Consider the following 95,155-nt stretch of genomic DNA (forward strand, 5'->3'; position numbering starts at 1 on the left):
TGTGAAAGAAACACAAAAAATGTTGAAATCCAATGAAAAATAACTATATTTGAACCGTCTAATCAGACGCACTTAGTGGTATACTTTTCAATTACTAAGTGGAGTACTTTTCAGTTATTATCTACAAAATTAATTTGGCAGCTACTACTTATACACTCGATAGACAGCTTGTTATTAATAGACCTTTGGTTATTCATGGAGAAGCTGCAACAGACGGCAAGCCTATGACAACCCTGGAAGCGAATACAAATTGGACTGCAACTGGTAGTGAAGCTAACTTGGTATCTATTGAAGGTGAAGAAACAGGCAATGTTGCTTTGGATAATCTTTGCATAAAGGGTTCAAAAGGCTCCGGTGTTAATGCACAATCCAAAATGACAACCCATTTAAATAATGTAGCATTGGAAGGAAATGCTAAAGCCGGTTTGTTGGTTCATTCAGTAGTAGTAGCTGAAGGATTGGTAACAAAAAATAACTTTTGGGGTGGCGTAAATGTCGGAACAGACGGAACCCCGGTTTATTCTCCGAAGTTTACTTTCTCTCCTGATTGTTCTTTTGCCGAATCATCCAAGATCTGGTCCGAAGATACGAAAACAGATCCGGATCAATTAGTTGAAGGCCCGAATGGTTGGACTTCTTATGTGGGTGTTCAGGGTGCAAATACTAAGGAAATGCGTTATTGGACGAACTCGAAACTGATATCCGAATTCTATCAGCAGTTCCCCAATAAAACTGGCGACAAATGGAATAAAGGATATACATTTATTTATGCCAACGGTAATCCGATCACTATTGAACAAGGTTCAACAGCCGATTTAGTTAAAATCAGCGTAGATAACACGGATGATGTATTAGAAGTAGAGACAAGCAAAAATCCTGTTGTCTTCGGCGGTAGCAAGAATGCAACTGTATCTTCTTCCAAGATTACGATGAAAAGTGGAAAGGTTATGAATCTTTTCGGTGGTGGTTATGGTGAAAGCAATGGTTCCACTGCAGCTGCAACAGCCCAACCGGCAGGTGTAACAGGCAATACTGTCATTAATGTTTCTGGAGGTGAAGCCCATAATATTCTCGGTGGTGGTTTGTACTATTCTAAGTCAAATACTGTGAATATTACAATCAGTAAAGTTACGATGGATGTTAATGCTTGGGTTATGTGTGGCGGTATGGAAAGCGGTCTGACAACGGCTGGTAAGTATCCGACATTTAATAAATGCACGAATACAGTCGACGAGGGCACTCTTACTATCACAGGCGGTACGTTCTGCTATGTATGTGTCGGTGGTACAGATGGCTGGGGCGGCTATGTGAAAAAAGCAACAGCTAATATAAGTGGAACTGCAGACTCTGCAACTTCTTTGGTCGGTATTTTCGGTAATGGTTCGAACGGTGGTTCGGATGAGGTTATCGGAACATTGACCGGATGTACGTTCACAAGTATGGCTGGCGGTTATGATACTGAGATTGCCAGTATCAATCGTGGACATGTGAAAGATGTTACATTGAACTTTAATAAATGTATATTCCCGGAGAGTGTTATTGCTTATATCGGTGGAACAAAAGGTTGGAAAAAAGATTATAAATCTTCCGATGTAGAAGTTGTTTCTCCCGGTACGGTTTCATTCTCTTTTAATGAATGTACGAATACTCCGACATTAGGTTTGAGTGATGGTCTGGATAATGCAAATGTGACTGTAGCTGGTGCTCCGGTTCAGGTTGCTTCTTTCGATAATGGTATGGATGCAAAGAAAACGGCCTTTACAATTGTAACAGGTAAAACTTGGAACTTGAATGGCGGTTTGACATTTGCGACAGGAGACAATGCTGCTACTCTGACTAATGGCGGTACACTCAACGTCACCGCTTCTACTCCTGCCATGTTGCAAGATGCTTTAACAGCCGGTGCAAACAAGGTGAATCTGGATGCAACGAATTTTGAACTTACCTCTAATCTGGAAATTACGAATCCGATTGCCTTGATAGGAACAGTAGGAACGGAAAATGCGATTACGACTATTACACAGGCAACACAAGCAGGATCGGCAACAACAGGTGATAATTTGGTTACTGTTAAGAGTACAAAAAATGTCTCATTAGAGAATATCAAGATCACTAAATCTGATAATTATGGTCTGCATGTATTCAATTCTGACAGTGTGAGATTGACGAACGTCACTTTGTCCGACAACAAAGCCGGTGGTCTCTTAGTAAACGGTTCTACTGTGACAGCAGATAAGCTGACCACTGAAAACAATGCTTGGGGCGGTATCGAAGTCGGTAAAGGCGAAGGTGTCACTAAAGAACCTAAACTGACGATCTCAAACAGTACATTAAAAGAAACGTCTTCAATCTGGGCTGATACCGATCCGAGCAAGGAAGGTAGCGAAAAGGTTGCTGAATGGGTAGCCGGTACAGGATGGAATATGTTTGTAGAACAACCTTCCGGTAAAGAATACAAACAAACTTTCTGGTCACAGAAGACGAAGATACAGATCAATGTGACAAAGAGTACGTTCTTCTATGATGGAGAAGTAAAGAATGTCACTTATACGGTAACGCCGGAAGACGTAACAGATGTTACAGTTACTTATAAGACTATTGCAGAAAATCCGACGGTAGTGGAAGCCGATACCATTAAGAATGTAGGCTCTTACTATGTAATCTTTACTCGTGAGGCAGATGCAACTTATCTGGCATTGAATGATACCGTAACGATGTCTATCAATGCAAAGGGTGTTCCTGTTATTAAAGGTAACTTGCCTAAAGCAACTTCTGTTGAAGCCGGACAACCTTTGTCTATGTCCTTCCTTGAAGGTGGTAAAGCAGTAGTTAGCGGAACTGAAGTATTAGGCTCTTTCTCTTGGGCAGATGCCAACATGATCATGCAAGAAGGTGATAACAAGTGCGCAGTAGTCTTTACTCCTGCTAATTTGGCTGAAATGGAAGTGGCTGTGGATACGATTGTAATCAATGCAAAGCGCTACTTCACCGTAACGACTGGCGTCAGTGCAAACGGTAAGGCAGTCATTGCCAACAAATCGACTTCCGACCGCTATGCAAGAGGTACTCAATTGAACTTTACGATCACTCCGGAAACAGGATATGAATTTACCGGTTGGAATGAGAAAACAGATCATAAGGAAACTTCTTATACGGTAGGGCAGGATACGAGCTTCGTAGCCGGATTTACGAAGAAGAAGTTTACGGTTACTGTAACTGATCCCGGAAACAGCAATGCGTTGGCTGTGAAATATAAGGATGCGAATGGTTCTGAACAGACTGTTTCTTCTCCGGCTATATTGGATTACGGAACTATCCTGACCGTTACGGCAACTGCCGCTCAAAGCTATAATGCAGAAGCGATCTCTGCAACCGGTTCTACCTTGAGCAAGGGACAGATATTCTTGGATGCAAACACGACTATTTCCGCAACGTTCGTTGCTAAACCTGAAACACCGAAGACTGTTACTGTAACTGCACCCGAAGGTGGTACGATCCGTTTGACAGACAAAGAGACAGGTAAGGAAGTCGTGGCCGGTAGCTCGGTTAAAAGTGGTACGGCAATTATTATCGAACGTACACCGAATAAGGGTTACAAACTGGCAGACGCTACTCAGGCAAGAACCGAACAGACTGTTTCTGATAATGTAACTATTACTGCCTCTTTCGAAAAAGAAGTCTATACGATCACTGCAAAAACTGGAACCGGCTATACATTGAATGTGGATAAATCGACAGGCTATTATGGCGATCAGGTTAAGGTTGGCTATCAGATACAGCCGGGCTATAAAGCCGTTGCCCTGATGGTTAATGCAAAAGAAGTTCCGAACAACAGTACCTTCACATTGACTGAAAACACAACCGTTCAAGTTATCGTGAAAGAAAAGGCAACTGTCGCTGTTAAAACAGACGAGCAGTCTTACGTTTATAACAGCTACAACCAGGCATTCGTAGTGAAAACTACTCCTGCCGGTCTGGACAGCGTTTCTGTCTCTTACACAAAGAACGGAACGACCGTCTCTACTCCGATTGATGCCGGTACATATACCGTACACATCAACCGTCCGGAAGACGAAAACTTCAAGGCGTTGAATGTTACAGCTACTTTGAAGATCACACCGGCTCCGATCGTGATTACGGCTCGTCCGACTGCTGCAGACGGAACAGGTGGTGTTGCTTCTGTAGCTGGTGCATGGGCATCCGGTAGTAAGCCGTCTGATCCGGTCCAGCCGATGACAAAGGCGTTGAAGTCTACTGATCCTTCTTTTGCAATCTTTACCCCGACCAGTACTAACTACGCAGTAGGCTATTGTGCTCCGGGAAGTACGCTGGATATGAAAGTGTCCATTACACAACCGGCCGTTGGCGGTACAATTACGGTTTGGGATGGTAATTTGCAGATTGCAGGTGATGGCACTGGCAACAATGCTTTGAAAAATACAGAACTTCGTGCTATCGCAACTCCGGCGGAAGGTTACAAGTTCAGTGGATGGACAAGTGGTATAACATCTGATGGTGATAAGACTAACGCTTCTGCTACGGTTACACCTTCTGATAACATTACTTTTGCTGCTACATTTGTTGAGAAAGTAACATTAACTCCTTCTGTTACGGAAAATGCTTCTGCTGAATACGATGGAACAGTCAAAGGCGGAAACCTGACAATCAGTGCAAATACAAATGTTACGGATGGTTGGTCATACAGTTTCCAGCAGAACGGAATGACTGTTATTCCGGTAAATGCAGGTAAGTATGATGTAGTGGTGACACGTGCTGCCGATGCTGATAATAAGGCTTGTCGTGTAGTTCTTACCGGTGCATTTGAAATCAAAAAAGCAACTCCGGTCGTAGCAACAACACCTGTTGCAACCGTTGTGAAAGGCGCAATGTTGCATAGTGCGGAAGTAACTGGCGGAGCAGCTTCTACGGATGGTACATTTGTATGGAAAAGTAGTAATGAAGCAGTCAATGCTGATGCAACGGATAAAGTGATGGTATTCGTCCCTTCCGATACCGATAACTTCTCAGAAGTAGACGTAACGGGTGTAAAAGTTAAAACGACCGACCTTCAGGTTATCTCTTTCGTACAGCCTGAAAATGGAACAATTGTCGTTAAACGTGGCGAGACTGTTCTGGTTTCCGGTGATCCGATAGCAAGTGGCGATAAACTTACGATTTCCGTTAAGCCTGCTTCCGGTTATGAACTGCAATCTTTGACTGTTGCGGGTACTGCCTTTACAAATGGCGGAGAATATACAGTTTCAGGCGATGCAACCGTAAACGTTGTTGCAGTAATGAAGAAGACACAAACTGGCGGCGGAACGACCGAGCCGGAAACTGTAGCTGTAAGTAGTGTATCTTTGGATAAGACTGAACTCACGCTTCCACGTCTGGATACTTATACATTGAAAGCGACTGTCAATCCGTCTGACGCTACCAACAAAAGTGTTACTTGGAAGAGCAGCGACGAAAGTATAGTTAAAGTAGATGCTGACGGTAAAGTGACAGCTTTGAAAGTAGGTAAAGCAACTATCACTGTTACAACTGTCGATGGCGGCAAAACCGCAACTTGCCAGGTGACGGTAGATTTCGCAACCGGCCTCGAAGAAGCCCTTGCCAATACGGAAGTGTTCGGAAGAAAGGGGAATATTTATGTGAATCCGATTCAGCCGCTGCAGGTGACCGTTGTGAACATGATCGGTAAGATCGTCTACAATGCACGTATCAGTGGCAATACGCAAATACCGGTAACGAAAGGCATTTACATTGTGAAATTAACCAATGCCGGCAATACTATTGTTACCAAGGTTAATGTATACTAATCCATATATGTATAGAGAGTTTTAGTATTGAATGAGAAAGGGCGTCCGCGAGGATGCCCTTTTTTTATATCCCTGCCCGTACACAAATCCCCCTAACACAAAAAAGAGAGCCTCTTTTCAAAGAAACTCTCTTTCCATATATACCTGCCCTTGCAGTTACTTACAAGGATTTAACCTATCTCTTTCCAGCCGGAGTCAGCAGGAATATCAGTAATCCAAATGCAATTACTCCTAACATACCATATAAAACATACGCTGCTTCCATAATTATCCTTTTCTATAAATTAATATTATTATACCACACAGAGCAAATGCTATGGCAATTATACCAGCCATAATAATTAATCCTATTTTTTAGATATCAGATTCAAAGCTGTCGTTATCACTGCACCGCCAATAACCAGTTTCGATATATCCAATAAATATTTTGCAATCTCTTTCGAGACGTTTATACCTTCTTCCCTTACTATCGGAATAACTTGTACTCTTGAACTTCGTTTTTTCTTCATAGTCAAGACTTTTTGTGTTAAACATTAAGTAACAACAAAGGTAGAAAAGATACCAAACCTTTTCTACCTTTTTAGTCTATTTTTTGATAGAGATGGGGTTATGCCTCATCCTATATGCTTAGGGAAAACGATCTACATAGGACGCAATTCCACCGTTAATCCCATTGCGGCAGCTATACGGTATAGGGTGGAGACGGTAGGAACAGTCAATCCTCTTTCGATTCTTGAAATATACCCTTTGTCCGCACCTATGCGCTTAGCAAGTTCTGCTTGCGTTAGTCTTGCATTCTTGCGGGCATCCAACAGGATTTGGGCGTTATATTCCTCCCATGCCTTTTCAACAGCTTTCTCCCGTTCAGGAGTGCCTATTTCTCCTAATTCTTCATCCAACCATGCACTGACATCGTAAATGTCTTTACTGATTTCCTTTAGTTCCATAATACTCCTTTTTTAATTTTATTGCTTTGTCGATTTCACCATCGGGTGTTTTCTGTGTTTTCTTTTTGAAACAATTGAGTAATATTACTATTATGTTTCCATCGTATATGAAGAATATTCTAAATTCATTGTTACCATAGGTCACTCTAAGTTCATAAATTTCATCTCTTATGAACTTGATGTAGTGGCTTGGTATTTTATCTTTCTCTTTGAAAAGAGCTAACGTTCGTTGTATTTTTTTGCGTTCTTGCTCTGAAAGTCTTGAGATAAATTCTGAAAAATACTTCTTGTATGCGATTATCTTTTTCATGGGACAAATATAATGTAAGTTATATATATGTACAACTTTTGTGGATGTTTTATTGACGTTTTATTTATTAATTTCTCTCATCCGGCCAAGGGCAAGCCTTCCCTGTCGCCTTGAAAGACGGACGTTGGGCGTCTACCTTTCGGAGGTGGTCGCCGAGTTCTTTGGAGAGACGTTTGACGATTTCCGGGTGACGGGTGCTAAGGTCGTTTTTTTCGCCGATATCGTCGGAGATGTTGAACAATTCTTTCTTGCCGGTGCCGTAATAGTAAATCAGTTTCCAGTCGCCATTGCGGACCGCACAGTTGAAGTTGATGCCCGGACCGTCGTTGCCCCAGTTGTTCGGCATATTCCAGAAGAGGGAACGCCCTTTGGAAGGATCGCCCGTCCCGGTGAGCAGAGGAACGAAGCTGATGCCGTCGATCGGTTGCACCGTCTCGTAGTCCTTCACTCCGGCCATTTCCAGAATAGTCGGGTAGAAATCTTCTATCAGCAGGTATTTGTCGCAACGGGTATTCGGTTGGGCCACTCCCGGCCAACTGACGATCATCGGCTCGCGGATACCCCCTTCGAAAAGGGAACCTTTGCCGCTCAGCAACGGGTAGTTCTGCGTATGCAGCGGACCATCCCTCCAGGCTGATTCGGAAGCAAGGCCGCCGTTATCGCTCATGAAGAGGATGATCGTATTGTCCGCCTCCCCGTTCTTTTCCAGCCAGTCCATCAGATCACCCAGGCTCTTGTCCATCCCTTCGATCAGGGTGGCGTAGGCTGCCTCATGGTCCGTCATTCCTTTCTTCTTGTATTTCTCGTAGAAGCGCATATCTTTGTTCAGCGGGATATGGATGGCATAGTGGGACATGTAGAGGTAGAACGGCTGGTTGTATTTCTTCGCCTTGTCGAGTGCCTTGATCGCCTCCAATGTCAAGGCTTCGGTAGCGAATGTCTCCGTGCCCCAATACTTTTCGAGGCCGGGGATGGACATCAGCGAAGTCGGTTTGCCATCCTTCGTATGGCCGTAATTCTCTTCGCCTAAATAGCTTGCCAGACCGCCGGCGGCATGACCGGAAATGTTGACTTCGAATCCCCAGTGGTGCGGGTCCTCTCCCGGAGTGTCGATCGCGCCGAAATGGGCTTTTCCGCAGTGGATCGTATGGTAGCCGCTGTTCTTCAGGAGCTGGACAAAAGAGGTTCCGACGAAGGTATTGTTGGTCCCCGGAACTTGGCTGACGCCGTTGTAGTTCCAGTCCGGTATGTCGAGCAGGCTGTCTTTGCGGTCGGTCGTCTTGTTCTTCTGGAGCGTCCAGTTGGTGACACGGTGGCGGGCGGCATTCGTCCCGGTGATCAGGCTGCAACGGGACGGGGAACTGATGCTGCTGGCATACGCCTCGGTGAACATGACTCCCTGGCGGGCGAGGCGTTCCATGTTGGGCGTCTCGTAGACTTCGTTATAATGTGTCTTTTCTGTCCAGAAGGGCAGGGAAGTGTCTTCCCATCCCATATCGTCAACCATAAAGAGAATGATGTTCGGCCGTTTGGCAGGTTGGTCGGCTGCCTGCATGTTTCCTGTCTGGAAAGCGGGAAGGATTGCTAAAGGCAATAAAATTCGTTTGTCCATCTTTTTTGTGTTTTTCGGTTTATATTCCTGTGAAAGTCACGAATATGACAAAGGTACGCTTTACAGAAGAAATGGAAGAGGCTTCGGAATCCTTTAGTGAATATTTGCATTTCGAGGGCTATATATTGAATTATTGCTAAATATAGTAGTTTAACTATTTATTGTAGTTGTATTATTGCACTTTATAGTTATCTTTGAGCATTCACCTGATAAATGAACATCGAATATGAAGAAACTGACTCCCAAAGAAGAAGATATCCTGAGTTATTTCTGGACGAACGGCCCGTTGTTTATCCGTGAGTTATTGGAATTGCAGGAAGAGCCCAAGCCGCACTACAACACGTTGTCCACGATCGTACGCGTGCTGGAAGAGAAAGGCTATATCGGGTATCGCCCGTATGGAAACACCTATCAGTATTATGCGTTGGTTTCGGAAGACGAATACCGGAACAAGACGCTGAAGAACGTGGTAAGCCGCTATTTCGGCGATTCCTATACGCGTGTCGTTTCTTCGCTGATAGACCGTGACGAACTGTCGGTCGAGGAATTGGAAGAATTGCTACAGCAGATCAAGAACCGTAAAAATAAATGAGATGGTTGCCTTCCTCCTTTATATCGTCAAGTCTACTTGTTGCCTGACTCTGTTTTACTTGGGTTATAAAGCCTTGTTGAGCAACGAGACGTTTTTCCGCTTCAACCGGATGGTGCTGCTGGCGGGGATGCTGGTGTGCATGCTGCTGCCGTTTGTCGAGCTACGGACGGAATCGCCCGGTGTGCTGCAAATGCCGTTGTTGCAGTTGGAAGAGATGATACAGGAAGGAGTGGGGGAGACGGTTTCGCAGCACTCCGTTGTCCAGGTTGGAACGGAGATCGTACCGGCTGTACGGGAGGCTTCCGGCTCATGGGGAGAGTGGGCGGTTTACCTCTATCTTGCGGGGATGGCGGTTGTCCTCTGCCGGCTGGTCCGCTCGTTTGTGAGTTTGCTTTGGCTGATCCGGAGTGGCGAGAAGATACGGAAAGAGCGTTATACGCTGGTGCTGGTCGGCAGGCCGGTCGCTCCTTTTAACTGGGGGCCGTATATTGTCCTGTCGTTGAAAGATTATTGTGACTATCCGGATGAGATATTGACGCATGAGCAAGTCCACCGGCGCAAGCATCATTCGTTGGACTTGATCTATACGGAGGCAGTCGTGCTCCTGCACTGGTTCAATCCCGCAGCCTGGCTGTTGAAACGGGAACTCCAGGAGGTTCATGAGTATCAGGCGGATACGGGCGTACTTAAAAATGGCATCGATGCAACAAAATATCAATTGTTATTAGTGAAAAAAGCTGTTAGCGCGAGCTCCTACACCTTTGCTAACAGCTTCAATCACAGTAAAATTAAAAAACGAATTACTATGATGTTAAAAGAGAAATCGAACAGTTGGGCCCGGTTGAAGCTCGTGCTTTTAGTTCCGGTGGCAGCATGTAGCATGCTTGCTTTCGCCCGCCCGGATGTAAACCGGGAGTTGACAAACTTAATGCAGAGCGAAGATACGACAATTTCTCCGGTCGGACAACCGTACACCCGTGAATTCTTCGACAAGGAGATCGACCGGTATATCGGACAGGCGGGAGGCGGACAGCTTTCAGGCTCGGAAAGACTTGAGTTCATGGAGAAACATGTGACGCGAACGGACTTCCTGATTAATGCCAATGACCAGATACTGTATGGCAACGATTTTGCAGAGATGTTCGAAATGCCGGCCAAGTTGAAAGCGACTCTGTCCGGGGCATCCGGTAAAAAGCCGGTGATGATCTTTTTCCTCTGTGATGCGCATACAAGCGATGCGGCAGTTGAAAAGGCGTTGGAAGTAGCGGGCAAAGCTTTTGCCGACTATCAGGCAACGGAGTCCGGAAAGAATACCCCGACCCTGTTTTTCTTTGGAGAACCGCGTAAGAACTATCCTCCTAAAAAGAAATAGTGCGTAATAAAAGGGTACATGCTTTTCCCAAAGAGGATGCATGCTCTTTGAAAAAAGGATGCATGCTTCCTCCGGTTTTATCGGGTGAGGCTTATTTCTCAACCAACTCGAACTTCCGGAAACTGAGGATATCGTCGCTGAACCGGGGATTCAGATAATGACTGTCGGAAATGTATAGCCCTTCGGGACGAACCAGCATGATGGTTGGATTGTAGGTATTGTCGGGAAAGAGGGTTTCGCCGAGAATACGGAACTCTTTATCGAGAATGATAATGCTGAAGTTCTTACGTCCGAATTGTACGAGTTCCATAGGACGGACGCCTTTATCCAGAGTCGAGGGCGGATAAGCGATCCGGTAATAGACTTCCCGGTAAGGGTCGTACAGCAGGTTGTTATACCAGGCATTCACACAGAAATCTTCGGGACTTGCGGTAAGCTCGTCCGGCAGTTGTACTTTGTCGAAGTATTTGCTTTTGACCGGGACTTTCCGTATCGAGTCGTGTTCGGGAGTAGCCACATAGATATTCTCGTCATAATGGAACGAGTAAACGAAATGTTTTCCGTCATAACAACGGCTGTAACTGGCTTCCATGCCGTACCGTTTCAGCTTGACTTCCGAACCGGGATAATCGGGATAATCGAAAGGCAGTTTCTTTTCCTCTTTCGTGTTCATGTTGATTGCGACGGAAACAGGGTCATGCTCGATCAGGCGGTTCGGCTCTATGCAGGTATATAGAGTGTGTTCGATGCGTACAGGCAATTGTGAAGCTGTAACCATAAAACAGGAAGGCTTTAATCCAGGGAAAGGCTGCTTATCGAGAAGTTCGCAGTCCTTATTAATCAAGTATAGCCCACTTTCGTAAAAACTAAAGACGTAAATACTGTCGAGATTCTGAATATAATAACCGAATGTCCTCCCGACGCCGTTGCTTCCTTCCTGCGGCGGGGTGATCCTGAATGCCGGCTTCTGCTGTTTCAGGTCATAGAAGTGGATCGTATTGTTTTCAAAGTTCTGGAAAGTGAGATATTCTTTTCCGTCTTTGTCTTTATAGAGGGAATAAATGTTGAAGTTGTTTTTCGTGTCCGAATCGATCGGGAAAGACAGCGTTTCGTCTGTCTCTTTCAATTCGCAGGCTCCGTACTTTTTGTGTGTTGAACAGGCGACGGACAGGAGTAGGAGGAATAGTAATAAATGGTGTTTCTTCATATTCGTATAAAAATTAAGAAAGAGGAATGTGCCGAAGTTCTTTCCGGCGCATTCCTTTCCGAAGTCCTTTAATCTTTCTTTACCGGCGGATAGTCGATCGTGTAGTGTAGTCCGCGGCTTTCCTTGCGTTCCATAGCCTGGCGGGTGATCAGGTAACCGACGTTGATCATGTTACGCAGTTCGCACAGTTCTTTGGAGGCCTTGCAACGCTTGAAGAGGCTTTCCGTCTCTTCGTACAGGATGTCCAGGCGGTTCCAGGCACGGGTCAGGCGGGTATTGCTGCGGACGATGCCGACGTATGATTCCATGATCTGGTTCACCTCCTTCATGCTCTGGGTGATCAGCACGCGCTCTTCGGTGGAGATCGTGCCCTCGTCGTTCCATTCGGGGATGTCGGTGTTGAAGTCGTAACGTTCGAGGACGCTCAGAATATGTTTGGCGGCTGCATCCGCATATACGACCGCTTCGATCAGCGAGTTGGAAGCCAGACGGTTCCCACCGTGCAGGCCGGTATTGGAACATTCGCCGATCGCATACAGGCGGCGGATGCTGGACTGGCCGTTCAGGTCCACACTGATACCGCCACACAGATAATGGGCGGCCGGTGCTACCGGAATATAATCTTTGGTGATGTCGATGCCGATGCTGAGGCATTTCTTGTAGATGTTGGGGAAATGCTTCTTCGTCTCTTCCGGATCTTTATGTGTCACATCCAGGTAGACGTGGTCTTCACCCCGGAGCTTCATCTCGTTGTCGATCGCACGGGCTACAATGTCACGCGGAGCCAACGAGAGGCGCTTGTCGTATTTCTGCATGAACTCTTTTCCGTCCAGCGTACGGAGGACGCCGCCATACCCGCGCATAGCCTCGGTAATGAGAAAGCAGGGACGGTCGCCCGGATGGAAGAGGGCGGTCGGGTGGAACTGGATGAACTCCATGTTTTTGACAGCTCCCTTGGCGCGATAGACCATTGCGATACCGTCGCCCGTAGCGATCAGCGGGTTGGTCGTGTTGCGGTAGACGGCTTCACAACCGCCTGTAGCCATGACCGTCACTTTGGACAGGAAAGTGTCTACCTTGCCGGTGTCTTCGTTCAGCACGTATGCTCCGTAGCATTTGATGCCCGGCGTATGACGGGTGACGATGATACCCAAGTGATGCTGCGTGATGATCTCTACCGCAAAATGGTGGTTGAATATCGTAATGTTGGGATGTCTCTTGATCGCTTCGATGAGGCTAAGCTGGATCTCGGCGCCGGTATTGTCCTTGTGGTGCAGGATGCGGAACTCGGAATGTCCTCCTTCGCGGTGAAGGTCGAACTCGCCGCTTTCCTTCTTGTCGAAGTTCACGCCCCAGCCTATGAGTTCTTTGATCTGGTCCGGTGCATGTCGTACGACCATCTCCACGGCTTCCCGGTCGTTGATCCAGTCGCCGGCAATCATTGTGTCTTCAATATGCTTGTCGAAATTGTCTACCAGCAGGTTTGTTACCGAAGCGATGCCTCCCTGCGCGAAGTAGGTGTTCGCTTCTTCCAGCTCTGTTTTGCAGATGATGGCTACTTTCCCCTTATCGGCTACCTTCAAGGCGAGGCTCATGCCGGCGATACCGGAACCGATCACTAAGAAATCGAATTGTTGTACCATAGTTTATATCCTTTGTGGCTGACAAAGTTAGGAATTAACTTATTTGGTTGTACCTTATACAGCCCGCTTTCGTGCAAAATAGTCCGCATTACTGATTCTTTGGATATTTTAAACTTCCCGTCGTAAACATCTCAGAATGGAACCCTGTTCTATTGGGGCATTGGATATCCTGCTAATTATTAACACTTAAACGTTTTAAAATATGAAATCTAAAGTTGTATTGAGCGCCCTGGCCCTGCTGTTTGCGGCCGGTGCGATGGCTCAGGATTGTACGTTCTTTTTCCCGCAGACCAAAGGCACGCAGCTTGTTAAAAAAGGCTACGATGCGAAAGGAAACCTGCAAAGTGTGATGACCTACACGGTCGATGAAGTGAAGAACATCCCGTCCGGCCTGGAAGTGGAAGCCGATTATGTGTTTGTGAATAACGCAGGGACGGTTTACGACAAGGGCGACCTGGAAGCATTCTGCAAGGACGGCGAGTTCTTTATGGAAATGAAAGAAGTATTGTCCAACCCGTCTTTTGTCTCGACCGTACAATCGGATGTGGCTGCCACCGATGCCGTCATCAATTATCCGAGCGTTTCGAACGCGCCATCCGGCAACGGGGACGATATGTATTTTGACGATGCCTATATCCAGATCTACTCGAAGAAGGACCGGAAGGATCGCAAGAACGTGTCTATCTACGACCGCGAATATGTGACGACCGAACAGGTGGCGACTCCTGCCGGCACGTTCGACTGCACGAAAGTAAAGTATAAGATCAAATCCCGCTCCCCGAAGGAAACGATCGAGGGCTACGGATATGAATGGTACGCTCCGAATGTGGGTGTCGTAAAGAACGAACAGTATGACAACAACAACCAGTTGCAATACTATACTGTCCTCGAAGTTGTAAAGTAATGTAAGATATATTCCTTTTTGGAATTGTTTGACCGGTTTAAGTGGATGCGCTGTTACTGAGAAGTTGCAGCGCATTTTCTTTTCCCTGAATCGCCAAAAGAAATAAAATGATTATCTTTCGGCAAAATTCAGGATATGGACAGAGTCTTTAAATCGAAAGTAGGTTGGTGGTATCATCTGATACTGTTGGTGATGGCGGCAAGCACTGTTGCTGCATTTGTGGGCGGCAAGTCTCCCGTAACGATGATCGTGCTGCTGTTGTTTACATTGGAGTGTATTCACATGTTGTTGTCGACCTGGTATAAAATAACGGCGGATGGTTATCTGATTGCCCATTGCAGTATTTTCCCGGAAAAGCGGATTCCTATTTCGGAGATAAGCGCCGTCGAAGTGACAGTGATGCCTGTTTCGAGCTACGCCCTGTCGCTGGACCGCCTGATCATCTACAAAGGCGACACGCAGTGGCTATTGGTCTCGCCGGTCAACAAGCAGGACTTCGTCAAGCTGCTGAAGAAGCATAATCCCGATATCCGGATAAAGGATCCGGTTATCTAAAACTTAAAACATATTACCATGAAAGCACAGATTCGGAAAAACCAGAAAGATTGGCATATATACATCTTCTGGATTTTATTAGGAGCATTTGCTTTGTTGATTATTGTGAATGCTTTCAGCAGTAACGAGTTTGACCAACTGCCGTTGATCCTTTGTTTTCTACCGCTTGCCATACTTCAATTGCGTCCGTACCAGATAACAGATAAGGATATGTTGCACGGAAACGGACAAATCGACGTGAAACTGATCTCCCGGCTCGAATCTTGCGGAAATAGAGTCGTCGTCTATTACTCCCGCATGAAAGGAGGCATCGAGAGGCGTTCCTCTTTTTATCCGGCTGACAAGGAAGAATTTATTTCGATATTACAACAAATTAATCCCAATATAAAACTTAATTAAATCTGAGAACATGAAATACGATGTTGCCATAATCGGGGGCGGTCCTGCCGGTTATACGGCTGCTGAAAAGGCGGCTGCTGGTGGTTTGTCCACCGTGCTTTTCGAGAAGAACGCGTTAGGCGGTGTGTGTCTGAACGAAGGATGCGTGCCGACAAAGACGTTGCTTTACTCTGCGAAAGTGTATGATACGATCAAACACGCTCCCAAATATGCGGTGAGCGCGGAGAATTCTGCTTTCGATTTCCCGAAGATCATCGCCCGTAAGAATAAAGTCGTAAAGAAACTGACAGCCGGCATCCGCATGAAGATGAAGGAGAACGGCGTGGAAGTGGTGAGCGGCGAAGCCGAAATCAAAGGCCGGGCAGCCGACGGAACGATCACTGTCGCCTCGGGCGAAGCTGTTTATGAAGCTGCCAACCTGCTCATCTGCACCGGTTCGGAAACCGTCATACCTCCCATTCCCGGATTGGCGGAAACGGAATACTGGACAAGCCGTGAGGCGTTGCTGTCCAAAGAACTGCCGGCTTCGCTGGTGATCATCGGCGGCGGTGTGATCGGCATGGAGTTCGCTTCCTTCTTCAACAGCATGGGAACGGAAGTGCATGTGGTCGAGATGCTGGATAAGATTCTCGGTCCGATGGACAGGGAGCTGTCCGAGATGTTGCAGGCCGAATATGCCAAACGGGGCGTCAAGTTCTATTTAGGACATAAGGTGACTGCCGTAAACGGCGGCGATGTGACGGTCGAGAAAGACGGCGAGACATCAGTCATCCAGGGCGAAAAAGTCCTGTTGAGCGTAGGCCGTCGTCCCGTGACCAAAGGTTTCGGCTTGGAAACACTGGCCCCCGAACCTTTCCGCAACGGGATCAAAGTGAACGGATTTATGCAGACTTCCATCCCGAATGTGTATGCCTGCGGCGATATCACCGCTTTCTCCCTGTTGGCCCATACGGCTGTCAGCGAAGCGGAAGTGGCTGTCGATCATATTTTAGGCAAGAACCGCAGCATGAGCTACAAGGCCATTCCGGGCGTTGTCTATACCAATCCCGAAATCGCAGGCGTCGGCAAGACCGAAGAGGAACTGCAGGCCGAAGGCACGCCCTACACCGTCAAGAAGATACCGATGGCGTTCTCCGGCCGCTTTGTCGCCGAAAACGAGCAGGGCAACGGTGTCTGCAAGCTGATTCTGGCCGAAGACGAAACGATCGTCGGCGCTCATCTCCTGGGAAATCCGGCCTCCGAACTGATCGTCATCGCCGGTATCGCCATCGAAAAAGGCATGAAGGCCGACGAACTGAAAGCCATCGTCTTCCCGCATCCGACCGTGGGCGAGATCCTTAAAGAAGCGCTCTGATAATTATTCCCCATACATGCCCGGTCCCGGTCCACCCCGACAAACTGTCCGGTGGGCCGGGATCTTTTTGTTGAAAGCCTTGCTTTAATTCTCCTGAAGAGTGAAATGTTTCACTTTTTTTCATGGGGTGAAAATTTATTTTCCCGCCAGTGAAAATAAATTTTCTCCGGCAAGAAACAAAAGTTTCATGCCTATGGAACAAAAGTTCCCCTTCTATGAAACTGTCCCGAAATAGGCAACCGTCCGTCCTTTTCCGGGCGGGAGAAGATTCCGTTTTGCCGGTGTTTCTTCGAAAATATCCTTATAAGATGCTGAAAATGCTACAGGTTACCGAAAAAATCATTTACTTTGCAACCTTAATAGTGTGCCAATGCGCAAAAATGGCACATTGGCACATTAATTAATTGGCAAATTATTATTATGGCACAAGAAGATGTATTTAAGAAATTAGTTTCCCACTGTAAAGAATACGGGTTCGTATTCCCCTCCTCAGAGATTTATGACGGACTGGGTGCAGTGTACGATTACGGGCAGTATGGCGTAGAGTTGAAAAATAACATAAAGAAATACTGGTGGGACAGCATGACGCTGTTGCACGAAAATGTAGTCGGCATCGATTCGGCTATCTTTATGCACCCTACTATCTGGAAGGCATCCGGCCATGTCGACGCGTTCAATGACCCTCTGATCGATAACAAGGATTCCAAGAAACGCTATCGTGCCGATGTACTGATCGAAGATCACCTGGCGAAGATCGAGGAGAAGATGAATAAGGAAGTGGCCAAGGCCGCAAAGAAATTCGGTGAAGCTTTCGACGAAGCCCAGTTCCGCGCGACAAACGGACGCGTGCTCGAATACCAAGCGAAATGGAATGAGATCCACGAACGCTACTCGAAAGACATGAACGATTCCAATTTCGAAGACCTGCGCCAGCTGATCCTGGATTGCGAAATCGTCTGCCCGATCTCCGGAACCCGCAACTGGACCGATGTCCGCCAGTTCAACCTGATGTTCTCTACGGAGATGGGTTCTACTTCGGACGGCGCCATGAAAGTATATCTGCGTCCGGAAACGGCACAGGGTATTTTCGTCAACTTCCTGAACGTACAGAAGACCGGCCGCATGAAAATACCTTTCGGTATCGCCCAGATCGGAAAGGCTTTCCGTAACGAGATCGTTGCCCGCCAGTTCATCTTCCGCATGCGCGAGTTCGAACAGATGGAGATGCAGTTCTTCGTTCGTCCGGGCGAAGAGATGGAATGGTTCAAGCAGTGGAAGGCTACCCGCTTGAAATGGCACCAGGCCATGGGGTTGGGTAACGAAAAATATCGCTATCACGATCACGAAAAGCTGGCCCACTATGCCAACGCCGCTACCGATATCGAATATGAAATGCCGTTCGGATTCAAGGAAGTGGAAGGTATCCACAGCCGTACGAACTTCGACCTGAGCCAGCACGAAAAATTCTCCGGCAAGAAAGTCCAGTATTTCGATCCCGAACTGAACCAGAGCTATACTCCGTACGTGATCGAAACTTCTATCGGCGTCGATCGTGTTTTCCTGAGTGTGATGGCCGGTTCTTACTGTGAAGAGACGTTGGAAAACGGCGAAACGCGTGTCGTTCTGAAATTGCCGGCAGCGTTGGCGCCTATCAAACTGGCTGTCCTGCCGCTGGTCAAGAAAGACGGACTGCCCGAAAAAGCTGAAGAGATCGTAAACATGTTACGTTTCGATTTCCGTTGCCAGTATGATGAAAAAGATTCTATCGGCAAGCGTTATCGTCGTCAGGATGCGATCGGAACCCCGTACTGTATTACAGTTGACCACGATACTTTGAAGGATAATTGTGTCACGATCCGCTTCCGCGATACGATGGAACAGGAACGTGTAAGCATCGACAAGCTGCATGACATTATCACTGAAAAGGTAAGCATGAAGAATTTATTAAAAAAGATAATGGAGTAAAAACGAATGAAGAAATACCTGCATATCGCGTTGATGTTGTTGTGTGTCCTCGTTGTCTCTTCCTGTAAGGATGACGACGATGATACCGAGGCTGTTGAAAGAGAGGCTTATAAGTTGGAACAGGACATTGCCTTCCAGGCAAAAGTGAATGAAACCGGTTTCGAAAGATGGAACTCGGAAGCCGGTGACGGTTATGTTTTTGCCAAACTGATTAAGAAGGGGGATGGCGAGAAAGTCTATTTCAATAGCCGTGTCTCGGTCTACTATAAAGGTTCTTTGACAGACGGAACGGAGTTTGATGCCCGGTTGTTTGAAGACGGTACGCCCTTCAAATGCGCAGTCTATTCTGCCTATGCCAATTATGATTCGCGAACTAATCCGAATGGATATGGTTCCGTCATATCAGGTTGGACAGTCGCTTTGCAACACATGGTTGAAGGGGATAAATATGAGGTTTGGATTCCGCAGCAGTTAGCCTATGGCGCAAGCGACAACGGCGATATCCCGGCTTATTCGACTTTGATATTCGAAATCGAACTGGTATCGGTGGATGAGCAGGCGGCGAAGCCGAGTTAAACGAGATCGTTATCGAGCGATAGAAACAGAAAGGGTTGTCTGCGACGTGCCGGGCAACTCTTTTTCTGTATGTAAGGTCGTGTTAAAAGTTCAACTATCTGTGAAACAAATGACTTCTGCGAATGTTCTATCCATATATCAACTTAAGATCGATCCTATGTTTTTGCTGAATATTCTAATCAAATTGGTAAATGATGAATTTAGACGAAATTCTTGAATATAGACGTTCCGTACGGGTGTTTGATAAAAACAGGCCGGTAGATACTGCAAGGGTAAAGCATTGCTTGGAACTGGCAACATTGGCTCCCAACAGTTCGGATATGCAGTTATGGGAATTTTACCATATAACGGACCCGGAACTGTTGGCGAAGGTCTCGAAAGATTGTCTTGGACAGAAAGCGGCCGCCACCGCTTCACAGATTGTCGTTTTTGTCGTGCGGCGTGACTGGTATAGGAAGCACGCACGTTTCGTGCTCGATTTCGAACGCGACAACATCCGCCGCTACAGTCCGAAAGAACGTCAGGACAAACGTATCAAGGACCGGGAACTCTATTACGGCATGATAATGCCTTTCCTCTATGCCCGGTTCTTCGGGATCCTGGGGTTGTTCAGGAAGTTATTGGCTACTACCATCAGCCTTTTCCGGCCGATGATGATTGATGTATCGGAGAATGATATACGTGTGACTGCCCATAAATCTTGCGCCCTTGCCGCCCAGACGTTTATGATTGCGATGGCAAATGAGGGATATGACACCTGCCCTTTGGAAGGGCTGGACAGCCGTCGGCTGAAAAGAACATTGGGATTGCCTCATGGCGCTGAAATAAACATGGCAATCCCTTGTGGCATACGAGATGGAAATAAAGGGATCTGGGGAGAACGGTGCAGAGTCCCGTTTGATGAAGTGTATCGCCAACTTTAATGTTTCTTCTGTTTCAATATCCTCTGTGCGCAGTCAGAAAGTACAACGATTGCCCCGGCAATGATTGCCGTGTCTTTTATCACCAGTCTGCCTGCCCCGGTCAGCAGCGGGAATCCATGTTCTCCGCTTCCCAAGTCCGGTACCCATACTTCAGGCGTCGTCACCAGGAAAGAGAGCGTTCCGATCGTCATGATAATGGCAAGTCCTGCACCTACCAGGCCGATTTTAGGGGAGAAAATCCCTAAGAACGTCAGGATACCGATCGCCATGATCAGAATGCCTAACCCGTGCGAGAAGCCGTACGTGTTGTTTTCCACATGCCACTGATGTTTGGCCTCGTTGAATTCCCCCTCTTTCAGTTTATATTCTTTATATTCGGGAGCGCTTTTCGTATAGAAGAAGCTCATAAAAGGACTGTTCGCCACAAACGGCACGATACCTTCTGCTTCATAGTTATAGAATTTCAATCCTCCGATCCATACGAAGATGATCAGGATTGCCACGCGGATCAAGTTAATGCCCAATTTTTGAGTCGAAGCTGCAATGTTCAGGAAAGTGTAAAATAGATTACTTAATTTAGTCGTCATGTCTTTGCTGTTTTATATGTTTGTTTTATAATGCAAATATCGGCCTATTGCGGCTTGCGGTAAATGGCAATTTTGCCGGATAACTTATCAATTTTCCCTGATCTGGCTATTTATAGGAAAAGGAAACCCCTATAAACAATTAAAGGCTGTCTCACGACAACCCCTAACCAAACTTTGTTAACCTTAAATCTAATACTATTATGAAAAAACCACGATGCAAAGATACGGGTTTGTCTGAACTTGTCAAGGGTTGAAATGTTAAACAGTGCTATTCAATATGTAAGAAAAATTAATTGTGTGTTCGGTAAATCAATAGAATATAAGATTCTTGAAAAAATGATTACCTTTGGTCGGATTTACTAAGGAAAAAACGTAGAAGCGTTTCGTATTATTCTTTACTCAGAATCTGGCAAATTCATTACATGGAAGAATAATAGGCATAACGCTCACGCTCCCATAGGGCGTGGGCTATTGCTTATTTGCCATGTAAGCTTGCCAGAGCTCTGAGTACAGATAAGTTAATAGCTCCGCGCTTCTTTTTTTAGGATAAATAGAGGGAGATAATAATATGGAAGCGAAAATAGATATAGAGAAAGTCATAAAAGGAGATCATGTTGCATTCCGAACTTTCTTTGAATGTTTATATCCTAAATTGATGTCACTTGCTTGTCGTTTTGTAGATGAACAGGTTGCCAAAGATTTGGTACAAGAAGTTTTCACCTCTTATTGGGAACAGAAGAAGAATATACAAGCCGATAATATTCAGTCTTTCCTTTTTAAATGGCTGCAAAATAGTTGCTTGAACCATATCAAGCACCAGATGATTGTTGACGAGTACGAATCACGCGTTCGCATCGCTGAGGCGCGTATCGCTTTCTTGGATGAGTCCAGCGACGCTAACGATGTCCTTAAGGCCGTTATAAACCAGGATTTGCGGGAAATCATAGAACTCTCCGTTAATAAACTGCCTCCTAAATGCGCACAAGTTTTCCGGATGGCTTACTTCCATGATATCAGCCGTAAAGAGATAGCTGAAATTATGGAAATTTCCCCACGTACGGTAGAAGGACATATCCGGCAGGCACTCTCTTTCCTACGGGAAGATTTGAAAGATTTATTTATGCTTATTTTTATGCTTAGCAACATGAATTAAACTTTTCTTTATTTTTGACCACGTAAATTGTCTGATCTTGGTTGTCTTCTTTTTAGTAAGCATGATAAAGGAAGATGGACGAACAATTACTTATACGGTTTCTTACTCATACCTGTACTCAAAAAGACATTCTATTGATTGATCGATGGATTGCATCTGATAAGTCTCATGCTGATTGGTTATTTGAGATGGAATGTGCGTGGAGTCTGAAAGATGAAATGCGCTTTTCGGATAAAAGAGAAATAGAGCAGGCTTATAATCGTTTTATTCTTTCTCAGAGAAAGAATAAACAGCATTTTTATTCAATACTACAATATGTAGCAGCTGTTCTTATTACAGGCTTGTTAGGCTTAAATTTATATTGGATGGTTCCGATTAGACCTTCTGGATCTAATGTGATTGAAGTTTCAAAAGGGCAAAGAGCGTCCTTGGTGCTTTCCGACGGAACAAAAGTCTGGTTAAATTCTCAAAGCAGACTGTTTTATCCCTCTTTTTTTTCAGGAAAAGAAAGAAGTATCAGACTCGAAGGAGAGGCTTTTTTTGAAGTGGTGCATAGAGAGCATGTCCCTTTTGTCGTTCAGTCTCCATTATTGGCTGTGAAAGTTTTAGGTACAAAATTTAATGTTAAAGCTTATTCTGATGATGGAAAGGCAATCGTTACTCTTGATGAAGGAAAGGTGGAAGTAGAAACGAATGACCGGCAAAACAAATTGATCCTTAATTCTAATGAACAAGTTTCGTATTCGAAAAATTCAGGTATGACTTTGGAGAAAAACATTAATGCCAATGTTGTCAAGTCATGGATGAAAGGAGAAGGAAATTTTGTACAGCAGAGGCTCGATGATATTGTTCATGATTTGGAAAGAAAATTTGATGTAACAATAAATATAACAGATTATTCTCTGGAGGACGAGGTTTTTACTTGTCGTTTTAAGGAGACAGCTACGATTGAACAGGTTTTATTTTTGCTGAAAGAAACTCGGAGGTTAGATTACTCGATTGAAAGAGGAAATATACGGATTTTTAAACCCCTAAAAAATAGAATGCCTATGGAGAAGGATTTATAAAAACAAGAGCTGAAGATACCGCAAATATCTTCAGCTCAGATTAAGCAAGTAACGCTTTAGAGATGACCTAAATTTATTACCAACTAATCATTTACAAATGTATGAATTATATTATGAAAAATGCGCCGTGCGGTGTATATAAATCATTATGGTTCCCAAAAAGTCTAAATATTATAAGATGTGCATTTTTCTTTCTATTGTTGGGGACGCTACAAGTTGTGGCAAGTGTGACATATTCCCAATCTGCACGTCTGTCTTTGGACATGGAGAATGCAACAGTACGCGAAGTTCTTTCTTCAATAGAACAGAAGAGTGATTTCTATTTTACTTACAATGTGAAGAATATCAATGTTGATCGAAAAGTATCAATTAATATCCAGAATAAGCTTGTTAAGGATGTGTTAGATGAACTCTTTGCAAAAGAAAAGATAGGATATAGTATAAACGACAAGCATATTGTCCTTTATAAAATTGAAGATAAGAATAGCATACCTAAAAATCAAGCAATCAAACAAAAGGAGATTTCTATATCGGGTATTGTCACTGACGACAAAGGCGAACCGATTATCGGCGCCAATGTTGTTGAACGTGGTACAACGAATGGCAGTATTACCGATTTGGAAGGAAAGTTTTCGTTAACGGTTGGAACTAATGCAGTTTTAGAGATTTCATATATCGGGTATCACAGACAAATTGTTCCTTTAGCTGGGAAAACCTCTTTCAAAATTGTATTAAAAGAGGATGCGGAGCATTTAGAGGAAGTTGTTGTTATCGGCTATGGAACACAAAAGAAAGAAAATCTGGTCGGGGCTGTCGTGACCTTAAAAGGTGAGGAAATTTCTTCGGCAGCAACATTTGATGCAACCAATGCAATTTCAGGTCGTCTTCCCGGAACATTCGTAACACAAGAGTCTGGAGAGCCGGGTAAAGATGCTGCTAAAATATTGGTTCGAGGTAGATCGACTTTAGGAGAAAAAAAAGATATAAATCCTTTAATCGTAGTCGATGGTATTCCGGATAGAAGCCTGTATGAAATAGATCCGAACGATATTGAAAATATATCGGTATTGAAGGATGCTTCTGCTGCTATTTATGGTTCGAGAGCTGCAAATGGGGTAATCCTTGTCACGACAAAAAGTGGAGCGAATAAAAAAGCAACTCTAAATTATCAATTTTATCAAGGTTTCAATAAACCTACAATCCTGCCTAAAACAGCCAGTGCGGCAGAGTATGCTCAATACATCAGCGACTATCAGGATTATGAAGGTTTGAGCCGGCTTTATTCAGATCGAGATATTGAACTGTTTAAGAGCGGAGTTGATCCGTGGGAGCATCCGAATACGAATTGGATGAAGGAGCTGGTAAGAGAATGGACTACTGAATCCCGTCATAATCTTTCTATAAGTGGAGGATCGGATAAAGTAAGATATTATGCTTCGTTTGGATATAAAAATAATGAGGCTATCTATCAAACAAAATCCGCCAGATACAAACAATATAACTACAGAGTGAAAGTGGATGTCCCAATTATTGATTGGATCGAGACCTCTATCTTATATAGCGGATATGTAACAACTAAAAAATATCCGACAACTAATACGGATCAATTGTTCGGATGGGCTTCAATGGTTGTTCCGACTATGCCGGCTTATTGGCCGACAGGAGAACCTGGGCCGGATTTTGAAGCCGGTGTGAATCCTGTGGTGAACACAAGTTTTGATGCGGGGTATGATCAAACTGATAATTATAAAAATGAAGCGACATTTAAGGTCTCTATTAAACCTCCTATGGTAAAGGGTTTATCCATTGACGGTTTTTTCAATTATGATGTAAATCATCAGAATAATAAAAGATTCAAAAAGCCTTGGACATTGTATTATCCTAAATATGAGACGGCAATTAGAAATGATGAAGGTTTTATAACAAGCATGGATTTGGAGCCGAAACTTCGCGGGCTTGATTCTCCTGAATTGACGGAAGAGAATGCGAGGACGAGGAGAAAGATGTTTAATGTAAGTGCAAGTTACGGTAGAACTTTTGGAGATCATACATTTAACATCTTTGGAGCATACGAGCAATTCGATGAAGACTTTTTCGATTTCAATGCTTATCGGAAATATTTTATTTCGGACTTGGTACAAGCGTTGGATGCTGGTGGTGAAAAAGACAAATCCAATAGTGGAAAAGTCAGTATTTATGCTCGTAAGTCTTGGATTGGAAGATTAAACTATAGCTTTAAAGACCGGTATTTGTTGGAGTTTATTCTTAGGCGTGACGGTTCGTTGAAGTTTCCTCCTTCAAAAAGATGGGGTAATTTTCCGGCAATCTTATTGGCATGGCGCGCTTCTGAAGAACAATTTTGGAAAGACAATCTGTCTTTTATTGATTACTTCAAGCTGAGAGGGACGTATGGTAAAATGGGTATGGATCCGGGAGACTCGTTCCAGTATATGAATAAATATGCTTTGGCTGCCGGTATGACATTAGGTACGAATAAAGAGGTGGTTACTAAAATTTACCAGTCTGTGATAGCAAATCCTCATATTACATGGGAAAAGCAGACAACCTATAATATCGGTTTCGACTCTCGGTTCTATAATCAGATGTTTTATCTGAATACGGAGTTTTTCTATAATAGACGTTCTGATATTTTAGTAAAGAAAAATGCATCTGTTCCAAGCTTTACCGGGCTCTCATTGCCGGATGAAAACATCGGTATCGTAGATAATAAAGGTATTGAAATAGATGCTGGTTTCAATAAATCTTTTGGTGAATTTAACTTGGATATATCAGGTAACTTAAGTTGGGCACGGAATAAAGTGAAATTCATGGATGAACCGGAACGCTCTGTGCCTTGGCAGCAAGTGACCGGGCATCCTTATGGCTCGAATCTGGTTTACAATGCGATCGGAATCTTTAAGACTCAGGAGGAAGTGGATGCATATCCTCATTGGACAGGAGCTAAACCCGGTGATGTGATCTTTGAAGATGTCAATGATGATAAAGTCATTAATGCGGATGATCGAATCTTGTTGGATAAGACTGATGCTCCCGAATTGTTTTATGGTATCAAAATAGGTTTACAGTATAAGAATTGGAGCTTAAACATACTTGGGCAGGGACAAGGATCATTCTATAGAAGTACGATAGGAGGTAACAGAGGAATTGGACAAAACGTTTTCAAATGGATGGCAAATGGATACTGGACTCCTGAAAATAGTAATTCGGATCAAGCCCGTCCTTTCCACAGAGCTGACCAATATTGGTCGTATGCGAGTAACGCCAATACCTATTGGTATGATAATATGGCTTATTTCCGTTTGAAGAATGTCACGATCAATTATAGCATACCTAAAAGTTTATTGAGCAAAGTCTATATATCGCAAGCCAATATCTTCTTGTCAGGAAATAACCTGTGCCTGCTATATTCCGCTCAAAGAAATTATGACCCGGAAGTTGGTAATCCTCAAGGTTATCCGGCGATGAGAACTTATTCTGTCGGACTTAATGTCACTTTCTGATATTATAAATACTTTATTTTTTAAATAATATGAAAAGATATCTATGTAAATATAATGTTATTATTATCCTTTCAATGATAATAATGACTTCTTGTAGTGATGTTTTAGATAAAGACCCAGTTGACTCTTTTAATGAAGAATCACTCTTTAAAGACATTAATCTGGTGGAGGCATTTCTTTATCAGTGTTATGATCAAATAGGTGGAGATCATGAAAATGTGTTAGGAATGAAGGAAGACCTATTGTCTTCTTCGACCGATGAACTCCTTAATATTCATAGAGCTGGTGAAGTTACTTTTACAAAGGGAACATTAACACCAAGTTATTTAGGACATTTTGGTGGAACGAGTGGAGTTCGTTATAATTTTATCTTGTGGAATGATTTATATAAAAATATAAAGAACGTAAATACTTTGTTGGATGGCATAGATAAGGTTCCTGCCGAGACTCAGGCTGATCAAGCCAAAATCAAGCAAATAAAGGCGGAAGCATATTTTATCCGTGCTTTTGATTACACGAATTTGCTTAGGGCTTATGGCGGATTGGTTATCTCTGATAAGAAATATAATTTGGATGATGACTTCTCTGCATTTACTCGCTCCTCTTTGCAAGAAACAGTAGATTTTATATTAGGTGATATAGAAAAAGCAATTGCCGACTTGCCTCTAAAAACAGATATTGCTCAAGGAAGAGCGACTAAAGGCGCAGCCGCTGCCTTGAAGTCAAGGTTGCTGAGCTTCATAGCCGGAGAATTGACAAATGGTGGATATGAAAAAAGTAATTCATTTGTTTCATTCTCCGATAATAACCGGAAAGAGCGGCTGTTGGCAGCGAAGAATGCGGCAAAAGATATTATTGACGGAAAATATGGAGTTTATGCTTTAGCTGGCATAGCTTCTGAACCTCCTGCTGACATGACACAGGAGCAAGTAATGGAATATGCTACAAATTATGCCAATATCTTTTTACAAAAAGGTGTATGGAACGATGAGGTGATTTTTGGTGTACAATATTTGAATAAACAAGGGAACAAAGCTCAAAACAATTTATTCTGGGGGCCGAATGGATATAATTGTTGGGGAAATAATGAACCTGTCGAAGATTTAATAAGAGAATACGAGATGCAAGACGGGACAGCTTTCCAATGGGATAAATATAATCCTGGAGAAGTAAATATTAGAACTTTTACACAAGAGCAGCAAGCGGTTGATCCGGAAGTGAATCCTTATGTTGGAAGAGAACCTCGCTTCTATGCCTCTATTTTGTTTGACGGAGCTCCGTGGAGAGAAAGATCAGAAACTAATAATAAAGTGGAAATTGGAGCAAAGGTCAAAAGTGCTGGGAAGAGTTTGATCGGGAAAAATGTGGCCGATCTGATGAACGAGATTAAGAATTTGGAGGCTGTTACAGTTGGTGGATATGACTCTCGTTCAGCAGCCAATCAAGCTTGGAACGGGACAAAAACAGGTTATTATCTAAGAAAAATGCTTGATATCACCATTAATGGCGAAACGGATAATAATGAAAATACCTGGGTCGAAATGCGATATGCTGAAGTATTACTGGATTATGCGGAAGCTTGTATAGAACTTGGGGAAGTTGAGGAGGGATTAAAAGTTGTGAATCAGATTAGAAATAGAGCTGGATTGCCGGGGCGTACTTTAACAACCGATCAGGGGCAAGCCAGAAGATGGTATAGGCATGAAAGATTAATCGAGATGATGGCCGAAGGAGATAGATGGTACTGTATTCGGAAATGGATGATCTGTGATAAGGTTATAAAGAGCTTCAGTCCTACCTATATTTATCATTTTGAGGATGGTGTTTCTTTTTACATCTATAATACTACCACTATGGCTGATGCCAGAGAGTGGAAAGACAGGCAGTATTGGTTGCCGATTTCTATTGATGAAATGAATAAAGCTCCTCAGTTACAACAAAATCCGGGTTATTAATTATCAATTAAATTCTTTACGTTATGAAATTTTCAAGAAGAAACTTTATAAAAGCAGCAAGTGTTGCGACAATCGGTAGTATGATACCTACAGGTAATATAATTTCAGCAGAGCCTGCTCGCTCTTTAAACAGCGATACTTTAAGAATCGGTTTGATTGGTTGTGGTGGACGTGGAAGTGGCGCAGCTGAAGAGGCCTTGAATGCTGATCCTAACGTTACATTGGTTGCGATGGCCGATGCCTTTAGTGATCAATTAGATGCATCTTATAAAAGATTGAAAGAAAAATATCCGCAGAAAGTACAGGTGTCTGCTAATATGAAGTTTGTCGGTTTGGATGCTTATCAAAAGCTTATTGATTCGGATGTGGATGTGGTATTGTTGGCTGCACCTCCTGCATTTCGTCCGGCTCATTTGGAATATGCCGTAAATGCGGGAAAGCATATTTTTTGTGAAAAACCTTTTGCAGTGGATGGGCCAGGATTAAGGAGAGTGATTATGGCTGCCCAAAAAGCAAAAGAAAAAAACATATCATTAGTTTCAGGCTTTTGCTGGCGATATCATTTACCTAAAAGAGAGACTTTTGAGAGAATATTAAATGGGCAAATCGGGGAAGTCCTGACAGCGGAAGCTACTTATAATACCGGAGAACTTTGGTTTAAGGAGCGTCAAAGTGGTTGGTCTGATATGGAATATAAACTTCGTAATTGGTTATATTATAACTGGTTGTCAGGAGACCATATCATTGAACAAGCTATTCATAGTTTGGACATGTTACAGTGGGGTATGGGGGATGCATTGCCTGTAAGTGTAACTGGATCTGGCGGAAGGCAGAAAAGAACAGATAAAAAATTCGGGAATGTTTATGATCATTTTGCCGTTACCTATGAATATTCAAATGGTGCAAAGGCTTATTTTTCTTGTAGACAACAAAATGGTACATCTCCTACTTACGGAGTTGAATTTATTGGAAAAGAAGGGGAGTGCATAATTGACTGCCGTACCGGTGTACATGAAATAAAAGGCGCTCATCCTTGGAAATATAATGACGAAACCAAATTTACGGATGAAAATGCCTACAAAAAAACAAAGTCAAGAGGAATGTATCAACAAGAACATGATGAGTTGTTTGCCTCTATCCGGAATAATAATCCGATAAATGATGGCGAATGGATGACCAGATCCAATTTAGTCGCATTAGCTGGAAGAATGGCTGCTTATACAGGACAGACTATATCGTGTGAGCAAGCACTTTGTTCGATGGATACTTTCTTCCCGGATCCGATATCTTGGGAAACAAAATATGATTTGCCCATAGCAATTCCTGGTATAACACTTTTTAAATAAGAAAATTATGGAAAGAAGAAATTTCTTAAAGTCTGCGACTCTTTTGACGGGTTTATCGGTCGTGCCGGGAGTTGTTACAGCTTCTATGTCTGATTTTCAACAGATGGATAAAAAAAAGATCAAAAAAGGTCTTGGTTTTGGAATGATCGGAGAAAAACTTCCTTTAGTGGATAAGTTTAAACTGGTGAAAGATGCCGGATTTGACGGGATAGAATTTAATAGCCCTCTCGAATTTTCTGTAGCCGAATTAATCGAGGCAAAAGAAAAGACAGGTATCGAACTGCCAAGCACTGTCAATAAAGACCATTGGTCTAAACCTCTCTCTCACCCGGATGAAAGTGTCAGACTGGCATGTATCAATTCTGTAACAAAGTCCTTGGAGGAAACCAATGCGCTTGGTGGAGATACTGTTTTGGTCGTGCCGGGTGTCGTTAACGAAAATATTCCTTATGAACAGGCCTATAATACGGCATTGGCTTCTATTAGAATGTTGATTCCTGCTGTTGAACGTACTGGAATTAAGATTGGACTTGAAAATGTATGGAGTAATTTTATTTTAAGCCCGGTGGAAGCTCGGCGATTTGTTGATGATATAAATCATCCTTTGATCGGTTGGTATTTTGATATAGGTAACATTTTACGTTATGGTTGGCCAGAACAGTGGATTACGACATTGAATGATAGAATCGTTAAGTTACATGTCAAGGAGTTCAGCCGTGATATTATGAATACAAAAGGATTAAGAGATGGTTTTAATGTCGAATTATTGGAAGGAGATAATAACTGGCCTCTTGTAATGAAAGCAGTGAATGACATCGGATATAAAGGTGGATGGATTACGGCTGAAGTTGGGGGCGGTGACAGGAAACATTTGAAGAAAATATCAGAGCAAATGGATAAGATACTTTCTTATTTGCCTAATTCTTAGATAGTGGGAATATTTAAATATTGATTGAAAATGAAATATTATAAATTGTTTAAACAGAATATTTTTGCATGGACCTTACCGCTTATGGCGGTAAGTGTCTTGCTATCCTGCAATCAAGTTCATCATAATATTTTGACAAGCCAGGAAGAGAAAGACGGATGGGTTTTGTTGTTTGATGGTAAGACTCTGGATGGTTGGCGGGATTATAATGGAGCATCCTTGACTGAACCTTGGCATGTTGTTGACGGATGCATACAAGCAAAAGGAACAGGTAGCGATGGAAGTGGATATATAGTCACAGATAAAGAATATGAAAATTTTGAGTTGGTGTGGGATTGGAAACTTTCAAAAGGAGGAAATAGTGGCATGTTATATCATGTCGTAGAAAGGCCTCAATTTAAAGTTCCTTATGTTACAGGGCCTGAATATCAGCTGATCGATGAGCCTAATTTTTCGGAAAAACTTGAAGATTGGCAGAAAACGGGAGTGGATTATGCGATGTATCTACCGGATACCGCTGTGATGAAAATAAATCCTGCGGGGGAATGGAATACTTCAAAGATCGTTTTTGACAACGGTCATGTCGAGCATTGGCTTAATGGAGTAAAAATTCTTGCATTCGAAGCTTGGACTGACGATTGGTTTGCCCGTAAAAATAGTGGAAAATGGTCTCATGCTCCTGAATATGGATTATCCAGAAAAGGTTTGATTTGTCTGCAAGATCATGGTTATCCTGCGTCTTTTCGTAACATAAAATTGAAAGAACTTCCTCGTAAAAGTGAAGATGTATTACTGTATAATGGCAAAGATATCGAGGGATGGCAGACATATGGTACGGAGCTATGGTATGTAAAAGATGGTTTATTGGTCTGTGAAAGTGGACCTGATAAGAAGTATGGTTATCTTGCTACAAATAAATATTATGATGATTTTGATCTTACTTTAGAATTTAAGCAGGAAGCCAATGGGAATTCAGGAGTTTTCATTCGTTCTATAGTTGATGAAGATGCTACGGTAGAGGGATGGCAGGTTGAAGTCGCTCCTAAGGGACATGATACTGGAGGCATATATGAATCCTATGGTCGTGGATGGCTTGTTCAGATACCGGATGAAAAAGAGAGTATTCTAAAAGAGCATGATTGGAACCTTATGCGTATCAAGATCCAGGGAGATAATGTGACTACTTGGCTCAATGGGGAGGAAATGGTCAATATCAAAGACGAACGAATTGGTAAAGGAAAGGGGCGGATTGCCCTTCAAATCCATGATGGAGGAGGTATAAAAGTTTTATGGCGAAATATTAGGTTAAAAACTCTATAGGTTTTCGTAGAAACTTAGTCATTTAATCCAAATTAAATGACAGTCCTTTGTATAAAAGACTTACATATTTGAAAATGAAACTTATAAATTGTATTTTTGAATATGTAAGTCTTTTTGATGTATAACCAAGAATATTTTGAAGCATTATGTTTGAGAAGATGGATCAAAATGGTTCGGATAAAATATAACTTCAAGCCCGTCGTAAGCAGCACGGAGTGGTGCGGGAAGATGAGTGTCCAGGTCTGCTTGTGTACCGTGTAGGGTACGGGCAAGGTGAGTGATATACACAGGTTGTCCTGCTGGAGGAAGGTAACGTTTTGTTTCTTTCAGGACTCGGACGGTACGTTCAACTAAAGCTACACTGGAATGAGTGAAAAGTCGAAAATCTGCTTCACAATTCATCCCCATAGTTGCTTCCATAATCAGAGCAGTGATAGGACTCCCTTTTTGATGTGCATCAATTCCGCTTATACGGGTTGCTAAGGCCGGGATTCCTCCGGTATCAGTCGCATAGAGTAAACGTGTATTCTGTTTTTCTATAAGATAGATCAGTGCTTGTTCCGTGATGTATTCTGTTGCGTGATTGGCTGGAAGAGGGGTGATGGCTAAGTTTTCAATCTTGATCTGCTGCCCTGTGTAAACAGGTGTGATTAAAGGGGAGGGCATATTTAATGCTTTCGCGGCTTGATCAAAATCAACTTTAGCTATATCATACCAAGTCTGGCTTAAATATACTCGTTTGACACCTGCTTTAAGAGCGGCTGTCGGATTATAATGGTCATTATGTGAATGTGTATAAAAAATAATATCAGGATGGCAATCTACAGGCAACATATCTTCAGTTGTCGGGGTGAAATCAATGAGAATATGCCTGTCGACAAGGATGCTTGTCAAACGCCGTAATTCTCCGCGTTCGTCCCGCCCGTTCCAATCTGCTGCACCAGTCCCTAAAAAACGAATAGCAATACCTTTTTCTGACTTTGCGTTGGTATGATTTATCCCTAAACTGTTGTGGCTTACTGTTAATAGTGATGTGGCAGCTAATTTCATAAACATCCGTCTTCTCATGGCTAACTGATAAATTGTTATATACAAAAATAATCTTTTTTATTGTTATAACCTTGATTTTTATAGAAATAAACTTGACATATACTTGTTTGCCGAGAATTGCTTGTTACAGGATAAAATAATTACAATAACCCATTTTTTCCTAATATTCTATTTTACCTGAAATCTCGGTTTGTTTTTATCTTACTTTTTGCTCTGGTTCCGACACTCAGGATTGACTGTAGATGTTGTGGGGTTGGCATATCATCCGGATATCGGCTCCGTTTTGCCTGTCAAAACGGATAAAACGCAACAATATGATAAACCTCAACTGCCGGAGAATCGGATATTTGCGGGCAAGGTCGGGGCGCAGATCATTTATGGAAAAAGTATTTCCCCGCCTTCCCGCTGTGAGGTGCGCAGAAATTTTTCAGGACGACCGTCTTCGTTGCCGTGAGCACCTGGTTCATGGGTAACGACGACCGTCTTCATGGCGATGAAGTCCCTTGTCATGGCGACGACGACCGTCTTTGTGGCGATAAACGGCAAATAGATGGAGAAAAGCTCGTTTTGTCCAAGAAAAAGCAATGTCTGAATTTATTCTATCATTAAGTCATTCTAATGTTAAATAAACCTTTAATTACAATAAGGGGTGGAGATAAGATGCCAATTGGCTCATGTGACAATATGCCAATTGAGAGGAATTTGCTTCACTCGACACAAGGTAAACTTTCTTCTTTCAAGCGTTAAAAAGCCATCTCTAAATAAAAATATAACTTTCCCGTAAGTAGTTTTTCCGGATAAATCGTCTATACTTGTAGAAACGTTTCTTTGTTAGCATGTGTTATGGATAGACCGAAGGAGGATGATCGAGAGTTGATTCAGTTCAAGGAGCTATATAAATCAAATGCTCCAATGCTGATTTTCTATGCTGGAAAGTATGTAAATGCTATTACTGCAGAAGATTTGGTGCAGGATGTGTTTCTTAAAGTCTGGCAAAAGAAGACTTTTTTGTTTTTGAAAGAAGGGATTAAAACTTATTTGTATCGCTCCGTTCAGCATGCCTGTCTGGATTACCTGAAACATCAGGAGGTAAAAGGTGATTATATTAATGCCGTCACGACCAAATTAAAAATAGAAGAGATATATTACAATGACGATCCGCAATCTTTGTTTGCGGAAGACGAGCGTCTGGAGCTTATCTATAAAGAGATGGATAAGTTGCCGGAGAAATGTCGTGAAATCTTTACAATGTCCTATCTGGAAGAACGAAAAACTTCGGAAATAGCTGTACTGCTCAATATTTCCACCCGTACGGTGGAGGCACAACTTTATAAGGCATTGAAGATTTTGCGGAGCGTTTTACTCAGTTGTTTGATTTTTCTTCCAAATTTTTGAGAATTGCGTAAGTAGATCTGAAGAGATAATCGTGTATAATATAAACGAACATCAGAATGTCTGAAAAATATAACATAGAAGAATTAATAATCCGTTTCCTGCAACAGGATATAAATGAAGAAGAACTTCGTTACCTGGAGTCCTGGCTGGAAGAAGATGCGGAACATAAATCTTATTTCTTTGGGCTGAAGGGTATCTCGGATTCCAGTCGACGTTCTTTTTTCTCGAAGGAAGAGGTGAATGAGGCCAGTTGGCAAAAAATGCTTGCTCGCATAGATAAACACCAAGAGAAGGATTTTTCTCTTGGTAAATCACGAGTTCGTGATTTATGGATTTCATATGTAAAATATGCAGCTATTATAATTTTTGCAATTGGCGCCGGTTGGGGAATTCATGAGTTTTGGAACAGCAGCTCTTCCTATTCGGCAGAGGAGAAAATTGTGTATAATGAGATACACGTTCCTAAAGGCGGACGTACGAATACGATAATTCTTTCTGACGGTACAAAAGTAATCTTGAATGCAGCTACAATATTTAAATATCCTGTTAATTTTAATGGAGAAAAACGTCAGGTATATTTAAGTGGTGAAGCCTATTTTGAAGTGGCGAAGAATAAAGAAAAGCCCTTCATCGTAAAACTGGACAATCAGGAAATAACGGTTTTAGGAACAACATTCAATGTCCAGGCTTATAAAAACGACACTCATAGTTCCGTAACATTATTAAGTGGGCAAATAGGACTGGAGGCATTCAATGAGTTTAATGAATCGACAGGATATATATTGATGAAACCGAACCAGTATGCTCTGACGGATAATAAGAGTGGATCGGTATTCGTATCTGATGTGGATGCTTCTCTTGAAAATGCTTGGTTAGATGGTGTATATAAATTTAAGGATGAATCTTTGTTGTCTATTGCCAAGCGTTTGGAGAATTATTATGATGTTCATATTCATTTGAATGATTCCCGTTTGGAAAAAATCCGATATACAGGGACATTTTCGTTGGAACAGGACATTATGGATGTACTGCGTATTATCGATTATGAAAAACAGTTTGTTTTCAGACGAGTGAAAAAAGATATTTATATAACAAACAAATAAATTGTTAAACCTTTAAAAACATAATTGCCTATGCACACGGTTTCAGTCTAAAAAAATAGAATCGGAAAATGGTTGCGACATTTCCCGATTCAAGAGTCATTTTTAATTAGTTAACCGCTCTCTTTCGCTCTTATCTGGAAAACGCTGCGAACGAGACAATTTAATAATAAAAACATCCAAATGTATGAAAAAAGAACGAGATGACAGTCGATTGCTGTCACTAAAAATTACACGTATTATGAAAATCACGGCAATACTTATTTTGGCGGGTATTATTCAGGTGTCTGCAGTAACGTACGCACAGGAGCGTCGTATTTCTGTTGAAGTGGAAAACGGGACATTTTATGATGTTGTTTCACAAATAGAAAAGCAGTCTGAATTTATGTTTTTCTATAAAAGTGAGGAAATTGATAATAACCAACGTTTTAATTTGACTGCAACAAATAAGTTAGTTTCGGATATTCTTAGTGAGATTACCAAAAATAATAATCTGACTTATAAAATTGTAGATAAGCATATTATTATTACGAAAATTTATAATCAGCCAGAAAGGCAATCAATAAGAAAAGTTACAGGTGTGATTACAGATGATAAAGGTGAACCGATTGTTGGAGCTAATGTTATAGAAAAAGGCTCTACGAATGGGACAATTACGAATGTAGATGGGAATTTTACTATTGATGTTTCAGAAGGAAGTATCTTATTAATTTCTTATGTAGGATATGATACTTATGAAATGAAAGTAACTGCTAAGACTTCTTATAATATTGTTTTAAAAGAAGACTCTGAAGCGTTGGACGAAGTTGTCGTTGTAGGATATGGTACGATGAAGAAAAAAGAATTGACAGGATCGGTAAGCTCTTTGAAAGCCGGTGATATCGTTAAAGTTGCTTCGAACTCGTTTACTAATGCAATACAAGGTAAAATTCCTGGTGTACAAATAACTCAAGGCAGTGGGGCTCCGGGTGCAGGAGGGTCAGTTCGAATCAGAGGTATTGGAACTACGAGTGGGAATGATCCTTTATATGTTGTTGATGGTATGCCAATAGGAGGAGGGAATATGTCTATTAGTGGAAGTGGAGATAATATTAGTGGATTATCCATTATCAACCCTAATGATATAGAATCTATAGAAGTTCTTAAAGATGCAGCAGCTGCGGCAATATATGGAGCTAGGGCTGCAAATGGTGTAATATTAATTACAACTAAAAGAGGTCATGAAGGATTGGCAAAGGTTAATTATAGTGGATATGTTGGAATGCAACAATTATGGAAGAAACCTGAATTTTTGAATGCTACAGAGTTTGCAACATTGGCTAATGAATTGTTTGCAAATTCAGGAATGGAACCGAATCCAGAGTTCGCAAATCCTTTATCATTAGGGAAAGGTACAGACTGGATAGATGCCATTTTTAGAACGGCTCTTACTCAGAATCATGATTTATCTGTTTCTGGTGGAAATAAAAATACTCAGGCTTCTTTATCTCTTGGTTTTTTGGATCAAGATGGTACGATGATAGAAACTTGGTATAAAAGATATACGGGACGTTTGACTGTGGATTTGAAAGCTAATGATCATTTGAAATTTGGTTCGACTTTGGCTTTTACCTATACACAAGCAAAAGGACAACAAAATAATGAATTGAGAGTAGGAATTTTCAATCTGGCCCAGCAAATGTATCCTCATTTGGGATTAGATGATGTTATTGATGGTTCTACGGCATATTATACATCGCAAGCGGATAATCCTGTTCTTAGAGCAAAATCTATTGATAATAGAATGGAGAATATGAGAGTGTATGGTAATGCGTTTGGCGAGATTGAAATATTTAAAGGTTTGAAATTTCGTTCATCAATAGGTTTTGATATGTTTACTACGAAAAATACATCTTGGCAACCTAAAGTTCAAAGAGGTCATTATAGAAATCTACAAGCTACTTTGACAGATGCGGATAATAGGGGTGTTAATTGGCTGATAGAGAATACTCTTTCCTATTCTGGCGTTTTTGGAGATCATCGAATAAATGCGTTGATCGGTCAAACTGCTCAGAAGAATAGATCAGATAATTTATCTTCTACTGGTAAAGATTATATTAATGAAACAATTCAGGTTATCAATGGTAGTAAATTTAGTGAAAGAACGTCTTATGGTTCTAAATCAGAGTATGCATTAGCTTCTTATTTGGGACGTATAAATTATTCATTCAAAGATCGATATTTACTTTCTGCAAGTTTAAGACGTGATGGATCTTCTAATTTTGGTCCTAAAAATAAATGGGGTGTTTTTCCTTCGGCATCAATAGGTTGGAATATTTCAGAAGAAGAATTTATGAAGCAGCTCAAATTCTTATATTCTTTAAAATTGCGTGCAAGTTGGGGACAATTGGGAAATGACAATATTGGTTCGTTTGGATATTTCAGTACAATAAGAATTGGAAATAATGCTGATAATTATATTTTAGGATCAGGGCAGAATTTGGTTGTAGGTTCGTCTATTCTTAAACCGGGAAATCCAGATCTAAAGTGGGAAGCGAGTGAACAATTAAATTTTGGTATTGATGCTTCTATTTTTAATGGACATGTTACAGCTAGTGTGGATTATTATATAAAAAAAACAAAAGATATGCTAGTTGCTCTTCCTGTATCCTATGAAGCTGGATTTCAAACAGCTCCTTCAATTAATGGAGGAACCATTGAAAATAAGGGGATTGAATTAGCGTTAGGGTATAATGGTAGTATAGGTGATTTTAGTTGGGGAGTTTCGGGAAATATATCAACACTGAGTAATAAGGTTATAAGTCTTGGAGTTGGGTTACCAATAGCAGGTAGTAGTGTTTCTAATTATATTTCGTTGCCTGCTACTTATACGGAAGTTGGTGAAGAAGTTGGTTATTTTAAAGGATATATAGTGGATGGTATTTATCAAACAAATGAAGAGGTGAATTTAAGTTATCAACCTAATGCAAAAGCTGGTGATTTTAAATTTAGAGATGTAAATCACGATGGTGTTCTTTCTGATAAAGATAAGGTGAAAATAGGAAGTCCTTGGCCCAATTTCATGTACGGTGCAACGATTGATTTGCAATATAAAGATTTTGATCTAAATATTGCTTTATCTGGTGTAGCTGGAAATGAAATTTTCAATGCAAATAAAATAAATACTTATCCAATGAAATATTTTGGAGGTTCTGGAATAGTAAATGCTTCTAAAAATATTTTGAATCGTTGGACACCAGGTAGTGGGCGAAATGAAATACCTCGCCTAATATATAATGATGCAAATGGGAATTATGCTAATAGTTCTACTTTTTATATTGAGAATGGTAGTTATATGCGTGTAAAAAATGTAACATTAGGTTATACTATACCTAAAGATATAATTAATATGACTCGTGTGATATCGAACTGTAGAATTTATATAAGTGCGCAAAATTTATTTACTCTTACTGGCTATTCAGGTTTTGACCCAGAAGTGGGCTCATCTTCTCCTTTAAAGGCAGGAATTGATGATGGCGTTTATCCGGTTCCAAGAACATTTTTATTTGGATTGAATGTTAGTTTTTAATTATAAAATAAATAATATGAAATCGAAAATAAGTATATATATAGTATTTGTGACAATCTTTTTGAGTTCATGTGGAAATGATTTTTTGACATTGACACCTAAAGATACTGTAACTGAAAGTGGCTTTTTTATTACAGAAGAGGATGCTAATTCTGCATTAGCTGGTGTATATGCAACTTTACAAGATGAGGCTGCTTTTGCTAATGTTCGAAATGCTGCCGATATAGAATGGGCAATAACAGGGGATTTGTATGAGATGGATAGAAGTGCAAATAGAATAGAGCTACATTCTTTGCGTTTACCTGCAAATAATACAATATTAAGAGATGTTTATTCTCGTGCTTATATAGGGATAAGTAGAGCAAATGTTGTTTTGGATAGGATTCCTCAAATGAATATTGATCAGTCTGTAAAAGATTTAATACTTGGTCAAGCCTTATTTATACGTGGCCTTTATTATTATAATTTAGTCCATTTTTTTGGAGGGGTTCCTTTGGTTACGACAGAATTGACCGCTTCTGATGATTTACAAATGCCAAGAGCTACTGCAGATGAAATTTGGGATCAAGTTGAAAAAGATTTTTTAGCTGCTGCGGATATGTTGCCGGAAATTTGGGTTAATGATGCTGATTTGGGTCGGGCAACACGTACTGCTGCATGGGGATTTTTAGTAAAGGCCTACTTGTGGCGTGAAAAATGGGATGATGCAATTATTTATAGTGAGAAAATTATAAATACTGGTAGACATGCTTTGATTCAAACTGGATTTAGGGATATCTTTCGTGAAGAAAATGAAAATAATGAAGAAATATTATTTTCAACACAATTTAGTACCCAAACAGGGGAACAAAATAATTTGGTTGCCAGAACTGCTCCTCGTGGTGCACCATCTATTTATACAGGCCCTTCGGCATGGAGTAATTTTGTTCCAAATCATCAGTTGGTTGATGCTTTTGAGGTAAATGAAGATGGTTCTATAAAAGATGATAGATACAGCGTTATTATGGGGCCGGGTGAAATTCATCCGGAAAATGGTTATCAGCTCCCTGAAGTTCCTCCTGCAGGTATGACACGAACAGGATATATTGTTACAAAATATTGGTATATGCCTCCTGTGCAGGGTTCAGGTATAAATGCTCCTATTTTAAGATATTCGGAAGTTTTGTTGAATTATGCAGAAGCGTTGAATGAAAAAGGACAATCGCAAAAGGCTATGGAGTTGGTTAATCAGATTCGACTTAGAGCAAAGTTGGATGCAAAACCTGTTACTTTATCTAAAAGTCAAGTTTTAGATGCTATTTTTGATGAGAGAAGATTAGAATTTATTTGGGAACCAACAGGTTCATTTAATGATTTAAATAGAAGGGGACGTTTTTTGGATTTTATCAAAAAAAATAGATCTGATTATGGAGAATTGGAAGTAGATAAAAAACCGTGGTTGCATACAACTCCGATTTTATTTCCAATACCGGCTGATGCTTGGACAAAAAATAAAGCATTGGAGCAAAATCCATATTATACATTCTAACTAAAAGTGTAAAAGATGAATCCCGTAAACTTTATATATCAAATGATTATCCAACATTTTCGGCAGATTGTTTGTTTCTTAATTCTTTTATTTTGTATAGGAGAAATTTTTGCTCAATCTTCTGAAGAGAGACAGATAGAATATCTGGAAGAATCGTTACAAATTAATGAGCCCAAGGACCATCGGCATGCCATAAGTTTACGGGTTTCATTACAAGATAGTACTTGGATTGAATGGCAGAAAAGGACAGGTGAATTACCTCCTGATTTTTCTCAAATGAAATCAGATTTATATTTACCTGAACCATTGATATGGCAAGGTAAAGAAATACAAACGAAGGATGAGTGGATGCAAAAATCTAATTGGATAAAAAAAGAATATCAGTATTGGATAAGTGGACATCGTCCACCAGCTCCTAATAATATTCGAGTGGAAGTCCTTTCAGATTCATATGAAAATGATATACATATTCAGTTGATTTGTTTGTATTTTGGTCCCTCACATCAGGGCAAGATGAGGTTTGAACTTATGATACCACCAGGTGAAGGACCATTCCCCGTTTATATGACTCAGTGGAATCACCGGAGTTGGGCAGAATTGGCTTTAAAAAGAGGCTATATAACTTGTGTGTATGCAGGAAGTGATGATTTTGATGATACGGAAAGTTATCGAAGTCTATATCCTGACTATGACTTTACATGTCTAATGAGGCGTGCTTGGGGAGCATCACGAGTCATTGATTATTTAGTTACTAGAAAAGAGATTGATAATCAAAAAATTGCAATTGCAGGGCATTCTAGAAATGGAAAACAATCGTTATGGGCTGCAGCGTTTGACGAACGCATCTCTGCTGTGGTTTCGAGTAGTTGTGGAACGGGTGGGGTTACTCCTTTTCGTTTCTCTGACCCACAATACTGCACTCAGACAATTGATGATATTTGTTCTAATGCGGCTCATTGGTTTCAACCTCGTTTGCGGTTCTTTTTTGGAAGAGAAGATTACTTGCCTGTAGAACAAAATTTATTGTTATCTTTAATAGCACCTCGTTCATTATTGATACATTATTCGGTGATGGAGAGACAATTGAACCCTTGGGCGACAGAACAATGCTTTAAATCGGTTAAAAGTGTCTTTTCATTTTTGGGAGCTACTTCAAATATTGGAATTTTACCAAGATTTGGAGAGCATCCAGTAACCACTCGTGATTTAGAGAAATGTTTGGATTTTTTAGATATTCAATTTCATCGAAAAAAAGGAAAATGGAATAATAAATGTTATTATAGTTATAATTTTGAGGAATGGAAAGATATAAACAATAAGGTTGTAGTTTGTGATTCTGTGCAACCGGAATATCTTGCAAAACATGGAACATTTTTTTCTTTTGCAAAACAAAAGAAAAAAATATTGGGTAACTTGAAATGGTTGTTGGGTAAAAAACCAGTGAGTATTTGTGCTAATAATATTGGTTTTGTTTCAAAGGCAAGAATGGATTGGGTAGATAATATAATAGGTCGTCCAAAAATTGAAAATGCATTTAATCTGAATATTGGTCCTTATTATACAATGAATAATCATTTATCAGGTTATTTATATTGTTCTGATACAGTTTTACGTAAAAAAATTCCGGTTGTGATTTATTTACATCAATATGCACATGCTCATGGAAGTGCTTATGGATATAGTTCATTTAATACTCCTAACAATAAGGATTTATTTCAAAAACTGGTAGATAATGGTTTTGCTGTTTTGTCTATAGATATGATCGGTTTTGGAACAAGATTGGAAGAAGGAGCTTTATTTTATGAAAGGTATCCTGATTGGTCTTTAATGGGACAAATGATTGAAGATGTCATATCTTGTGTGGATGCAATTAAACATTTTTCTTTTTTGGATAAAAATAATGTTTTTGTATTGGGGAATGCTATAGGTGCTTCTGTAGGACTGATGTCTACTGCATTAGATGAGCGTATTTCTGGAATTGTGGCACTTTCTGGTTTTAGCCCTTGGCGTGATAAAGAACAGAATTATTCTTTATGTAATTATTCAAAGTATAATGGATTTTTGCCTTTATTAGGCTTTTGGCTGGATGATCCTTCTCGTATTCCTATTGATTTTCCTGAAATTATATCTACGATTGCACCTCGGCCTGTGATGTTAATTTGTCCTACAATGGATAAATATATGAATCGTAAATTAATTAATAAGGAATTTGTGAATATTGGATTATGTTATGAATTGTATGGTCTAAAAGACCGTTTAGTATTTTACCAACCAAAAGAAATAAATAGACTAACAGATTCAATGGTTGAAAAGGCAATCTCTTTTTTTAAAAAAAATATTCAATAATATAAATTTAATATTATGACAACGCGACGTGATTTTATAAAAAAAGTAACAGCAAGTACTGCTGCATTATCCTTTGGTGGTGTTTTAGAAGGTTTTAGTGCAAAAAGCTATAATAATATTGTAGGAGCGAATGAACGCATTAAAGTTGGGGCTATAGGAGTTAACTCAAGAGGTCGAGCTTTAGCTTGTAATTTTGCTAAACAAAAAAATTGTGAGATAGTAGGTGTATGTGATGTTGATTCTCGTGCTTTACAAAAATGTAAGAAGGCTGTTCTTAAGATAAGAGAAAACCCAATTGGGGAGTATAAAGACTTGCGCATGATGTTGGAGAATAAGAATATTGATGCAGTCCTTATAGCGACACCGGATCATTGGCATGCTCCTGCAGCATTGTTGGCTGTTAAGGCTGGAAAGCATGTATATTTGGAAAAACCCTGTAGTCATTCTCCTGAAGAAGGAGAAATACTGATTAAGGGAGCCCGAAAGTATAATCGTATAATGCAAATGGGAAACCAACGTCGTTCTTGGCCGAATGTGGTAGAAGCTATAGAAGAATTAAAGAATGGCATTATTGGTAATGTTTATTTTGGTAAAAGTTGGTATACGAACAATAGACCTTCAATTGGTATAGGGAAAAAAGTCCCTGTACCAGAATGGTTGGACTGGGATCTATGGCAAGGACCAGCACCACGTGTTACTTATAAGGATAATATCCATCCTTATAATTGGCATTGGTTTTGGAGATGGGGAACAGGGGAAGCTTTGAATAATGGAACCCATATGGTTGACATACTTCGGTGGGGAATGGAAGTGGAATACCCTACGATGGTAACTTCTGTCGGTGGAAGGTATAGATACAAAGATGATTGGGAAACTCCCGATACTCAGGTTATAAGTTATGAATTTGGTAATGGAAAGATGATGACTTGGGAAGGAAGAAGCTGCAATAGCCAAAATATTGAAGGTAGTTCTGTCGGGGCCATGTTTTATGGAGATAATGGAAGTTTACTAATAACGGGTTCTAATGCGTATACGGTTTATGATTTAAAAAATAAAATAGTAAAGGACGTTCAAAGTAATATTGCGATTGATCCCCGTAATTTAATGAATCCAGCCGAGCAGTTGGATGCATTACATATCCAGAACTTCTTTAATGCAATTAGAAAATCAGAACCGTTACATTCTGACATCACTTCTGGACATAAAAGCACATTATTGGTTCAGTTGGGTAATATAGCTCAGCGTGTTGGACATTCTTTAAACATAGATAATCAGAATGGGCGTATTATGTATGATAACGAGGCCATGAAATATTGGTCTAGATCATATGAACCTGGATGGGAAATGAAACTTTAATGATAATGTAAATAGAAGAGAATAAATATGTCTTTAAAAAATGCAACAGAACTTCATTCTAAGCGAACTATGTATATGGCAATAGCGATTGTCGGAATGATGTTTTTTATTTTTGGTTTCGTTTCATGGGTTAATGCCATTCTAATTCCTTATTTTCGAATAGCTTGCGAGTTGACCAATTTTCAATCTTATTTGGTTACGTTTGCATTTTATATCGCATATCTTGTAATGTCGATACCCGCTTCATTTGTTTTGAAGCGGGCCGGCTTCAAGAGGGGTATTATGTATGGTTTTTTTTGTATGGCGATAGGTGCGTTATTATTTGTCCCTGCAGCATTGAGCAGAACGTATTGGATCTTTTTGGCCGGTTTGTTTTCAATCGGAACAGGATTGACCATATTGCAAGCAGCAGCAAATCCTTATATTACTATTGTGGGACCTATAGAAAGTGCTGCAAAACGAATTAGCATAATGGGGGTTTGCAATAAGTTTGCGGGAATTATTGCTCCTTTGATATTTGCGGCTATTATATTGAAAGCGACGGATAGTATAGTGTTTGAACAATTAAATGCAGGTGTTTTTAGTGAAGAGGAAAAGAATATTGTTTTAGATAGTCTAATTCGAAGAGTAATATGGCCATATTCTATTTTGAGTATCTTTTTATTTGTTGTAGGTATTTTTATTCGCTATTCAGTATTACCTGAAATTAATCAAGAGGAAGAAAATAAAGAAGTTGATACAGATAAAGGAAAATCACATACTTCTATTTTACAATTTCCATATTTATTAATGGGAGCAATTGCAATGTTTCTCCATGTTGGGACGCAAGTGATAGCAATAGATACTATTATAGGTTATGCAAATTCAATGAAAATGGATTTATTAGAAGCAAAGGTTTTTCCGTCTTATACATTGACTGCGACTATTTGTGGGTATTTTTTAGGTATTTTATTGATTCCTAAATATCTTTCTCAAAAACGAGCTTTCCAGATATGCTGTATATTTGGTTTGATTTTTTCATTAGGAGTTGTTTTGTCAGATGTTGATTTAACATTGTTTGGACATGAAGCGAACCTTTCTATTTGGTCTCTCGTACTTTTAGGATTACCTAATTCTTTAATATATGCAGGCATCTGGCCTTTATCCATTCGCGGATTGGGACGGTTCACTAAGATAGGCTCCTCTTTATTGGTAATGGGTTTATGTGGAAATGCCATATTGCCTTTGATATATGGGTATTTTGCAGACTTATTTTCTGTTAAGCAGGCCTATTGGGTATTGGTTCCATGCTATTTGTATCTGATTTTTTTCGCTGTATATGGATATAAAATAGAAGCGTGGTCATTAATAAAAAAGAAATAGAAATGGGGACGGTCATCAAAAATGTAAAATTGGTTCTTCCTAAAGGGAAAATTATTAGGGGGACTATTAAGTGGGATAAAGGAAAAATTGTATCTGTATCGGAAGGTGAAATATTATCTTCTGTAGAAGATCAAGTAATCGATGGAATGGATTTGTATCTTTCTCCAGGATTTATCGATTTACATACGCATGGTGGCGGAGGATATGATTTTATGGATGGGACAGTTGAGGCCTTTTTAAAATCTGCAGAAATGCATGCTAAGCATGGTACAACGTCTTTATTGCCCACGACATTGACAAGTACTAATGAAGAACTATATTTAATGTTTGAGATCTATAAAATTGCTAAGTCTTGTAATCATATCGGAGCCAGTTTTGTGGGTTTGCATTTGGAAGGTCCTTATTTTTCGTTTAATCAGCGAGGAGCTCAAGACCCAAAATATCTGAAAAAACCTTCTCCTGAGGAGTATATAAAGATATTAGATGCTTCTGACGATATTGTTCGTTGGAGTTTGGCTCCAGAATTAGATGGGGCCTTGGATATGGGTCGGGAACTTTGTCGTAGAAAGATACTTCCTTCTATTGCTCATACGGATGCCATTTATGAAGAAACAATAAAAGCATATCAGGTTGGATTCCGACATATTACGCATTTATATTCAGGGATGTCTACTATTATTCGTAGGAATGCCTTTCGATACGCAGGTGTTCTCGAAGCAGCTTACATGCTAGATGATATGACTGTTGAAATAATTGCGGATGGAGTTCATTTGCCTAAGAGCTTATTGCAGTATGTGTATAAGTTTAAAGGTCCCGAACGGATTGCTTTGATTACAGATTCTATGCGGGGAGCAGGAATGCCAGATGGACCTTCGATTTTAGGGAGTGTAAAGGATGGCCAGCCGGTAATTGTAGAAGATGGAGTAGCAAAACTTTTTGATAGAACCGCGTTTGCAGGAAGTGTTGCAACAGCGGACAGATTGGTCCGAACAATGATTCAAGTTGCAGAAGTCCCTCTGACGGATGCCGTTAGAATGATGACCGAAACGCCAGCTCGGATTATAGGGATAGATCATAAAAAAGGTGCTATATCTGTGGGGATGGATGCAGACTTGGTACTATTTGACGATAATATCAATATTTGTATGACAATTGTTGAAGGGAATATAGTGTATAATGTTTTATAAATAGATCAATTATGGAGTTGGTAAAAGATGAATTGAAGATAAAAATATTTGATACTCGTGAACGAATGGGAAGAGCTGCTGCTGATGATGTTGCGTTTTGTATAAAAAAATTGTTAGCTCAAAAAGAATGTATTAATATGATTTTTGCAGCAGCTCCTTCTCAGAATGATTTTTTAGAAGCTTTGATTGATGATAAAACTATAGAATGGGAACACATTAATGCTTTCCATATGGATGAGTATATTGGATTGGAGTCGAATGCTCTTCAAGGATTTGGCAATTTTTTGAAAGAACGTATTTTTGATAAGGTCCCTTTTAAATCCAAGTTTTATATAAATGGTCAATCGGATAATTTGCAGGAAGAATGTGAACGATATACTGGGCTATTGAATTCATATCCTGTCGATATTGTTTGTTTAGGGATTGGAGAGAACGGACATATTGCATTTAATGATCCTCATGTAGCTCGTTTTAATGATAGTGAAAGGGTTAAAATTGTTTCACTGGATAACAAATGTAGAATGCAGCAAGTTCATGACGGTTGTTTTTCGACGTTGGAAAGAGTCCCAATGAGTGCATTTACTTTAACGATTCCAGCGTTAATTGCTGCTAAATATATGTTTTGCATTGTTCCCTCTAAAACGAAGAATATAGCAGTTTTTAATACAATTAATGGACCAATATCGGAATCATGTCCGGCAAGTATCTTGCGAAAAAAAGAAAATGCGATTCTGTATTTGGATTCAGATAGCTCTGAGTTATTGAATAAAAGTGTAAACTGAAAAAATGTAATGATATGAGAACTGAAAAATTAGTAATGATTTGTCTGATGTGTATTGCTTCGTTTGCAATACAGGCACAAAAAGTTATAAAAATTGGTATAATTGGGTTAGACACATCTCATTCTCCTGCATTTATAGGATTGCTTAATAGTGAAGATCCTAAACCCGAACATGAAGGATTCAGAGTTGTTGCAGCTTATCCTTATGGATCGAAAACTATAGAAAACAGTTTTAAGCGTATTCCAGTATATACAGAGAAAGCTAAAGAGAATGGGGTAGAAATAGTCTCTTCTATTACGAAATTGTTAGAAAAGGTGGACTGTGTCATGTTGGAAACTAATGATGGTAATTTACATTTAGAGCAAGCTATTGAGGTTTTGAAAAGCGGGAAACCGATGTTCATAGATAAACCTGTCGCTGCTGATCTGGTCGATGCAATAGCAATATTTAAATTGGCAGATCAATATAATGTTCCGATTTTCTCTTCTTCAGCTTTGCGTTTTGTCCCTAAAAACGTGGATTTAAGAAATGGAAAGTATGGAAAAGTATTAGGTGCTGATTGTTATTCCCCTGCTCCGAGTGAACCTTCACATCCTGATTTTTCTTGGTATGGTATTCATGGTGTGGAAATTTTATATACAATTATGGGAACAGGCTGTAAAGAAGTAGTTCGTATGTCTTCAGAAGGTACAGATGTTGTAACCGGACTTTGGGAAGATGGACGACTTGGTACTTTTAGAGGTAATAGAACGGGTAAACATGTCTATGGTGGTACTGCCATTTGTGATTCCGGGGCAGTTATTGCTGGTGGTTATGAAGGCTATGCTTGTTTGTTAACAGAGATTTTGAAATTCTTTAAAACAAAGCTGGTTCCTGTAAGTGCAACTGAGACTCTTGAACTTTTTACTTTTATGGCAGCATCTAATGAAAGTAAGCGATTAGGCGGGAAACCTGTTTCAATGAAGCAAACATTTGAAAAAGCGGAGAAGCAAGCACAAAAAAAATTGAGTAAGCTGAAATAGGGAGATATAACTTATGGCATCTAATGTAATGTTAACAAGGTGTGGTTTCCTATTTGAGGCAGCAAGTCTTGGTATAGGTAGCGCGTTGAGTATAGGTGTATTATTAAGTTTTTATGTGGATAAAGAGAAATAAATATTTTTGCATCCGGATGAATGAATTGTATATACATTAAATTTAGAAAGTAATAGTTTGCACAATTTATATATGAGCAAAGAAGTAATAGAATATGGTTGGGTATGATTTTTGAATTTTGTGACACTGTCCAAAATTTTGTGTAAATGGAAACAGGATTCAGTTGTAAGTTCCCTCTTATATCTGGATTCTGTTTTCAAAAATAAGCATGAATTGGTTCATAATCAATCTCCAGTTATGAATTGGCTGTGTCCATTTCTTCTCAATTTCCATCAATGATAGATATACTGTTTTTTTCACGGTATCATCAGAAGGGAATGAAAGCTTTAATTTCGTGTACTTTCTGATTTCCAGCGGAAACTGGAAGAAAACAGGCAAGTCATCCCAGTTGTTTCTCCATGAGAGTATGGCATACGGGTACTTTCCTTCCCATTTCCTTTCCAGATTATCAAGTTCCGCGGCGGCAACCTCTTTATTGGGTGCGTTATAGATATTCTTCATATCTGCCGTAAACCCTTTCTTGTCCTTATAATCGACATATTTACAGGAGTTTTTAATCTGATGTACCACACAGATTTGAATGGATGACTGAGGGAATACAGTACGGATGGTATCCGTAAATCCGTTCAGATTATCGGTACAGGTAATCAGTATGCCCTGTACTCCACGCGCTTTCAAATCAGTCAGTGCCCCCATCCAGAAAGAGGAACTTTCCGATTTGCCGATGCACATGCCAAGAACCTCTTTCAGGCCGTTCTGTTTCATACCCACACAAAGATAAACGGTCTTGTTTATGACCTTGCCGTTATCCCGTGCCTTGAAGACGATGCCGTCCATCCAGACTATCAGATAAATAGGATCCAAAGGGCGGTTCTGCCATTCCTGCGCAGACTGATTCTCTTTGGATAGCTGCCATTGCGTGAATTTCCGCTATTATTACCGGCTATGGAATTCTTTTCATAGCCTAAATGAGCATCCATCTCACTCTCCAATACTTGGGCATGCAACTGCTTCAGAAACTTACTCACATCGGCTTCTGTCTTGAACTGGCTAAGGAGCTCCTTGCTTAATACCTCATCAGGCATTACTTGATTCTTTTCTTTCATAATCTTCGTCATTCTGTAAATGGAAAATATTTTATAGTACCTATTTTTTTGTAGACTACTTTTTTGGGGTATTATTTCTTTTTGTCCCCCTCTATAGGTGGATTTGTTTTTTTTCGTTACATTAGCACCTGTTTTTAATAACTCAGTTAATGATTAAGAATTAATACCTTATGAAACACATTCTTTTACTTCTCTTATCGCTCTTTGCACCCGTGGTATGGGGGCAGCAGGTGGAACAGTTCAAGCTTTGGCCGGATAAGCCGGAAGCGAGCGAAGCGGAAATTTTTGTCTATCATCCGGCGAAGGGCAAGAAAGCGGCTCCTGCGGTGCTGATATGTCCGGGGGGCGGATATAGGGGGCTGGCGATGAACCATGAAGGGCATGATATGGCGAAATGGTACGCTTCGAACGGGTTTGTTGCAGTCGTTTTGAAATACAGGATGCCAGAGGGCGTGCATACGATCCCGCTGAGCGATGCGGAGAAAGCAATGTCTCTTATCCGGGGCAATGCAGCCAAATGGAACCTGGATGCGAATAAAGTCGGAGTGATCGGCTCGTCGGCAGGCGGACATCTGGCAGCCTCACTCAGTACGCTTGCGGCAGATGCCAACCGGCCGGACTTTGCGATCCTTTATTATCCGGTGATCAGCTTCGATAATATGACGACACATGGCGGTTCCAAAAAGAATCTTTTAGGGAAGGATATCGAGAATAAGGAACTGATCGACCGTTATTCCTTGCAGAAACAGGTGGATGATAAGACACCGAAGACTTTGCTTCTGCTGAGCGATGACGATCAGTCTGTGCCGCCGTTGAACTCCATCCTTTATTATACGGCGCTGAATGAACACCATATCCCGGCTTCCCTCTATATGTTCCCGAACGGAGGACACGGTTGGGGATTCCGGCATGACTTCACCTACTATCAGGAAGTGAAAGACCTGATACGGAAATGGCTTGCCTACATAAAAATAACCGATTAATCACCAGATATCATGAAACCGATTACACTATTACTGGCCGCAGGCTCCCTGCTGCTGAGCGCACAAGGACTTTCCGCACAGACGGACGGTTCCGGGAAAAAGGAATATTGGAATGCAAATACCCTCTTGATCCCTTATCGGCTGCCGCCTGCTCCCGCAGGGTACAAGCCTACCTATATAGACTTGGACGGTGACGGTGATCCGGATATCCTGCGTACGGTGACGGCCAACGGCATTCCGGTGCAATGGATCGATGACGACGACGATATGCAGTACGGCGACCTGGAAGGCGATACCGATAACGACTGCTTGATGATAGACCGTAATAAGGACGGTGTCTACGGCGGTTACGGCGACCTTATCATCGACTGGGTGGGCGAAGATGAAGACGGTAATCCGGCCATGCAGGTCGTTGTCGACAATATCCCCGAAGCAGACCGGATGAAGACCGGCAACGGACATTATATGTGGGTGGTGGATACGGACAAGGACGACGTGTTCAACTATATCGACTGGAACACGTTCACCCTCCGCTGCTGGATACATAACGGCCTGTCGGATTTCTACGAAGACTATAACGGGAAGAGCACTTTCATGAAGATACACAGCACGACCGAACGTGTGAACGATGTCCGTATGAACTGGGAAAACCCCTTCTTGTTCTATGATCCCGACAATGACGGACTGACAGAGATGGCGATCCGATTCTGCGACTCTCCCAAGATCGTGAAAGAGAACGGACAGGCCAATTCCGTCCTTTCCGGTAATATCGACTGGGTTTCCGTTTCGATGGATACGGATAACGACAATGCGCCGGGCAATGAGTTCGATTTCGATATGACCATTCATTTTATAGGTTCCGGCTTCAACTATGAAAACCAGAAACATATCAACAAGAACCTGCGCGGACTTCCCGAAGCCGATACGTTCTTCCTCGATGCCCGTTGGCGTAAGCTTCCGGAACTGTTGTATCCGGATCATGATGCCGCCTGGGATCTGACATTCAAAGAAGGTAAATGGGATAAAGTTTGGTTTACTTACGATGAGGACGACGATTGCAATCGTTGGGAACGTGTGGAGTTGTATCAGCCGCGAGATCCGTTCAAGGTAGGAAAGAACCAAGGTGGAATTGACAATAACGGACAGGCTGATCCGGCGGGTGACCGGGGTGAATGGGATGAAGACAATTCCGGCCACGGGCAGTTGTATGTCAGCCCGATAGACGGCAAGATCCACCTGTACGGAGCCGAATGGGGTTGCTGGCGCATCGACCAGAATGCCCGTTACTATCAGGGAATGGGTGGAATCTATGACGGTTACGGTCCGAAACGCATCGAGACCGAGCCGACCGTGTTTCCGACTGTCAAATATACGGATACGGACAATAACGGCTTCTTCGACCTGATGGAGTTCGACCTGGATGGCGACAAGGTGTTCGAACAACGCCTTTCCATGAAAGAGTTGGGGCTGGACGACCGTTGCCAGGTGATCAATACCGCTTCCATGAAGTACGAAGATTTTGTCGATCTCGAATCGAAAGTCTCCGACGCCATGTGGAAGAATGCCGAGAAAGCGGTCGAGGTGGCAAAAGCCAAAAAACTGAATACCAAATGGTATGCTTTGATGTTGCAGCCTAAATCCACTCGTGAACGCTATCACTATGGCTTCTGGTTGCAGTTCTATCTGTACAATGACCTGAAAGATCTGGCCGGGCGGACAAACGACAAGGCGTTGGCAAGCGTAATTGACAAGGCTTATTTGCAAGGCAAATGGGAGCTGATTAAATAATTTATTAACTTAAGAACAAGAATAGTATGAAAAACATTTCGAGAAGAACCGCCATTAAGACGGTGTTGGCAGGAAGCGCAGCGATGGCTGTGTCCGGTATGGAAGCAGCAGCTCCCGCAAAGAAGAAGAAAGTAGAGAAACCTGAACCGCTGAAAGGCAATATCCGCCATTCCGTGAGCAAATGGTGTTTCGGCAGTTATCCGTTGGATGAATTTTGTGAGATTTGTAAAAACATAGGAATCGAATCGATCGAACTGCTCGACCCGAAAGACTGGCCTGTCGTGCAGAAACATGGTTTGACCGTTGCGATGGCGCAGGGCGCGGGCTTAGGCATCGACCGGGGGTTCAACGATCCCAAGTTGCATGACGAGCTGGTAGCCAGTTATGAACAAGTCATTCCGATGGTGGCCGAGGCCGGACTGACGAACCTGATCTGTTTCGCCGGACGCCGGAACGGTGTGACCGACTTGCAGGGGTGGGAGAACTGCGAGAAAGGGCTGAAGCGTCTGATGCCGATAGCCGAAAAATATAATGTCGTTCTCACAATGGAGCTTCTGAACAGCATCGGGCATAAGGATTACTTGTGCGACCATACCGTTTGGGGAGCGGAACTGTGCCGCCGTATCGGTTCGCCGAACTTCAAGTTGCTGTATGATATCTACCATATGCAGATCATGGAAGGAAACGTGATCGATCATATCCGGAAATATCACCAGTATTTTTCTCATATCCATACCGGAGGCGTTCCCGGCCGTGCAGAGATTGACGAAACGCAGGAGCTCTACTATCCGGCTATCATGAAAGCGATTGTGGAAACCGGCTATAAAGGTTTTGTCGGACAGGAATTTGTCCCGAAGCAGGAAGACAAGATCGCTTCGCTTGAGAAATGTATCCGTATCTGTGATGTATAAACAGCCAAGTATGAAACGAATTGCTATTTATCCTCTGCTGTTGCTCTTCGCTTTGTGCGGATGTAAAGGGAAAAATGAGGCTTCACAGGTCGGGAATGTATTTAAACCCGGTGAAATCTGGCCGGACAATAACGGCGTGCACATCAATGCTCATGGCGGCGGTATGTTGCAGCAGGGCGATACCTATTATTGGTTCGGCGAGCACAAGACGGAAGGTGAAGGGGGGAATGTAGCCCAGGTCGGCGTCCATTGCTATTCTTCCAAAGACTTATATAACTGGAAAGACGAGGGAATCGCTTTGTCTGTTTCGGACGACGAGTCGAGTCCGATCGTAAGAGGTTGCATTCTGGAACGGCCGAAGGTTATTTTCAATAAAAAGACGGGTAAGTATGTGATGTGGTTCCATCTCGAACCGAAAGGCGCCGGTTATACGGGGGCCAAAAGCGGTGTGGCTGTCAGCGAAAAGGTTACAGGACCGTACAAGCTGCTGTCTGCCGATCGTCCGAACGCCGGTTGCTGGCCGAAGAATGTGTTGGATATCCATAAAGGTCCGGTTCCCGAAGAATCGAAGAAAGGTTTCGGTGGCGGCGGCCTGCCTGCGCATCCCGACACGTTGAACCTGTTAGGTCGCGATTTCGAGAGCGGGCAGATGGCACGTGACATGAACCTGTTTGTCGACGACGATGGGAAGGCTTATCATATCTACGCTTCGGAGGATAACAGCACGTTGCATATTTCCGAACTGACGGACGATTATACGGCTTGCTCCGGCAATTACGCCCGTTTCTTCGTCGGTCGTTTTATGGAAGCGCCTGCCATGTTCAAGAAAGACGGCAAGTATTACCTGATCATGTCCGGTTGCACCGGCTGGGCGCCGAATCCGGGCCGTTCCGCTGTCGCATCCTCTATCTGGGGGCCTTGGAAAGAGTTGGCGAACCCGTTTGTGGGAGCCGATTCGGAAACCTCTTTCCACTCGCAGAGCACTTATGTGCTGCCTGTTCCCGGCAAGTCCGGACAGTTCATCTACATGGGAGACCGCTGGACACCGAAAAATGCCATAGACGGCCGTTATATCTGGTTGCCTATCCGTTTCGAGGGAGAGCAGCCGGTTATCGAATGGAAAGACGAGTGGGGAATTGGCAATTGACAATGGATAATTGATAATTGTTTAGTACTTTTGCAGCCGCATAAAACAAACAAAGAATGAATTCAACATTGTCGATTAAGTCTAACCTTTTTAAGATTAGAGAATTAAAGGATTACTTGGGGATTGCCTTAGGTATGATTTTGTACGGTATAGGATGGACCGTTTTCCTGTTGCCGAACGATTTGCCTTCGGGGGCTGTTCCGGGTATCGCTTCTATTGTTTATTGGGGGACAGGCTTGCCTGTGCAGTACACTTATTTTGCCATTAACGGCCTCTTGTTGTTGCTTTCGTTGAAAGTCTTGGGTTGGAAGTTCAGTATGAAGACAGTGTATGCGGTTTTCGTCCTGACGTTTTTCCTGTCTGTGATACAGCGGTTGACTGCCGGACTTCAACTGTTGCAGGACCAGCCTTTTATGGCTTGTATTTTGGGTGCTATCTTTTGTGGCGGCGGTATCGGTATCGCGTTTGCATCGAACGGCAGTACGGGCGGAACGGATATTATTGCGGCTATAGTCAACAAATACCGGGATGTCAGCCTGGGGCGTATGATTATGTTCTGTGATATGATCATCATCGCGTCCAGTTATTTTGTGTTGCACGATTTGGAGAAAGTCGTTTACGGGTATGTGACGTTGTTCGTTACCGGTTATATGATCGACCAGGTTGTCAACAGTTCCCGGCAGTCGGTGCAGTTCTTCATCATTTCCGGTAAATACGAAGAGATCGGCAGGGAGATTAATGCTTTGCACAGGGGCGTGACTGTAATCGACGGGACCGGACTTTATACGGGAAAGCAAGTGAAGATGATGTTTGTTTTGGCAAAAAAGAGCCAATCCAATACGATCTTCCAAATCATCAATGACATCGATCCGAGAGCTTTCGTTTCGCAGAGTGCCGTTATCGGTGTGTATGGTGAAGGATTCGACCATTTCAAAGTGAAGAAGAAAACTAATTGATTTTAACACGGATTACGTGTTATCTATCCGATACAGCATAGATAACACGTATATCCGGTAAAGGGTTGCTTAATAGCTTAACCAGGTCTACAAATATAAAGCATATTTTAAGAAGTTGTTGATTTTTCAATCATTTTCAATATTCAGTATAAAAAAACGAATTATGGAATGATGATTTATAGGTTTGGAATCCGCCCTTACTTATTGGTTTCCTAAAATCCCCATTGATCATTTATATGTTACAATTTGCCAGGACGTTTCTCTTCGCTGCCTCCGCCTTTACCTGTGTCCATGTCTGTATATCCGTTGTATTTTAGGTTTGTATACTTGTGTCTGATTAATTTTATCGATTTTGATATTATATTTTGTTATATCGTGATAATTAATTACTTTTGAAAAGTGTTGGCCTTGGAGCTAAACCGAAGTTCGAGATCTTTTAACTATGTATTTGCCCCGTTCCTAACGAATACAAATGAGAGTGTATGTATTTGTACTTGATGCCTTGCTTTTATGCAGGATATGGATTTAAATTTTGTAATCCGACATGTAAAACAGCAATAAATGAAAGGAGTTGACCTATTGTTGCCTTTTGACTTTTCTATTTGATTTATTAACTTGTAATTATAATAAAACGATGGCAAATATAAGTTTGAAATTACTGATAAAAATATCTCTGTTATTTTGTTTGGCTCTCTGTATCGCTTGTGACAGCGATTCGGAAACTCCTCCTCAAAAGGAGATTCCGATTGAAACAGAACTGCAATGGCAATTGAGCGCAATCATTGAAAATGGAGAAAAACTGGCAACTCCCGGAAATTGTATGTCCGCATATTTGATTTTTGAGGAGAATGATAAGTTTTGTGGTTTAGTCGGAGTAAATCATTTGGATGGAACATTCGACATGGACTCTATATCAGGGAAAATATCATTCAAATATATAATGACTCAAGTGGTTAGCATGGATGAAAATGTTATTGAATTCGAAAGAATGTATATGACTCTATTTTATAAAATTGTATCTTATACTTCTTCAGACGATAATTTGAAGTTGTATTATGGGGATAATAGCTATTTGGAATATCAATCAAAAGAAATAGAACTAAAATGAAAATCAGTATCTTCTTCAACAAAGGAATGCTACTATAGATTCATATGAAGTGTCACTTCCCAAAACAATAACAGAGCTGAATGCAGAAAACCCTATCGATAAAAAGAACGGTTTAGCATCACGTTTTGCCTATCCGATACCAGTCAATTGGGATATGACAAATACAGGCACATAATCGGCTCGAAAAAAATTTCTGTAACTCGTTAGTTATCTATAGATAAGAAAACAATCATACTCATAATTAGAAAATTGAATATGATTGTTTTCTTTATTTTCACTACTAAAGTGATATTGGAATACCCGATATTTCATATCAATCGGGATAACAACGACAAAATGCTCACGTCAGTTGTAGACGTCACGGCTCCATCACCACCTCGATCCGGTTGCCCTGTCCTAACAATTTCTTGGCGAATGCTTGTATTTTGGCTGGCGTGATGCCTTTTATCGTTTCTTCGTATGTCGTCTCGCCGTTGAACCCGCGGAAGTAATAATTATCCAAAGTCGTCAGCCAGTAAACATTCTCCTGCAGGTTCTCTGCGTGGCGTTTCAGGATATTGTCTCGGCTCTTCTTGAAATCTTCTTCGCGCGGTCCGGATTGGACGATGTTATCCAGTTCCGTGCGGACGATAGCGTTCATCTTTTCCCGTTTGGCAGGGTCCGTATCGAAATAGGCTTGCAGGAATGTTTGTCCTTCCGGGAAGGAAGATATCTGTGCGGAAGTCTGCACGCCATAAGTTCCGCCTTCGTCCTCGCGTACCTTTTCCATGTAGACCAGATCCAGAATCTGCTTCAACATAGTGGCAGTGAGGATGTTTTCAAGGTTATATTCCATCTTACCGGACCAGAAGTCGACGACCGACGCCTTCGGTGTTTCCAGGGCGCGTTTGAAGATATTCGTGTATTCGCCCTTGCGGATAGCCGGTACTTCGGCGGGGTTGGCTTTCTCGACGCGTCCTTTGGACGGGAGCGTCGCCAGGTATTGTTCCACAAAAGGACGGATGCTGTCTGTGTCGATATTTCCGACGAACGTAAAGACAAAGTCCGAAGCGTCGGCAAACCGTTCTTTATACATCTCCATGATACGCGGGTAGCTGATCTGCTTGAAATCGCCGGCCGTGATGCGGGCGGCACGCGGGTTATTGTTGTAAATCGCCTTTGTCAGCGTGTCGCTGAACGCCACCATCGGGTTCAGTTCCAGGTTCTTCAACTGTGCGATCATACGGTTTTCGAAGGAAGCATAAGCCTCTTCATCCATACGCGGAGCCGTGAAATAGAGATAAACCAGTTCGAACAAGGTTTTCAGGTCGGTGGGAGCGGCATAACCGTTTACATTTTCCGTATTCAGGCCGATGGAGGGAGAGCAGGAGACTTTCTTCCCTGCCAATACCTTGTTCAGATCGGTTGCCGGGAAATTGCCGACTCCGCCAAGCGTAATGACATCGTTGAATACTTTCAGATTGTCGATGTCTTTCGCTCCGAACAAGGTGCTGCCGCCGGGGCTGGTGGCCGTCATCAGGATTTCGTCTTTCTTGAAGTCCGTATGTTTCAGTACGACCTTGATGCCGTTTCTGAGTGTCAGGACGGTCGCACCGAACAGCGGATCCGTCTTCATCTCCCTGATCTTTCCCGGAGCGGGCAGCTGCGGGATCAGCGGTTCGTTGGAAACTGTTTCTTGATAGGGTTCGACCGGTAATTGCTGCGCCTTGATGAAGTCTTCCAATAATTGGGTCTCGGTCGGATATTTCATGCCTGCCTTGTCAGGGCCGGTGAGGCCGATTACGATGTTCTTGTCGCCGATCAAGCTCTGGGCGTATTGGTTCACCTGTTCGACCGGTATTTGCGGTGCGATCTGGCTGATCAGCTGATATTCCGTTTCGATACCCGGAATATAGCCGCCGTCCGTAAAGTGGCGGACATATTCGTTTGTATAGGAGCGGTTCTTTTGTTTGTCGCGGTCGTTGAAGAGCGATTCGTATTGTTTCAGGACATTGATACGGGCACGGTCGTATTCGGATGCCGTGAATCCGTACCGTTTCACCCGTTCCGTCTCCGTCACAAGCGCGTCGAGCGCCTTGTTTATCTCGCCTTCCTTTACCAGGGCGGCAACCGTGAAAGCGCCTTTTGTCTTGGCGATCATGAAATCGCCGTCCGAAGCCTGGGCGGCGACAAAAGGAGGATCCGCTTTTTGCATCATCTCGGCAAAGCGTTCGTTTATCATCGTTTCGACGACATTCTCCATGTAGTCCTTCATCAACCCTGCGGCGGTGGCATACAGCTCTTTCGGCATCTTGTCGTGCTTATAGAATATGGAAAGGATCATATTGGAAGCCTCCTTGTCCGTGGCGATGGAAATAAGCGGTTTGTCATTGTCCGCCACCTTCGTATATTCCCGCGTGGCCGGATTTGCCGGAGCCGGGATATCGGCAAAGATACGTTTTACGGCCGCTTCCACCTTGTCTACCTCTATATCCCCTACAATGATAATAGCCTGCAGGTCGGGACGATACCATTTCTTATAATAAGCCCGGAGCTCCTCCGGCTTGAAATTGTTGATCACGTCGATCGTTCCGATCGGCATCCGGTGTGCATATTTGTTGTCCGGGAACATTTTCGGCAGCTGCTGTTCCCAGATACGCGCCTGGGCATCCTGCCGCGTGCGCCATTCCTCCCGGATCACGCCCCGTTCCTTTTCGATGGCCGTATCTGCGAGCGTGATGAAGCCCGACCAGTCGTGCAGGATCAGCAGGCAGGAGTCGATGACGCTCTCGCGGGTGACCGGAGCGTTCATGATCATGTAAACCGTTTCGTCGAAACTTGTATAAGCGTTGAAGTTCTCGCCTCCGCGCATCCCGATGCTCTCGGTAAATTCATCCATGCCGTGTCCGGGGAAGTTCTTGGTCCCGTCGAACGCCATGTGTTCGAGGAAATGGGCCAGTCCGCGCTGGTTCTCCTCTTCCAGGATCGACCCGACATTCTGGGCGATAAAGAAATCCGCGCGTTCTTTCGGTTGTGCGTTGTGGCGGATGTAATAGGTTAACCCGTTGTCGAGCTGTCCGTATCTCACTTTCGGGTCTACGGGCAGGGGTTGTATTTCCGGTTGCTGCGCTGCCAAGCGGAAGGCGGCAAGTATCCAAAGGAGGCATCCGATGGATAGAATCTGTCTGATCTTCATATCTTTTTTGTTTTCATTTTTAATAGAACAAATGTATATAGTTTTTGTTACAAAATGCCAAACGTGCCTTTCTTTCTTTTTACTTGTAAAAATCCTTGAGAAAGTTTTTGTGTAAGAAAAAAATATCTACTTTTGTGAAGTTGTTATGTGCACGCAAACATTAATAATTTATCTAATATATTTACCATGAAATCTGAAGATATTTCACGTCGCTCGTTCCTGAAACGGGCAGCCGCCCTTTCAGCTGCGGCAGCAATTCCTTCTTTCTGGATTCCGTCCAAGGCCAATGCCATGCCGGGTGTTCCTTTTGTCAGTGCCAATGAAAAAGTGAGAATCGCTTTTATCGGTATCGGTAACCGTGGAGGCGAGATCGCGCAGGAACTGTACAAAACCGGTTTGTGCGAAGTCGTTGCACTTTGTGATGTAGATATGGGGGCTCCTCATACTCAGAAACTTATTTCCATGTTCCCGAAAGTTCCGCGTTTCCAGGATTTCCGTCAGATGTTCGACCAGATGGCTGACAAGATCGACGCCGTAACAGTCGGTGTGCCTGACCACGCGCATTTCCCGATCACGATCGAGGCGATGGCTCATGGAAAACACGTATATGTAGAAAAACCGATGGCCCGCACCTTCCAGGAAATCGAAGTGATGATGCGTGCCGAAAAGAAATTCGGTGTCGTTACCCAGATGGGTAACCAAGGGCACTCCGAAGCCAACTACTTCCAGTTCAAGGCATGGAAAGAAGCCGGCCTGATCAAAGACGTTACCGCTATCACGGCTCACATGAACTCTCCGCGCCGCTGGCATAACTGGAACCCGAACATCACGCACATGCCGATGGGCGAACCGGTTCCTGAAACATTGGATTGGGACACTTGGTTGGGCGTTCGTCCGTTCCACGAATATAATCACGATTACCATTTGGGACAGTGGCGTTGCTGGTACGATTTCGGTATGGGCGCGTTGGGCGACTGGGGAGCCCACATCATCGATACTGCCCACGAATTCCTGGATCTCGGCCTGCCGACGGAAGTAAACCCGTTGTATCTGAAAGATCACAACCCGTTCTTCTTCCCGATGTCTTCCCGCATCCTGTTCAGATTCCCGGAAAGAAAAGAGATGCCGGCTGTCGATATTACCTGGTATGACGGTTTGGATAATATTCCTCCTGTTCCTGAAAACTACGGTTCTTCCGATGTCGATCCGAATATCCCGACGGTTGCCGGTGGCAAACTTCAGTTGGCTAAACTGAACCCGGGTAAGGAAATCTATACGAAGACTCTGACATTCAAAGGCGGTTCTCATGGCAGCACTTTGTCAGTGATCCCTGATCAGGTAGCTAAGGATATGAATCCGAAATTGCCGGAATACCAGAAGAGCCCGTCCAACCACTATGCAAACTTCCTGTTGGCTTGCCAAGGCAAGGAAAAGACCCGTTCTCCGTTCTCTATCGCAGGTCCGTTGAGCCAGGTATTCTGCCTCGGCGTATTGGCGCAGCGCATGAACCGCAAGATCGTGTTCGACCGCGATACGAAGCAGATCGTGAACGATCCGGTTATGAACCAGATGCTGGTCGGCGAAATGCCGCGTAAAGGCTGGGAACAGTATTATAATATTTAAGATAGTTTCTAAGATCGTTATTCATAACGGTTGATTGTTTGAGAAGGCAAGCTTGTCGGGTAAGCTTGCCTTTCTTTTTTGATTATCTTTGCACCTGTAATACGCAGGGAACATGAATATATTTGAAGGATATGTGGGCATTCGCTTGTGGGACGGACAGTTGGTGGATGATGTGATCTTCTCCCTGCTGTTGTTCCTGTTTATTGTCTTTTCCTTTGTGTTCAGAGCCAATTTCCAGTTGTTTGTGAAAATGTTGAAAGATGCTTTTCTGTTGAAGGAGAGGCAGAACCTTTTTGACGATGTGGTGGGGAAGAGCGTTTTCTTCTTCCGTAATTTTATGACATTCCAGGCATTATTCCTTTCAAGTATCGCCTTGATTGCGATCGGCAGGATATACGGATTTCTGAATTATGTGGAATGGCAGGCGGTTTTATCGGCGATCGGAACGGTTTTCTGCGCCTTATTCCTGTTTTATCAGTTTAAACAATGTGGCTATTACCTCTTGGGCGGCGTGTTTGCCGACCCCGATAAATATAAGTTATGGAAGACGAGTTATAATGCCATTATGGGGATTTGGGGAGTCTCTTTATACGTCCCGGTGTTGTGGTTGGTGTTTGTCGGGACACACGTAACTATACCGATAACAATGTTTTGTATTCTCTATATTTTGTGTCGTTTTGTAATAATTTATAAGACAATACGGATATTTCACAAGAAAAGCACTGGTTTATTGTATATAAGTTTGTACCTTTGCGGCCAAGAAATTTTACCTCTGGTATTTTTGTACGAAGGTATGGTTTATTTGTATAACTTTATCGAGACAAGTACTCTATGGCATTGAACATCAAAAAGTTGCTGGTATCACAACCGAAGCCTGCATCCGAGAAGTCCCCGTATTTCGACATTGCAGAGAAGTATGGAGTTGAGATTGACTTCCGCCCATTCATTAAAGTAGAACCTCTTACATCTAAGGAGTTCAGACAGCAGAAAATTTCTATTTTGGATCATACGGCTGTTGTTTTTACGGCTCGTACGGCGATCGATCATTTCTTCCACCTGTGTGAGGAACTGCGTGTTGCCATTCCCGAAACGATGAAGTATTTCTGTATGACTGAAGCCATTGCTGTATATTTGCAAAAATATATTGTGTATAGAAAGCGTAAGATCTTTTTTGGACAGACCGGGAAGCTGGATGATCTGGTTACCGTTATCGGCAAGCATGCAAAAGAAAAATATCTTGTGCCCGTTTCCGACGTGCATAAAGATGATTTGTTGACTATGTTGGAAGCGAAGAAGATTTCTTTTTCGAAAGCTGTTATGTACCGTACCGTAAGCAATGATTTCTCGAAAGACGAGAAGTTCGACTATGATATGCTGGTATTTTTCAGCCCTTCGGGAATTTCTTCTCTGCTGAAGAACTTCCCGAATTTCAAACAGGAAGATATAAAGATCGGATGTTTCGGCCCGACAACGGCCAAGGCGGTGAAAGAAGCCGGTTTGCGCCTGGATGTGGAAGCGCCGACTCCCGAAGCTCCGTCCATGACGGCTGCCCTGGAATTGTATCTGAAAAAAGAGATGGGTAGTAATAAAAAGAATGGTAAATAGAAGGTACACCCTTTCAAAAGAAGAGCGCCTGTCGTGGAAACGTTACATTGACCTGCTGTTTGCAAAAGGGCAATCGTTTGTGGCGTTTCCACTGCGGGTCGTTTATTTGCCGGTGGAAGAGGAGACATTGGCTCCGGTATCTATCCTGGTGAGTGTCCCCAAAAAGAAATTCAGACGTGCCGTAAAACGGAATCTGATCAAACGTCAGGTCCGTGAAGCCTACCGGGTACGTAAATATGACCTGATCGATCCGCTGACGGAAAAAAACAAACGTATGTTGGTTGCTTTCCTCTATTTGGACAAGGAAATCCATCCTTTTGCCGATATGGAAAAAGCCATGACAAAAGCATTGAACCTACTTCGCGACAAAGCATGATAAAGCGTTTTTTCACTTTCCTTCTGTTGTTGCCGGTCTATTTCTATAAATATTGCATCTCTCCCATGACGCCGGCATCGTGCAGGTACACGCCTACTTGTTCCGAATATGCCGTGCAGGCTCTCAAAAAACATGGTCCGGTGAAAGGATTGTATTTAGCTGTCAAACGTATTCTTCGCTGCCATCCCTGGGGAGGAAGCGGATATGATCCTGTACCGTAAATGGTCTATTACGACATACATACCCACCATTTGCCCGTTCATCCCGAAGATGTTGCGGTCGTCAACCGTATCGTCCCGGCGCCAGACACGGGAACAGGCCGGTACCGTTCTGTCGGCATACATCCCTGGTATATATATAACGTAGAAGAACAACTTGCCGAACTGGAACGGCAGGCGTCATTTCCGAATGTAGTGGCCATTGGCGAAACGGGCCTGGATAAAGGTGCGGAAGCTCCGATGGACCGTCAGCAGGAAATCTTCAAGGCGTCGGTATCTCTTGCCGAAAACGCCGGTATCTTTTTGATCATTCACTGCGTGAAAGCCTGGGACGAGCTGATCGCCTTGAAAAAGGGACTAAAGCCCCGTGTGCCCTGGATTATACACGGTTTTCGTGGTAATGCCACATTAGCCGGACAACTTATCCGGCAGGGCTTTTATCTCTCTTTTGGCGAGCGCTTCAATCCCGATGCCGTACGCGAGGCATGGCCCGGCCGTTTATTTGCCGAAACGGACGACCGTGAAATCGATATCCGCACCGTTTACCGGAACCTTTCGGCCTCCCTAGATCTTTCGTTGGAGCAGTTCGCCGCTCAGATCGCCCGAAACGCCCACGACATCCTCCATCTCCCTTAAATCACTGTTATACCCTAATTTTCAATTCTCAATTCTCCATTTTCAATTATAAAGTCGTACCTTTGCCGACATTCAATTAATACTATAATCTAAAACGATGAATTTTGTTGAAGAATTAACATGGAGGGGCATGATCGCTGATATGATGCCCGGAACAGAAGAACAGTTGCAAAAAGAGATGACTTCTGCTTATGTAGGTATTGACCCGACGGCTGACTCATTACATATCGGTCACCTGGTATCGGTTATGATGCTGAAACATCTCCAACGTGCAGGACACCGTCCTATTGCTCTGGTCGGCGGAGCTACCGGTATGATCGGAGACCCTTCAATGAAGTCGGCGGAACGTAACCTGCTCGATGAAGCGACGCTTCGTCATAACCAGGATAGCATTAAGAAGCAGTTGTCCAAGTTCTTGGATTTCGATTCGGACGCGCCTAATGCTGCCAAGTTGGTAAACAATTACGACTGGATGAAGGATTATTCTTTCCTGAATTTTATCCGTGATATCGGCAAGCATATCACTGTTAACTATATGATGGCTAAAGAGTCCGTTAAAAAGCGCCTGAGCCGCGAATCTTCCGTCGGCATGTCGTTTACGGAATTCTCTTACCAGTTGCTCCAGGGATACGATTATATGTATCTGTATGAACACGAAGGCTGCCGCCTGCAGATGGGAGGAACCGACCAGTGGGGCAACATCACGACCGGTACGGAACTGATCCGCCGCAAGTTGGGCGGTGAGGCTTTTGCTTTGACCTGCCCGTTGATCACGAAAGCCGACGGTGGCAAGTTCGGCAAGACCGAGTCCGGCAACGTCTGGTTGGATCGCCGTTATACCTCCCCTTACAAGTTCTACCAGTTCTGGCTGAATGTGAGCGATGCCGATGCTGCCAAATATATCAAGATCTTTACCGATCTGCCTAAGGATGAGATCGATGCCCTGATCAAGGAACAGGAAGAAGCGCCGCATCTCCGTCCGTTGCAGAAACGTTTGGCAAAGGAAGTGACGGTCATGGTTCATTCCCAGGAAGATTATGATGCAGCCGTCGAGGCTTCCAACATCCTGTTCGGAAACTCTACGTCGGAAGCATTGAGACATTTGGACGAACAGACATTGTTGGATGTGTTCAACGGTGTTCCCCAGTTCGAAGTTTCCCGCGAAGAGTTGAGTGGCGGTGTCAAGGCGATCGACCTGTTCACTGAAAAAGCCGCTATTTTCCCGTCAAAAGGTGAAATGCGCAAACTGGTACAGAGTGGCGGTATCAGTGTGAACAAGGAAAAGCTAACGGATCAGGATATGGTTATCGACTGTTCTTCCCTGTTGGATGAGAAATATTTGTTGGTTCAGAGAGGTAAGAAGAACTACTATTTACTGATCGTAAAATAAGAATTTCATACAAAAATGCTTGCAAGGTAAGATTTTATTCTTACCTTTGCATCGCTTTAGATAAAGCGCCGGATTGTCTCATGGTGTAATGGTAGCACTACAGTTTTTGGTTCTGTCTGTCGAGGTTCGAATCCCCGTGAGACAACTTACAGAACGAAAGGGTCGGAATGAAAGTTCCGGCCCTTTTTGATTTTATGGCGGGAAATCTTTCTTCTTGTATCATTTCTGCATGATTAATTCCCAAATTTGTAAATGGCGGACGATGGTATATCCATATATTTGTGCATTGGATATCATGGAAACTCAGTTGATCTTAATGTTATGAAGTATTATTGTCTCTTACTCTCTATTCTTTTGGAACTTTAATAATTAACAATATGAAATACTACTATTTATTAGCAATCGTTTTCTGGTGTACAGCTTTATGTTCTGCCGTAGAAAACAAGAGTGTGCGACAAGTTGCTCCTGCTCCCTCGTTATTGACCGGCAAATGGGATGCCGACTGGATTTCCTGCCCGGATGTTTCTCTTTATGATTATGGCGTTTATCATTTCCGTAAGAACTTCAAACTGGACAGGCAACCGGAATCGTTCGTGGTTAATGTTTCGGCGGATAACCGCTACAGGCTTTTTGTGAATGGAACGCCTGTCTGCTACGGTCCGGCACGCGGGGACTTGAATCATTGGTATTTTGAGACAGTGGATATTGCATCTTTACTGAAAGCAGGCGAGAATACGCTTGCCGCTATTGTCTGGAATGCCGGTCCCTATACCCCCGGAGCGCAGATGACATTGAAAACCGGGCTGATCGTACAAGGGAATACAGCCCAGGAAGCCATTGTGAATAGCGGGCCGGACTGGAAAGTTTACCGGAATCCCGCCTATGCGCCGTCTGTCGAGAACCGTCAGGATGTCGGGTGTGCCGACATCGTAAACGCCTCTTTATATCCGTGGGGATGGGAAACGGAAGGATATGACGACGGTTCATGGAAAAACGCCGTCCAGTTGGGACGCGGACAGCCTTATGGAGCCGGGACAGGCTATGACTGGGTGTTGTGCCGGCGCGATATTCCTTTGATGGAAGATACGTTGCTCCGGATGAAAACGATCCGGCGTTCGGAAGGAATGTCCGCATCGCCCGCTTTCCTGGAGGGGAATGCCCCGCTGGTGGTCCCGGCGAACCGGAAAGTGACGTTGCTGATCGACCAGTCTTATCTGACAAATGCTTATCCCGAACTGAGAGTGTCGGGAGGGAAAGGCAGCGAGATCAGGATGCGCTACGGTGAGGCGCTCTACAAGGATGGACAGAAAGGTAACCGTAACGAGATAGAAGGGCGCGAAATAGGAGGCTTCACGGATAAGTTTTATCCGGACGGCGGAAGCAACCGGCTGTTCCGCCCGCTATGGTTCCGGACGTACCGGTATCTGCAAATGGAGATCGAGACGAAGGAGGATCCGCTAACTTTGTCGGACCTCTATGGCATGTACACCGCCTATCCGTTTAAAGAGAACGGCAGTTTCAGCAGCAATCTCCCGGAACTGCAAAAGATATGGGAAGCCGGTTGGCGTACAGCCCGGCTGTGTGCCAATGAAACCTATTACGATTGTCCCTATTACGAACAGCTCCAATATGTGGGAGATACGCGTATCCAGGCATTGATTTCCCTGTATGTGGACGGTGACGACCGGTTGATGCGCAAGGCGATCAGGATGTTCGACTATTCCCGTTCGTATGAAGGAATTACGACCAGCCGTTATCCGAGCCGGGTTCCGCAATACATCCCGCCTTTCTCCTTATATTGGATCAATATGGTGCACGATTACTGGATGTACAGGGATGATCCTGCATTTGTAAAGGCATGTATGCCGGGCGTAAAGAGTGTCTTGGAGTGGTTTGCAGGCAAGATCGATCCGAAAACCGGCCTGCTGGGACCGGTCCCTCACTGGAACTTTATCGACTGGCCGAAACAGTGGCCCTGGAACAATAACCAGCCTTTGGGCGGAACACATAAGGCGGCTATCAGCGGAGGTTCTTCGATCCTCTCCCTTCAATTGGCCTATACACTGAAAGATGCCGTCGAGTTGTTGAAAACGTTTGGAGAAGCGGATCTGGCCGCCCGTTATGAAGCAGTCTATCGCTCGTTGTGCCGCAATACCTGGGATAAATGCTGGGACGAAGGAAAACAGTTGCTTGCGGATGATTTGGAAGGTACGAGCTACAGCCAACATGCCAATATCATGGGAATCCTTTCGGATGCCGTCCCGCATGAGAAGCAGCAGGCGTTGTTCGATAAACTGAATACGGATCCTTCTCTGATCCAGGCTACCTTCTACTATCGCTTTTACCTGTTCCGTGCCTTGAAAAAGGTCGGTTTGGCCGATCGATACACGGATATGCTCAAACCCTGGCAGGATATGCTGGCAATGGGCTTGACCACCTTTGCCGAGAATCCCGAACCGACCCGTTCGGACTGCCATGCCTGGAGTGCAAGCCCTGTCTATGACTTCCTGGCAACGGTCTGTGGCGTGGAGCCGGCAGAACCGGGATTCCGTTCGGTCCGCATCGCCCCTCATTTAGGATCGTTGAACCAGATAGAAGGAAAGATCCCTCACCCGGCAGGGCTTATCGAGGTCAGTTTGAAGAAAAACGGCAAAGGACTTTCCGGCCATATCGTTTTACCGGCTTCGCTGAGCGGAACGTTTGTCTGGGGCGGGCAGCAGTTGAATCTTGTTGGTGGCAGGAACACGATCGCTCGTCTTTTTCCGTCGGCAAATTAGCATATCTGTAAATAGCGGACCTACGATTGACAATTTGTTAGAGTTGCCACTCGTAGGTCCGCTTATATCCGTACGTTTATCCTGATGATTACAAATAGGGGAAGGAAGAGCAGTTTGGAATTGACATTTTGCTCTTCTTTTCTCCGGAAATCTCTTTTTTTGTTCCCGAAAGGGTGAAGTTGTGCGGTGCGATTGGTGGAAGGTGTCGGGTGGAAGGATGAAAATACGGTCAAACCGTCAACCGTCAACCGATCTTTCCAACAGGGCTTTTAGCTGTTAAAATTGCTTTTTGGAGGCTTTTTGCAGTCTCTTGACGACCGTTTTATGCCTTGTCCCGCACCCTTCCCTAAAATCATCTAAATGATTTTCTATTTTTATCCTGATCGTTTATCCCGATTGTCTGAATAGTTTTCCAAAACCATTCAGATCATTTGAAAAATCATTTAGATGATTTCGGGAAGGCCCTGCGGAATCGTGTCGTTTTAAGGCTGAAAGGAGGAAAGCAAGCAAAGCGTGTGTTAGGAAAATAGATTGAAATGAATTAAAATGACAGGAAATATGTTTTTTTCATGACAAATGATATCGTTTATGGTTTACAGGAGATGGCTCTAAGGTTGTACTAAAAATTGACAATATCCCCTCCTGAAATAGAGTCATTTCGTAAATCTGTGATTATTATGTATATATGGAATATGTTGTTTGTTAAAAAATATTATCCTTGCGTGTAATTTGGATTATATGGGGTATAAAATCAAATTGGATGCGGTAGTAGTTTCGATTTGAACCAATGGCTTTTTCGGAGATTTTGACAATAAGGAGGCATGAAAGTTGCCATTACGATTTGAACCGTTTGGAGCAGGAAGAGATCCGTAATATCGAGAGGTGTGTAGTTGCGGGTTGATATTGTCGGCAAAATAAGAAGGGAATACGGGCAAATATTAGTAATATTGCAATATGTAAAACAAACTCAGTCTGATGAAAAAACTTATATCGCCTATATTCCTATTGTTGATCTTAGTTCAGGGCGCGTGCCGGCAGCCTCACTATGTCGACTCTCTTTTGCAGAAGGCGGAAACGCTCATGCCGAATCGTCCGGACAGTTCGTTGATCTTGTTGGAATCCGTCCGCTCTCTGGAAAAGCTTTCCGCGGAAGACTATGCCACCTGGTGTTTGCTGGTCACGCAAGCGCGGGATAAGAATTATGTGGAACATACGTCGGATTCGGTGATCAATGTGGCGGTGCGGTATTTTGAGAAACGGAAAGACCCGCATCGGAAGGCGCAGGCTTATTATTGCCAGGGGCGGGTGTTGTCGGATCTTGATTTGGAAGGAGAGGCCTTGGAAGCCTATCTGAGGGCGAAGGAACAAGTGACTCAAACGATTGATTATGATTTACGTGCCCGTATAAATAACCATTTGGGCGGTTTATATTGGAGAAATATGAATCATCGGGAAAGTCTTGTTTATTATAAAGAAGCCCATCAGGCATATGTATATAGTTCTGATACGGCAGGTATGGTCAATACATTATGTAATGTCGGAAAATGTTTGCAGGGGATGAATTTGCTTGACAGTGCGTCAATCTATTATGAGAAAGCATTGAAATTGGCTGACGAGGGGCATGTCCAAACGCAAAAAGGAATGATTCTTACTTCTCTTGGTAATATTAGTGAAGTTCGGGGAGAATATGTCACGGCATTGGAATATTATCGAGATGCATTACAAAGTACCGATAATCCGAAATTTTTGGATACAGAGTATTATAATCTGGGGGATATCTATCATGCGTTGGGACAGACCGATTCCGCTCTGTTTTATGTTGGAAAGATATTGGAGAGTGGAAATTTATTTACTCAATGCAATGCCAACCGTTTGTTATATCAATTGGCAAAAGAAAATCGGGAGTATGCTTCCGCCTTTGTGTATAATGAAACCTATTTGCAGTTAAGGGATTCCATTGAGCATCTTTATCGTCCTCACGAATTGGAACGGGTGAAAGCACTCTACAACAAAGAGCGGATGCAGAACCGGCATGACAGGCAAATGCAGGAGGCTGAGATCCGGCAGTTGATGTGGGTGGTCCTGTTTTTGGCGAGTCTGGTTGTCGGAATATTTATCTATTTCTATTTTAACAAGAAGTTGTCTTTGCAGAAACTGCGTAATCAGGAGACAATGAAAATGTTAAATGAAAACAAGAGGCAACTATCGATTAAAAACAAAGAACTGAGCGAGAATAATGTGAGATTGGAAACAGCTCAGCAAGCGCTTACTCAAATCAAGAAGGAAAAAGACCGTTTAGTACAGGAGAGAAATGAACAAGTCCGTGTACTGGAGGAAGACAACCGGAAACAACAAGCTGAATATGAACAGCAGTTGGAAGAGATCGAAACCCGAAGCAAGAGAACCGTTGAAGAAAAAGAAAAAATATTGCGTGAAAAAGACCATTTGGCGCGAGAAAGAAATGAACGAGTCCGTATGCTGGAAGAAGATAATCGCAAAAGACAAGCTGAATATGAACAGCAATTGGAAGAGATCGAAACCCGAAGCAAGAGAATCGCTGAAGAAAAAGAACAAATACTGCGTGAAAAAGACATTTTAATCAATCAAAAGAATTTATTGCTTAGTCAGTTAAGTTCGATGTCGAAAGATGAAAAGCTATATAAAGAGCAGATAGGCATCCTAACGAGCGAGCAACAGAAAACTACACAGGAAATAATAATATTGCGTTCGGAAATAGATACATTACGTTCGGAAAGTGAAGCAAAATTGCAGCAGGAATTGGAAAACCAGAAAGACTATAGCTCTCTGTGTAAAATGTATGAAGCTTGGCAGAAGGAGTTGATCAGTCAAAATAGTTGTTTATCCCGTATTCAAAACCGGTTAGTATTGGACATTTGGAAAGAGCGGGATTGGAAAGTCTTTATGGAAAATTTCAACCAGGTATATCCAGGTTTTCTCACACATCTGACCGGCAGTTTTGATTTGGGCGAACGTGAAATCCGGATTGTCTGCCTGACCAAATTGGGATTGAAGACCGCAAAAGTTTCTACTGTTTTCAATTTGGGAGAAGATATGATCCGGCGGATAAAGTCGGATATCCGGAAACGGTGTTTTCCGACATCTACTGCTTACTCTTTGGACGAAATCCTGAAAAAATGGTATTAGCGATTCCTGCTTTTATCTCTGAAAGCAGGAATCAGGACCTTTTGAATGAGTAAAAATGATGTTTAATATATTGATTATAATGCTATTAATAAAAAATAGAAAAACATATTTATTCCTGTTATCTAATAGGAGGAGGGCTTTAAATTTGTAGTAGAAATTCTAAAAACAGACTGTTTTATTGTTGTTGATTTTAGTTGTAAGGTATGAAAATATTTTTTTGTTTGTGTAGTTTATTATATTCACTTTTGGGTTTAGCACAAAATAAACCTTTTATTGTTGATCTTGAAAATAGTAATGAAGATGTATCTTTAACTATTTTATTTGATAAAATAGAGTATGTCCCATTGGAGACAACACCAGAATGTTTCTTGAAGCCCGGAGCTTATTATTATGTGACAGATAAGTATATTGTCGCGATGAATGCTTTTTGGCACACTTATTTATTTGATAGAAAAACAGGAAAGTTTATTCGAAGATTGGATCGTGAAGGTGGTGGTCCGGATGAATATCGTCGTTGGATTGTTTATTTAAATGGGTTGAATGAAAAACGTAATATTCTTTATGCTAATGATATTGATAAATGGAAAGGCTATGATATAGAGACTGGTGAGATGGTAGATATTATAAAGAAGCCAAGTATAAACAATGAGATTATTACAGTATTTAGTCCGTGGGCAATAAATTCAAGTCAATATATTGGAAATGTTTCAGCTGAGTTTTGTAAAAAAGGATATAGGCTTATTGTCTTTAATAAACAGGGATTTATCTCTAAAGTGTATAAAAATGAAAACATTCTTGGAGCGGATGTTTTGTCAGGTGATGGACTTTTGATCTTTTATAATTATAAAGGGAAGCTTTATTTTTCACGAATAGGTTTTAATGCTATGACTTACGAGGTTGGGGATAAACAGATATTACCTCATATTATTTTTCGGACTGGAAATAAAGAAATTCCAGACCTACAACTTGATGGCATTCCTTCATCTGCTGTCAGTGACCAAATTAATATATTGTGGGTTGGTGAAAGTGATCGTTTTATCTTCTTTAAATATGCTAAAGGATATTCGGCAATGACAACTTATAATTGTGCTTTTGATAAAAAAAATAAAAAACTATATATCCCTCATAGCAAAAAAGCTTATGAGTCTCATTATGGATATACAAATGACACAGATGGATTAACTTCTGTTATTTTACGTGGTATGAATAAAAATGGAGAAGTTTATGGTGTTTTGGATGTACAAGCATTAAGTGAGTATGTTAAACTAAATGGAGAGAGAGGAATGAGTGAGAGAGGTAAACGTCTTGTTTCAAATCTTATGGAAGATGATAATCCTATAGTCGTAATAGCTACCCCTAAAAAGTGATATATATAAAGATGATTAGTCAAGAAAAATATTTATATAGAACCATTGATCTCTTTCTAAAAGAGGCAACTATCGATTAAAGACAAAGAACTGAGCGAGAATAATGTGAGATTGGAAGCAGCTCAGCAATCGCTTAGTCAAATCCAGGAGGAAAAAGACCGTTTGGCGCGAGAAAGAAATGAACGAGTCCGTATGCTGGAAGAAGATAATCGCAAAAGACAAGCTGAATATGAACAGCAGTTGGAAGAGATCGAAACCCGAAGTAAGAGAACCGTTGAAGAAAAAGAACAAATACTGCGTGAAAAAGACATTTTAATCAATCAAAAGGATTTATTGCTTAGTCAGCAAAATTTGAAGTTAAGTTCGATGTCGAAAGATGAAAAGCAAGGAAGACTATAGCTCTCTGTGTAAAATGTATGAAGCTTGGCAGAAGGAGTTGATTAGTCAAAATAGTTATTTATCCCGTATTCAAAACCGGTTAGTATTGGGCATTTCTCACACATCTGACCGGCAGTTTTGATTTGGGCGAACGTGAAATCCGGATTGTCTGCCTGACCAAATTGGGATTGAAGACCGCAAAAGTTTCTACTGTTTTCAATTTGGGAGAAGATATGATCCGGCGGATAAAGTCGGATATCCGGAAACGGTGTTTTCCGACATCTACTGCTTACTCTTTGGACGAAATCCTGAAAAAATGGTATTAGCGATTCCTGCTTTTATCTCTGAAAGCAGGAATTAGGACCTTTTGAATGAGTAAAAATGATGTTTAATGTATTGATTATAATGCTATTAATGAAAAGAATAGAAAAACATATTTATTCCTGTTATCCAATGGGAGGAGGGCTTTAAGTTTGTAGTAGAAATTCTAAGAACAGACTGCTTTATGAAAAAGAACTATTTCCTTTTTTTGATTATTGTATGGGGATTGACATTTGTCTCTCCTGTTATATTGTCTGCTAAAGTGACGGATACACGTGATATAGAATTGCGGAGTTTGTTACCTGTCCGTGCCTGGTTGGATAATCGTGTAGTCTATGTGTCTTTTTTTGAATTGCCGGCAGAAGCAACTGTATCCATATTGGATGCGGAAGGGAACCTTGTTAACGTATGCCAGTATCAATCGCCTGAAGTGATTTCATTTCCTATAGTGGAAGGAGAAGGTACATTCAGGATAGAGATTAAATATGATTCGAATATTTTTATAGGAGAATTTGAGTTGAAGTAATATGGTTTGTTAGTCGTTGATAATTATAATATGAAAAACAGTATTTTAGGAATATGTGTAGTGATTTTATTAATGATGAGTGGTTGTCAATTTATCATGGATAAACGAACTATATTACCAGTCCTTGATTTAGGTGCAACCATTGGATATTTTGTACCTGACACTTTTGTTTGGAATAATGTCGCAAAGCGAGTGAGTTATCTTCCTGTTTCAACAACAGATAATGTTTTGTTGGCATTGGCCAGACCAGTGTATATAGGTAAAGATTTCCATTACATGGTAGATCATAAGACGAGTACTGTTTTTCGGGTGGATAAGAAAGGAAAGATTATATCTTCTTTTTCCAAGAAAGGGCAAGGTCCTGGGGAATATGTTGATTTAACATATGTACACGTTGAACCGGAAAACCGTATGGTGTGTGTGTATGACCAAAAACGTAATAAATATATCATGTATGATTTGGATGGAAATTTCATCCAGGAGATTTCATTTGCGGAAAAGAAAATTAATACACCGCTTTTGATCACTTCGGATTATGCTTTAGTCAAAGGGGTTGATGGTGGATCTGAATGTAAATTATATCTGACAGACAAAACATTCAATATCGAGAAAGGGATATTTCCACTTGATATGTCTTTGACGGATATGGAACGGCTATGTTTGATTTGGCGAATTAATTATTGCCGGAATCGTGATCAGGCCATTGTTCATTATGCAGATGAAGATACAGTATTTACTGTGACAAAAGGAGGGATATCCCCCATTTGCATATTGGAAAAAGGGGCATATAAACTTCCACCGGAAAAAGCAAAAGAGTTGCTCGCCGGAGATTCTCCTTATCTCCAGGCAATGGGTTTGTCTTTGATTTCGAACTATTATGTAGTCTCTTATCTGTTTAAAAATAAATCATATGATGAAATATGGGACAAAGCCAACAATCGGATTCTATCGCGTTTTTCAAATGAAGGAGGAAAATTCGGGATCCCATTCCGTTTGCCTAATGGTAAAAAAACATGGATAAATACGAGATCCTTATACATTGACAGCAATGCGGTCGCTTTTTCAATAGGTGCAGATGTTGCATCGGAAGGTGGCGTTCCCGGAGTCGATGAGGACGGTAATCCAGTTTTGGTGATTATGGAATTATGATAAGGCCCTGAAAGATACTAATATTTTAATAGAGCTGTTAAGAAGTTTGAAAGTGAAGTACACTTCATCTAATGCTATGAATTTGTACATGGGACATCCACATCGAAACAATTTATATGGTTTGTCTGAGATGTTAACGTTGTATGGGGTTGAGAATATTGCCATCCGGCTTGAAGACAAAAACAAATTTGTGATATAGAAACGCCATTTATAGCACATGCAGGTAATGATTTTGTGTTGGTAAAAAAGATTTCTATTGGTTGGCATATGTGTTTGCTTTTTATTGTTGCAAAAGCAAATGAAGATACAAAGTAATTATGCTGATAAATTGTGCTCATTGTTTAAAAAAGTGATTGTAATAATGTTTTGGAATCAGAGGTTGTAAAATTTTTAGGAGTTTTTAGTTGGAGTGAAATAGGTTTTGGATATTTTGTATCAACATTGTTAATATATTTGTTTTTTCCTCAATGGATACACGTTTTTACACAGCCTTATACATTATGAAGTGTCTGGTTTCAAAAAAACTTGTATGTTTGTAGGGACAAAAACAGAAACGAGAAATGAAGACATTAGTACATACCAATAAAGAACTGATTGAAGCGACCATTAAGAAGTGTGATATTTGCTATGTGGGACTGGCTGATACGGATGGGACTCCCTATGTATTGCCGATGAACTTTGGCTACCGCGATGGTGTTATATACCTGCATTCGGCACAGGAGGGACGGAGCATCTCCATTTTAGAACGGAATCCGCGCGTCTGCATTACGTTCAGTACGGATCATGATCTCGTTTTCCAGCACCCGGAGGTCGCTTGCAGTTACCGGATGCGCTCCAAGAGCGTGATATGCTGGGGGAAAGTCCGCTTTGAAGAAGATTTCGACAAGAAGACGGAAGCCCTGGATATCATTATGAAACAGTATTCGGATAAGGAATTCCGCTATTCCGATCCGGCTGTGAAGAATGTCAAAATATGGATTGTGGAAATGGACGAAGTGACCTGCAAGGAATTCGGGGCACCGCATAATAAGTTGAAAATTGGAAGTTAAGAATTGAAAGTTGACGTTGCCGGACGATTTGTCTTTTTGGATAAAGCGTTGTATGATGGGCAAATAATTGCCTGTTGTCAATTGTTCATTTTCAATTTATTCTTACTTTTGTTGCCAAATACGATATTGCTGAATAATGGGATTGCAAAAGCATAGCAAGGTCTTGAATGATACAGTTGAGATGCTCTCGGACGAGGGGTCTTACCAGCAATTGTTTCATGCTTACCGGGATGAAGAGGCGCTACCCTCGGGTGAAGTGCTGAAAGAGATCATAGATTTGTGCCGGGCAATCCTTTTCCCCGGTTATTACGGGAATGCACGGATCAGCAAGCAGACAATCCGTTTCCATACCGGCGTAAATGTCGGAACGTTGCATACGCTGCTTTCCAAGCAGATTTATGCAGGGCTTTGTTTTGCTGATACTACCTGCGTCTCTTGTCCCGAAGAAAAGATCCTTACCGAGGCGGAGAAACTGTCGGAAGCCTTTATCCGGACGCTTCCCGAAATGCGCAGCCTGTTGGCGACGGATGCCGAAGCTGCTTTCAACGGCGATCCCGCTGCGCAGAACATCAACGAAGTTATTTTTTGCTATCCCGGTTTCCGGGCTGTCTGCAACTATCGCATTGCGCACCAGCTATACCGATTGGGCGTCCCCTTTATTCCCCGCATGATTACTGAAATGGCCCATTCGGAGACAGGTATCGATATCCATCCGGGGGCAGAGATCGGGCACTATTTCTCGATCGACCACGGGACGGGAACCGTTATCGGTGAGACAAGCGTGATCGGGAACCACGTCCGCATCTTCCAGGGAGTCAGTCTGGCAGGAGAGAAACTGCCGCCCGATGAGAACGGGAATGCGATACGCGGTGTGCCGCGCCATCCGGTGCTGGGCGATCATGTGACGGTTTATTCCAATGCTACATTGTTAGGACGCATTCGTATTGGCGAAGGAGCTACGATCTGTGGCAATGTCTGGATTACGGAAGATGTTCCGGCGGGAGCAACCGTGAGTCAGCAGACAATTGATAAATGCCAGTTGACAGTCAGCGAAGTCATGGAACAAAGGACGATTAATAATTAAACAATTAATAATTAAAATAGAATTACTAATAAACGATGAGGAATCATTGTTAACTTTCAACTTAAAATGAGCGAAACATTTGAAATGGTGGCCAAGACCCTTTACGGGTTGGAAGAAATACTGGCCGGCGAGTTATTATCTTTAGGTGCTAACGACATACAGATTGGCCGCCGGATGGTTTCCTTTACCGGAGATAAGGAAGTGCTTTACAAAGCCAACTTCTGTTGCCGTACGGCATTGCGTATCCTGAAACCTATCTATCACTTTAAAGCTAAAGACGCTGATGCTGTCTACAAAGAGGTTAAGAAGGTGAAATGGGAAAATTACATGTCCTTGGACAAGACGTTTGCCATCGACTCTGTAATCTACTCTGAAGATTTCAATCACTCCAAGTTTGTTGCTTATCGTACGAAGGATGCGATCGTGGATTATTTCATGGAGAAGGAGCAGAAACGCCCCTCTGTCCGTGTAAACAATCCGGATCTGTATATCAATATTCATATCTCACATAACGACTGTACGCTCTCTATCGACAGTTCGGGCGAGAGCCTGCATAAACGCGGTTACCGGGTGGACCAGACGGAAGCGCCGTTGAATGAGGTGCTGGCTGCCGGTATGATCTTGAAAACGGGATGGAAAGGCGAATCGAATTTCGTCGATCCGATGTGCGGCTCCGGTACGTTGCTGATCGAGGCGGCGATGATCGCCTTGAATATTGCGCCGGGTGTGCACCGTAAGGAGTTTGCTTTCGAGAAATGGATCGACTTCGACCAGGAACTGTTCGACCGTATCTATAACGACGAGAGCCAGGAACGTGAGTTTGATTTTAAATGTTATGGCGCCGATATCAATCCGGCGGCGATCGAGATTGCCGAAAAGAATATCCGTAGCGCCGGTCTGATGAAATATATCGAGCTGAAGACCCAGCCGTTCCAGCAGTGCACGGAGGCTCCGCAGCCGGGCATCATGGTGACCAATCCTCCTTATGGCGAACGTATTTCCAGCCGTGACCTGTTAGGGTTGTACAATATGATCGGCGAACGCATCAAGCATGTGTTTACCGGCTATAAGGTTTGGATTCTGAGTTATAAAGATGAATGTTTCGACAAGATCGGCCTCAAACCGAGTGAAAAGATGAAGCTTATGAACGGTTCGCTGGAATGCGAATATCGTTGCTATGACATATTCGAAGGGAAGAACAAAGATTATAAAAAAGCACTGAACGAAGAGGGCGAAGCACGTCCTTCCCATCCGGAAAGACCTTCTTTCGAACGCAGGCCGGACCGTCCGTCACGTCCGAACTTCCGTTCCGACCGCTTGGATCGTCCCGACCGCTTGGATCGTCCCGACCGTCGTTTTGCCGCCGCACATGCTGAAGACGACAGCGAGCGGGCTCCCTTTATTCCCGGTAAACGTTATTTTGGCGATGATCGTGCAGACGGCCGTCCGGCACGTAAGGATTTTGTCGGCAAACGTCCGATCAAGAAACACTTCAAGGATGATGAGGATTTTGGCGGTAAGAAAAAGTTCGGAGATAAGAAGTTTGGTGACCGTCCGTTTAAGAAACCATTTAAAAGAAGGGGCAAGGATGACTTTGAGGCTTAATCTTTTAGGTATATTCTGTGCTTTGGCACTTCTAAATCCGTTGTCGATGATGGGACAAGACAAACAGTTCACTTTGCATGACCTGATTCCCGGTGGAAAGACGCAAAGCCACTTTGTGCCCCGTAACTTGAAACAGTTGCAGTGGTGCGGAGATACGTATCTGTATGTCAAGGGTGACAGCATGATGAGTGGAGAATCGACAAAGCCGGTGAAAGTCGCCTTTACCCGCCGGCAGTTGAACGAAGCGCTTACGGCGGCCGGCGCACAGACGGTTGGCAGCATGCCTTTCTTCTCGGTCCCTTATAAAGATCAGCCGGTGCTTGCTTTTAATGCCAAGCGCCATCGTTTCCATTATAACTTTGCGGAAAACAGGATTGTAAATACGTATGACCTGAACGGCTCCTGGGAGAACTTCGACTTCTGTCCGGCCAACGGTTATTTGGCTTTTACGGAGGGCGACAATCTGAAAATCCTTTCACCGGATAACGCTGTCGGTATCGTGACGGACGAAACGGCCGAAGGTGTTGTCTGCGGGAAGTCCGTTCATCAGAACGAGTTCGGTATCCATAAAGGGACTTTCTGGTCCCCGAACGGTTCGGCGCTGGCTTTCTACCGGATGGATGAAAGCATGGTGACGGATTATCCGTTTGTCGATATTACCGCCCGTTGTGCGAAAGCCGAACCGCACAAATACCCGATGGCTGGGATGAAAAGCCACGAGGTGACGGTCGGTGTCTACAACTTGGCGACCGGGAAAACCGTCTGGTTGAAGACCGGTTTGCCGAAAGAAAAGTATCTGACGAATATTGCCTGGAGCCCGGATGAGAAGAGCATTTATATTGCCGAACTGAACCGGGATCAGAACGAGATGCACCTGGTACGCTATTCTGCCTTGACGGGTGAGAAAGAGGCGGATCTGTTTACCGAAAAGAACGAACATTATGTGGAGCCGCAACATCCGGTGCTTTTCCTGCCGAACAATCCGGAACAGTTTATCTGGCAGAGCCGGCGCGATGGTTATAATCATTTGTATCTGTATAATACGAAGGGAGAACTGTTGAAGCAGTTGACGGAAGGCGAGTGGGAAGTGCTGAATGTCCTCGGCTTCGATGCCAAGGGAAAGGCGTTGTTCTTCTCTTCCACAAGGCCGTCGATGCTGAGTTCGTTCAGCTATGGCGATGCACTGTATGTCGGGACGTCACGTCTGGATCTGAAAAAGGGAACCTCTTACGAATTGACTTCGGGCGGTTTGCAGGGTGTACATGCCACGCAACTGAGCGCGTCCGGCAAATATCTGATCGACAGCTATTCCGCTCCCGACGTACCACGTGAGATTTCGATCATTGACGGACAGAAGCGGGAAACCTTACGGACGTTGTTGACGGCGAAAGATCCGTACGAAGGATATGCGATGCCGGAAATCGTTACCGGAAAGATCAAGGCGGCGGATGGCGTCACTTCTTTGAATTACCGCTTGGTAAAACCTGTCGGTCTGGATGAGGCGAAGAAATATCCGACGATCGTCTATGTGTACGGCGGGCCGCATGCCCAGCTGGTTACAGGCGGATGGAAAAACGGCGTAGGCGGTTGGGATATCTATATGGCTCAACGCGGCTATGTGGTCTTCACGCTCGACAGCCGGGGATCGGCGAACCGGGGACAGGCGTTCGAAAATGTCATACATCGTAATTTAGGTGTGAACGAGATGGCGGACCAGGTAAAAGGTGTCGAGTATCTGAAATCACTCCCGTATGTCGATGCCGGCCGTATCGGCGTGCACGGATGGAGCTATGGCGGTTTTATGACGACGAACCTGATGTGTTCGTATCCGGAACTGTTCAAGGTGGGGGTTGCCGGTGGCCCGGTGATCGATTGGAGCAACTACGAGATTATGTATGGCGAGCGCTATATGGACCGGCCGCAGGATAATCCGGAAGGCTATAAGAATGCCAACCTGAAGTTGAAAGCGGGTAACCTGAAGGGACATCTGCTGTTGATCCACGGAGATATCGATCCGGTTGTTGTCTGGCAGCATAGCCTCGGGTTCCTGAAAGCTTGTGTGGATGCGGATACGTATCCTGATTATTTCGTTTATCCCCGCCATCTGCATAATGTGATCGGCAAAGACCGTCCGCATCTGTATGAGAAGATAACGCGCTACTTCGACGATTACTTGAAGTAAGGAGGCGTATCAGAATTGATAAAATATAAAAAGAACTACATATGAACATATTATTACTTGGCTCAGGCGGCCGTGAACATGCAATAGCCTGGAAGATGGCTCAAAGCCCGAAAGTGGATCAGTTATTCATTGCCCCCGGCAATGCAGGTACCGCATTGGTGGGTACGAACGTAAATATCAAGGCGGACGATTTCCCTGCTATCAAGGAATTTGCGTTGGCAAACCGGATCGGTATGGTGGTGGTGGGCCCGGAAGATCCGCTGGTGAAAGGAGTGTATGACTATTTCAAGAACGATGCGGCCCTGGCAGGTATTCCGGTGATCGGCCCTTCGAAAGAAGGAGCGCAGTTGGAAGGCAGCAAGGATTTTGCGAAGGCGTTCATGATGCGGCACGATATCCCGACTGCCCGTTATAAGAGTATCTCAGCCGGAAATTTGGAAGAAGGATACGCTTTCCTGGAAGAATTGCAGGCTCCTTATGTGTTGAAGGCCGATGGTCTGGCTGCCGGTAAAGGGGTGTTGATCCTCGACACGCTCGAAGAAGCGAAGAAGGAACTGGGCGATATGTTAGGCGGTATGTTCGGCGATGCCAGCAAGACGGTCGTGATCGAAGAGTTCCTGGACGGTATCGAATGTTCCGTATTCGTGATGACGGATGGCGAAAGCTACAAAGTGCTTCCGGTGGCAAAAGACTACAAGCGTATCGGCGAAGGCAATACAGGTTTGAATACAGGCGGCATGGGAGCCGTGTCTCCGGTTCCTTTTGCCGACGAGGTGTTTATGCAGAAAGTGGACGAGCGCATTATCCGCCCGACGATAGAAGGGCTGAAAGCGGAAAATATCGACTATAAGGGTTTCGTTTTCCTCGGCCTGATCAATGTGAAGGGCGAACCGATGGTGATCGAATATAATTGCCGCATGGGTGACCCGGAAACGGAAGTTGTCATGTTGCGTATCCAGAGCGATTTGGTTGAACTGTTGGAAGGGGTGGCCGAAGGTAATTTGGGTAGCCGCACACTGGTGCACGATCCGCGTGCGGCCGTAACGGTTATGCTGGTAAGCGGCGGTTATCCCGAAGCGTATGAAAAAGGCAAGGTTATCAGTGGTCTGGATAAGGTTTCTGCCGAAAATATCGTTTTCCATGCCGGTACAAAAGCTGATAACGGGCAGATCCTGACCAGTGGCGGCCGTGTCATTGCTGTCAGCTCTTACGGGGCCGACAAGGAGGAAGCCCTTGCCCGATCTTTCGCCGGTGCCAAGGTCATCGACTTCGAAAAGAAATATTTCCGTAGCGATATCGGATTTGATTTATAAATTGTTGTTATAAATGCTGATTTATCTGTTACTTTTGGATCAAGCCAAAAGTAACAGGTAAATGATGATTAAGAATGAGAGTAGCTTATAATAAATACAGCCGTCGATTCGACTTTTCTGCGCCGCCGACATTCATACCGGTCTTATTGGCGTGCATCGTCTGTTGGGTGGTCAGTTATTTGTACTCCGTGGGCTATCCTGTCTATGGCGAGGTCTCGGCTACTCCTCTCTGGAATACGATTTGCCAGGCATTGCCAGGCAAAGAATTTACCTATATCATCGGGATGGCGTTGATGTTCGGAGGGGCTTTCCTGTTGCACCGTGCGAACTATGTGCTGGTGCTGATACGGGAGAAGACGATGTTGCCCTTTCTCTTCTATGTCCTGTTCATCAGTACGAATCCCGATTTCTTTCCCCTGAAATCGACTTCGGTCGGTGTTTTCTGCCTGATCCTGGCGATCTACCAGCTGTTCACGACCTATCATGATCCCGAAGCGAGGGAGAAAGCCTATAGTGCCGCCTTGCTGATCGGCATCGGCAGCCTGCTCTGGGTTCATTTGCTTTGGTTTCTGCCGTTGTTCTGGCTGGGGATGTATAATTTCCGTTCGCTGGCGCCCCGTACCTTTATCGCTTCTTTGTTAGGGGTGGCGACGGTCTATTGGTTCCTGCTGGGCTGGTGTGTGTGGCAACGGGATTTCACGCTGTTCAGCGTTCCTTTCTCGACACTTTTCAAGGTGCGCTTCCTGGCGACGGACGGAATTGTGTTGCTGGATTGGATCAGTATCATGGCGATTGCCTTGTTGACGGTGGTCGCTTCCTTGAATATCGTCATGCACGATACGGAGGATTCGCTTCGTTCCCGCCAGTTCCTTTCGTTCCTGATTGCGATGTCCGTATGGGCATTCGGTCTTTATTTCCTCTATGAACAGGTTTCGGAAGAGTTTCTGGAAACAGCTTGCGTGCCAGCCTCTATCCTGATCGCCCACTTTTTTACGGTGACACGTGGCAGGATCGTGTTTTGGTCGTTTTTTGCAACTGTGGCAATCCTGATTGCCACTCTATTCATTCGGATATGGAATTTCTTATAGAGTACGGATATATCGGCGTGTTTATCGCCTCTTTCTTAGCTGCTACCGTTTTGCCGTTCAGCAGCGAGGTCGTTCTGACCGGCGTGTTGTTGGCGGGAGCGGCCTACTGGCCTTGTATGATTGCGGCTACGCTGGGTAATTTCCTGGGCGGTATGAGTTGTTACTGGCTCGGTATGCTGGGCAAGGTCGAATGGATAGAGAAATATCTGAAACTGGATGCCGCCAAATTGCAGAAAGTACAGGATTGGATAAAGGGGAAAGGTTCCTGGATGGGCTTTTTCGTTTTCCTTCCCGGCATAGGTGATTTTATCGCCGTGGCGCTCGGTTTCCTCCGCGCCAATATCTGGATCGTGGCTATCTCGATGTTTCTCGGAAAGGCGATCCGATATTGGGTTTGGATGGAATTTGTCTATAAGGTGCAGGGAATGTTCTGATTATTCCACTCTGACATATACTTTCGTGTACATCTCATTATGCCGGGCATAGATGGCGTAGTTGCCCCGGATATCGCGCCACGTGAGTAGAAGCCTCATTTTTAGGGCTCCGCCTTCAGACGAAATCTGGAAAATATCTTCCAGATCGCTATCGTAGCTAAACTCTGTACCTTTCGGGAATTCATAGGCCACTTCGTCTTCAGTGCCGCTGACCACAGTCCCGATCGTACTGTCGTAGGCAGGCATCCCGTCGGCCTCTGGATTGATCAGAGCAAACAGGACAACGGCCCCTATCCTTCTTTCCTCTTTCTTGATCTCGGAGTCGACATAGAACTGATAGTAGTCGCCGGCCAGCGCCAGTGCCAACTTCCCCGAAGGAAACCGCATCACGGCATCTTCCTTGAAAGCCTGGTAGAGATGTCCCGGCGTCACGGCTACCTGATTGACCAATCCCTCGCCGATTTGGGGCGGGACAACCTTTCCGAGTCCTTTCGACGAACCGAGTTCGACGATCAGGCATCTGTTTGTCTCGAAATTGTTTGCTGCATTGATATAGATATCGGAGTTGCCCAAGCGGGTCTTGCCGTTTTCTGCATCGAGCATGTTCAAGGTGGTTGCATTGTCGATTTCCGGAGTGGAATCGTCATCCGAACAGGAAAAAGCCGGGAGCAGAAATGCCGCCAGCAGGAGCTGAAACAAGAGATTCTTTTTCATTTGCTTCTTTATTAATAAGTTAGACAATAGGTGAAACACATATACAAAGATAATTATATTTTGTTGAAAAGCGGTCGTTATCCATTATTCTTTTGAAACTTGTCCGAATGATAACCCTATGCTTTACGATGGCTAACCCTATGCTTTAGCCATCGTAAAGCATAGGGTTATAGATGCTATTCCGCCAGCCATTTGTTGATCTGCGTCAGTATCTTCTCCTTCATGTCTTCCGGCATGTTGCTGATACGGGCGCGGTGGCTGCCTCCGGGCTGGATGTAGACTTGTTCGTTTACCTTGCCTTTGAAGGTCGGGACGCGGGTGGCGCTCCACGGATCCACTTCGCCATAGATGAAGATCATCTTCGGATCGTTGTCACGGAGGAAATCATAGACTTTATGATAGAGTTCGGGGCGGTATTCAACTTTGTCGACCAGTTCTTTCGGCAGCATGATGCGGTTCAGGTATCCCTGGCTGTTGTCGATTGTCAGGTATTTCCTGAACGGTTTCGTGTCGTAACCGTAGTAGCCCAATTCGCGGGCAGCCTGCACGAAGAAGGAGATGTTCGGCTGGTCTTCGGCAAAATAGTCGGGGCCGCTGATATCGGCCAAATGGTAAAACAATGTCTTTGTATCGGATGTGAGCGGTGGAATCACACTGGTCGGCGTACCCCATTGCCAAAGGGCGAACGGGTATTCCAAAACACAATAATCCAATACTTCGGCCATCGGAATACGGAATTCCAGCTTCTTGTCTTTGCAGAACTTTTCCAGCATCGGGACGATTTCGTCCTTGTGTTTCAGGATTTCGGTTTGGAAAGCTTCGATCTTTTGGCGGTCTTTCTTCGTGCCGACCTTGCGGAGGAAAGGTTCGTGGCGCCCGTCTTCCACACCGCGGTTCAAGGGGGCTACGTAGGGGACGGAGAAATCTACGTCGTCCGGGAACCAGGCGCGGTACAGGCAGGTGGTCTGTCCGCCTTTGCTGATGCCGGTACTGACCCATTTGCCGGCGTACAATTGCTTGAATGTACGGTTGACATTATGCAGGTCGTAGGCCGAATTCTCTGCCGTCAGGTAGTCCCAATTGCAGGGTTCCGGGGTGGATTCGAGGAAATAGCGGTATTCCACGAAGATGAGGTTGGCGTTGAGCAGTTTTGTCAACTCTTCCTGATAGCGCGGGTTGAGGGCGTATGCCGCTCCGTAGCCTTCGGTCACGAGGATGGTCGGGCGGTCGAAGCCGGCGTGCCCGATGATCACGCGCTGCGTGAATGTCCCGGCTGCCGGGTCACGATGGTCGACAGGCTGGGTGATGCGTACGAGATATTTCTCGGCATAATGATCCGATTCCAGCTTCTCGATGCCGCTGATACCTTTCAGTCCTTCTAATTTCTTTTGTAATTCCTGCGCGTTACCTGCAAATGCGACTGTCATCATCAACAGGAATGTGACGAGGCATGGGGATAAGGTTTTCAATGTCCTTCTCATGGTATTAATCTTTTAAGTTATGTATGTTTCGTATCAATCCTTCGTATTTGGCTCTTTTGACCGCCGATTTGGCAAATATACGATTATATTCTTCACGGGAAAAGACCTTTAGATCCTCTTTTCGAAGAGAAAGCAAAGCCGATGCCGGGCGGAAGGCCTCTATCCGCGTCGGGCGGGCGAAACGGTTCCAGGGGCAGACCTCTTGGCAGGTGTCGCAGCCGTAGAGGCGGTTACCGAGGCGGGCGGCCTGTTCGGCGGGGATTTCTCCGCGATTCTCGATGGTGAGATAGGAGAGGCATTTACGGGCGTTCAGATGGCGGGGACCTTCCAGCGCTTTTGTCGGGCAGGCATCCAGGCAACGGGTACAACTGCCGCAACGGTTCTTCTGCGGTGTGTCGTACTGGTCCGCTTCGAGGGTGGTGACGATTTCTCCCAAGAAGAAGAAAGAGCCTTTACCGGGAATAATCAGGTTCGTGTTCTTCCCGATCCAGCCCAGTCCGGCTTTCCAAGCCCAATAGCGTTCAAGGATGGGAGCGGAGTCGGTGAAGAAGCGGGCGTCTCCTGCATCGGCCTGTCCCGTTCCCGTGTGCGGCAGCAGTGTGGCCCATAGGCTATTCAGCATCTCTTTCAGGACGAAATGGTAATCTTTTCCGTATGCGTAATAGGCGATATGAGGCGCTTCGGGCGGAAGTTTCTGTTCCGGATAATAGTTCAACGCCACGGATATGACTGTCTTGGCTCCTTCCACCAACCCGGTGGGATCAAGCCGTATTTCGCGGTGGTTCTCCATATACGCCATCCCGGCATGGTTACCCTCCTTCAGCCACTTGTCAAAAAAAAAGGCTTCGCTGTCTGCGGTCGCCACTTGTGCGATCCCGCAGGCATCGAAGCCGATCTCTTTTGCTTTCTCTTTTATTTCGGTAGCTGGAAACATATTATATAGGGAAGAGCCAGGTACGCGGATGACGCGGATTAAGCGGATGAACGCGGATTTAAAATAAAAAATCCGTTTCTATCCGTTTAATCCGCGTCATCCGCGTACCTGGCTCTTATTCATATCTGTTTTTTTATGTAAATACTATTTAAAACACTTTGAACTCATATCCCTGCGCCTGCAACCATTCGATTGCTCGCGGCATGGCTTCGCGCATATTGCTTTCGGCTTTCAACGAGTCGTGGAAGACAATGACAGAGCCGTTTCTCGTATAGTTTTTGACGACGTTGAAGACGCCGTTCGGTGTCATGTGCGGACTGTAATCGCGTGTCACCACGTCCCACATGATGATCCGGTAATGCCTCCTGAGCCATATTACCTGCGGGAAACGCATGTGTCCGTGAGGCGGACGGAACAGGTCGCTTTTGATGTATTCGGCAGCCTTTTCCACATTCGCCAGATAGTTCTTGGTCCAGAAGCGGATGCCTTGGATGTGGTTGAAGGTATGGTTGCCCACACGATGTCCCCGCTCCAGTACCATCCGGTAGATCTCCGGATGCTTGCGGACGTTGTCCCCGACACAGAAGAAGGTCGCCTTTACGCCATATTTGTCTAATATATCCAATACCCAAGGGGTAACCTCGGGGATCGGGCCATCGTCGAAGGTGAGATATACACACTTCTTCTTTGCCGGAATCCGCCAGATTACCCCTGGAAACAGGACCCTGTAAAACCAGGGCGGTTGTTCTATAAACATATCTATTCTTTGCGTCCAACCGATTCGTAAGCCATACGGTAGTTGTCAAACTCTTCCTGGTATTTCTTATTGAATTCGGGGTTGTAATGTTTGTTGATTAACAATACTTGATTCAAAACCTGCATGTCCTGTAACAATTCTGTTTCTACGGACGCCAATTGCACTGGGTTCAAGCGGAAGTACCAGTTAATGTTACGCATCATGTTATCGGCAATGCCTGTAAATATTTCCGCCGCTTTCTCTTTCTGGCCCAGCACGTAATAGAGCTCACCGGTTGAAAGAGCCGTGTAGTCGAGCGGAACATTTTCCGGCGGCAACACCTGCATACATTTGTCCAATACTTCCAGAGCCTTGTCGTTCTTGCCTTCTTTCACCAATGCCTCTGCCAGCTTGTTGAACAGCAGCAAGCGGTAGCTCTTACACATGCGCATTACATTTTCGTCGATGTAAACGCCCGGTTTATCCACGCCACCCCATTTGAATTTGTTCATCACGTTGTCATACATCTTGTCGGTGTTGACCGACTTGTTGGCATTTTTCGGAACGACCTGGTAAGCCAGACCGGTCTGTTCGAAGTAACCGTCCAGATTGACGAACTGGTCCGGGCTGACCGTGATCGCGTAGTACATCGGACGTTCGAAGTTGTTCGTCTGCAACATGTCGAGGATCGTCAGTTCCTGTTTGCCCAGCGCATTTTTTCCGGCAAGGTTGATCATCATCTTGTCTACCATGCCGTCTGTCTTGCCGCCTAAGATCTTGGCTCCGGCGACCGAGTCGACTTTGTAGTACAGCTTGTCGGCGGGGATATAATCGAGTTCCTGGTTGATACCCGGAATCTTCTTGAACTTCGGATCGTCGCTGCGGACAAAATTCAAGGCCGTGTTCAGGTCGATCGAATCTTTTGTCAGCGGGAATACATAAGCAGCATCGCGGGTTCCTTGTATATATTGGTCGCGTGTCCAGGTGATCGGCAGCGGAGCGGACTCGTAAGCCTGTTTCTTCATCTGGTCAATGTACCAGTCTGTCTGCAGGTAGCTGGTGTTACATACGCGGACATCGGTACGGACGCCTTCTACCTCTTGAGCATACCACAAGGGGAATGTGTCGTTGTCGCCATTGGTGAAGATGATGGCATTCGGCTCGCAGGATTCCAGATAGTTGGAACCGAAATCGCGGCAGACATAGCGGCCTGAACGGTCGTGGTCGTCCCAGTTCTGTCCGGCCATCTGGATCGGTATGAACAGGCAGAGCACGGTTGCCACCGATCCGGCGATAACCGGACTCAGTTTGCCGTATCGCTCCAATCCCTTTGCCAGTGCCGCGACACCGAACCCGATCCAGATACAGAACGCATAGAACGATCCGGCATACGCATAGTCTCGTTCACGCGGCTGGTACGGCGTCTGGTTCAGGTACAGCACGATAGCCAGGCCGGTCATGAAGAACAGGAAGAAGGTCACCCAGAAACTCTGGATCCCTTTCTGTCCCGAATAAGCCTGGAACAGCAAACCTAAAATACCTAACAGCAACGGCAGCATATAATAGACATTGTGCCCTTTATTATTGATAATATCGAACGGCATATCTTCCTGCGGACCTACCAGCACTTCGTCGATAAACGGAATACCGGTAATCCAGTTGCCGTTCAGCACCTCGCCATTTCCCTGGATGTCATTCTGACGGCCGGAGAAGTTCCACATGAAGTAGCGCCAGTACATAAAATTCAGTTGGTAGGAGAAGAAGAACTTCAGGTTTTCCGCGAATGTAGGCTTCATTACGCTTTTCATTTCTCCACAATAGTTGTATTTCACCGGTTGGCCTTTTACCTGCGCCCAGTCCTTGTAGGCCTGGACATGGCGCGGATCGGAACTGTACATACGCGGGAACAACATGTTCAGTTCGTCGACGTATTTGTATTCCTGATCCGTGCGCGACACATAATAACGGTCTTTCTCGTTTTTGTCCTTCTTGATCACGCGGCTCCAGGTCGGTTCTCCTTCTGTCGTGACAGGCACGCAACTTCCTCCCTGGTTTTCGCGCTGTACTTCCGAAACGTAGGTCTGTCCGTAGAGGAGCGGGGTTTTGCCATACTGTTCGCGTGCCAGATAGGTACGCAACGTAAAGATATCGCTCGGCGCGTTCTGGTTCATCGGCGTGTCGGCCGTTGCACGGATCAGCGTCAGTGCATACGAAGAATAGCCCACAACGACTACCATCAGGCAGACCAGGATCGTATTCAGCGTCTTGATATCCACCTTCTTGCTCTTGAACAGGTACAGGCTCAATGCAGCAGTCAGGATGACCGCCAAAACGTAGCCGCTACCGATAAACGGAATACCGATCAATACGACCGACAGGATGAAAGCGATCTTCATGCGTGTCGGATGGATCTCGTCGCGCATGGTTTCCCAGATAGACCAGATCAACACGCCTGCCACAATGATCACATAAGCAAATACCCCGGAATTGTAAGGCATGCCTAAGACGTTGACAAACAACAGTTCGAAATAGCCGCAAACCTCGACCAGTCCCTGTACGACGCCGTACATCATCAGCGCCACGATGGCGAAGGAAACGAGCAGGGCAACCAACGTACCCTTCATCGTCGGGTTCGGGAATTTCTTATAGTAATATACCAGCACGATAGCCGGAATACACAACAAGTTCAGCAAGTGGACGCCGATACTCAACCCCATCAGGTAAGCGATCAGTACGATCCAACGGTCTGCATGCGGTTTGTCGGCAACGGCTTCCCACTTCAGTATCAGCCAGAAAACAACCGCTGTAAAGAGGGATGAATAGGCATAGACTTCCCCTTCCACGGCACTGAACCAGAACGTATCGCTGAATGTATAAGCCAATGCTCCGACCAGACCGCTCCCCATGATGGTAATCATCTGGCCTAAAGAGGCTTCTTCTCCGTCTTTCACCATGATCTTGCGTGCAAGATGAGTGATACTCCAGAAAAGGAACAGGATTGTCAATCCGCTAAACAGGGCGGACATCGTATTCACCATCTTTGCCACTGTGGCAGAGTCGGATGCAAGTTGTGTAAACAGGTTGGCCGTCAACATAAAGAACGGTGCTCCGGGCGGATGCCCTACTTCCAGCTTGTAAGCCGAAGAAATGAACTCACCGCAATCCCAGAAACTGGCAGTGGGTTCCATAGTCATCAAATAGACGGTCGAAGCGATCGCAAAAACGATCCAGCCCAACGCGTTGTTGATCAATTTATACTTTCCCATACTTTGTATAAAGTGTAATAATTAATTGTCTTAATTTTGTATCCTCACACGGACAGTCGGCCGCAAAGGTAAGCATTTACGTTTAATACCAACGCTCTGATACGCTATAAATTGTGTGGAAGAGATTAGAAATATATTAAAAGAATCCGTTGAATGACAGTCTGAAATCTGATAATTTGCCGACATTCGGATGACAACAAACCGACATCTGCGGACAGGATTCGTATCTTCTTGGTAGAGAGGTGTGGATTTATAGTTTTTGTTTCGAATCCACTGTCTCCTGTAATTTTTGTATAGTGGAAATTTTAGGGATATATAAAAAAGGATTAATTGAAAGTGGTATATTTGTACACGAGGTTATCAAGGTTGTTATTTCACTTTTACCGTTATAAAATGAAATAGTGATTTTCTTATTTCACTTTTTGGCTGAAAAATGAAATAAGGGAATGGTATAACTCAGTGATAAGAGTCCTAATTTTAATATTGTAATCGATATGAAAGAATTTAAATCAGGTCTGTATATAAATCAAGGGTATTATAAAAGTTTCCAGCCGAACCCGATTAACCATAGCTGGGTGATTGATAATATGGAGATAATCACTTTGTTAAGTAAGGCGGACAGGATGTTGGGGCGGTTGGATGAGCATGCATTCCAAATTTCATAGGCATACAGTGGTTTTCCCGGACGATCCGGAGGCAAACAGGCAAACGTTTCTGGTGAGTGTCGGAGAAAAAGCCTTTTCCCGTTTCAAAAAGACGAAACGGAAAGGAAGGCTTTTTTCTGCTGACGTGGGAAAAAGGGCGGATTATTGTTGTCTTTTATTTGGTAACAAACGGAATGTACACCGATAACATCAAATCGGACAAATGCCCCCGGCGCCCGAGTGCCGGACCGTCGTTGAAGTGCTTCAGCGTGTTCAGGCAACCATATTGATAGGACAGTCCTAATTCGCAATGTTTGCTCAACCGGTAGCCGACTTTAGCCATTATGGAAAGGTCGAATACGGCTTGCGGTTGTACATATAATGTCGGAGTTACGCCTAATCCGAAATGGAATTTGTCGGTGAGGCGATAGTTCCAACTGGCGGCAATGGAGATCGGCATGATGAAATCAGTAAAACTTTCTCCGGGTGGGATGACATAGTCTCCTTCCGGTATTTTATCAATATCCCCAAGAAGAAGTGCTTTGTATTTGTAAACTTGCATCCATTGAAAACCGACTGTTGCATCCAAGTCGAGAAAATACATTTGATTTGCTAAGAAACGGAATCGATAGCCAAGCATTCCATTCGCTTTCACATCATTATTATATCCATAATGAGGAGTTGTCATATACACTGCGCCATCGTGCATCGGAAACCCGGCACCAGCACCGACCAACAAACCGTGTTCGGTTTGAGCGAATGCGGTAGTTGAGATGAGTAAAAGTAAAAATAGAATCTTTTTCATGAAATAATTTATTTGTTATTATTATGACGGCAATTTCTTGAAATCCCCTACTGGCAGATGAAATTTTTGCATGATTATTACCAATAGTGTTTTACTGATAAAGTTCCTAACCCTTGGTGGGCTTGCGGAATTTCATTTGACCAAATTCCATGACAAAGGTGCAGGTTTGTTTTGGAAAAGGCAAAAAATGGTCAGAAGAGATATGGATAAGGACCGATTTATATGGACATTATTTGTAATGTATTATTTATCAATAAGATATAGAATAAGAACATGAAGGTTAAACCGCTGTATTCTCCGATATTTTTTGGATAATAAACTCACAAATACCCGTTTTTGAATTGGTCAGTTTTAATGCTTGGCGAGTTCTGAGCCTGCGCTTATTGGCTGAATCGGGATTGATTCCTAAAAGTATGGCTTCTGATTTTATACTGATATTCAGGAAGCTAAGACAGCAGGTTTCTATTTCGGCTTTTTTTAGGAGTGCACACTCTTGTACGGCAGCCTGCCAGTTCGGACATATAGAGTCAATTTGTTCTTTCAAGTTCTCCCAGTCTTGTTCGGAAAGCATTTGTCCATATTTTTCTTTGCTGTTCAAGTGCTCTTTCAGTTTCAAGAAATGGGTTGAATGTTGTAATTTCTCATATTTCAGCAAAAAAACTTCTTTTTGGGTTTGGAACAACTTTTTGCTTGATTTCATTTTCCAGTTTGGACAATAATAGCTCTTTTTCGTCCAGCAGTAACTGTTGCTTGTTGATTTTGTCTAATCTTTTCCGGTCTTTATACAGATAAAACGAAACACCGGTTAAGCCGGCTATAAAGATAAATCCGATTAATGAGCGGATGATGGAGTATAACTTTTGATTTTGTCGAATGACAGTCAGTGAATTATGCCGTTTTTCAGCATCGATGATATCGACCTGTTTCTGTTGGTCATACAAACTATCTTTTGCCTCGTAACATTGTTCAAGATACCGGAATGCTTCCGAGATATTGTCTGCTTCTTTTTCGATCAGGTAGCTTAGGTATAAATGGTCGGATGGTGTGTATGGATTGTAGGTCGGACGATTTGCCATTTTTGCGTAATAACGAGCGGAATCTAACTGACCGTAATTATAAAACAGTGTACTTAAAGACAGATAAGTAGGAGCATTATCTATCGTGTCATAAGCCAGACTCCTGAAAAAACAGGACTTTGCCTTGTCTATTTGGTCCAAGTGGTCATAAATATTTCCTAATCCGTTTGCAATTGATGCTATTCCTATGGAATCATTCATCCCTGTAACGATCGAATCCGCTTGCAGCATCAGGTCAAGTGCAAGAGACAAAGAATCGTCGAATACCCACGTTATGCCGATATCGCGCAGAGCGAACGCATAACTCCTCATATTATTTGCTTTTTTGAAATACTCGGTAGCTTCTTCATATTTCCGCCGTTCTTCGGAACGCTGCCCGGTGTAAGTGTACAAGTCTGCCATATAGCTGCAAATATATCCTGCCACATTATATGAATGTTTCTCTTTTGCCAAATCCAACGCTTCCGAATATGCCTTTGTTGCCGGGATGAAAAGTTTGTCTTCCACATACGAACGTCCTAAGTAGAGGCCGATCCAAGCTTGTTGCTCTGCCGTCCCGTGGCTTTTATACCAGTCTAAGGCACGGTTGAGTTGTTCGGTGTAAAGCATATCCTTATACAGTTTATCCGCCGCCCGGCAAAACAGCATGCACCAACGGGCGAACTGCCGTTCGTTCAGTTTGTCCGGCAGTTCGATATTCTCCAATATGGCGTATGCGCTATCCGGATTTGATGTCAACAGTGTTTCCGCCCGATCCATCTGTTCCGAGACTGCCTGATTTTCTCTGCAAGAGAGAAGGAAAAGGAATAAGAAGATGAACAAGAGTATATTTTTCATAGGTATAAAACTGTCGTAATATTATTCTCCGCTATAAAGATATGCAAAGTAATGCAATATCTTTTGAATATCAATGAAAAATGACAATAACCCTTCTGAAATGGCAATATCGAATAAATCTCTTCATTGATAGATGTTTACATAAATTGCTTGTTTGTTAAAAAATATTACCCTTGCATGTAATTCGGATGGGTCTTGTTCACTTTTGCTGTATGGTTACTTTTTGTGTATTTAATTAATAAAAGAGCACAGCTTAAAAAATAAAAGTCTATATTATAAGTGCAAACAAAAATATGGACAAAATCATTAAGCTGT

Annotated in this window: 72 protein-coding genes and 2 pseudogenes; 56 read left to right on the plus strand and 18 right to left on the minus strand. The window is 43.3% G+C overall.

Annotation, left to right across the window (positions count from 1 at the left end):
* Positions 1-224 precede the first annotated feature (224 nt).
* Positions 225-5,822 carry an Ig-like domain-containing protein gene (locus ACW6QF_RS12470; protein WP_456088068.1) on the plus strand — a complete coding sequence of 1,866 codons (5,598 nt, stop codon included), beginning with the start codon at positions 225-227 and terminating at the stop codon, positions 5,820-5,822.
* Between the two features lie 347 nt (positions 5,823-6,169).
* On the opposite strand, the gene ACW6QF_RS12475 is transcribed toward ACW6QF_RS12470, so the two are convergent.
* The 4 genes from ACW6QF_RS12475 to ACW6QF_RS12490 form a co-directional block, all read right to left on the minus strand.
* Positions 6,170-6,331, minus strand: a complete 162-nt coding sequence (locus tag ACW6QF_RS12475; RefSeq protein ID WP_456088069.1) for a DUF6722 family protein — start codon at positions 6,329-6,331, stop codon at positions 6,170-6,172.
* A 132-nt stretch (positions 6,332-6,463) separates the two neighbouring features.
* Complete coding sequence (locus ACW6QF_RS12480) at positions 6,464-6,769, minus strand: helix-turn-helix domain-containing protein (RefSeq protein WP_456088070.1); 306 nt, start codon at positions 6,767-6,769, stop codon at positions 6,464-6,466.
* Positions 6,747-7,079, minus strand: coding sequence for a type II toxin-antitoxin system RelE/ParE family toxin (locus tag ACW6QF_RS12485; RefSeq protein WP_456088071.1), 333 nt, complete (start codon positions 7,077-7,079; stop codon positions 6,747-6,749). The genes ACW6QF_RS12480 and ACW6QF_RS12485 overlap by 23 nt, the downstream gene beginning before the upstream one ends.
* Positions 7,080-7,146: 67 nt before the next feature.
* Positions 7,147-8,691 (minus strand): sulfatase, encoded by a 1,545-nt coding sequence (locus tag ACW6QF_RS12490; protein ID WP_456088072.1) that lies wholly within the window; start codon positions 8,689-8,691, stop codon positions 7,147-7,149.
* 226 nt (positions 8,692-8,917) lie between these two features.
* Between ACW6QF_RS12490 and ACW6QF_RS12495 the strand changes: the two genes are divergently transcribed.
* Both ACW6QF_RS12495 and ACW6QF_RS12500 read left to right on the plus strand, forming a co-directional pair.
* On the plus strand, positions 8,918-9,283 hold the full coding sequence (locus tag ACW6QF_RS12495; protein ID WP_119216668.1) for a BlaI/MecI/CopY family transcriptional regulator: 366 nt from the start codon (positions 8,918-8,920) through the stop codon (positions 9,281-9,283).
* Position 9,284: 1 nt separating this feature from the next.
* Positions 9,285-10,655, plus strand: a complete 1,371-nt coding sequence (locus ACW6QF_RS12500) for a M56 family metallopeptidase (RefSeq protein WP_456088073.1) — start codon at positions 9,285-9,287, stop codon at positions 10,653-10,655.
* Positions 10,656-10,746: 91 nt separating this feature from the next.
* Here ACW6QF_RS12500 and ACW6QF_RS12505 read toward each other — a convergent pair whose 3' ends face one another.
* Positions 10,747-11,862, minus strand: coding sequence for a DUF4221 family protein (locus ACW6QF_RS12505; protein WP_456088074.1), 1,116 nt, complete (start codon positions 11,860-11,862; stop codon positions 10,747-10,749).
* A gap of 68 nt (positions 11,863-11,930) precedes the next feature.
* The gene (gene nadB / locus ACW6QF_RS12510; protein ID WP_298548162.1) at positions 11,931-13,505 is read right to left on the minus strand and encodes an L-aspartate oxidase; all 1,575 of its coding nucleotides are present in this window, start codon (positions 13,503-13,505) and stop codon (positions 11,931-11,933) included.
* A gap of 202 nt (positions 13,506-13,707) precedes the next feature.
* Here nadB and ACW6QF_RS12515 point away from each other — a divergent pair, with 202 nt between their 5' ends.
* The 7 genes from ACW6QF_RS12515 to ACW6QF_RS12545 all read left to right on the plus strand — a co-directional run bounded on the left by ACW6QF_RS12515 (position 13,708) and on the right by ACW6QF_RS12545 (position 20,181).
* Positions 13,708-14,409 carry a TapB family protein gene (locus tag ACW6QF_RS12515; RefSeq protein WP_298548165.1) on the plus strand — a complete coding sequence of 234 codons (702 nt, stop codon included), beginning with the start codon at positions 13,708-13,710 and terminating at the stop codon, positions 14,407-14,409.
* A 135-nt stretch (positions 14,410-14,544) separates the two neighbouring features.
* Positions 14,545-14,964: a PH domain-containing protein gene (locus ACW6QF_RS12520; RefSeq protein WP_456088075.1), complete on the plus strand. Its 420-nt coding sequence runs from the start codon at positions 14,545-14,547 to the stop codon at positions 14,962-14,964.
* Positions 14,965-14,982: 18 nt separating this feature from the next.
* Complete coding sequence (locus tag ACW6QF_RS12525) at positions 14,983-15,363, plus strand: hypothetical protein (RefSeq protein WP_456088076.1); 381 nt, start codon at positions 14,983-14,985, stop codon at positions 15,361-15,363.
* A gap of 10 nt (positions 15,364-15,373) precedes the next feature.
* Positions 15,374-16,717 (plus strand): dihydrolipoyl dehydrogenase, encoded by a 1,344-nt coding sequence (lpdA, locus tag ACW6QF_RS12530; RefSeq protein ID WP_456088077.1) that lies wholly within the window; start codon positions 15,374-15,376, stop codon positions 16,715-16,717.
* A gap of 420 nt (positions 16,718-17,137) precedes the next feature.
* Entirely contained in the window at positions 17,138-18,682 is a 1,545-nt protein-coding gene (locus ACW6QF_RS12535) for a glycine--tRNA ligase (protein ID WP_298548172.1), read from the plus strand.
* Positions 18,683-18,688: 6 nt separating this feature from the next.
* Complete coding sequence (locus tag ACW6QF_RS12540; protein ID WP_456088078.1) at positions 18,689-19,258, plus strand: FKBP-type peptidyl-prolyl cis-trans isomerase; 570 nt, start codon at positions 18,689-18,691, stop codon at positions 19,256-19,258.
* A gap of 194 nt (positions 19,259-19,452) precedes the next feature.
* Complete coding sequence (locus ACW6QF_RS12545) at positions 19,453-20,181, plus strand: nitroreductase family protein (protein WP_456088079.1); 729 nt, start codon at positions 19,453-19,455, stop codon at positions 20,179-20,181.
* Here ACW6QF_RS12545 and ACW6QF_RS12550 read toward each other — a convergent pair.
* Positions 20,178-20,768 carry a DUF417 family protein gene (locus ACW6QF_RS12550; protein ID WP_298548176.1) on the minus strand — a complete coding sequence of 197 codons (591 nt, stop codon included), beginning with the start codon at positions 20,766-20,768 and terminating at the stop codon, positions 20,178-20,180. The two genes, ACW6QF_RS12545 and ACW6QF_RS12550, sit on opposite strands and share 4 nt — an antisense overlap.
* Positions 20,769-21,336: 568 nt before the next feature.
* Between ACW6QF_RS12550 and ACW6QF_RS12555 the strand changes: the two genes are divergently transcribed.
* The 7 genes from ACW6QF_RS12555 (at position 21,337) to ACW6QF_RS12585 (ending at position 32,058) form a co-directional block, all read left to right on the plus strand.
* Positions 21,337-21,921 (plus strand): RNA polymerase sigma-70 factor, encoded by a 585-nt coding sequence (locus tag ACW6QF_RS12555; RefSeq protein ID WP_456088080.1) that lies wholly within the window; start codon positions 21,337-21,339, stop codon positions 21,919-21,921.
* Between the two features lie 74 nt (positions 21,922-21,995).
* The gene (locus tag ACW6QF_RS12560; protein ID WP_456088081.1) at positions 21,996-22,988 is read left to right on the plus strand and encodes a FecR family protein; all 993 of its coding nucleotides are present in this window, start codon (positions 21,996-21,998) and stop codon (positions 22,986-22,988) included.
* Between the two features lie 101 nt (positions 22,989-23,089).
* Positions 23,090-26,509, plus strand: coding sequence for a TonB-dependent receptor (locus ACW6QF_RS12565; protein WP_456088082.1), 3,420 nt, complete (start codon positions 23,090-23,092; stop codon positions 26,507-26,509).
* A gap of 29 nt (positions 26,510-26,538) precedes the next feature.
* Complete coding sequence (locus ACW6QF_RS12570; protein WP_456088083.1) at positions 26,539-28,464, plus strand: RagB/SusD family nutrient uptake outer membrane protein; 1,926 nt, start codon at positions 26,539-26,541, stop codon at positions 28,462-28,464.
* Positions 28,465-28,487: 23 nt separating this feature from the next.
* Positions 28,488-29,810, plus strand: a complete 1,323-nt coding sequence (locus tag ACW6QF_RS12575; RefSeq protein WP_456088084.1) for a Gfo/Idh/MocA family protein — start codon at positions 28,488-28,490, stop codon at positions 29,808-29,810.
* Between the two features lie 7 nt (positions 29,811-29,817).
* The gene (locus ACW6QF_RS12580) at positions 29,818-30,738 is read left to right on the plus strand and encodes a sugar phosphate isomerase/epimerase family protein (RefSeq protein WP_456088085.1); all 921 of its coding nucleotides are present in this window, start codon (positions 29,818-29,820) and stop codon (positions 30,736-30,738) included.
* Between the two features lie 84 nt (positions 30,739-30,822).
* Positions 30,823-32,058 (plus strand): 3-keto-disaccharide hydrolase, encoded by a 1,236-nt coding sequence (locus ACW6QF_RS12585; RefSeq protein WP_456088124.1) that lies wholly within the window; start codon positions 30,823-30,825, stop codon positions 32,056-32,058.
* A gap of 144 nt (positions 32,059-32,202) precedes the next feature.
* On the opposite strand, the gene ACW6QF_RS12590 is transcribed toward ACW6QF_RS12585, so the two are convergent.
* On the minus strand, positions 32,203-33,108 hold the full coding sequence (locus ACW6QF_RS12590) for an MBL fold metallo-hydrolase (protein WP_456088086.1): 906 nt from the start codon (positions 33,106-33,108) through the stop codon (positions 32,203-32,205).
* A gap of 465 nt (positions 33,109-33,573) precedes the next feature.
* On the opposite strand from ACW6QF_RS12590, the gene ACW6QF_RS12595 reads away from it, so the two are divergent.
* From ACW6QF_RS12595 to ACW6QF_RS12645, 11 genes are all read left to right on the plus strand, one after another.
* On the plus strand, positions 33,574-33,717 hold the full coding sequence (locus ACW6QF_RS12595; RefSeq protein WP_456088087.1) for a hypothetical protein: 144 nt from the start codon (positions 33,574-33,576) through the stop codon (positions 33,715-33,717).
* Positions 33,718-33,951: 234 nt separating this feature from the next.
* Positions 33,952-34,503, plus strand: a complete 552-nt coding sequence (locus ACW6QF_RS12600; protein WP_456088088.1) for an RNA polymerase sigma-70 factor — start codon at positions 33,952-33,954, stop codon at positions 34,501-34,503.
* A 56-nt stretch (positions 34,504-34,559) separates the two neighbouring features.
* Positions 34,560-35,606 (plus strand): FecR family protein, encoded by a 1,047-nt coding sequence (locus ACW6QF_RS12605; RefSeq protein WP_456088089.1) that lies wholly within the window; start codon positions 34,560-34,562, stop codon positions 35,604-35,606.
* 184 nt (positions 35,607-35,790) lie between these two features.
* Positions 35,791-39,171, plus strand: a complete 3,381-nt coding sequence (locus ACW6QF_RS12610) for a TonB-dependent receptor (RefSeq protein ID WP_456088090.1) — start codon at positions 35,791-35,793, stop codon at positions 39,169-39,171.
* A 16-nt stretch (positions 39,172-39,187) separates the two neighbouring features.
* Positions 39,188-40,699: a RagB/SusD family nutrient uptake outer membrane protein gene (locus ACW6QF_RS12615; protein WP_456088091.1), complete on the plus strand. Its 1,512-nt coding sequence runs from the start codon at positions 39,188-39,190 to the stop codon at positions 40,697-40,699.
* A 15-nt stretch (positions 40,700-40,714) separates the two neighbouring features.
* Positions 40,715-43,045, plus strand: coding sequence for a glucuronyl esterase domain-containing protein (locus ACW6QF_RS12620; protein ID WP_456088092.1), 2,331 nt, complete (start codon positions 40,715-40,717; stop codon positions 43,043-43,045).
* Positions 43,046-43,060: 15 nt separating this feature from the next.
* On the plus strand, positions 43,061-44,401 hold the full coding sequence (locus ACW6QF_RS12625) for a Gfo/Idh/MocA family protein (RefSeq protein ID WP_456088093.1): 1,341 nt from the start codon (positions 43,061-43,063) through the stop codon (positions 44,399-44,401).
* A gap of 27 nt (positions 44,402-44,428) precedes the next feature.
* On the plus strand, positions 44,429-45,763 hold the full coding sequence (locus tag ACW6QF_RS12630) for a sugar MFS transporter (protein ID WP_456088094.1): 1,335 nt from the start codon (positions 44,429-44,431) through the stop codon (positions 45,761-45,763).
* A 2-nt stretch (positions 45,764-45,765) separates the two neighbouring features.
* The gene (gene nagA / locus ACW6QF_RS12635) at positions 45,766-46,950 is read left to right on the plus strand and encodes an N-acetylglucosamine-6-phosphate deacetylase (RefSeq protein ID WP_456088095.1); all 1,185 of its coding nucleotides are present in this window, start codon (positions 45,766-45,768) and stop codon (positions 46,948-46,950) included.
* An 11-nt stretch (positions 46,951-46,961) separates the two neighbouring features.
* Positions 46,962-47,732: a glucosamine-6-phosphate deaminase gene (locus ACW6QF_RS12640; RefSeq protein ID WP_456088096.1), complete on the plus strand. Its 771-nt coding sequence runs from the start codon at positions 46,962-46,964 to the stop codon at positions 47,730-47,732.
* Positions 47,733-47,746: 14 nt separating this feature from the next.
* Positions 47,747-48,754, plus strand: coding sequence for a Gfo/Idh/MocA family protein (locus ACW6QF_RS12645; RefSeq protein ID WP_456088097.1), 1,008 nt, complete (start codon positions 47,747-47,749; stop codon positions 48,752-48,754).
* A gap of 310 nt (positions 48,755-49,064) precedes the next feature.
* On the opposite strand, the pseudogene ACW6QF_RS12650 reads toward ACW6QF_RS12645, so the two are convergent.
* Positions 49,065-49,993 (minus strand): annotated as a pseudogene (locus ACW6QF_RS12650) (IS256 family transposase).
* A gap of 170 nt (positions 49,994-50,163) precedes the next feature.
* Here ACW6QF_RS12650 and ACW6QF_RS12655 point away from each other — a divergent pair.
* From ACW6QF_RS12655 to ACW6QF_RS12680, 6 genes are all read left to right on the plus strand, one after another.
* Positions 50,164-50,976: an alpha/beta hydrolase gene (locus ACW6QF_RS12655; protein ID WP_456088098.1), complete on the plus strand. Its 813-nt coding sequence runs from the start codon at positions 50,164-50,166 to the stop codon at positions 50,974-50,976.
* 12 nt (positions 50,977-50,988) lie between these two features.
* Positions 50,989-52,764, plus strand: a complete 1,776-nt coding sequence (locus ACW6QF_RS12660) for a hypothetical protein (protein WP_456088099.1) — start codon at positions 50,989-50,991, stop codon at positions 52,762-52,764.
* A 26-nt stretch (positions 52,765-52,790) separates the two neighbouring features.
* The gene (locus ACW6QF_RS12665) at positions 52,791-53,675 is read left to right on the plus strand and encodes a hydroxypyruvate isomerase family protein (RefSeq protein WP_298548215.1); all 885 of its coding nucleotides are present in this window, start codon (positions 52,791-52,793) and stop codon (positions 53,673-53,675) included.
* Between the two features lie 10 nt (positions 53,676-53,685).
* Positions 53,686-54,822, plus strand: a complete 1,137-nt coding sequence (locus ACW6QF_RS12670; protein WP_456088100.1) for a glycoside hydrolase family 43 protein — start codon at positions 53,686-53,688, stop codon at positions 54,820-54,822.
* A 56-nt stretch (positions 54,823-54,878) separates the two neighbouring features.
* Entirely contained in the window at positions 54,879-55,778 is a 900-nt protein-coding gene (locus tag ACW6QF_RS12675; RefSeq protein WP_298548219.1) for a YitT family protein, read from the plus strand.
* 634 nt (positions 55,779-56,412) lie between these two features.
* A complete protein-coding gene (locus tag ACW6QF_RS12680) occupies positions 56,413-56,886 on the plus strand; it encodes an META domain-containing protein (RefSeq protein ID WP_456088101.1) in 474 nt (157 codons plus the stop codon).
* Between the two features lie 358 nt (positions 56,887-57,244).
* On the opposite strand, the gene ACW6QF_RS12685 is transcribed toward ACW6QF_RS12680, so the two are convergent.
* Positions 57,245-60,061 (minus strand): M16 family metallopeptidase, encoded by a 2,817-nt coding sequence (locus ACW6QF_RS12685; protein WP_456088102.1) that lies wholly within the window; start codon positions 60,059-60,061, stop codon positions 57,245-57,247.
* 186 nt (positions 60,062-60,247) lie between these two features.
* Between ACW6QF_RS12685 and ACW6QF_RS12690 the strand changes: the two genes are divergently transcribed.
* The 21 genes from ACW6QF_RS12690 (at position 60,248) to ACW6QF_RS12790 (ending at position 84,347) form a co-directional block, all read left to right on the plus strand.
* The gene (locus ACW6QF_RS12690; RefSeq protein ID WP_298548228.1) at positions 60,248-61,684 is read left to right on the plus strand and encodes a Gfo/Idh/MocA family oxidoreductase; all 1,437 of its coding nucleotides are present in this window, start codon (positions 60,248-60,250) and stop codon (positions 61,682-61,684) included.
* Positions 61,685-61,796: 112 nt separating this feature from the next.
* Positions 61,797-62,525 carry a DUF4271 domain-containing protein gene (locus ACW6QF_RS12695; RefSeq protein ID WP_456088103.1) on the plus strand — a complete coding sequence of 243 codons (729 nt, stop codon included), beginning with the start codon at positions 61,797-61,799 and terminating at the stop codon, positions 62,523-62,525.
* Positions 62,522-63,289, plus strand: coding sequence for a uroporphyrinogen-III synthase (locus ACW6QF_RS12700; RefSeq protein ID WP_298548267.1), 768 nt, complete (start codon positions 62,522-62,524; stop codon positions 63,287-63,289). The genes ACW6QF_RS12695 and ACW6QF_RS12700 overlap by 4 nt, the downstream gene beginning before the upstream one ends.
* Positions 63,279-63,665 (plus strand): ribonuclease P protein component, encoded by a 387-nt coding sequence (rnpA, locus tag ACW6QF_RS12705; protein WP_298548234.1) that lies wholly within the window; start codon positions 63,279-63,281, stop codon positions 63,663-63,665. Before ACW6QF_RS12700 ends, rnpA begins: the two co-directional genes overlap by 11 nt.
* Positions 63,665-63,886: a membrane protein insertion efficiency factor YidD gene (yidD, locus tag ACW6QF_RS12710; RefSeq protein ID WP_036723952.1), complete on the plus strand. Its 222-nt coding sequence runs from the start codon at positions 63,665-63,667 to the stop codon at positions 63,884-63,886. Before rnpA ends, yidD begins: the two co-directional genes overlap by 1 nt.
* Positions 63,887-64,519, plus strand: coding sequence for a TatD family hydrolase (locus tag ACW6QF_RS12715; protein WP_456088104.1), 633 nt, complete (start codon positions 63,887-63,889; stop codon positions 64,517-64,519).
* Positions 64,520-64,616: 97 nt separating this feature from the next.
* Positions 64,617-65,909: a tyrosine--tRNA ligase gene (tyrS, locus tag ACW6QF_RS12720; protein ID WP_298548238.1), complete on the plus strand. Its 1,293-nt coding sequence runs from the start codon at positions 64,617-64,619 to the stop codon at positions 65,907-65,909.
* 377 nt (positions 65,910-66,286) lie between these two features.
* Complete coding sequence (locus tag ACW6QF_RS12725; protein ID WP_456088105.1) at positions 66,287-68,686, plus strand: family 78 glycoside hydrolase catalytic domain; 2,400 nt, start codon at positions 66,287-66,289, stop codon at positions 68,684-68,686.
* 975 nt (positions 68,687-69,661) lie between these two features.
* Complete coding sequence (locus tag ACW6QF_RS12730) at positions 69,662-71,851, plus strand: tetratricopeptide repeat protein (RefSeq protein ID WP_456088106.1); 2,190 nt, start codon at positions 69,662-69,664, stop codon at positions 71,849-71,851.
* A gap of 203 nt (positions 71,852-72,054) precedes the next feature.
* On the plus strand, positions 72,055-73,218 hold the full coding sequence (locus ACW6QF_RS12735) for a 6-bladed beta-propeller (RefSeq protein WP_456088107.1): 1,164 nt from the start codon (positions 72,055-72,057) through the stop codon (positions 73,216-73,218).
* Positions 73,219-73,329: 111 nt separating this feature from the next.
* Complete coding sequence (locus tag ACW6QF_RS12740; RefSeq protein ID WP_456088108.1) at positions 73,330-73,617, plus strand: hypothetical protein; 288 nt, start codon at positions 73,330-73,332, stop codon at positions 73,615-73,617.
* Between the two features lie 122 nt (positions 73,618-73,739).
* Entirely contained in the window at positions 73,740-73,922 is a 183-nt protein-coding gene (locus tag ACW6QF_RS12745; RefSeq protein WP_456088109.1) for a hypothetical protein, read from the plus strand.
* 179 nt (positions 73,923-74,101) lie between these two features.
* Positions 74,102-74,443: a DUF3244 domain-containing protein gene (locus ACW6QF_RS12750; RefSeq protein WP_456088110.1), complete on the plus strand. Its 342-nt coding sequence runs from the start codon at positions 74,102-74,104 to the stop codon at positions 74,441-74,443.
* A 30-nt stretch (positions 74,444-74,473) separates the two neighbouring features.
* A complete protein-coding gene (locus ACW6QF_RS12755) occupies positions 74,474-75,592 on the plus strand; it encodes a 6-bladed beta-propeller (RefSeq protein WP_456088111.1) in 1,119 nt (372 codons plus the stop codon).
* A gap of 560 nt (positions 75,593-76,152) precedes the next feature.
* Positions 76,153-76,641, plus strand: coding sequence for a pyridoxamine 5'-phosphate oxidase family protein (locus tag ACW6QF_RS12760; protein WP_456088112.1), 489 nt, complete (start codon positions 76,153-76,155; stop codon positions 76,639-76,641).
* A 136-nt stretch (positions 76,642-76,777) separates the two neighbouring features.
* Positions 76,778-77,725, plus strand: a complete 948-nt coding sequence (locus ACW6QF_RS12765; RefSeq protein ID WP_456088113.1) for a serine O-acetyltransferase — start codon at positions 76,778-76,780, stop codon at positions 77,723-77,725.
* A 66-nt stretch (positions 77,726-77,791) separates the two neighbouring features.
* Positions 77,792-79,330 carry a THUMP domain-containing class I SAM-dependent RNA methyltransferase gene (locus tag ACW6QF_RS12770; RefSeq protein ID WP_456088114.1) on the plus strand — a complete coding sequence of 513 codons (1,539 nt, stop codon included), beginning with the start codon at positions 77,792-77,794 and terminating at the stop codon, positions 79,328-79,330.
* Positions 79,314-81,512: a DPP IV N-terminal domain-containing protein gene (locus ACW6QF_RS12775; protein ID WP_456088115.1), complete on the plus strand. Its 2,199-nt coding sequence runs from the start codon at positions 79,314-79,316 to the stop codon at positions 81,510-81,512. Before ACW6QF_RS12770 ends, ACW6QF_RS12775 begins: the two co-directional genes overlap by 17 nt.
* A gap of 41 nt (positions 81,513-81,553) precedes the next feature.
* On the plus strand, positions 81,554-82,825 hold the full coding sequence (purD, locus tag ACW6QF_RS12780; protein WP_456088116.1) for a phosphoribosylamine--glycine ligase: 1,272 nt from the start codon (positions 81,554-81,556) through the stop codon (positions 82,823-82,825).
* Positions 82,826-82,899: 74 nt separating this feature from the next.
* Positions 82,900-83,913 carry a hypothetical protein gene (locus ACW6QF_RS12785; RefSeq protein WP_456088117.1) on the plus strand — a complete coding sequence of 338 codons (1,014 nt, stop codon included), beginning with the start codon at positions 82,900-82,902 and terminating at the stop codon, positions 83,911-83,913.
* Positions 83,898-84,347 (plus strand): YqaA family protein, encoded by a 450-nt coding sequence (locus ACW6QF_RS12790; RefSeq protein WP_008146862.1) that lies wholly within the window; start codon positions 83,898-83,900, stop codon positions 84,345-84,347. Before ACW6QF_RS12785 ends, ACW6QF_RS12790 begins: the two co-directional genes overlap by 16 nt.
* Here ACW6QF_RS12790 and ACW6QF_RS12795 read toward each other — a convergent pair whose 3' ends face one another.
* The 5 genes from ACW6QF_RS12795 to ACW6QF_RS12815 all read right to left on the minus strand — a co-directional run bounded on the left by ACW6QF_RS12795 (position 84,348) and on the right by ACW6QF_RS12815 (position 91,478).
* Complete coding sequence (locus ACW6QF_RS12795) at positions 84,348-85,061, minus strand: DUF5036 family protein (protein WP_298553298.1); 714 nt, start codon at positions 85,059-85,061, stop codon at positions 84,348-84,350.
* 176 nt (positions 85,062-85,237) lie between these two features.
* Positions 85,238-86,542 carry a S28 family serine protease gene (locus tag ACW6QF_RS12800; protein ID WP_456088118.1) on the minus strand — a complete coding sequence of 435 codons (1,305 nt, stop codon included), beginning with the start codon at positions 86,540-86,542 and terminating at the stop codon, positions 85,238-85,240.
* A 4-nt stretch (positions 86,543-86,546) separates the two neighbouring features.
* Positions 86,547-87,476 carry a tRNA epoxyqueuosine(34) reductase QueG gene (queG, locus tag ACW6QF_RS12805; protein WP_456088119.1) on the minus strand — a complete coding sequence of 310 codons (930 nt, stop codon included), beginning with the start codon at positions 87,474-87,476 and terminating at the stop codon, positions 86,547-86,549.
* Positions 87,477-87,624: 148 nt separating this feature from the next.
* Entirely contained in the window at positions 87,625-88,233 is a 609-nt protein-coding gene (locus ACW6QF_RS12810; RefSeq protein ID WP_298553305.1) for a polysaccharide deacetylase family protein, read from the minus strand.
* Between the two features lie 2 nt (positions 88,234-88,235).
* Positions 88,236-91,478: a protein O-mannosyl-transferase family gene (locus ACW6QF_RS12815; RefSeq protein ID WP_456088120.1), complete on the minus strand. Its 3,243-nt coding sequence runs from the start codon at positions 91,476-91,478 to the stop codon at positions 88,236-88,238.
* Positions 91,479-91,972: 494 nt separating this feature from the next.
* Here ACW6QF_RS12815 and ACW6QF_RS12820 point away from each other — a divergent pair.
* Positions 91,973-92,137, plus strand: a pseudogene (locus tag ACW6QF_RS12820) (Fic family protein); the annotation flags it as partial.
* Between the two features lie 160 nt (positions 92,138-92,297).
* Here ACW6QF_RS12820 and ACW6QF_RS12825 read toward each other — a convergent pair.
* The 3 genes from ACW6QF_RS12825 to ACW6QF_RS12835 form a co-directional block, all read right to left on the minus strand.
* A complete protein-coding gene (locus ACW6QF_RS12825; protein ID WP_456088121.1) occupies positions 92,298-92,927 on the minus strand; it encodes a hypothetical protein in 630 nt (209 codons plus the stop codon).
* A gap of 280 nt (positions 92,928-93,207) precedes the next feature.
* On the minus strand, positions 93,208-93,627 hold the full coding sequence (locus tag ACW6QF_RS12830; protein ID WP_456088122.1) for a hypothetical protein: 420 nt from the start codon (positions 93,625-93,627) through the stop codon (positions 93,208-93,210).
* On the minus strand, positions 93,569-94,840 hold the full coding sequence (locus ACW6QF_RS12835) for a hypothetical protein (protein WP_456088123.1): 1,272 nt from the start codon (positions 94,838-94,840) through the stop codon (positions 93,569-93,571). Before ACW6QF_RS12835 ends, ACW6QF_RS12830 begins: the two co-directional genes overlap by 59 nt.
* Positions 94,841-95,155 lie beyond the last annotated feature (315 nt).

It is taken from the genome of Parabacteroides sp. (assembly GCF_977054455.1).

What these genes read in the sequence shown, in the direction of transcription:
- ACW6QF_RS12800 (WP_456088118.1), bottom strand. Translation starts at nt 86,542, where the DNA reads ATGAGAAGGACATTGAAAACCTTATCCCCATGCCTCGTCACATTCCTG.
- lpdA (WP_456088077.1), top strand. Translation starts at nt 15,374, where the DNA reads ATGAAATACGATGTTGCCATAATCGGGGGCGGTCCTGCCGGTTATACG.
- ACW6QF_RS12670 (WP_456088100.1), top strand. Translation starts at nt 53,686, where the DNA reads ATGAAACGAATTGCTATTTATCCTCTGCTGTTGCTCTTCGCTTTGTGC.
- ACW6QF_RS12675 (WP_298548219.1), top strand. Translation starts at nt 54,879, where the DNA reads ATGAATTCAACATTGTCGATTAAGTCTAACCTTTTTAAGATTAGAGAA.
- ACW6QF_RS12490 (WP_456088072.1), bottom strand. Translation starts at nt 8,691, where the DNA reads ATGGACAAACGAATTTTATTGCCTTTAGCAATCCTTCCCGCTTTCCAG.
- ACW6QF_RS12540 (WP_456088078.1), top strand. Translation starts at nt 18,689, where the DNA reads ATGAAGAAATACCTGCATATCGCGTTGATGTTGTTGTGTGTCCTCGTT.
- ACW6QF_RS12765 (WP_456088113.1), top strand. Translation starts at nt 76,778, where the DNA reads ATGGGATTGCAAAAGCATAGCAAGGTCTTGAATGATACAGTTGAGATG.
- ACW6QF_RS12570 (WP_456088083.1), top strand. Translation starts at nt 26,539, where the DNA reads ATGAAAAGATATCTATGTAAATATAATGTTATTATTATCCTTTCAATG.
- ACW6QF_RS12655 (WP_456088098.1), top strand. Translation starts at nt 50,164, where the DNA reads ATGAAACACATTCTTTTACTTCTCTTATCGCTCTTTGCACCCGTGGTA.
- ACW6QF_RS12735 (WP_456088107.1), top strand. Translation starts at nt 72,055, where the DNA reads ATGAAAATATTTTTTTGTTTGTGTAGTTTATTATATTCACTTTTGGGT.
- ACW6QF_RS12755 (WP_456088111.1), top strand. Translation starts at nt 74,474, where the DNA reads ATGAAAAACAGTATTTTAGGAATATGTGTAGTGATTTTATTAATGATG.
- ACW6QF_RS12750 (WP_456088110.1), top strand. Translation starts at nt 74,102, where the DNA reads ATGAAAAAGAACTATTTCCTTTTTTTGATTATTGTATGGGGATTGACA.
- ACW6QF_RS12620 (WP_456088092.1), top strand. Translation starts at nt 40,715, where the DNA reads ATGAATCCCGTAAACTTTATATATCAAATGATTATCCAACATTTTCGG.
- ACW6QF_RS12680 (WP_456088101.1), top strand. Translation starts at nt 56,413, where the DNA reads ATGGCAAATATAAGTTTGAAATTACTGATAAAAATATCTCTGTTATTT.
- ACW6QF_RS12715 (WP_456088104.1), top strand. Translation starts at nt 63,887, where the DNA reads ATGGTCTATTACGACATACATACCCACCATTTGCCCGTTCATCCCGAA.
- purD (WP_456088116.1), top strand. Translation starts at nt 81,554, where the DNA reads ATGAACATATTATTACTTGGCTCAGGCGGCCGTGAACATGCAATAGCC.
- ACW6QF_RS12725 (WP_456088105.1), top strand. Translation starts at nt 66,287, where the DNA reads ATGAAATACTACTATTTATTAGCAATCGTTTTCTGGTGTACAGCTTTA.
- ACW6QF_RS12640 (WP_456088096.1), top strand. Translation starts at nt 46,962, where the DNA reads ATGGAGTTGGTAAAAGATGAATTGAAGATAAAAATATTTGATACTCGT.
- ACW6QF_RS12830 (WP_456088122.1), bottom strand. Translation starts at nt 93,627, where the DNA reads ATGAAATCAAGCAAAAAGTTGTTCCAAACCCAAAAAGAAGTTTTTTTG.
- ACW6QF_RS12645 (WP_456088097.1), top strand. Translation starts at nt 47,747, where the DNA reads ATGAGAACTGAAAAATTAGTAATGATTTGTCTGATGTGTATTGCTTCG.
- ACW6QF_RS12480 (WP_456088070.1), bottom strand. Translation starts at nt 6,769, where the DNA reads ATGGAACTAAAGGAAATCAGTAAAGACATTTACGATGTCAGTGCATGG.
- ACW6QF_RS12665 (WP_298548215.1), top strand. Translation starts at nt 52,791, where the DNA reads ATGAAAAACATTTCGAGAAGAACCGCCATTAAGACGGTGTTGGCAGGA.
- ACW6QF_RS12500 (WP_456088073.1), top strand. Translation starts at nt 9,285, where the DNA reads ATGGTTGCCTTCCTCCTTTATATCGTCAAGTCTACTTGTTGCCTGACT.
- ACW6QF_RS12585 (WP_456088124.1), top strand. Translation starts at nt 30,823, where the DNA reads ATGGCGGTAAGTGTCTTGCTATCCTGCAATCAAGTTCATCATAATATT.
- rnpA (WP_298548234.1), top strand. Translation starts at nt 63,279, where the DNA reads ATGGTAAATAGAAGGTACACCCTTTCAAAAGAAGAGCGCCTGTCGTGG.
- ACW6QF_RS12545 (WP_456088079.1), top strand. Translation starts at nt 19,453, where the DNA reads ATGAATTTAGACGAAATTCTTGAATATAGACGTTCCGTACGGGTGTTT.
- ACW6QF_RS12590 (WP_456088086.1), bottom strand. Translation starts at nt 33,108, where the DNA reads ATGAAATTAGCTGCCACATCACTATTAACAGTAAGCCACAACAGTTTA.
- ACW6QF_RS12660 (WP_456088099.1), top strand. Translation starts at nt 50,989, where the DNA reads ATGAAACCGATTACACTATTACTGGCCGCAGGCTCCCTGCTGCTGAGC.
- ACW6QF_RS12520 (WP_456088075.1), top strand. Translation starts at nt 14,545, where the DNA reads ATGGACAGAGTCTTTAAATCGAAAGTAGGTTGGTGGTATCATCTGATA.
- ACW6QF_RS12550 (WP_298548176.1), bottom strand. Translation starts at nt 20,768, where the DNA reads ATGACGACTAAATTAAGTAATCTATTTTACACTTTCCTGAACATTGCA.
- nadB (WP_298548162.1), bottom strand. Translation starts at nt 13,505, where the DNA reads ATGGTACAACAATTCGATTTCTTAGTGATCGGTTCCGGTATCGCCGGC.
- ACW6QF_RS12790 (WP_008146862.1), top strand. Translation starts at nt 83,898, where the DNA reads ATGGAATTTCTTATAGAGTACGGATATATCGGCGTGTTTATCGCCTCT.
- ACW6QF_RS12600 (WP_456088088.1), top strand. Translation starts at nt 33,952, where the DNA reads ATGGATAGACCGAAGGAGGATGATCGAGAGTTGATTCAGTTCAAGGAG.
- ACW6QF_RS12685 (WP_456088102.1), bottom strand. Translation starts at nt 60,061, where the DNA reads ATGAAGATCAGACAGATTCTATCCATCGGATGCCTCCTTTGGATACTT.
- ACW6QF_RS12835 (WP_456088123.1), bottom strand. Translation starts at nt 94,840, where the DNA reads ATGAAAAATATACTCTTGTTCATCTTCTTATTCCTTTTCCTTCTCTCT.
- ACW6QF_RS12760 (WP_456088112.1), top strand. Translation starts at nt 76,153, where the DNA reads ATGAAGACATTAGTACATACCAATAAAGAACTGATTGAAGCGACCATT.
- ACW6QF_RS12470 (WP_456088068.1), top strand. Translation starts at nt 225, where the DNA reads ATGACAACCCTGGAAGCGAATACAAATTGGACTGCAACTGGTAGTGAA.
- ACW6QF_RS12535 (WP_298548172.1), top strand. Translation starts at nt 17,138, where the DNA reads ATGGCACAAGAAGATGTATTTAAGAAATTAGTTTCCCACTGTAAAGAA.
- ACW6QF_RS12730 (WP_456088106.1), top strand. Translation starts at nt 69,662, where the DNA reads ATGAAAAAACTTATATCGCCTATATTCCTATTGTTGATCTTAGTTCAG.
- ACW6QF_RS12785 (WP_456088117.1), top strand. Translation starts at nt 82,900, where the DNA reads ATGAGAGTAGCTTATAATAAATACAGCCGTCGATTCGACTTTTCTGCG.
- ACW6QF_RS12495 (WP_119216668.1), top strand. Translation starts at nt 8,918, where the DNA reads ATGAAGAAACTGACTCCCAAAGAAGAAGATATCCTGAGTTATTTCTGG.
- ACW6QF_RS12615 (WP_456088091.1), top strand. Translation starts at nt 39,188, where the DNA reads ATGAAATCGAAAATAAGTATATATATAGTATTTGTGACAATCTTTTTG.
- ACW6QF_RS12610 (WP_456088090.1), top strand. Translation starts at nt 35,791, where the DNA reads ATGAAAAAAGAACGAGATGACAGTCGATTGCTGTCACTAAAAATTACA.
- ACW6QF_RS12810 (WP_298553305.1), bottom strand. Translation starts at nt 88,233, where the DNA reads ATGTTTATAGAACAACCGCCCTGGTTTTACAGGGTCCTGTTTCCAGGG.
- ACW6QF_RS12815 (WP_456088120.1), bottom strand. Translation starts at nt 91,478, where the DNA reads ATGGGAAAGTATAAATTGATCAACAACGCGTTGGGCTGGATCGTTTTT.
- queG (WP_456088119.1), bottom strand. Translation starts at nt 87,476, where the DNA reads ATGTTTCCAGCTACCGAAATAAAAGAGAAAGCAAAAGAGATCGGCTTC.
- nagA (WP_456088095.1), top strand. Translation starts at nt 45,766, where the DNA reads ATGGGGACGGTCATCAAAAATGTAAAATTGGTTCTTCCTAAAGGGAAA.
- ACW6QF_RS12795 (WP_298553298.1), bottom strand. Translation starts at nt 85,061, where the DNA reads ATGAAAAAGAATCTCTTGTTTCAGCTCCTGCTGGCGGCATTTCTGCTC.
- ACW6QF_RS12475 (WP_456088069.1), bottom strand. Translation starts at nt 6,331, where the DNA reads ATGAAGAAAAAACGAAGTTCAAGAGTACAAGTTATTCCGATAGTAAGG.
- ACW6QF_RS12565 (WP_456088082.1), top strand. Translation starts at nt 23,090, where the DNA reads ATGAATTATATTATGAAAAATGCGCCGTGCGGTGTATATAAATCATTA.
- ACW6QF_RS12555 (WP_456088080.1), top strand. Translation starts at nt 21,337, where the DNA reads ATGGAAGCGAAAATAGATATAGAGAAAGTCATAAAAGGAGATCATGTT.
- ACW6QF_RS12595 (WP_456088087.1), top strand. Translation starts at nt 33,574, where the DNA reads ATGGGTAACGACGACCGTCTTCATGGCGATGAAGTCCCTTGTCATGGC.
- tyrS (WP_298548238.1), top strand. Translation starts at nt 64,617, where the DNA reads ATGAATTTTGTTGAAGAATTAACATGGAGGGGCATGATCGCTGATATG.
- ACW6QF_RS12505 (WP_456088074.1), bottom strand. Translation starts at nt 11,862, where the DNA reads ATGAAGAAACACCATTTATTACTATTCCTCCTACTCCTGTCCGTCGCC.
- ACW6QF_RS12630 (WP_456088094.1), top strand. Translation starts at nt 44,429, where the DNA reads ATGTCTTTAAAAAATGCAACAGAACTTCATTCTAAGCGAACTATGTAT.
- ACW6QF_RS12525 (WP_456088076.1), top strand. Translation starts at nt 14,983, where the DNA reads ATGAAAGCACAGATTCGGAAAAACCAGAAAGATTGGCATATATACATC.
- ACW6QF_RS12770 (WP_456088114.1), top strand. Translation starts at nt 77,792, where the DNA reads ATGAGCGAAACATTTGAAATGGTGGCCAAGACCCTTTACGGGTTGGAA.
- ACW6QF_RS12515 (WP_298548165.1), top strand. Translation starts at nt 13,708, where the DNA reads ATGAAATCTAAAGTTGTATTGAGCGCCCTGGCCCTGCTGTTTGCGGCC.
- ACW6QF_RS12695 (WP_456088103.1), top strand. Translation starts at nt 61,797, where the DNA reads ATGAATATATTTGAAGGATATGTGGGCATTCGCTTGTGGGACGGACAG.
- ACW6QF_RS12690 (WP_298548228.1), top strand. Translation starts at nt 60,248, where the DNA reads ATGAAATCTGAAGATATTTCACGTCGCTCGTTCCTGAAACGGGCAGCC.
- ACW6QF_RS12825 (WP_456088121.1), bottom strand. Translation starts at nt 92,927, where the DNA reads ATGAAAAAGATTCTATTTTTACTTTTACTCATCTCAACTACCGCATTC.
- ACW6QF_RS12580 (WP_456088085.1), top strand. Translation starts at nt 29,818, where the DNA reads ATGGAAAGAAGAAATTTCTTAAAGTCTGCGACTCTTTTGACGGGTTTA.
- ACW6QF_RS12775 (WP_456088115.1), top strand. Translation starts at nt 79,314, where the DNA reads ATGACTTTGAGGCTTAATCTTTTAGGTATATTCTGTGCTTTGGCACTT.
- ACW6QF_RS12485 (WP_456088071.1), bottom strand. Translation starts at nt 7,079, where the DNA reads ATGAAAAAGATAATCGCATACAAGAAGTATTTTTCAGAATTTATCTCA.
- ACW6QF_RS12575 (WP_456088084.1), top strand. Translation starts at nt 28,488, where the DNA reads ATGAAATTTTCAAGAAGAAACTTTATAAAAGCAGCAAGTGTTGCGACA.
- ACW6QF_RS12605 (WP_456088089.1), top strand. Translation starts at nt 34,560, where the DNA reads ATGTCTGAAAAATATAACATAGAAGAATTAATAATCCGTTTCCTGCAA.
- ACW6QF_RS12625 (WP_456088093.1), top strand. Translation starts at nt 43,061, where the DNA reads ATGACAACGCGACGTGATTTTATAAAAAAAGTAACAGCAAGTACTGCT.
- ACW6QF_RS12560 (WP_456088081.1), top strand. Translation starts at nt 21,996, where the DNA reads ATGGACGAACAATTACTTATACGGTTTCTTACTCATACCTGTACTCAA.